The sequence below is a fragment of the Marivirga sp. genome, assembly GCF_035704835.1.
GTDB lineage: Bacteria > Bacteroidota > Bacteroidia > Cytophagales > Cyclobacteriaceae > Marivirga.
This window is the reverse complement of the sequence record NZ_DASSWQ010000074.1, coordinates 57,672-141,278: the sequence shown is the minus strand read 5'-3', so window position 1 is coordinate 141,278 and position 83,607 is coordinate 57,672. Positions and strand designations below refer to the sequence as shown.

The following is an 83,607-nucleotide window of genomic DNA, read 5'->3' as shown; positions in this document are numbered from 1 at the left end:
AAAAACAAGTAGCCCCAGCGGATACTGAGGCTACACAAGATGAACTTCCATGCAAAGAATCGCCTGAAGTCCTCTTTTCGCTAGAACAAAGTTAGAAAAATTATATTTATTTACTTGCTTTTAAAGACAGTACCTCGATTATGGGCTGATTTAAAACTAAAATAGTCAGCTGGGGTTTTGAACAACTTGAACTGAAATTAATATTAAATTATCTGCTAAAGGAAATCTTGCAGATTTTAATCAAATAATATAGCATAAATGAAAATTAAGAAATCACACATCAAACTTCCGGCAGATTCATTTACTCCGGTAGCGCTTTATTTACGACTTAGGGATCAGTTTCCTCATACTTTTCTGATGGAAAGTTCCGATTATCATACCAGAAGAAATAGCTTTTCATACATTGGTGTACAATCGATAGCAGAAGTAAAAGCAACTGAAACTGCTTTTTACACCGAAATTGAAGGAGTCGAAGTAAGGGAGGAACTGAAGAGTAAATTAGACCTTCCAACGAAACTACAAGATTTTATTAATCAGTTCGAAGCAGATGACTTATTTCCTCAAGAAGATTTTGAAGAAAGTGGTTTCTTTGGAGCCACTGGATTTGATGGAGTTCAATATTTCGAAGATATCCACTTTGAAAAAGTGCAGGAAGATATTCCTTTCCTTCGCTATCATTTTTATCGATTTGTTTTAGTTTTTGATCACTTTAAAGATGAGTTGTACGTCTTTGAACATACGCTAGAAAAAAAGTACGATTTCGATATTGATGATTTAGTTCAGGTTATCTTAAATCGTTCTGTGCCTCAATTCCAATTCAAAAAAGTTGGTGAAGAGGAATCTAATATGACGGATGAAGAATTTCTAAAAATCATCAATAAAGGAATAGATCATGCCAAAATAGGCGATGTATTTCAAATGGTGCTATCCCGTGCATTTTCACAATCATTTAAAGGAGATGAATTCACCGTTTATCGTGCCCTGCGCTCTTTAAATCCTTCTCCTTATTTATTCTATTTCGATTATGGCGATTATAAATTATTTGGTTCCTCACCTGAAGCACAAGTGGGTGTAAAAGGAAAGAAAGCCTATGTTAATCCAATAGCTGGTACTTATCGCAGGACTGGAGATGACCAGGCCGATGCAAAATTGGCAGAGCAACTACTGAATGATGAAAAAGAAAATGCTGAGCACACCATGTTAGTGGATTTAGGCAGAAATGATTTATCTAAGCATGGAGAGAATGTAAAAGTGGAAGTTTACAAAGAAATTCAATTCTATTCTCACGTGATCCATTTGGTTAGTAAAGTGACGGCTGATGTTCCCGAAAAATCAGCCGTTAAATTATTGGCAGATACATTTCCTGCGGGAACCTTAAGTGGAGCTCCGAAATATAAAGCACTCGAATTAATTAATAAATATGAGCCAACAGGAAGAGGTTTATATGGAGGTGCGGTAGGCTTAATCGGTTTGAACGGAAACTTAAATCACGCCATCGTGATACGATCTTTTGTGAGTAAAGACAATAAATTGAATTATAGGGCAGGAGCAGGTATTGTGGCATTATCTAATCCTGATAGTGAATTGCAAGAAGTGCATAATAAATTGTTTGCCTTACGAAAAGCAATGGAAAAAGCAGAGAATTTATTTGACCAACACCAAAAATAAGTATAAGGCGATGAAAATATTATTACTAGATAATTACGATTCCTTTACTTACAATTTAGTGGAGGTAATTAGGCAATTAAATTTGAATGTAGAAGTGGAGATTATCAGAAATGATAAAATAACTGTAGAGGAGGCATCTAAATATGATAAAATTTTGCTTTCACCTGGGCCAAGCGTTCCTGAAAATGCTGGTATCATGTTAGATTTAATAAAAAGATACGCTCCAGAAAAGCCGATTTTAGGAATTTGTCTTGGTCATCAAGCAATAGGGCAGGTTTTTGGAGGGAAACTTTTGAACATACAGCATGTTATGCACGGAATTCAAAGTAGGGCAACTCTTGATACTCACTATTTATTTGAGGGCGTTGAAAAGGAGATCAATATAGGACGATATCATTCATGGGTGATTGATGAGGTGGACTTTCCCGCAGATTTGGAAATTTTAGCTCGCTCCGAAGATGGACAAATCATGGCTTTGCAACATAAAGATTATGATGTTTGTGGATTGCAGTTCCATCCTGAATCAGTCATGACACCCGAAGGTGCAAAGATTTTGAGGAATTGGATTGCCCCCCTAAGCCCCAAAGGGGGAAGTAGGAAGTAGGATGGTAACACTTAGGTCAGTACCGAAGGTCAGACCGTAGTGAGCAATAAAAGAAATAAATAGAAATAAGATTGAGATGTCTTTGGACTTTTTACTCTGTTCCTTGTACTATAAAGCAGTCTTGAATCTAGATTCTCGAATCTAAAAATCTAAAATATGAAAGAACTATTAAATAGATTATCACAATACAATACCTTGACAAAAGAAGAGGCGAAAGCTATTTTCTTAAGAATCGGCCAAGGTGAATTTAACAATTCTGAGCTGGCGGCTTTTATGACGCTGTTTATGATTCGTCCGGTTACGGTGGAGGAATTAAGCGGTTTCCGTGATGGTTTGATGGAGTTGCGAGTACCGATTGATTTATCAGCTTATGATGGTATGGATTTGTGCGGAACTGGTGGCGATGGTAAAAATACTTTTAACATAAGCACCCTATCAGCATTTGTGGTGGCGGCTTGCGGACAAAATGTGGTGAAGCATGGGAATTATGGTGTTTCTTCCAAATGTGGGAGTTCCAATTTGCTAGAGCATTTTGGTTATGAATTCACGAATGACCAGTCAGAACTGGAAAAGCAGTTGGACGAAAGTGGGATTTGCTTTTTGCATGCACCAAAATTTCATCCTGCTATGCGATTTGTGGGGCCAATTCGAAAAGAGTTGGGAGTCAAAACATTTTTCAATATGCTTGGTCCACTAGTAAATCCTGCTTTGCCGAAAAAACAATTGGCAGGAGTTTTTAGTCATGAATTAGCACGTATTTATTCCTATTTATTTCAGGAGTCGGATACTAAATACAGTGTAGTGTATGATTTGGAAGGTTATGATGAATGTTCTCTAACAGGAGAGACGAAAGTGTTTTCATCTAATGGAGAGCAGTTTTTAAAGCCTTTCGATTTTGGATTGGAAAAGATAAAAGCAGATGAAATATACGGAGGAGAGACTATTGAAGAAGCTGCTAAAATCTTTACTGATATTTTAAAGGGAGAAGGTACGAAATCCCAGAATTCAGTGGTTTATGCCAATAGTGCATTAGCACTTCAGGCAGCTGGAAAACATGGCAACTTATCAGACGCAACAGCAGCCGCCAAAGAAGCAGTGGAGTCAGGAAAAGCTTATGGGGTGTTTAAAAAGTTAATTAGAGACTAGATTCTAGATTCAAGACATTTACATTTAATTATCTCATTATTGATTTGACAATAAAAATCATAAAAAAAATTTAATCTAGGTTCTACGTTCTAGAATCTAAAATCTTTATAAAGAAATGAACATTTTACAACAAATAGCAGAATATAAAAAAGCAGAAGTAGCAGAGCGTCAAAAATTTTTCCCTGTAGAATTTCTGAAGCAAAAGTTATATTATAAATCAAAACCTGTGAGTTTGAAATCCTATGTAGTAGATGAAACTAAAACAGGAATCATAGCGGAGATTAAAAGAAAATCACCTTCAGAAGGAAAGATTAATGCTCATATATCAGTGGAAGAAGTTTCTATAGGATATATGCAAAGTGGATCAAGTGCTTTGTCTGTGTTAACTGATGAGCCTTCATTTGGCGGAAGCTTAAAAGATTTGGAAATTGCTAGAAAATTTAATTATTGCCCAATTCTTCGAAAAGATTTTATGTTAGACCCTTATCAGGTTTATGAAGCGAAAGCTCATGGAGCGGATGCTATTTTGCTCATTGCAGCTATGATTGATAAATCATTATGTCAAGAATTAGCTTCTTTGGCCCATGAGCTAGGGATGGAAGTTTTATTGGAAGTTCATAATCAAGAAGAATTGGATTCACATTTTGGCAATTATGCCGATTTAGTAGGAATCAATAGTAGAGATCTGAAAAGTTTTCATACAGATTTGGAAGTCGCGAAGAAGCTAGTAAATCAATTGCCAGCGGGTGTGCCTAAAATTGCTGAAAGTGGTTTAAAAACCCCTGAAGATGTGGTGAAAATGAAAAATGCAGGATTTAATGGATTTTTGATTGGCACCACCTTTATGAAAAGTAGTGAGCCTGGTAAAGCCTGCCAAAGGTTTTCTCATCAAGTAAAGACTTTAATTGCTAAGGAAAAAGGCAAACAGATGGTTTAAAAATTCAATTTAAAACCAAATTTTAGTTTCTATGAACAAGCAAGAATTAAAAATAAAGATTTGCGGAATGCGCAATAAGGAAAATATCCAAGAGATATTAGAATTTGAACCAGATTTCCTGGGCTTTATTTTCTATGAAAAATCCTCTCGCTATGTTTCTGAAGCTCAAATGAAGGAAATTATAAAATTAAATTTTGGAGAAACAGAAAGAGTCGGAGTTTTTGTGGATGAGACTGTTGAAAAAATCTTGAACTATGCTGATAAAGGTTTTTTTGATGTAGTACAGTTGCATGGCGAGGAAACTCCTGAAATGGTAACAGCCTTAAAAGAAGAAGGACTGGAAGTGATAAAAGTATTTTCAGTTGATAATGGTTTCGACAGTAAAATTTTGAATAAATACTCAGAAGCAGATTACTACCTATTCGATACCAAAGGAAAATTGCCAGGAGGAAACGGAGTTAAATTTAATTGGGATGTGTTAGAAAAAAGTAAAATTAAAAAGCCATTTTTCCTTAGCGGTGGTTTAGGAGTAGAAGATTTGCAAATAATGAGTGGTTTTAAGTCCAATAATCTTTATGCTTTGGATTTTAATAGTAAACTGGAGACAGAGCCGGGATTGAAGGATGTGGAGAAGGTACGGACAGTAATTATGAATTATGAATAGTAGGAAGGTGGAAGTGGGGTGATGGGTGTTGGACGAGCGATGCTTAGGTCAATACCGAAGGTCAGACCGGAAGGCTCTCTAAAAGTCAAGAGTTGGGAGTTAGAAGTGGAAAACTTGACATCTTGTACTCAAAACTTATAACATAAAACTTAATATTTAGATATAGTTGAAATAATTAGAAAACATAGTGGGGATTTATCTTTGTGCTTAATACTCACTACTCAATACTAAAGATATGGAAATCAAAATAGATGAAAACGGATATTACGGAGAGTTTGGAGGAGCTTATATTCCTGAGCTTTTGCATCCGAATATTGAAGAGCTGAAAAATAATTACCTGAAGATTTCGCAAGAGCCAGAATTTATAGAAGAGTTCAAAGCATTGTTAAAAGATTATGTGGGAAGACCAACGCCATTATATTTAGCAAAAAGGCTTTCTGAGAAACATGGTGCAAAAATTTATCTGAAAAGAGAGGATTTGAACCACACGGGCGCTCATAAAATCAATAATGCAATTGGACAGGCATTGCTTGCTAAGCGATTAGGCAAAAAGAAAATAATCGCGGAAACAGGTGCAGGTCAGCATGGAGTAGCAACAGCAACAGCCTGTGCATTGTTGGATTTACCTTGTAAGGTTTTTATGGGAGTGAAGGATATGGAAAGGCAAAAGCCCAATGTAGAGCGTATGCGAATTTTGGGTGCTGAAGTGATTCCAGCAACGTCTGGCTCTAAAACCTTAAAAGATGCAACTAATGAAGCCATGCGCTATTGGATTAACAATCCTGATGACACACATTATATTATTGGCTCTGTTGTAGGCCCACATCCTTTCCCTGATATGGTTACTCGTTTCCAATCAGTGATTAGCGAAGAAATGATGGCTCAATTGCAAGAGCAAGAAGGCACTAATGCACCAGATTATGTTGTGGCATGTGTAGGCGGAGGAAGCAATGCAGCTGGAGCATTTTACCATTATTTGAACAATGAAAAAGTGAAGTTGGTAGCTGTGGAAGCAGCTGGTCACGGTTTGGATAGTGGAGAAACAGCCGCGACAACCGCTAGGGGAAGCTCAGGGGTTTTGCACGGATTTAAAACTTTATTGATGCAATCTGAAGATGGTCAGGTTACAGAGCCTTATTCCATTTCAGCAGGATTGGATTACCCAGGAATTGGTCCTTTGCATGCACATTTGTACGCTAGTAAAAGAGGAATTTTCAAATACGTAACCGATAAAGAAGCGATGGATGCCGGAGTTGAATTGAGTAAGCTGGAAGGCATTATTCCTGCAGTGGAAACAGCTCATGCGTTAGCAGCTTTAGACCAGTTTAAATTTAAAAAAGATGATATAGTAGTAATTAATTTATCAGGAAGAGGTGATAAAGATTTGCAGACTTATATCAACTTTGGGAACTACTGACTAATTACTAAATAGTCAATTACGAATTATGAATTTTTTAATTACGAATTTGGGATTTTGAATGGAGACTTTTGTCTCGGTTCTAGATTCTAGACTCTAGGTTCTATTAATATGAAAAACAGAATTGAACATATATTCCAGCAAAAGGATAAAGAAAAGCTGACGATTTATTTTACAGCTGGCTACCCTAATTTGGAAGACACTAATACCATTTTAAAAGCCTTAGATAAAGCTGATGTGGATGTCATTGAAATTGGAATGCCTTATTCCGACCCCTTAGCCGATGGTCCTACCATCCAGCAAAGCAGTATGAAAGCTTTGTCGAATGGGATGAATTTAAACAAGCTTTTTGAGCAATTAGCCGATTTGCGTAAAATCACGGATAAGCCGGTTTTTATTATGGGCTATTGTAATAATGTATTGAAATACGGTACTGAAAAGTTTTGCCAGAAATGTGCTGAAGTAGGAGTGGACGGATTGATTTTACCTGATATGCCTATGCATGAATTCAAACTGCAGTTTAAGCCTTTATTTGAAAAGTATAATTTAAAAAATGTATTTTTAATCACTCCCAAAACTTCAGAAGAACGAATTAGAGAAGTTGATGCACAAGAAGGCGGCTTTATTTACATGGTGAGCAGTTCGAGTACTACGGGGGGAAGTTGGGGAGAAAGCCCAGAAAGACTCGAATATTTGAAACATATTCAGACTATGAATTTGAAAACACCTAGGATGGTAGGGTTTGGTATTAGCGATCATGAAGCCTTAAGTATGGTGAATGAATATGCGGATGGAGGAATAATCGGAAGCGCATTTATTAAAGCTTTGGATAAAGATAATCTGGAAAAGAGTATTGAGGGTTTTATTAGTAAGGTGAGAGGCCCCCTAGCCCACAAAGGGGGGAATTAGTGTAGTAGCGCTGGGTTAGCTTTCCCTATACTTTGTACTTAAAACTAGAAACATAAAACTTATTACATAAAACTACTAGAAAGTAAGAAAATAAATATAAAAGAATTCAAAAGCTAGAAGCACGAAATCAAGTCTTGATTCTAGCTTCTAGACTCTAAAAATCTAAAAAATGATACTACAATTAGAAAAAGACATAAACGATACTCAAAAAGAAGAACTCATTTCATCTTTAGGGAAATTCACTAAATCAGTGAGTGAAGTGCAAACCCAAAAAGGTTTTTACCTGGTGGCATTAGAAAAAGGAGATATTGACATCCGTGAAATCGGACATCTAGCAGGCGTAAGAGATGTGCATGTGGTTTCTGATAATTATCAATTGGTTTCAAAGAAATGGAAAGTAAATCCTGCTGAAATCAAATTGCGTGATGGCGATATTATTTCTCAGAATCATTTCAATGTGATGGCTGGCCCATGCAGCATAGAAAATGAAGAGCAGGTAGATGCCGTAATTGCACATCTGGTAGAAAATAATGTAAAAATCATGCGTGGAGGAGTTTACAAGCCAAGAAGTTCTCCGTATTCATTCCGTGGATTGGGAATGGAAGGCTTGAAAATGTGGCATGACAAAGCCAAAGCAGCTGGGATAAAAATCATTACTGAAGTAATGCAAGTTTCGCAAGTAGAGGAAATGTATGATTTCATTGATATCTATCAGGTAGGTGCAAGAAATACACAGAATTTCAATTTGTTGGACGAGCTAGGCAAAGTAGACAAGCCTGTGATGATTAAAAGGGGAGTAAGTGGCACCATTGAAGAGTTGCTTTATTCTGCTGAATATGTTTTTAGTGGAGGAAATGAAGATTTGATTTTATGTGAAAGAGGAATCAGAACCTTTGAAAATATGACGAGAAATACACTCGACATTAATGCGATTCCGGTTCTGAAAGATCGGTCTCATTTACCAGTTGTAGTGGATCCTTCTCACGGTATAGGAATTAGAAAATATGTAGAACCTGTAGCATTAGCGGGAGTTATGGCAGGAGCTGACGGAGTAATTTTTGAATTGCATCCTGACCCTGAAAAGGCGATGAGTGATGGTCAGCAATCGCTTTATTTTGAAGAAAGCACTGCTATGATTAATAAAATGAGAAAAGCGTATGCACTAAGGGGAGAATTGAATTAAGTTTTATTCATTCTATAATTGGAAAAGAGGCTGGCAAAAGGTGAAATATTTGCCAGCCTTTTTTATCCTTTCGGATGCTTAATTAACTGGAAATATTTTTCTTTTAAAATTTGAGGATCGTATCCCTTCATAAACATTCGGTAAATTTTAAGATTTGCCATATTTACTTTCCAATAACTGTTATCTTCATATTTTCTTGGGGAGACTAAAACCGATTTTGGAATAATCCCAAAGCGATATTTTTTCCACAGTCTTTTAATTAGTTCAAAATCTTCCATCACCACAAACTCTTCGTTAAAACCATTATTCAATTCAAATACTGATTTTTTAATGAATAAAGTTTGGTCACCACCCCTGCACCAAAGTACTTTAAAACGAGTAAAAAAGGAATTTACGGCCAAAAAAGGATCTTTTGAATCGAATTTAAATCGGTAGCAACCAAAATCGTAGCCTTTTTCGATGAATGCTAAAATGTCAGAAACAAAGCTTTGAGGAGGATTTGCATCTGCATGAACAAAATATAAAATATCTCCAGTGGCCATTTTTGCGGCCTGATTCATTTGATGTGCCCTGGAAGCTACTTTGGAAGTAATAAGTTTAACGCCCAATTTCTCGGCTATTTCCTGTGTGCCATCTTCACTGCTAGCATCACTTACAATTATTTCCGAAATGGATTTTTTTCCATTTTCTACTAAATAATGGACTAAATTACCGATATTTTCAGCTTCATTAAGTGTCGGAATAATGATAGTTATTTTATTATTATGGGTTTCTGGCATCTGAAATTTATAATAATGCGTAGTTAGATTGAAATAATTTACGAAATAACAATAATGAAAAGATTTAGCCCTATACTGATTGGTTTTTATTTGATTTTTATCGGTTTTAACAGTTTTGCTCAAAGCAAAATCAGGCAGGAACCTAATGAATTTGTGCGCCTAAGTATGAATTTAATATCGGCAGTAAAAAATGGAACCGATTACCAAAAATATGTAAATGAATATAAAGCTATTCCATTAGATGATTTAGCTAAATCTTTAAATACAGATAATAAGACGAAAGCCTTTTGGATTAATACTTATAATGCATTTGTTCAAATAATTTTGAAAGAAAACCCTTCCCTCTTTGAGGATAGAGGAGCTTTTTTTAAAGCCGATCAAATTAATGTGGGTGGTGAAAAATTAAGTTTTGATTTTATAGAACATGGTATTATACGTGGCTCGAAAGTCAAATTATCCATGGGTTTTATGAAAGATCCTTTTGCCAGCAAATTAGAAAAGCAATTTAGAGTGGAAGAAACTGATGGTAGAATTCACTTTTCTTTGAATTGTGGAGCCACCTCTTGCCCTGATGTAGCGGTTTATAGTTCTTATGAATTAGATAAAGAGCTTGATCAAATTACCAGACAGTTTTTACAAAAAACCACAAAATATGATAAAAGTGAAGATGAGGTGTATGTTACTACGCTTTTCAATTGGTTTAAAGGTGATTTTTCTGATAAAGGTGGGGTGATAGGGTTTTTAAGAAAATATGAAGTTATCCCAGAAAATGCTGATCCGAAAGTAAATTACAAAGATTACGATTGGACGTTGGACTTAGGTAATTTTGTTGAATTGCAATAGTTTTTATTGTAGAGAGTAAAATTTAATTGTTTACGGGATAAAAACCTCAATCATATTATTGGTTGAGGTTTTTTGTTTCGGTGTTAGGTTTTTAGTGGAAAACAGTAATAATTAAATTACTTCATTGATAATTATATAAAAGCTTCATCCATCTTAAAACATTTCTATCTTAACTTCTAGTTTAATTTAATTTTTATAATTTTCGATTTGTAGAAATTATGCTTAGCAAGATATATTGAAGAACTCACTGTATCTAGAGGCAAACTTTGTCAATCTTTTGCAACAACTTTATGGACAGAATACTTAGAGAAACAGTTGAAAATTATTTGACACAGAAGCAGTTAGGTTTTGCAGGTAATCAACTAGCAAATAAACTGAGAAATGAATATCATAATCTAATAGCTCAAGTTTTACCTGACCAAACACGTTATAAAGTTACTGGTTCACCAGGAAAAGGCAACTGGACAGATAATCCATGGATTGCCATTCTAGATACTTTAATTACAGAAACACCTCAGTCTGGCTATTATCCTGTTTTTCTATTCAAATCGGATATGTCTGGAGTGTATTTATCTTTAAATCAGGGCGTCACTGAAGTTAGAGAATATTATAAAAGAGACGAGAGAAACGTTCTAAGGCTACGAGCTGAAGATTTTAGAGCCAAAATAGACATATCGTATAACGACTTGTTGGAAATTGACCTTAGAAAAACTGTGTATAACTGCCATTTGCAATCATTTGCTTTAAAACCGCCACCTTTGGATAGCCTAAAATCGTTTTATAAAGTCTAAAAATCTCCTAAAAAGCCTCATTAAAAGCAATATAGAACCCATTGCTTTCTTTTCCAACGGCATAATCTAATCTAACGTTAATGTGTTTTTTGGTGTCAAAAGTGAATCTTAATCCCGCGCCACCAGCATAATTCCATCTGCTCATGCCATAATCTCCCCAAGTTTCAGCGGTTTGACCAAGCGAGGCAAAAGCGTTAATACCAATTCGCCAGAAAAGTTCTTGTCTTACTTCAAATTGCCCTAAGAGTAAATTATTATCCTGAAAATACCCCTGAAAATATCCTCTCATTTTTTTGTTGCCGCCAAGCTGAGCAAGTCTATTAAAAGGAACATCACCAAAATTGGACCACGAGTAAGCATTGGCTGCCAAAACGGTTTTATCTGCTGGAGAGTAATAATAGGCGTAGTCAAATGAAAGAGCTGTATAATTATGGGTGCTTCCTGTATACTGATGATTAACTTCAATAAAACTTTCCAAATAATGTCCTTCCCTAGGATAATAAATTGCATCTCGCGTGTCATAAATCATTGCGGGCCCGATTCCGCTGGTTCTGTTATAAGTTCCACCAGAAAAATCCTCTTGCTGAAATTCTCCAGAATCATCCCAACTGATAATATCATAATTTTCAAACCAGTAGCGCCCGCCTACATATAAACTGGGTGCAGCTTCTTTTAGCAAAAATACGCGCACTCGCGGGAAACTGGCTCTGTAGGTTGAAAAAACATCTTGTTGGCTGCTATTCCCTATTCCGTAAAAAGGATAAGCATAATTGTAATAACCGAATTCACCTAAAGTTCTCCATTTATTCTGATTCCAAAAGATTTGAAAAGGTAAAAATATTAAAGTTTGCTGCTTGGTGGTGTAGCCTGCTGCCAGCTGTATTTGACTAGGGCTAATTGGCTTTTTGCGTTCTGTAAAGAAATTGTAAAGAATACTGGCACCATAAAATAAACCAGCTTCTGGAGTGTAGTAAACTACGGGTAGAGGGAAAAGAGTGTTTTTATCAGTTTCATAAATCGCAGTGTCTAAATCAGCTATTTTCTTATCTTTAATATCCTGAGAAAATGCAATTTTTGGAGCAATTATGGAGAGGAATAGTAGTACGAAAAATGAAGATATTAAGTTTTTAGTGGATTGTTCCATGAATATTGAAATAGATAAAATTATATTTTTGTATTCATTTAATTAATAGATTATTTTCAATTCTTTTTAAAATTGATTTAGTATCAGTTCGAAATATAATGAGAAATTACTGAAGGAAGGTAAAGAGCTTTTATTCATTAATTTTTTGACTTTGATGAAAAACATTTTTCTTTTAATCATAACGCTTGTATTCTGCAATTCTATTTCGGCTCAGAAATCAGAAGTAGATAGCTTATTATACATTACTGAAAACGCAAACGATAGCCTCCGGATTGAAGCGCTCTTTAATTTGGCCTTAGCTTATCGGACTTTAGAGCCTGATTTGGCTTTGAAATATTGCAATCAGGCTCTTAGGATAGCTGAAAGAAATGAGAATTATTCAGCAAAAGCAGAGGCCTTACATATTTTAGGTGCGATTTATACTGTTCTGGGAGATTACGAAAAGGCAGCTTCCAATTTACTGGAGTCGATCAGGAATTATGAGTTGCTGGGTGACTCAAAAGGGTTAGCGAATTCCTCTAACAGTCTAGGTATCCTGTACTTCAATCAGGAAGATTATGAAAATGCCCAAAAGTATTATTCTAAAGCACTTGAAGTAACTGACTCCGCCAAGTATGCTATGAGCTTTGCTGTATATAAACTTAATATTGGTGAAGTTTATCAGGCATGGGGGCAAAATGAAAAAGCATTGGCGTTGGAAATTGAATCCTACGAAATATTTAAACAATTAGGAGATATTAATGGAATGGCCTACGCATTGGGTATTCAGGGTAAAATTAATCATCAATTAGGTGAACTGGAAAAGGCCATTGACCTCACCAAGAAAGCATTGGAATATTTGCTAGAAGATCAAGACTATTTTGGGGCTGTGGAATATTTGAACTTTCTCTCGGAATTATATCTGGCCACTAATAACCTACAATTAGCTGAAAAAAATATTCGAATTGCAATAAATATAGCAAATCAGCTTAGTTCATTAAGGTGGCAGGTGAATTCTTTTGAAAATTTATCGAAGGTGCTTTATCAAAAAGGTGACTTTAAGTTAGCCTATCAATATAAAGATTCTGCATTCATTTATGAGGATAAATTAATGGATGAAGAAAAACAAAAACAGATTACAAATCTTAGAATAATTTATGAATCGGCAAAAAAAGAGCAGGAGAATGAAATTTTGAGAATTGACCAAGAATTAAAGAAAAAACAGATTTCCCAACAACGTATCATTAATGTGGCCATTGGTAGTAGTTTACTAATTTTAGTTGTTTTTGTAATCATAACGGTTAGAGCCAAAAATCAGAAGCAGAGAGCTAATAATCAACTTAAGCTGCAGAACGAAGAAATTCGCCAACAGCGAGAGGAAATAGAAACTCAGGCTGAAAAACTAAAATCAATTAATACAGATGTCAATCGAAAAAATCAAACGATTGTTCAAAAGAATAAAAATATAACGGATAGTATAAATTATGCTAAAAGGATTCAAAATGCTTTGCTCCCTTTCCCACAAAGAATTGAAAGGGAACTAGAAGACTTTTTTATCTATTATAATCCAAAAGATATAGTAAGTGGTGATTTTTATTGGTTTAGTGAATCTGATGAAATAGTGGTAACCGCTGTAGCTGACTGCACCGGACATGGAATTCCTGGAGCTTTTATGAGTTTTATTGGGCATGATATGCTTAATCATTTAGTAAATTTTAAAGGAGTCACTAAACCAGCTGAAATCTTAAAGCAATTAAAGTTAAATGTAATTCACATTCTCCGCCAAGAACAAAGTGATAACCGGGATGGAATGGATATATCGATTTGTGTTTGGAATAAAAAAACCAATAAAATTCAATTTTCTGGAGCTAATCATTCTTTAATCTATATTCAAAATAAGCAGTTATATCACATAAAGGGTAATAAAACCACCATTGGTCTAGATGAAGGTAAAAACGTCAAAGATTTTGATACCCATGAGATAAACTTGGTTGGAGATACATGTTTTTACTTATTCACTGACGGTTATGTAGATCAGTTTGGAGGTGAAGAGGATAAGAAATTCATGATTAAAAACCTTAAAGAATTACTTTCAACTATCCATATAAAAAAAATGGAAACACAAGGAATCATTATTAGAGAAACCATTGAAGAATGGATGGATGATAAGGAGCAAATTGATGATATATTGGTATGGGGATTTAGAGTTTTTAGCTAATCATTTCATCTCAAGGAGTCATTTATGATAAATAAATCCTAAAATTGTTAAGTTTTGGAAAAAAATGCATAATTAATCCATTGTTAATCAGATCATTAAAATCAATATTACTTTTTTCTATGCTTAACTGATTCATCCTATTATTTTTGCATCATGACAGAGCAAATTATCATTTTAGATTTTGGGTCTCAATACACCCAACTCATTGCCAGAAGAGTTCGAGAACTCAATGTTTACTGTGAAATTCATCCTTTTTATGATGCTCCGGAACTCACTCCTGATGTGAAGGGAGTTATCCTTTCAGGAAGTCCATGTTCAGTGAGAGATGAGGATTCACCTAAAATTGATTTAGCAAAATATAGAGGTAAAATTCCTTTATTGGGAGTATGCTATGGAGCTCAATATCTGGCCCAAAATAATGGGGGTGAAGTATTGCCCTCTCAAATAAGAGAGTACGGTCGTGCTAAATTAACGAGTTTTGATCAGGATAATGATTTGCTCCAAAATCTTACGAAAGGCTCACAGGTTTGGATGTCGCACGGAGATACCATCAAAACCTTGCCTAAAGGATTTCGAATTATCGCTAGCACACCATCTGTTGAAGTTGCTGCTTTTGAATTAGAAAACGAACCAACTTACGGGATTCAATTCCATCCTGAGGTAACACATACGCTTGAAGGAAAGCAATTATTAGAAAACTTCTTAGTGAAAATTTGTGGGTGCGCACAAGATTGGACTTCAGAAATTTTTGCTGACATTACGATAGCAGAATTAAAAGAGCAACTTGGAGATGATAAAGTAGTTTTAGGATTGTCTGGTGGAGTTGATTCTTCTGTTGCAGCTATGCTTATTCATCATGCTATTGGGAAAAATCTTTATTGTATTTTTGTAGATAATGGTTTGCTGAGAAAAAATGAATTTGAAGAGGTTCTAGAATCCTATAAGCATATGGGGCTTAACGTGAAGGGAGTAGATGCCAAAGAACAATTTTATAAAGCTTTAGCAGGTCTTTCTGATCCTGAGGAAAAGAGAAAAGCAATTGGAAGAACATTTATAGAAGTATTTGATCAGGAAGCAAAAGCTATTAAAGATGTTAAATGGCTCGCACAAGGAACAATTTATCCAGATATCATAGAATCTGTTTCCGTAAAAGGACCTTCTGCTACTATTAAGTCTCACCATAATGTGGGTGGATTACCTGAAAAAATGAATTTAAAAGTGGTTGAGCCATTGAAAACACTTTTTAAAGATGGTGTTCGTTCAGTTGGAAGAGCTTTAGAAATAGATCAAAAAATATTGGGTAGACATCCGTTTCCAGGTCCGGGTTTAGCTATTCGGATTTTGGGAGATGTTACCCCAGAAAAAGTCCATATTATCCAAGAAGTAGATGCTATATTTATTGGCTTGATGAAAGAAAGAGGTCTTTATGACCAAGTTTGGCAAGCTGGTTCCATCCTTCTACCAATTCAATCTGTTGGGGTTATGGGTGATGAACGAACCTATGAAAGAGTAGTAGCGCTAAGGGCTGTTGCGAGTGTAGATGGTATGACAGCGGATTGGGTGCATTTGCCTTATGAGTTTTTAAGTGATGTCTCCAATGAGATCATTAATAAAGTAAAAGGAGTAAATAGAGTGGTATATGATATAAGCTCTAAACCGCCTGCTACGATTGAATGGGAATAATTGGTTTTTAAAGTAACATTGATGCTTAATTTATTTAATAAACAGGACATGCGATTAAAATCAATTTTCATTATTGGAATGATGATAATTATTAGCGCCTTTCAGCTGAAGGCACAAACTAATTATGAATCAGACTATCTTGCAGGAAAGAAATATTTTAACTCTGGAGATTATCAAACTGCTCAAAGTCACTTCCAAAATCTTTTAGACTTAAATGAAAATAATCCTTTTTATTTATATGCCTCTTATTTCTATGCTATTTCAGCTTACGAAACTGGAAACAAAGAAAGAGCTATGCAAGTTTTACAAAATATTAGGTCTACTCATCCTAAATGGGATAAAATAGAAGAGGTTAATATTTGGTATGGTAAAATGCTCATACAAGAAGGGAATTTAATGCAAGGTTTGGAAGTGTTAAATGCAATCGAGGGGGGTAAATTAAAAACAATTGCTGAACAGATAAAAAAGGTAACGCTATCTTCTTATGACAGTATCTCACTGTTGCAAAAAGCCATGGAATTAAATCCTTATGATAAGGTATTAGCCAAATATTTGGCCATGAAAATAAACCAACAACCTTTGGTAGATAGAAAGGTAGAGCTCATGGAATTTTTAATAGATTCTTTTGATTTAAACCGTGCTAGTTACGATTTTGTGGATAAAAGTGTCACTGAAAAGAAGGAATCTTACCGAGTAGCTGTATTACTACCTTTTATGGCGGAAGATTTATCCACTTCAAAAGGGAATAAAGGAAATCAATTTATTCTTGATTTATATCAGGGCATAAAAGTAGCAGCAGAAGAGTTGAATGAAAATGGAAAGAGAATAGAGCTTTTTGCCTACGATACATTTAGAGATAGTCTAAAAACCGCTGAAATAATGGATAGTGGTGAATTATTAGAAATGGATTTATTAATTGGACCTTTATATCCGATACCTGCAAAAATGATTCGTGATTATTCTTATGAAAATAAAATCAATATGGTTAATCCGCTTTCAATCAACTCTGAAACTATTGGAAGCAATCCTTATTCATTTTTAATGAAATCCACTTCGGAAACACGAGCTAAAACAGCCGCAAAATTTGCAATTGAAAATTTTGAAAATAAAAATGCTACCATTTTTTATGGGAGCAAACCTCAGGATTCCATTTTTGCTTACACTTACAAAAGAGTGTTGGAAGAAGACTCTTTCAACATCACTTGGATGGCTCCTTCAAAATCTTCTGTTGCTTCAACGGAGATTTTAAGGTCTTTAACCGAGGTTTTTGAAACCGATACGCTAAACAGGGGCAAAGTGTATATCAGCAATACGGTAAAAGTGAAAGTTGGAGAGGAGGATTCTTTAATATTGTCTAGAGATACCATAGGACATATTATGGTAGCTTCAACTGATAATTTATTGGTTTCAAACGTATTGAGCGGGCTTGATACCAGAAGAGATAGTATTCCTATTATTGGCTATGACGAATGGTTAGATTTTAATCAAATTTCATTCGATCAATTGCAGAGGATGGGAGTGATTATGATTGGTCAAAATTATTTCGATTTTAGCTCACATCAAGTGGCTGAATTTAAAGAAGCTTATAGAAAAGAATATAACAAACTACCTACACAATATAGTTATGATGGCTATGAAACCATGTGGTTTTTTGGTACTCAGCTTTTTGAATTCGGTAATTACTTTCAATACGGTCTTTACAATGAAGGATTTCAACCAGGCAGACTTTACTTTGGTTATGATTACACCAATGCAAATGACAATCAGGTTGTGCCTATTTTGAAAATGGAAGACCTTGTATTAAGAATGTTGAATTATGAAAATGTAAAGAATAAACCATCTGAATTTACTGATTAATTTTAAAATTTTATAAATCAATTATTTATGCTGGATAAGTCCAATAGCAAATCATTATTTTCTAAAGCACAAAATTTTATTCCCGGAGGTGTAAATTCTCCAGTTCGAGCTTTCAAAGCAGTTGGAGGTGATCCTATTTTTGTGAAAAGTGCGAAAGGAGCTTATATGTATGATGAGGACGATAATCGATATATCGACTTGATTAATTCATGGGGACCAATGATCTTAGGTCATGGGAATGAAGCTATTGAAGCGGCTGTAGCGGATGCATTGAAAAGCTCCTTGTCTTTTGGCGCACCCACAGCCAAAGAAGTTGAAATAGCAGAATTAATTACACATATGGTGCCATCTATCGAAAAAGTTAGAATGGTTAATTCTGGTACTGAAGCTACTATGTCCGCAGTAAGGCTCGCCAGAGGGTTTACGGGACGAGATAAAATTTTGAAGTTTGAAGGATGCTACCATGGTCATGGTGATAGTTTTTTGATTGCAGCAGGAAGTGGCGCGGCTACTATGGGAACTCCAAATTCTCCTGGTGTTACGAAAGGAACGGCCAAAGATACCTTAACAGCTCCTTTCAATGATTTGAATGCAGTCAAGAAAATAATTGAAGAGCATAAAGGGAAAATAGCGGCATTAATAGTTGAACCAGTAGCTGGTAATATGGGCTGTGTTTTACCTGAAAAAGGATATCTACAAGGATTAAGAGACTTATGTGATCAAGATGGCATAATTCTTATTTTTGATGAGGTCATGACTGGCTTTAGATTATCAAAAGCTGGTGCGCAGGGTCTTTTTGGAGTAAAGCCTGATATTACTACTTTAGGAAAGATCATAGGAGGTGGTATGCCTGTAGGAGCATATGGAGGAAGAAAAGATATTATGGATTTTGTGTCGCCTCAAGGTCCTGTTTATCAGGCTGGTACCCTTTCTGGTAACCCAATTGCTATGTCTGCAGGATTGATGATGTTACATTACCTAAATGACCATGATGAAGTATATGAGCAAATTGCTGCTTCAGGTCAATATTTAGCAAAAGAATTAGCAAAGGTGAATACTGCATTGGGTAAAAAGTATACCATAAATCAAATAGGCTCTATGATTAGTATATTTTTTACTGACAAAAAGGTCGTAAATTTTGATGATGCAAAAAGTTGCGACACTCAAATGTTCGGTAAATATTTCCAAGGGATGTTAAATGAGGGCGTATATTTGCCTCCTGCTCAGTTTGAATCGTGGTTTTTATCAACCTCTTTAACCGCTGATGATTTGGATCATATAGTTAAATCACATGAGAAAGTTTTAAAAAACTTAATTGCCTAAATGGTTTCTCTTAAAATATTTGCTATTTTTCCTTAATTAAGTAAGGATTTATCTCATTTAGAGAATACATTTATAGTAGTCCTAATTTATTATTATATTTACAGCTGTAAAAAAATAGAATTCTAGTGAAGATAGTAAGACTTATTCTCATTGCATTGGTTTCATATAGTTTTGTATTCACAGCAGATGCTCAGTTTAGGAGAAGTTCTGAGAATAAAACACTGACGTATGAGGATATGTATGATGATCCATACGATATCAATAAATTATTTATAGGGATAACACCAGCTTATGGGGATATACATGTCACCAATATTACCACGGGCTTTGGTGTAGATGCTACTTACTATTTAAAAAATACCATGCATTTCAAAGCGCATGCAAGAACACCTTATTTTATTGGAAGTGATTTTGCCAGAAACTCAGCCAAAAAAAATGGGTTTGATCCACAATCAAGAGCGAGAACATATTTCTATACGGAAGCCAGTGCATCTTATCATATTTGGGATAAAGAACAAGATTCAGAGAGCTTAATTCCGCTTTATTCCAAAAACTATCAAGGCGCAGAATGGGCAGCAAAAGTGCCGGAAAGAGCTCGAATTCCTAATAAAAGGAGAGAGATATTTTTTGCTCGATTAGGTGGTGTTTATTATGAAACTACGTCTGAGTTAAGTAGAGCAATTACAGCACAAGGTGTTACGGTTAATCCTGTGGGTGAAGAGGAATCTCCCAATTCACTAAATGGAGAATCTCAAGGACCTGTATTTGGAAATGTGTTGGGTGCTGGGGTTTCTGTTGGAGCAGGGTTTACGTGGATTAAAAACTTTGCAGCCAAGCCAGATAAAACTTATGAAGAATTGGTAGATGATCATGTCTTTTCTACATTCCTTGACCTATTTATTTTTCCAATGGTAAGAGTGGAAGATTTCTTTCATCAACCAATGAGTGCCAATACGTTTATTCAATATGATGCTTCCACAATTAATACCTCTATGTTCGGTGGTAGAATTGGAATTGATGGTCATTTCAATAGAACTTTAGGCTGGGGTTATGCTGCGGAGTTGGGCGTAAGACCAGGATTAGAAAAGAGAGGTTTCTATGGAATGATTAAGATTATTTTCCCAATGTATGGTACCAAGCTTGACTATAGCGTTGAAGCATTTGGAAGATAATTTCAGCTCTGATTCCCCTGATTAAATCAATATTTTCAAATTCGATTTTTTTTCAAAAAGGGTTTTCAATTAACTCACTTCAAATTTTCATGCACTTTTCGATGAAAGCTGGTCATTTATTGTGTTACCATAAATAATAATTATTATTTTCAGATTCTAAAATATAATCTTAATAATAATTTATTGTAATCATGGGTGTACTCGATCTAATAACGTTACTCATTTTCCTAGCTGCAGTTTTTACTTTTATAAATGTTAATTATCTGAAACTGCCTTCCACAATCGGTTTAATGATAATAGCGTTAGTGCTTTCAGTCCTAATTTTGTTATTGGGCTATGTGTATCCAGAAATTACCGATTTAGCTATTTCCATAGTATCTGAATTTGATTTTAAAGAAGTACTCTTGGATGTAATGCTGAGTTTTTTACTTTTTGCCGGTGCGCTCTCCATTGATGTAAAAAATTTAAAGGAAGAGCGTTGGCCTATCTTGATTTTTGCAACTGTAGGTGTTTTGATTTCTACCTTCATTGTAGGATACTTAATGTATTATGTTTTCGGTTTTTTCGGTTATGATATTGATTTAATTTACTGTCTACTTTTTGGTACTTTGATATCACCAACTGATCCTATTGCGGTTTTGGCACTTCTATCGGAAGCAAAAGTCTCTAAGAAATTAAAAATTAAAATTGCGGGAGAATCATTATTTAATGATGGTGTGTGGTTTTTATTACCATACTAGGATTAGCGCAATCAGGTGTTGAAAATTTTAGTATTGGAAGCACATTAGGGTTATTTGGAGTTGAAGTTGGAGGAGGATTATTATTAGGAGCCGTATTTGGATTCTTTGGATTGAAATTACTTGAAATAATAGATAATGCACATACCGAATTGGAAGTTCTAGTTACTTTATCTTTAGTGATGGTTTCGTATCGTGCTGCTGAGTTTTTACATATCTCAGGACCATTAGCGGTGGTAGTGCTAGGTTTGTTTTTGAGTAAGGAAGGGCATTCAGCTGATTCAAAAAAAGCAACTGGAGATTATGTTTATAAATTTTGGCATTTAGTAGATGAAGCACTTAATGCTATTTTATTTATATTGATTGGACTTGAAATTATTGTGATTTCAAAAGAATATCATCCTGATTATTTCTTAATTGGTCTGTGCGCGATTGTGGTTGTATTATTTGCACGATTAGTAGGAGTAGGAATTCCAGTTAAAATTATGGAGAGACTTCGCAGTTTCGAAAAGAATACACTTGCTATTTTAACGTGGGGAGGCTTAAGAGGTGGTATATCCGTTGCGCTTGCGCTTTCAATTCCTGATAATTTTGAAGCTAAAAATATCATTTTAGCGGCTACTTATTCGGTGGTGGTATTTTCAATTTTAGTACAAGGCTTAACAATCAAAAAACTGGTTCCCAAAAAGTCTGAATAGCTTTAGTTTAAATTTTAAAATTCTACTTTAATTTGATATTTGGATAAAAGTCCAGAAAGTTGGTCGTTTGAAAAATACGCTCCCTTAAGTTTATTGTTTTCAGGATCAAAACTGTAATTCATAGCGTTTCTGAAATCGGCTAATTGTAAGTCACAATTTTCAAAAATCGCCCCGGATAAATCAGAAGAATTAAATTGAGCTCTTCTCAGGTCACATTCACCTAAATCAACATCGATCAGCTTTGAGTTGATAAACTTAGTTTTCATTAACTGCAGTTTATAAAATATAGAATGATTAAGTTGGCAATTTTCAAAACTTACTGATAACCCAAAAACATTGCATACATCAAAATGAACGCCTAAAATTTTGCAGGCCTGAAATGTCACGTTTTGCAAAGAGGTGTTGCTCATTTTCACTGAACTCAAATTGCACTCTTCAAATTTGCAATCTAAAAACTTGTAGTTAGATAAATCGCAACTTTGGAAGTTGCAGTTTTTGAAAATGCATTGCTCATATTCTGCATTTTCCAATGGAATATCTATGAAATTGAGTGTTTTAAAAGTTTCTTCTGCTATTATTTTTTCCACTAAGGTGTCTGTTTTTTTTAGAATACAAATTATGGCTTTATTTTTTCTTAAAATAGATTAGTTGAATTTTTATACATTCTTAAAAAGCATAGTCTTAATTCGATACTGTCACAATATTTTGATGAATAAATTTAAAGGATTGAATTTCGATTTATATGAAATGATAAATAATTTACTTTTAATTAAAATTAGGTTAAAAAGAAAAAGACTCCCTCTCAGAAGCCCTTCTTTTTCACCTTTCGGTACTTACTACGGAAACGATTTTTATAATGAAGTTTAAATTACCACTCCGTTCGGTTTTGTCAATTCAATTATTCAGTACTAGTGATTAAATGAAATTTTATTATTTAAACATACAGGTTTGTTTTTTAAAACTGTGCTTCTTCTGTAGAGCCTTTTAGGGCTGTAGTAGAAGATTTTCCTTGCATAACTGCATTTTGAACAGCATCAAAATATCCCGTTCCTACAAAAGCTTGATGTTTCACTGCCTTGAAACCTTGTTTCTGTAAAGCAAATTCTCTTTGCTGTAATTCAGAATATCCAGCCATTCCTTTGTTTTTGTAAGCTGTGGCCAATTCAAACATAGCCGTGTTCAAGGCATGGAATCCGGCTAATGTAATGAACTGGAATTTGTAGCCCATTTCAGCTAGTTTTTCGCGGTATTCCAACATTTCACTTTCTGTTAGTTTCGCAGCCCAGTTGAAGGATGGCGAACAATTATAAGCTAACATTTTATCAGGGTATTTCTCTTTTAAGGCTTGAGCAAATTCTCTTGCTTCTCCTAAATCAGGATGAGAAGTTTCGCACCATACTAAATCAGCATAAGGAGCATAAGCAAGTCCTCTATTGATGGCTTGTTCCAATCCGTTTTTCACTTCAAAAAATCCTTCAGCAGACCTTTTTCCAGTTAAGAATTGACGATCTCTCTCATCGACATCAGAAGTTAATAAATTGGCAGCATCGGCATCAGTTCTTGCGATAATAATAGTAGGAACGTCCATCACATCAGTAGCCAACCTTGCTGAAACCAGTTTGTTGATAGCTTCTTGAGTAGGTACCAAAACTTTGCCGCCTAAATGGCCACACTTCTTGGCAGAGGACAACTGGTCTTCAAAGTGTACACCAGCTGCACCGGCTTCTATCATACCTTTCATTAATTCGAAAGCATTTAAATTACCGCCAAAACCAGCTTCGGCATCCGCTACTATGGGAGCCATCCAATGAATATCTCCTTCTCCACTTACTGATTGAATTTGGTCAGCTCTCAAAAGTGCATTATTAATTCTCTTTACTACATTCGGAACACTATCTGCAGGGTATAAACTCTGATCAGGATACATCTGACCTGCAAGATTTGCATCAGCGGCTACTTGCCAGCCACTTAAATAGATGGCTTTTAAGCCAGCTTGAACCTCCTGAATAGCTTGGTTTCCGGTTAGGGCGCCTAATCCAGAAACAAATTCTTCTGTTTTCAACAAATTCCATAATCTTTCAGCACCTAGTCGCGCTAAACTATGGTCGATTTTTACAGTTCCAGCTAATTTTACTACCTCTTCAGCGGAATAAGGACGTTCAACTGTTGCCCATCTTGGATTAGTATCCCAATCCGTTACTAATTGATTTATTTTTTCTTGCGTATTCATGTTTTTTGGTTTTATATTTTAAGATTGATTTATAAATAAGGATATGCTTTCAGGGTAAAGAAATCTTCAAAATCCTCACTCTTTACCAAGTTTTTTAATAGGTCCCGAGCTATTGCCAGCTTTCCAGTTTCTACTCTTTCATGATCTAGTATTTCTTTTATTTTCTGAGTTTCTTCTTCCAGAAACAGACAAAATAGAGCTCTATTGAATATTTTGCCGTTTTTGAAGGAGACTTGATGATGATACCATTGCCACAATTGTGCACGACTGATTTCAGCAGTGGCGGCATCTTCCATCAAATTATTGATGGCAACTGCACCTGTTCCCTGGAGCCAGGATTCCATGTATAAAAGCGCAACATTAATATTCATTCTTACTCCTTTTTCCGTAACCTCGCCATACATCACATTCGGGCTGGTTAATGCGGAAGGACATGTATCAAACTCTTTTCGTAAAACTTGTTTTTGATGGGGTTTATCTCCAATAATTTGTTCGAAAACTGCCTTTACAGCTGGAATTAAAGCTGGATGCGCCACCCAACTGCCATCATATCCTGCTAATGCCTCCTCCGTTTTGTCATTTCTGACTTTGTCAAATATTTTCAGGTTTTCTTCTTCAAATTTGGTGGGAATGAAAGCGGACATACCACCAATTGCATGCGTTCCTCTTCTATGGCAAGTTTTCACTAATAGATTGGAGTAAGCTTTCATGAAAGGAACCTGCATGGTCACTTGATTTCTATCAGGTAAAATAAAATCAGATCTATCTCTGAATTTTTTAATGAAGCTGAAAATGTAATCCCATCTACCAGCATTAAGTCCAGCCATATGGTCTCTCAACTCATATATAATTTCTTCCATCTGGAATGCCGCCGTTATGGTTTCTATTAAAACAGTTGATTTTATGGTTCCAATTGGAATTCCTAATTCATTTTGTGCAAAAACAAAAACTTCGTTCCACAGTCGTGCTTCACAGCGGTGCTCCAATTTTGGTAAATAAAAGTAAGGACCACTTCCATTTCGGATTAATTCATGTGCATTATGAAAGAAATATAGACCGAAATCGAAAAGTGATGCTGAGATTTGTTCCCCATTTACTAAGAAATTCTTTTCGGATAAATGCCAGCCTCTCGGTCTTACTTTTAGTACAGCAGTCTCATTATTTAATTTGTAGGATTTGCCATTGTCAGCAGTAAAATCAATTTGCTTTCTGATGGCATCATATAAATTTTGCTGGCCTTCTGTTATGTTCTTCCAGGTTGGGCTTGTAGCATCTTCAAAATCTGCCATAAAAACTTTGGCTCCAGAGTTTAGGGCATTAATGATCATTTTTCTATCAACAGGTCCAGTGATTTCAACTTGTCTGTTTTGCAAATCTTTCGGTAATGAACCGATTCTCCAATCTAAATCATTGCGAATATCTTCCGTAGTCTTAGGGAAATCTAGTTCTTTACCCTGTCGAATTTGGTCATAGACTTGCTCTCTTCTTCCAAGCAGTTCAAACCTCTTTTCATTAAACCGCTCATGCAGTTTATTTAAGAAAGCGATGGCTTCTTCTGTTAACAGATTAAAAGATTCTTCTTTCTTGTTCTTTTTTCTTACTTTTTCTGATGTAGTTTCCATTTGATTATCAGGTTTTTAGGTGATTAGTTTTATCAAATGTAGTTTAGCGAATATTAAATAACAAGCGAATATTCGCTGTTGGATTTTATTCGCTATATTAGCGAATGGGTCTCGTGAAGACAGTGGCTGTTAAGAGCTTAGAAAAATAATTGAAAATAATTTTTTCGCTTCATGGGAGAATGATTGGAAAGTTTTTTTTTGATTTAAATGCTGATAAAATCACAATCATGAAAGGAAAAAGTGAAACACTGCCCGGCTTAAGAGCATTAATATAAATACTACCAAAATGACTATATCTCAAGAAAATGTAAAACTGATTTTTGGTTTGAAGGTGCGACAATTACGCATGGAAAAAGGATTGTCTTTTGCACAATTATCAAAGCAAACGGGCTTATCAGCTTCTTACTTAAACGAAATAGAAAAAGGTAAAAAGTACCCTAAAATAGAGAAGATTAATAAACTTTCAGAAACACTGGAAGTCAGTTTTGATGATTTGGTCTCGTTGCAATTGAGTAAAAAGCTAGCCCCATTAGGAGAGCTACTGCAATCGAACCTCTTTAAAGAATTACCTTTAGAGCTTTTCGGAATTGAACCCGCTCATTTATTAGATTTGTTAAGTAATGCACCAGCAAAATTAGGAGCTTTATTAAGTACACTTATAGAAATCAGTAGGAATTATGGCTTGCGAGTGGAAAGTTTGTATCTCAACATGCTTCGCTCATTTCAGGAAATGCATGATAATTACTTTGAAAGTATAGAAGAAGCGGTTGAAAACTTTAAAAATCAGCAATTGAATGATGTTTCTTATCCCTATACATTTCGGCAATTAGAAAAAATTCTAAAGTCAGAATATAGATATCAGGTTTTGCCAAATGGATTAGAGCACCAGCAAGAGTTAAAGCCTCTGCGTTCCATGACGATACCCGGTGATGCCCCGCAATTATTGATGAATCCCAAATTAAACGAATCGCAAAAACTTTTCACTATGGCGAAAGAATTGGGTTATCAAAATTTGAATCTGAGTCCACGACCTCTGACCTCTAGCTGGATTTCTGTTAATTCATTTGAAGAAGTATTAAATAATTATAAAGCTTCTTATTTTGCTTGTGCCTTGGCTTTACCTGAAGAGGCGATAGTAGCTGACTTGAAAAAATTCCTATCTGAACCAAGGTTTAATTCCAAGTTGCTATTAGACATTTTGGAAACCTATCAATGTACTCCTGAAATGTTGATGCATCGGATGACCAATTTATTGCCTAAAGTTTTTGGCATTAGGGAATTATTTTTTTTAAGATTTAGCACTTCGAACGAAAAAACTTTTAAGCTGACCAAAGAAATGCACCTTTCAGGATTGCATAATCCTCATGGAACTGCCTTGGATCAACATTACTGCAGAAGGTGGGCCTCTATTGAAATCTTGAAGGAATTAAGAAATCAGGAAGAAAATCATCAAGATGGCGTTCAGTGTAAGGTTCAGCGAAGTCAATATGTGAATTCAGATAATGAATATTTGATTATCAGTCTGGCTAAGCCGAGTAATAAAAATATTGGACAAAACAGTAGCGTTTCTATCGGATTATTGATCAGCCCGCAAATGAAACGTAAGGTGAAATTTCACAATGACCCCGTTATTCCTATTCGAATTGTAAATGAGACTTGCGAAACTTGTCCGCTTTATGACTGTAAAGAAAGAGCAGCACCAGCCCATATTTACGAAGAAAAACAGCAACTGAATGCTATGAAAAAAGCCGTTGAATTATTGACTGGCCAGTAAATTAACTTTTCCAAATTCTAGATTTTGATAAAAGTTTTCAGCTAATGGGTTGCTATTTAACTTATTTTAGGTCTTTCTATTTCAAATGATTTATTTACATGAATTGGGCAGTCAAAATGAATCAATATGCAAGCCAACATGGAAAAAATTTTAAGAATCATTATAGTTCTATGTATTGTACAGCAGGAGTATAGGATTGATTTGGAATCATTTCTGGGACTCTGGTCATTGATTTAGACTTTTTGGTTTTAATTTTCATCATCAGTAGCTTTATTAGTTTTGACCATTTTATTATCCATTTGGGATATCAATAAAAGGAAAATAGACTAAAGAATAAACTTTAAAAAATAAAAAAGCGACTCTCTCGAGTCGCTTAAAACCATTAAACTATTATGAAAAATGGATGTATTTTTTTTGAAACTTAAAAAATATTCCGTTTTTACTACAGGATATTTTAGTTTTATCCTAAACAGAATAAGAATTGCTTTAATCTGTAATTGTTATGGTACCTGTCATTGATGAATGGAATTGACAATTATAAAATAAGGTGCCAGGTGCATCCAAAGGAACTGTAAAAGTCACGGTTCCAGATTGAGCTCCATTATTACTAACTCCATTATTATAGGCATTAGCTGTGCCAGTTCCTTGCGTAGCATTAATGTAGAATGGATGTCCTGAAGCATTAACTGTGAAAGTATAAGTTTCTCCTCTTACTAAGGTTATATTAGGATTTGATGAATTTGTCAATCCATTTCCTGAAAGTAAGTAAGAACTTGCGCCATCATTAGTAACATCATAATTGGTTACATTTGCTTCTGATACTACAATAGATGAGAAAGAAATTGGATTGTCTAAACCGTTGTCAGCATCAAACTCATAACTACCTACAACGCCATTATCATTATGCAACATGATCCAAAGAGTTTCACCATCAGCAACTGTTTCACCATCAGCAAATGGAATTTCAACATTTGTTGAAGTTCCTTCTTCTAGTGCCACTGGTTCAGAAATTATACCTGGAGCCACAAATGAACCCATTCCATTATCTCTATGTACAACTACCCATGAAGGCTGACCAACAGTAATACTTTCTACTGTAATAGTGTTCTCTGCGGAAAGTGCTTGATCGTTCGCATCAAACCTTCCAGTCGGTGCTTGAATAGTAATTGGCTGAGTAACAACTGGACCATCAAGACCACTTACTCCATCAAATTCATATTCTCCAATTGTACCATTTTCAGTGTGAATCATAATATAAATAACTTCACCACCATTAACAGTTTCAGTTAATTCTATTTCAACATTAGAATTTGAACCTGGCTGTAATTGCACTGGAGTTGAAATGATTCCTGGAACTACTGGGTTTCCATTATTATCAGCATGCACAACCACCCAAGAAGTTGCATTGACCGTTAAATCTTGAACTGTAATTATATTTCCTTGTATAATCTGATTTTCAGCAGTTATACTTCCTGTCGGAGCCTCTACTGTCATCGTTGCGGTATTAACTGGATTATCAAATCCGTTATCACCATCAAATTCGTATTCACCAATTACACCATTTTCCGTGTGGATCATAACATATAATACATCACCGGCTGCAGTACGTTCTGTTAAAGTTATTTCAACATTTTGATTGGATCCTTCCATTAGTTGAACAGGCTCTGAAATAATACCTGGAACTACAGGGCTACCATTGTTATCAGCATGCACAACCACCCAAGCGGTAGCATTTACAGTTAAATCGCTTACAACAATTGTATTTGCATCTACAGGTTGGTCTTCAACAGTAATTGTTCCTTTTGGAGCTTCTGTTTCGAATCCTACAACTATTACATCATTACCGAATACTTCTGGTCCATCACCATTATCAGGGAAACCATATTCTCCATCAGCAGGACTTTCTATATGTAGCATTGGGAAAAGCATTTCACCACCTGAAAAAGTAGCATTGCCTAAATCAATCATAACATTGTTATTAACTCCCGCTTCAACATAAGTCTGACCAATTACTGGTCCTGAAGCTTCCCCTTCGTGAATTACAATCCAACCATCAGCAGCTGCATTCACTTCTTCAATTACAACCATATTTTCACTTACTGCTTGATTACTTACCGTAATACTTGGCGCACTGATATTGATGTTATCCATCACTATTTCAGTTTCTTCCTCACCATCACCGTCATTATCGTCTTCTGTTACCGTGATAGGAGCATCTAATCCATTAGCACCGTCAAATTCATATACACCAGCTTCACCATTGTCAGTATGTAACATTACCCATACTTCAGTTTCACCTGAAAAACTTGAAAAATCTGTAAGTGGAACAGAAATATCATTTGCATCACCTGCTTCTACAAAAACTGGTTCTGAAATTATATTAGGTACTACTGGACCTTCATTTTCGCTTGCATGTACTACTATCCAACCATCTTGGTCTAGATTAACATTAGAAACAATGATGGTATTTTGTGATATAGTTTGATCTGAAACCGTCAACATTCCTTTTGGCATATCTGGTGCTACTACATCCCCATCCTCTTCATTACATGCAGTAAATAATAAACTTGATGCTGCGACTGCAAACACCGTGCTTTTAATTAAAGCTTTGAAATTTAAATTTTTGATCTTCATGATAATTTGTTTTTTTGATTTCACATTGATTTACGAAAGCTTTCCAGATGCGGATTTATTAGGTTCTGTTTTTCCCAGCATCTGATATAGCTAGGTAACGCTCAAATGTTTATTTATTTGATCTATATAAGTTTATGATGGGGGTAAATGTTTTCAGAAGTTTCGATTTAAAACGAAATCCACAATTTTAATTATCTTTTTAGTAGATTAATATAACTATTTTAACTTGAAATTTCTTTCCATGTAAAACAAAAATCCATTTGTATAGCTAATATCGTAGATTGGTTACTCTTAAAATCAATTAAAGTCAAATGAAGAAAAAATTTCTATATGTCATATTTCTGCTAGTTGTATTCACCGGCTGCGAATATGAAAGAATTGCTGCTCCGGAATCGGAATGTAATTCCAGTGAAATTGAACTTACTGTTGAATCGATTAAAAATACTGCTTGCGCTAAATCGATAGGTGAAATTGCAGTAGTGGTCAATAGTACTGGACAGTATGAATATAGAATTAATGATGGTGACTTCGTAAATAATAATGTATTTAATTCATTAGCAGCCGGTAATTACAGGATACAAGCAATCGACCTTAATACCAATTGCATAAGCGAAGCAATTGAAGTAGCTGTTAATAATGAAGATGGAATTCGAATTTCATTGCTTGAGCAAAATAATAGTGAATGTGGAGAAAATACAGGAAGCATTTCAGTAGCTCAGGAAGGGGGCGTAGAACCTATAGAATACATTTTAAATGGCGGGCAAGCCCAAAATAGTGCTGAATTTATAAACTTATCTAACGGTAATTACTCTGTTTTAGCACGCGATGCAAATGGCTGTGAAGCTGAAATTACAGGAATTGATATTATGACTAGTATCAGTTTTAGTAATGATATTAAACCAATAATTGCCACAAATTGTGCTGTGAGTGGGTGTCATAATGGGTCTGAATCCCCCAATTTATCTAAAGATGAAAATATTATTCAGAATGCGTCCAGAATAAGGTCAAGGACTAGCAACGGTACCATGCCACCAGCAGGAAGACAAGATTTAACAGAAAATGAAATCCAAGCAATTGCTTGTTGGGTTGAAGACGGGGCATTAAATAATTGATATCATGAAAAAAATAGTTTTAATATTATTATTTCAAATTAGCGCATTCAGTTTATTCGCACAGGTTGATAGAGTAAAAGTTTTTAGAGATACAAGAATTGTAAATGGACACTCTACTGAAGTGCTACCTAAAGGAATGATGAAATTTATCATTTCGCATCGATTTGGAGCTATAAGTTCAGGTGTGCAGCAGCTATGGGGCTTGGATAATTCTACCATAAGGATTGGATTGGATTATGCAATTTCGGATAATATCAATATTGGTTTTGGTAGAAGTTCTCTTCAAAAGCATTACGATTTTTATTTAAAGTACAGACTCTTGCAACAAAAAAATGATGGCGGAAGTCCTGTTTCTTTAGCCTACTACACTAATGCTGCAATAAGAACCATTCAAACACCTCAAACGGAAGACTTATCTTTTAATAACAACTTGAGTTATGTCCATCAGCTATTGCTTTCAAGGAAATTTAATGATTTTGTGAGTTTTCAAATAATGCCGACTTATGTACACCGGAATTTTGTTTTGGATCTGGAAAGTAATAATGACATTTACAGCTTAGGTACTGCAGGCCGATTTCAAGTCACAAAAGTGATGGCTTTTAATTTGGAATATTATTTTAATCTACCGGACCAATTAGCCTCTCAATATAATTCTTCCGCTGGTTTAGGGATTGAATTAGAAACTAAAGGACATATATTCCAACTAAATTTCACCAATTCTTTAGGGATGATTGCCCCATTGTATGTGGCAGAAACAACTGGAATGATAGGCAAGGGCGATATCCATTTTGGATTTAATATTACTAGAGATTTTAAAGTAGGGGCCAGAAAATAATTTTATCAAATGAATAAATTCAAAACCAAATCCTACTACATTTTAATTGTGAGTTTAGTGCTTTTGATAGTTTCTTTTGCTTTCATGAATAGTAAGGAAATCAAATCATTTCAGAATTTATCGGATGTATTGAAGTCTTTGGGACAGGATTATCCTTCGCATTATGTGGAAAATTATGATTCAGCAGATATACAAAGAGGATATGACTTAATTCACATAGGAAAGACCAATAATCCTCCTGATGGATTTGCCTCGAAAGCAATTAGTAAATTTTATAGTTGCACGAGCTGCCATAATGTAAAAAGAGAAGATCCTAATTTAACATTAGTTGATCAAGATGCCCGTTTAGAATATGCGATAGAAAATGATTTACCCTATTTGCAAGGATCCACTTTTTGGGGTGTAGTCAATAGAGAATCATGGTATAATGATGATTACATCTTAAAGTATGGTAGTTTAGTAGAGAAAGCAAAAGGTAGTTTAACAGAAAGTATTCAGTTGTGCGCTAAAGTTTGTGCGCAAGGACGTGAGTTAGAGGAGTGGGAAATGAAAAGTATCCTTTCTTACTTATGGACTCTTCAGATGAAAATTGAAGACCTAGAAATGACGGAAAGTGAACTCCAAAAACTTAATGAGTTAAAGAGCTCGAATCCTGATAGTGCTATTGCATTTTTGAAATCACATTATCTTACGAAATCGCCTGCAACTTTCGCAGATTTACCTGAGAGTAAAGAAAAAGGATATCCTATGGAGGGTAGACCAGACTATGGAAAAGCAATTTATGAATTGGGATGTCAGCATTGCCATCATGCTTATGGGGAAAGTGATTTAGTATTAGATAATTCTGTTTTCACTTTTAAATGGTTGAAAAAACATATGCCTGAAGATAGTAAGAAGTCTATTTATGAAATTATAAGAAATGGTTCTTATTCCGAGTTAGGTCATAAAGAGTATATGCCAAATTATACCTTAGAGAAGATGAGCCATCAGCAAGTGGAAGATTTAAGAGCTTATATCGAACTCAACTTAGAATGATGTACATTCCACACTTTTTATAAATTTTACCTTAATAATCCCTTTCAAAATGTATATTTGCGCACATGATTTCCAAAAAATCTAAATACGCCATTAATGCATTAGTCCACTTGGGCAGGAAATACGGGGAAGGTCCAACATTGATAAGCACTATAGCTGAGGAGGAGAATATTCCGCAGAAGTTTCTGGAAGCAATACTGCTTGACTTAAAAAATGATGGCATATTAGGCAGTAAAAAAGGAAAAGGTGGAGGTTATTATCTGCGCAAAGACCCTGAAAGCGTTAATCTAGCTCAAATCTTGAGATTATTTGATGGAGCCATTGCCTTACTTCCTTGCGTTACCTTCAAATTTTATGAGAGATGTGAAGAGTGCAAGGATGAGGAAACCTGCTCCATCCGAGAAGCTTTTCTAAAAGTCCGTAATGAAACCGTCAAAATTTTTAAAAACCAAACGTTAAAAGGACTTTTAGACAGAGAAAAAAAGCTTATTGCTAAGAAAAAATCTTAGGTTTTCTTCTTTTTCTTTTTTGCAGCAGGGAATAAAATATTGTTTAAAATCAATCGATATCCAGGAGAGTTAGGATGTAAATTCAAATCAGTAGGGGGTTCTCCCACAAAATGCTGATAATCTTCAGGGTCATGGCCTCCATAAAATGTGAAAAAACCTTTCCCGTAGATACCATGTAGGTAACGAGCTTCATCAATCGCTGAATTTTCTCCCAAAATGACAACATCTGGTTTGACAAGTTTCTTTTTGTAAGCAGTGGTTTGCCCCATAAAACCTTTCACTAGTTGCGTGTGATTTTGCGTGAGCATGGTTGGAATAGGATCCCATTTTGCAGAGAATTCAAATAATTTGAAAAAATCATTTCCTTCCCTCATTTCAGGTCTATCAATCTGATTTTGGTCAATATTCGAATACTCATATTCCAATGGATTCATTTCTAATTTGAAATCCTCAAATGCTAATGTTTGTTCGTAATCTAACTTTTCCTGAGCATTTGGGTCTGCAGGATCTCCATCATACATTCTGGCTGCAATGTCAACGCCTGCAGCGGCCAAAGCAATATCATAAGTATCTGTAGCAGAACACATTGCAAAAAGGAATCCGCCTTCACTTACGAAACTTCTAATTTTTTGGGTGATGGCTAATTTTAATTGGGAAACTTTTCGGAAACCATGTTTTTTAGCCATAGCCTCGTATTCTTTTTGTTGTTCGATGTACCAAGGCTGGTTAGCATAGCTTCTATAAAACTTACCATATTGCCCTGTGAAATCTTCATGATGAAGGTGCAGCCAATCGTAATCTGCCAATCCTTCAGTCATAATTTCATCATCAAAAATTACATCATAAGGAATTTCTGCATAGGTTAAAACCAAAGTTACGGCATCATCCCAGGGTTGTTTTGATTTTGGGGAATAGACAGCGATTTTAGGAACCTTGTCCAATCTCATGGCATCTTTATTTGAAGATGGACTAGCAATTTCATCCAATAAATTATTGGCATTAGCATCTGAAATAATTTCATAGCTTACACCTCTAATAATGAGTTCGTTGATAATGGATTGTCTACTTTCAATTAAAAAACTACCTCCTCTATAATTCAATAACCAATCCACAGGAATTTCTTTTTCTAAAATCCAAAATGAAATACCATAAGCTTTTAAGTGATTTGATTGCTCAGTATCCATTGGTATAAGGATCTGATTTGCTTTTACATTTTGGAACGAGAGAAAAAAGAGAATTAATAGATAGATGGATTTCTTTAACATATTAAGGGTTAATTATTTAACTTTATGATCGTGATTATAAATGTATAACAAAAAATTATAAATGGGGTTTCAAATCAAAGTTTCTTACTTTTATGTAATAAATCGTTAATAATCACATTAAATTGTTAAAATTTACAAAAAATTTGTAGCCATTGGATTATTTTGAAAACATAAAAGAAGGAGTCAGGTCGATTAAAAGTAATCGATTAAGAACTATTTTAACCGCAGCAATTATTGCTATTGGCATAACCGCCTTAGTAGGAATTTTGACAGCTATTGAAGGTATTCAAAGTTCTGTAAGTGGAAATTTGGCTGGTTTAGGTGCTAATAATTTTGAAATAGAGGCACGAGGTCTAGATGGGCGAAGTAGCACTTCTCAAGGTAAAAAAGAAAAGCGTTACGAACCGATTGGCTATAAAGAAGCAATGCGCTTCAAAGATAAATATAATTATATAGGAGATGTTTCAGTTACCAGTAGAATAACTGGAAATGCCGAATTGAAATATCGTTCTGAAAAAACAACTCCAACCATTAGTGTTTACGCTTCAGATGAGAATTACCTATCACAAAATGCTTACGAAATTGAAGACGGGAGAAATTTTGCTCCTTTAGAAGTTCAAAATAATAGTAAGGTGGTTATTCTGGGGGCTAATGTTGTAGAGAAATTATTTAGAGAGAATGTAGATCCAATTGGCAAAGATATCTCATTTTTTGGTTCTCGATTTAAAGTTATAGCAGTTTTGGAAGAGCAAGGAGGCATGGGGGGAGGTGGAGCAGATCAATCTGTTATAATTCCGATTGGTTTATCGACCTTATTTTCAAATGGAAATTTAAGATATAATATTACGGTTTCAGTTCCTGACCCAGTGCTGATGGATTTTGGGATAGCAGAGGCTACGGGTATCATGAGAGGGATAAGAGGTGATGGAATTGGACAGGAGAATTCATTCAATATCCAAAAAAGTGAATCATTAGCAGAGAGAATGGAGGAAATTGCTGGGTACTTAAGAATTGGTGGCTTTGCAATTGGAGCTATTACATTGTTGGGTGCTTCTATAGGCTTAATGAATATTATGATGGTATCTGTAACGGAGAGAACTAGAGAAATTGGAATTAGAAAAGCCATTGGAGCATCTCCTAGCAAAATTCGTTTACAGTTTCTCTGGGAAGCTATTGTAATCTGTCAGATTGGTGGTATAGCAGGAATTATACTTGGTATAGGTATTGGAAATGGAATTTCTATTATTGTCAGTGAAGGAGGATTTGTGGTACCTTGGTTATGGATGATTATCGGGGTAGTAATTTGCGTGATTGTTGGTCTAATATCAGGTTATTATCCTGCTTACAAAGCTTCTAAGTTAGATCCTATTGAGTCATTAAGATATGAATGATTGGTAGTAATTCGACATGAAACAATATTTACTGCTCCTCTTTTTATTTTCTACAACAGTCTTCATTACGAGGGCAGAAGATACTTATTTTAGAGGTTTTTACCATGGTGAAAATGTTTACATAAGGAATCCATACCTTGACTCAGAAGCTGAATTTTGCATTCAGGCTATTTATTTGAATGGTAACTTGGTTATAGAAAATCCCAAAGTATCCGCTTATCAGATCGATATGAAGCATCTGGACTTGGATAGCAGAGTTGTAATCCGCATTGTTCATCAAGCAGCATGTATCCCAGAGCTTATCAATGCTGAGGTTATAAAAGATGATTTGAAATTTGATTGGCTTAAAGTATATGTCGATGAAGAGCAAATTATATGGATTACCACCAAAGAATCAAAAGATGGATTTTATATAGTAGAAAGAGATTCACCTGAGGGTTGGATGCATTTGGATACTATAAAAACGAAGGGAGGAATTTTCATTAACCAACATAGTATTGAAATAGAACATATTAAAGGAGATAACCTTTATAGGGTGGAATACCATGAACCTAAAATGGAAGTTGATTATTCAGAGAATTTTAATTTTCATTCCGATAAAGTAGAGATTACTCATGTTATTGATGAGGAAAAGTGGATAATTGAATTTAGTCAAGAGGTTAGTTATGTGCTTTACGATAATAGCAATCGAGTAATCAAAAGAGGCAAAGATGTTTCATGCAATATTCGGAATTTACCCAATGGTCGATATATGGTGAAATATGATGGCAAAGAGGTCTATTTTGATAAGAAGTAATTTCTAAAACCCTCCCGTATACAAAATCCCTTTTTAGTGGATTTTAATTCAAAAAATTTAAAGCATACTGATCCTAATTTTAATTGTCTGCACTAACATCCGTAAGTGCAAATTTTCACTCATCTTATACTTTACTATCATTCTTTATTAGTTTTTGAATAAATACATTTAAAGCATTTAAAGATGTGTTTTACCAGTAATTTATTTTTCATTTCCCAAATTAATACAAATTTAATTTTTACAAACACTTGTAAGTTAATTTATAGTTTCGCAATTTACTCTGCATACAGCATAATTAAAATCAAACTAAATTACTACGGAAATGAAAAGAATTTTAACAGTATTTTTAGCTTCGGTAATTTTATGGTCTTGTTCGCAAGATGATGAAAACCTAAGCTTAGTAAATGAAAATGTTCAACCAGAACAAGAAATTGAACTAGTTCCCAAAGAAGAAATAGACGCTATTATTAAAAATGCGCTAGAAGAAAAGAATGAATTTAATTGGTCAGAATTGAATGATGTTCAATTATGGAGTGCCTTGGTTCATTCGGACAGTATCTTAACTATTGGATATAAGGCAGAGGGCGAAGCCAATATTAACGAGCGAATAGTCTCCATCAATGTTAAAGATCCTTCTTGGGTTGATTCCAGAACAAAAATTTTAGATGAAACGCGTTCTGTACTTGAAAGAAAAAGACAAGAGAATATCTCGGAGGCTGATTTACCAAATTTCTCACACGATGTTTTGCCTTTTATTGAAATGAAAGTATATGACCTGGAAGTTATCAATAGATTACGTTCATTGGAGAATGTCCGATATGTTGAGCCTTTAAGTTATGAGGTCGACTTTCAAAAGTATGGGGAAAACGAACGATATAGTGATTCTGGATGCTCAAATGAAGCGAATTACAGCATATCTGGCCTTTATACTACTATAGCTCCAGGCGCGAAAATGTCGTGGAATTATCCTCAAATGGGAATCGATCAGGCATGGAATTATAGTACTGGTTCAGGCATTACAATTGGCATGATTGATACTGGTTTATCTCCTGATCAAGCCAAATTAGGCAGTCAGTTTAATTCAGGATATTCCCAAAATAGGACAGTTGAAAGATACGGTACTTACCAAACAGGCTCATGGTGGTGGAAAGAATATGATGGTCCTAATGATAAGTGTGGTCATGGTACATCAATGGCTGGAGTTGCAACAGCTCCAAGAAGTAATGATGGCTCTGCTGTTGGTGTAGCCTACAATGCTAATCTCGTAGGGATAAGAGGAACAAGCGATGTGGTAGTTAACGGAGGAAATGAAAAAGATGGCGTTACGGATGCTCTAGTATATTTAGGAAGTAGATCTGATGTAAAAATCATCAGCATGTCGATAGGAGATGTATTTAATAATTCTAAAGTAGCGGATGGAATTCGATATGCTTATGGAAGAGGTAAATTAATATTTGCAGCAGCTGGAACCTCAACTAGCTTCACCAATTGGTATGGTGTTATATTCCCTGCTAATATGAATGAAACAGTTGCAGTAACTGGAGTAAAAGAAGGTCAGTATCAAAGATGTAATACTTGTCACTCTGGAAGTAAAGTTGATTTCACGGTTATCATGGAAAAAGCTGGGTCTGATGCACATCCACTTTCAGTAGCGATGAGTGGAAATCAACCTTCAACTGTTGGTGGATCATCTGTTGCTACAGCCACAACTGCAGGAATTGCCGCTTTGGTTTGGTCTAAAAATCCTTCATGGAATCGCGATCAAGTCTTGCAAAAGCTTAGGGAATCTTCCGATTTTTATCCAAATAGAAACTCACAATTTGGTTACGGAAACCTAAATGCATTGACTGCAGTGCAATAAATTATTTCAAATGCTGTATTGGGAAAAGCTGTCTCGTTCAAAAAGAGACAGCTTTTTTAATTTTCTGTCATAATTGCTTGCCGAAAGATGTCTAATTATTAAATAATAAGAGCTAAAGTAAACTCGTGCTTTTATTTTCCCTTAAATTAGTAAGATATCAGATTACCGAATCATTAATTTATTTCTAAAAGTATTATCGCCCAAACTATTTTACTTACCTTTGCAACTTGATTAGTTGAGAATAATATTTAGTAATCTTAACTAATTGAATATCAGTTAATTTATTTATATTATTTAGATGTCAGAAATTAGAAATGTGGCGATTATTGCCCACGTTGACCACGGTAAAACTACTTTGGTTGACAAAATTATCTATGCTTGTCAGGAATTTCGTGAAGGAACGGAATCAGACGAACTTATTTTAGATAATAACGATCTAGAAAGAGAGCGTGGAATTACCATTTTGAGTAAAAACGTTTCCGTTACTTATAACGGAGTTAAGATTAATATTATTGATACTCCTGGTCACTCTGACTTTGGAGGTGAAGTAGAGCGAGTTTTGAAAATGGCCGATGGTGTTTTGCTTTTAGTAGATGCCTTTGAAGGACCAATGCCACAAACTCGTTTTGTATTAGGAAAAGCATTAGACTTAGGCTTAAAGCCAATTGTTGTTGTTAATAAAGTGGATAAAGAAAACTGCCGTCCTGATGAAGTGCATGAGCAAGTTTTTGATTTGATGTTCAACTTAGATGCTACTGAAGATCAGTTAGACTTTCAAACCATTTACGGTTCAAGTAAAAACGGTTGGATGAGCACTGATTGGAAAGAGCCAACAGATAATGTTTTGCCACTTTTGGATGAAATCATCAAAACCATTCCTGCAGCACCTGTAAAAGAAGGTGTACCGAAATTACAGATTGTATCTTTGGATTATTCTTCTTTCGTAGGACGTATTGCTATCGGAAGATTGTACCAAGGTACTTTAAAAGAAGGTATGCAAATTGGTCTTTGTAAAAAAGACGGTTCTGTCAAGAAAATGAGAATCAAAGAATTGCATACTTTCGAAGGTTTAGCAAGAAAAAGAGTGGAGGAAGTACATTCAGGCGATCTTTGTGCAATCATTGGTTTAGAGGGTTTTGAAATTGGAGATACTGTAACAGATCCTGAAAATCCAGAGCCATTACCAAGAATTTCTATCGATGAGCCTACCATGAGTATGCTTTTCACTATCAATAACTCGCCATTCTTTGGTAAAGAAGGTAAATTTGTAACTTCTCGTCATTTGCGTGATCGTTTGATGAAAGAGACTGAGAAAAACTTAGCATTGCGTGTAGAGTCTACAGATTCCGAGGATAAATTCTTGGTTTACGGTAGAGGTATTTTGCACTTATCTGTTTTGATTGAAACCATGAGAAGGGAAGGCTATGAATTGCAAGTTGGTCAGCCACAAGTATTATTTAAGGAAATTGATGGTGTTCGTTGTGAACCAATTGAGCATATGGTTATTGATGTACCAGATGATGTTTCAGGTAAAGCCATTGAGTTAGTGACCCAAAGAAAAGGTGAATTGTTAGTGATGGAGCCGAAAGGTGATGTACAGCATTTGGAATTTGAAATTCCAGCGCGAGGTATTATTGGCCTAAGAAATAACATGATGACCGCTACTGCTGGAGAAGCTGTAATGAATCATAGATATAAAGAATATGCTCCATATAAGGGTCATATTCCTGAAAGGAACAAAGGATCACTAATTTCAATGGAAGAAGGACCTTCTACAGCATTTGCGATCAATAGATTGCAAGATAGAGGTGTTTTCTTTGTGGATCCAGGTGACGTGATCTACAAAGGTCAGGTTATTGGACAACACTCAAGAGATAATGATTTGGATGTGAATATCAATAAAGGAAAGCAGTTAACCAATATGCGTAAATCAGGTACTGATGACGCAATGAGAATTGCTCCAAAAATCAATTTCTCATTAGAAGAGGCTATGGAATTTATCCAGAAAGATGAGTATTTGGAAGTAACTCCAAAAAGCATTAGAATGCGTAAAATTTACCTTGACGAAAATGAGCGTAAAAGAATGTCGAAATAAAGACAAGTCTTGATTAAAAACATATTATTAAAAATGAAAAGCCGGTTTATGCCGGCTTTTTTTGTTTAACAGTGTATTTCAAAAGCGTTTTAAATAGCTTAGCATTTGTAAGTGAAACATATAATCTATTTATTTGAATATGACAGCAAAGAAAGTTTTAGCCAGCATTATCCCAGCACTATTTATTGCTTTAGGTTCATTTTTTCTATTTAAAGTAAGTATACCACAGGTTTTTAAATTCATAGAACAACAGTCTTTCGTTCAAGTTGAAGCAGAACTAATTGAAACTAATCTAGAATGGAGGCTCAACGATTCAGATAAATATATTTATACGCTCTCCGCAATTTATGAATACGAATTTAATGATGTGCAATACTCCTATAAAAGGGAAGAAACGGATGTTAGGGATACCACTTATCATTATATGACCAAAACTAACAAGGAAGCCATACTGCAAGAATGGAAAGAGGAGGAAGCTAAAGCTTTTTATATTGATCCTTCGAAGCCAGAAAAAACACAAAAACTTCAAGATATTGGAGCTGCATTTTGGGCTTTACTTATAGGTTTACCAAGTTTATTTGTACTGGTTGGGGGCCTTATTATTGTAGGGATATTTAAGCATAAAAAAATAGATTATGCTAGTATTGCTGAGCCATGGCTATTTAAAACTAATTGGAAAAACAACCATATTTCTTGTAGTACTATTGCAAGTAATCGTGGAATGATAATAGTAACTGTTTTTTGGAATCTATTTGCATTTACCTTGTTCGGAATTATGGTAAATAAATATGGTATTGATTCTACACAATTATTATTAATAATTATTTTCCCAATTGTAGGATTGGGTCTATTATTAAGTACTTTTTCAAAAATCATAGATCTCACAAAAAATGGAACTGCTTATCTAGAATTAGACCCTTTTCCTGGATCAATCGGAGGGCATTTCGGGGGAGTGATTTTTTTTAATAAGGTACTGCCAAAAAATAGTTTAGTTGAATTAAAATTAAACTGTGTTAAAGTAACTATCTCTTCAGGGGATGATAAAAGTAGAAGAGAAACATTGCTGTGGCAAACTTCAGGCTTTGTGTATTTAAATAAGGATTTAAAAAGTGGGCAATTTAGATTTGATATTCCTTCAGAACTTAAACCATCAGATCTGACCCGACAAGGGATTCATTGGTATGTAGTAAGCACTATATCTTACGATAATGGTCATTTTGAAAGACAATTTGAAGTCCCTATGTATGAAACATCAAAGAAATCTTCAATATCGATGGCTTCTGAAGAGCATCCTGAGGCAAAACGATTTGCTATTGAATTAATAAATGATGTCACAGAATTTACTGAAAAAGAATCAGGTTATACACTCAGGTTTCCAAATTTTAGAATTTTAAAGACCTTTTTGGTCTTTGGATCACTTTTAGGTGGAGGATTGTTAGCATTGGTCTATTTTAATCTACAAGACCAGTTTCTACCTTTCTTGTTCAATATTGGCTTTGGTTTCATAGGAGCCATATTCTTCGGTCTTGCAATTTTTGAAGGCTTTTATACGCTTAAGGTAGATTTGGAACCTGGGGGAATTAAAGTTTACCATAAATGGCTAGGTATTCCATTTAAAATAAAATCAATTGTAAAGAATGAGATGGCTGAATTTAAAATAGGGCCATATCTTAATTCTGATACTAATAGTGGAAAGCATACTGCTTATCATAAAGTTAGTTTGATTTATAATGGGAAGAAGACGGCTGTTGCTATAAGACTTAAAAATAAAGCTACCGCCCAGCAAATGAAAGATTTCTTTGATCGCTACTATAAATTGTAAAATCTATAATATTCATCTTGAAGTCACTATTTAAGGTTTTATTAGTATATTGTTAATCAAATAATAGTATCGAATTGATTTAAAACATTACTGAAATGGCGGAATTAAAAACTAAAATGAATGATGCCAACGTGCATGAATTCATTGATTCATATGCAAATACTGAACAAAAGAAAAAAGATAGTTATGAACTTTTAAAGTTGATGCAGGAAGTTTCTGGACAGGAACCCAAAATGTGGGGAGATTCCATCATCGGTTTCGGTCAATACCATTATAAATCTGAAAGAAGCAGCCAAGAAGGCGACTGGCCATTGATTGGGTTCTCTCCAAGAAAAACTGCCATTTCACTTTACGTTTATTCTGGCTGTGCAGGTCAAGAGGAATTGTTAAAAGACTTAGGTAAGTTTAAAATGGGGGCAGCTTGTATCTACGTGAAGAAACTATCCGATATAAATCAAGAGCCACTTAAGAAATTGATGAAATCTACCATCGAATTTCTCAAAGCAAAACACTCCTAATTAAAATATCAATAGTATGGAAAAGGCAGCACAAACCATGATCGACAATCTGTATAAGAACACAGGTAAAACGCTGGAGCAATGGATTGCGATTGTTAAAGCACAGAACATTGCTAAGCATGGTGAGATCATGAAATTCCTCAAAGAAGAACATGGGCATTCACATGGGTTCGCTAATCTGATTGCACATAAAGCAAAAGGATCTGATGCAGGCTCAGCAGAAAATCAAGATGATTTGATTGTGAAACAGTATAAAGGCAAAGAGCATTTCAAACCAATTTATGACAAGCTGATTTCAGAAATTAAAGGCTTTGGTGATGATGTAGAAATAGCCCCAAAAAATACTTATGTGAGCTTAAGGCGTAAAAAACAGTTTGCACTTTTGAACCCCGCTACCAAAACTCGCTATGAAATTGGCATAAACCTAAAAGGACAAGAACCAAAAGGAAAATTGGAAGCCGAAAAACCAAATGCAATGTGTTCACACAAAATCAACCTTGCGGATATTAATGATATTGATAATGAAGTATTGGGGTGGATAAAAATGGCTTATGAAAATGCAGGTTAAGCATTTCATTAAAACGGATTCAAAATTCTATTAGAGATGGGTAAAAGAGGAGCAATGCCAAACTTCGCTACCATTGACGATTATATAGCAAATCAGCCAAAGGAAGCACAAAAAATATTACAAGAGTTAAGAAGTCTTATAAAGGAAGCAGTACCTGATGCTACTGAACTTTTGAATTATAAAGTACCAGCTTTCACTTTAGTGAAAGGAGGGAAAAGAGATCAGCAGATTATGATGGCTGGATATGGAAAGTTTGTAGGATTTTACCCCTTTCCAACTACAATAGAAGAATTTTCTGATGAATTAACAAGTTATAAGCAAGGAAAAGGATCGGTTCAATTTCCTTTAGATAAACCTTTACCTAAAGATTTGATCATTCGAATGGTGAAATTTAGAAGAGATGAAATTTTAAGGGATTGGCAATGAAATGTAGGAAAGCTTTAAGCTAATTTTCTTAATAAGAAATCAAAAACAAGCAGTTTAATTTATTGAATTCCATCCCGGCAAATACGGGACAAGTTGTGACCGTTTAAAGTAAACACTATACACATGAAAAGCCCCAACTTTAAAACCTATCTGACTTCAAATCTTGAAGTAGCAGAAGAAGAAATTTTGTCTTTGCTTGAAAACTGTGTTACTAAAATTTTTAAGAAAGGGGAGTTCTTATTGCAAAAAGGCGAATACTGTAAGCATGCCTTTTTTGTTGAAGATGGACTCTTAAGGCAATATTCGATCAATGAAAATGGAAAGGAACACATTCTTTCTTTTGCACCTGAAAATTGGTTTGCTACGGATAGGGAAAGTTCTGTTTTCAATAAACCCTCCGCTTATTACATTCAGGCATTGGAGGACAGTAAAGTGGTCATGATAGATAATGATTTCATTCGTTTGCTCTCAGAAAAAATCTCTGGATTTACAGATTTCAATAATCGATTACTTCATAATCATATCAGACATTTACAAAAAAGGATTAACCTATTGTTGAGCGCAGCCGCAGAAGACAGATACTTACAATTCATTAATATGTATCCAGACCTTTTATTAAGAGTACCGCAAACAATGATTGCATCCTATTTGGGCATTACCCCGGAAAGTTTAAGCCGCGTCCGTAAAGAGTTGGCACAAAAGAATTTTAAAACATGAGTACGACTTTAAATCGTCATCTCGGAAATTAACTTTTTTGACTGATAACTGAACTTCAAGGGAGATAACCAAAAGTCTCCTTTGCGAAAACTTTGCGCCTCCGTGCCTTCGCGAGACTTTTTAAGCGTCTTTAGACGCCTGCGGTCAATTTTATTATATAATAGAAAAAGAGAATTGTCTATGATTTAAAGATGTCCATTTGCATGAGATAACAGATAAATTAATCGAACTCAGCTTAAATTTTAAGTTCTTACCATACATCAATGCACAGAAAATGCATTGTGACTAATTTCATAAAATAATATAAATTTATGGAAACAAAAACAGCAGAAATTGTAGCTAGTCCTAAAGAGCATTCAATCACAATTTTAAACTTATAGCCATGAAACAACTATTAAACTTACCCAAGCTGAACTATAAAGGAAATGAAGATAAGAAAATGACACTTCATTTGTTTCTGCAGGTGATGGGTAAAATTCGCTTGAGAATGACTCCAAGAAAAAATCACTGGTGGTACGTGACTCAATACGTGAATACTCAGGGAATAACAACCGGTTCTATTCCCTACAATTCGGGTCTCGATAAATTCAGCATTACTTTAAATGTCATTCAGCATAAATTGGAAGTCAATACAAGCAAAGGAGAGCTTGAAAATTTTCCTTTGCACGACAGCCTTACGGTGGCAGATTTTTATAAAAAGCTGAGCAGCATTATTCAGCAACTCAATATTACAGTTTCTATAATAGATGTTCCTTATGATTTGGGTATTGATAAGTCTTTTGGAGAGATTACCGAATACCACCATTATGATAAGGAGTATACCCAAAATTTATGGCGAAGTTTACTTTGGGTAGATGATGTGTTTAAAGAATTCAGTGGGCGTTTTTATGGTAAAACCTGTCCCGTGCACCTCTATTGGCATTCGATGGATTTAGCGGTAACACGGTTCTCCGGCAATGAAGCACCTCCTATGGCAGCGGATGCACGACTATCAGACAAGGATGCTTATACGCACGAATGCATAAGTTTTGGTTTCTGGGCGGGTGATGAAAATGTAACAGAACCTGCATTTTATTCCTATACCTATCCCTCTCCCGAAGGCTTAGACCAGGAAAGTTTATCTCCTTCTTCAGCGGAATGGGTGAATAGTAATGGAAGTCCAATGGCGATTTTGAAATATAATAGCCTCTTAACAGAAGATGACCCAAGAAAGGCATTGCTGGATTTTATGGAATCAGCCTATCAGGCAGGAGCCAAAAGAGCCAACTGGGATCTTGAGAAATTGACAGTCCCAGCATTAGAAAATCTTTAAACATTAAAAGCCTATGTATTAAAGATCTACTATATAAGATCAGAACATCAAAAAAGACAACAAAAAATCTCCTTTGCGAAAACTTTGCGGCATTGCGGCTTCGCGAGACATTTTAGCGTCTCAGACGCCTGCGGACGTTTTTATTAGTAGCAAAAAAGATGCACTAAAACCTTGGCTGATTTAGCTAGGAGCAACTTTGGAAAAGTTGACTTAAAATTTAATTTGAAAGTTTCTATATTAGACAATCTTTAAAAACATTAAAAAACTGAGTATTAAAGACCTACTAAATAAGATCAGAACGTCAAAGAAAAAAAAATCTCCTTTGCGAAAACTTTGCGCCTTAGCGCCTTAGCGAGATATTTTAAGCGTCAAAGACGCCCTTGTAAACTTAAATTCACTTAAAAGAACTACTTATGAAAACCAAAGAATATTCAAACGGAGAAACCACCATTCTATGGAAACCAGAGAAATGCATCCATTCAGGCATATGTGTTAAAACCTTGCCCAAAGTTTACCATCCTAAAGAAAAACCTTGGATAACACCTGAAAATGCCACTTCCCAGGAAATAATTGCCCAAGTAGCAAAATGTCCTTCAGGTGCATTAAGCATCAAAGGAGCACAAGATAACATCAGAATAGAACGCGAAGATAATGGCAAAAAAGGACGTTATGTGATTTACTACAATGATGAATTTGCGGGAGAAATGACCTTCACCTGGGCAGGAAAAACGCAGTTTATTATTGACCATACAGGGGTAGCCGAAAAATTTGCAGGGAAAGGACTAGGTAAGAAGTTAGTAATGAAATCAGTGGAATATGCCCGCGAAAACAATGTGAAAATCATACCCCTTTGCCCTTTTGCCAAAAAAGTATTTGACACCACTAAAGAAATTCAAGATGTAAAGAGTTGAGAGCTTACTTAGCACTTAGTTTTGAATTCAGTACAAACTTTTCGACTAAAAGTATAATTCATAGGATGGAAATAAAATTAATTCTTCTATATTTAGGCTATTAGTTCATGGCAACCAAAACCAACATTGTACATTTCACTTTGGTAATACAATGAGGTTTTTAATGCTTTGAAAATCATAAGTGAAATACATGTGCCAAGGCATATTTATTCCTAGATATTTGCGAATACGTATAAATTGAGTAGTACGTATTCAAATGTTGGCGGTAATTAATCCAAAAAATAAGAATGAATCCAAATGAGAAAAAGGAAATACTAAAAAACTTAAATGAAAAAGATTTAAGACAGGAATTGATAATTCCACTCCTTAGTAAAATGGGATATATTGCCCCTATTGAATACCACGGTACCAATGAAAAAGGAAAGGACATTATTTGCTTTGAATATGACAGATTGAATGAGCAAAGATTTCTTGCCGTTGTTGCGAAAACTGGAAATTTAACAGGAAATGCTGCTACAAGTGCGGGACTAATGAATGTGGTAACTCAAGTTCAACAGGCTTTTGATAATCCATATGAAGACTTGTACAATATGAGACAAGTTTATATTAATGAGGTGTGGGTTGTAACTTCTGGAAAGATAGTAAGTGGAGCTCAGGAGTCAGTTGTAAACACCTTGCGAAAAACAAACCTTGACAAACAAATTAGAATAATTGGCGATGATAGATTAATACAGCTTATTGACACTCATTTTAGTACTTATTGGAATTCAAATTCTGAAACAAAAGAAAGCGTCTTAATTCAGAGAGACAGACTCATTTCGTTTGTTGAAGATTTACTTGCAGCAAACAATGTTGAAAAATCTACCATTGAATCGGTAAAGTCATCTATTCTTTACTCATCTTTTACACCTAGATTATCAAAAAACATAGAAGGCCTACATATTTCAAACGTATCTCCCTACTCTATCGAATTATCTAAGATTGATTCAGAATATGACGATTTCATTGTTTCAAAGACTTACGGCATAACTAATGAAATATTTCAGCAGGCCAAAAAGCATTTAACATATAGTTTTTTTGATATAGAAGATACTATAAGATATGCTGATGATATAATGAAATTGACAGATCCGAATAAGTTTGTTGAAGAATCACAAAACAATTTAGAAAGAGAATATCCATTTCATAACTCATACGGCAGTGCTTCAAAATTTTTAGATGACATCACATATTTAGAAGAAGGGTTAACTGAACTTAGATACTTCAAATCATTTTTGGAAAAAGAAGGTAAACTTGAATGGGTTAAAAACCTTTCTAAATCAATAGTCGACCTGTTACCAGAAATCGACAGAGTTATTAATAACAGTACCGAAGAGGAAATAGTATTCAACTTTATTATTGATGAAGAAAATGAAAGAATATTATTAGAGTATAATCCGAAAGAACCGAAGATAATCTTCACAAATAATTATAAACGAGTTGAACCCAGTGGTTTTCGAAGAAACAAAGACGGAACCTTAAAGCCTGGAAAAGTGATGGAAAGGGCTCTTATTGAATTTCGAGAATTTATTGAGAACACAACTGGCTATGATGAAGATAAATGGATTAATGAATTTGAGGAATAAAATCAAAACTACTGCCAGCAAAATCTATATGCAATACCCTTTGGGATATTGTGTATATCCAAACCGTTGAAGGTAACGCAAAACAGACATAATACGATGAATAAAGGAACCCGTTTTTATAATTGTGACTTTCAAGTCCATTCACCAAGAGATATTAATTGGTCAGGACCAAAGCCAGTTTCCGATGAAGACCGAAATGCGTATGCGGAAAGATTTGTACTTGCCTGTAGAGAAAAAGGTGTAAATGCAGTAGCAATAACTGATCATCACGACCTTGCATTCTTCCCGTATATTAAAGCTGCTGCTAACAATGAAGTTGACAACAATGGGCAACCAATAATTGATAGAGAAAAACTTGTGGTATTCCCAGGTATTGAGCTTACAATAAGTAATCCACCCTGCCAAGCTCTACTAATTCTTGATGCAAATTTTCCTGAAGATCAACTACTGCGAGTATTACATAAACTATCAATAGAGCCAAACCCTCTATCCGAGCCTTCGACTACTCAGACTGTCCCAATTCCTTCTGATGTTGTTAATGGTTTCAGAGACTTATACGCCAAACTCGATTCGATTGATATTCTTAAAGGAAAATACATTATTCTTCCTCATACAGGTCGGGGACATAAAGGTGTATTAAGAAGGGACTTTTACGAGCATTATATAAAAATGCCTTGTGTAAGTGGCTATCTTGATGGAGCAATTCCTGATGACCAAGGATTGAAAAACATAATTAATGGCAAGGATAGAAATTATGGCTTTAAATCAATTGCGGTCTTCCAAACATCAGACAACAGAAAAGATACATTCGAAGATTTAGGAACAGCTACAACTTGGGTAAAATGGGCTACACCTACAGCCGAAGCTCTGCGACAGGCTAGTCTAGCAAAAGAATCTAGAATGAGCTTGGTAGAGCCTGGTTTACCACAAATATTCATAAGTAAACTGAGTGTAACCAATTCCAAGTTTTTGGGTCGTGTTGAATTAGAACTCAACCAACAGTATAATGCTTTCATTGGTGGTCGTGGTACAGGTAAATCAACCTTGCTCGAATATTTACGATGGGGGTTATGCGACCAGATTTTAGGCGTTGGTAATTATGAAACAGAATCTGAAATTCAAAAAAGACGACAGGTTCTAATAGCCAAAACACTAGTTCCATTCTCAGGCGAAGTTCGGATAAATGCCTCTGTAAACGGAATTGAACATATTGTTAAAAGAAATTCAGTAACCAAAGAAATACAATTAAAAATTGGCAGCAATGATTTTGATAAAGTAACAGAAGAAGAAGTAAGAAGATTAATTCCAATTCAGGCTTACAGCCAAAAGCAATTAAGTAGTGTTGGGGTTAGAACTGATGAATTAAAAAGGTTCATTCAACAGCCCATTATCAATGAGTTGAACAACATAGCTTTCAATCTTAGGGAAGTATCTAAGAATTTAAAAAACGCCTATGGAAATCTAGTACGAAAAAAGGAAATTCAATCAGAGATTGAAGAGCTTAAACTACAGCATAAGTCGGTTGGCGAACAAGTTCAAAATTTAAGGAAATCCTTAAAAGGCTTAACGGAAGAAGACAAGAAAATCATCGAAAACAAAGAGTTATTTGAAAATGAACAAACATTTATTCAAGAGTCAAATAATGAAATAAGCCTTTTCAAGGAAAAGTTTGAAGCTCTTACAGAATCATTAATTGACTATCCTTCTCAAATAGAAGAAGAAACGAAAATATTAAATAGCGAGATACTATCTGAAATTCAAAATGAGAAAGTTCAGATATTTCAAAACATTAAGTCGAGGCTTTCTGAAATTCAAAAGCTTTTTTCAGAAGAACAATTGTCGCCTTACAATACATCAATTGGAAAATGGAAGGAACTTAAGAAAGCCTTTGACGCTTCTTATTCTCAAATTAAAGAAAAGGCATCTGCCAATGAAAGTATTATTAAGGAAATAAACCAACTAGAAATTAGACTAAGAGAACTTACTGACTCAATAAATGATAGACTTTCAAGAATTAAAGAACTAGGAAATCCTGAATCAATATTTATTGAAGAAAAGGAAAAATGGTATGCTCTACATCAGAATAAAATAGACTTGCTAAATAGCCAAGCTTCAAATTTCACAACGCTTTCCAAAGGAATCATTAAAGCCGAGGTAACACGAAGTATTAACATCGAAGAAATCCAAGAAACAATAATCAATTCGTTTACGGGAACTAGAATAAGTAAAGAGAAAATTGATAATCTATGTAACAAAATAAAAGAAAGTGAATCACCACTCGAATCTTGGAAAAGCGCATTGGAAGAATTAAAAGCTCTTGCAGAACACAAGATACTTGAAGACAAACCGCTTGAGTTGCCTGAAACACCCATGCTTACCGAAGCAGGATTAAATGATGTTAATATACAGCGAATAGTAGAATTGTTCTCACCTGAAAATTGGTTAGCGATGGTAACGCAAGAAATAGAGTTTGAACCACATTTTTTCTATTCAACAGGAAATGAAATGCAAGATACCATTCCATTCTCGGAAGCATCAGCAGGTCAACAAGCAACAGCTCTTCTATCCGTTCTTTTGAATCAAGAAGGCAATCCATTATTAATTGACCAACCAGAAGATGATATTGATAACCGTGCAATAAATGACATAATTCAAAACATTTGGAAAGCAAAAAATAAAAGACAGTTGATCTTCACAAGTCATAACGCAAATCTTGTAGTTAACGGAGATGCTGAATTAGTAGTTTGTTGCGATTACAAAGAATCGAGTCAACAAACACAAGGTGAAATCAAATATGAAGGAGCTATTGACAACCCTGAGATCAAGAAGGAAATAACTTTAATAATGGAAGGTGGTGAAAAGGCATTTAAGCTAAGAAAGGAAAAATACGGATTTTAAAAAAACACATACCGCCAACTATATATATATAAAATAGGCAAAATGGCAGTAAATTCAAAGGGTTTAGCTCGTATTAAACTTGGTGCTTAATCGAAAGTTTTGTGCTTGGTAATCCCCTACTTTTCATATAATAAACGCTAGCTGATATAATATGACAAAACCCAAATCAGACAAAGAAATACCAATTGACAATAGTCCATTTTATAAGTCTTTGCTCAAAAGAAGTAGGAAATTGTATCTTACAACATCAGGTAAACCTCGAAAGAAGTTAAATCAGAAGGATATATATCAACGAGACATTTTAGAAATTTGCCTAAGAATTTCTTCACTATTACAAACACTCAGACTTAGTAGATTCTTTTTAGGTGAAAGGCTTGAAGATAAAATATTTGAAAATCACAAAGTAAAAAATGCTGATTTTATACGTTATCATATTGAAACTTATTTTTTACGTTTAACAACTTACAAAGACTTAATTCTTAAATTATTTAACAGAACATATAACCTAGAAATAAAAGAAAATATTGGACTAGAAAAAAAATTAATAAAGCATATTTCTAAATACAATTATCAAGAACTCGATGAACTTTTAAAAGGCTTAAATATTCTAATGACTAATGTTGAACCTATCAGACATAAAATTGCTCATGGAGGTTATCATGACGATGTTCATCTCATTTTAATTGAATCAAAAGAATCTATCATAAAAGATAACTACCGAGACTTGTCTAATAATAAAGAGTATTTGGAAAATTTAAATTCGCTTTTAAAACGTAACATAATTGACATGTATGGAATTGAGCTTATGATGGCAACCTTTGTGTTGCTGGTTTATGAAAAATTGTATCCTAAAAGAAAACAAATCGAAAAAAATTACAGCAGGTAACTCGGTATAAAAAAATATCGATTTAAGCTGTTTCGGAATCTGGTTTTGGCTTTCTATCTTTTTGCTGTTGTAGTAAGTTTTGGCGTTTGAAAGTCTGCTATTTCTTATATACGAATCGTTGAAAATCATTAAACCACCAACCACCCCACGAAAAATCCCCAAAACTCCTCCTTCTAATCCCAGCTCTCTGGGCAAGTATTTTTGCTATTTTTATTACCACTAGCCAACAAGATTAAATTCACTTTAAAAAACGCATTGAACCATCAAATAAGCTCATTTTGAGAGGCATAGGAAATAGCTTCACTTATATTACTAACCTCTAATTTTTCGAATAATTTTCTTCTATGAAACTTAACGGTATCGGAAGAAATAAATAGTTTTTCGGAAATCTCATTTATGCTATAGCCTCTAATTGAATAGCGTAGTATTTCCTTTTCTCTATCCGATAACTCTATTTTTTCTATTCGCTGCCAGCAACAGCTACTTAACTCATATTTATAGGTTTCATTATATCTATTCCGCTGTATTATAATATTGCCATATTTCTGTTCTGTTGACAAGGAGACTAAACAAATCGCTTTCCATATTTTACCTTCTTCCGTTAAAAATATGGGCGTTAACTTTTGATTGATCAGAATCAATTTCCCTTCATTATTTGTCAAATGGAAATCATAAGATATAGAGTAGTCTTTCCTGTCTTCTAAGGGAAGGGTTTCATAAAAATCAAAACCAACCGTATTTATTTTCAATAGCAATTCCAAATCATCTGCCGGCACATATTTGAAATAAAACTCATAGCCCATTTCACAAACTTCTTCGGCAGTATGACCGCTTAAAAAAAGCGGATTATTGCTAACATATTCAAATCCCTTTTTTTGGTAGTCTATAATATAAATACTTTGGTTCGTAGCTCTTGAGATAGCTTTCACAACTTCGAGATAATCGCTTGCATTTTGTACATCTGCAGCTGTCAAGTCTCTTACGGTATTTCTATTCGAAAAAAAGGAATTCTTATTATCCATTAATCTATGGTGATACTTTTTTTAAAGGCTCTACCACGAATTTAATGGTAATTCTACTATTTATCATAGGGATGCCTACGGAATTGTTTCTTTAGTTTCAAGTATTCGCAGTCTTATAGACTGAACTTCAAAGAAGATAACAAAAATTTTCCTTTGCGAAAACTTTGCGGCTTAGCGCCTCCCGACTAAAGTGCGGGACAGGTTATGCGAGACATTTTAAGCGTCTTTAGACGCCTGCGGTCAATCTTGTTTATAGTAGACAAAAGAAAAAGAAGTTCATTACAAGTGCCATTAATTCAATTAAGTACGAATCTGTAACTATTTATTATAGGTTGTTTTTTCTTTCAGCGATCTTATTTCTCCACTAAAATAACAGTAGAACCTTTTTAAACAATAGTATAGAACTACACTCTGGTGTAGCATTATTATGATTTTATGGTAATAGTTTTGAAACAGACAAAACAAAACCTTAAAATGAAAGCTAATATTATCAAAAAAATTCTGTTTGCCCTTACCTTATTAATTCTTTCTGTATTTTCAAATGGACAATATGCTGTCTTTTTTGCTATTTGGATTTTTACAGCTCTACTGCTTTTTACAGTTCGAAAATTTCCTAGGTGGAAAGGTTTTTTATTAGCCTTTCTGGTTATAGGAATAGGGTATTACATAGGTATGGATGTTGCACCATTTTTACCCATTTCTGCGGTAATCACTATCACTATAATTTTTAGTCTGGCATTCTCTTTACCCTACTTAATTGATTCATTCTTTTCGAAACATAGAAGCGCTTTTATAAGCACCCTTATTTTTCCCACAACTGCTGTTTTAATAGAGTATGCGTATCATTATTTTGACCCTTTTGGAACTTGGTGGCACTTTGCCTATACCCAAGAATCACAAACTGTTCTACTTCAATCTGTTTCTGTTTTTGGTTTAGGTTATATCACATTTTTGATTACTTGGTTTGCCTCTGTTTGCAATTGGATTTATGAGCATAGAAATGAATGGAGTTATGTAAAAAAAGGAGTGCTCATTTATAGTCTTGTTTTGGGCTTAACCTTACTCTATGGTGGTTATCGAGTACAGTTTCAAAAACCCAATTCTGAAACTATTCGCATTGCTTCTATTTCTGCATTAGATAGCCTTAATGCTGGGATTGATATTCAGGGAATTAATAACAAAGAAACAGCAGATGATGCTAAAATTGAAGCGAGAAGAAATACATCTAAATTAAATGACTATTTATTTGATAGAAGTATTGCAGAAGCAAAAGCTGGAGCGAAAATAGTTTTTTGGGCAGAAGGAAATGCTGTAATACTCAAGGAGGACGAAAGTGAATTGTATGAAAAAGCCAGTGAAATTGCTTCTGAGCAAAATATATACTTAGGTTTGGGTGTAGCGGTAGTAGACCCTACAAATAGCAAATATCTTGAAAATAAATTTGTTCTATTCAACAAAAATGGAAGCAAGGTTATTGATTATTGGAAGGGTATTTCAGTTCCTGGTGTAGAGGCTCCAATTAGCAATAATAAAACTACCGGAATCCAAAAAATAGAAACTGAATATGGAACGATCGCAGGAGTAATATGCTTTGATTTAGATTTCCCCAATTACATGAAGGAGGCTAAAGGTTCTGATATTCTGTTGGCACCAAGTAATGATTTTAAAGAAGTTGACCTATTACACGCTAATATCGCCAAGTTTAGAGCGATTGAGCAAGGCTTTAATTTGGTCAGACAAGCTAGTTTAGGTCATTCCATAGGGGCAGATTATACAGGAAATGTAATTAGTGAAATGAATCATTTTACGGATAATAGTAAAGTACTGGTAACGCAACTTCCAACAAAAGGAAGGAAGACTATATATTCTATCATTGGAGATAGTTTTATTGTTTTCTGTTTGCTCTCGCTTATTTTGGTCACAATAGTAATTAGAAAGAAAAAAGCTGAAGAAAATTAATATTTAGCTCAAATAAATAGCTGCAGTTTATAGCTTTACCATAGTACAGCAATTGGCATAAAAAAATATAAAACACACTGACTAAAAATTAAAACATGATAAAATCAAAAACCCTTTGTTCAATAGGTTTATTTTTCTTCGTCCTTAGTTATGTGCTTTTTTCTCAAATATCATTAAATGCTCAAAAGCATATCGATTTAGCGCATTGGTTCAATCTGATTGGGGCAGTTTTACTGTTTTCATTTAATGATGTGTTTCCAAAAAATAGGATTAATTCCGTTGCCTCAGTAATAACTGCATTAGGTGTTATTGGGCACATTGGACTTTGCACAATTGACTTTATAATGTGGAGTTTTGGAACTGATGATGTTGGAAGAGATCTGTTGAGAGAGCAAATAAGTAATACTCCATCAATTTTGTATCCTTTTGTTATTGTTGGGCCATCTTTACTCTTTTTAGGACTATCAACTCACGCCTTAAACTTTATAAAAACAAATCCCATAAGTGCGAATATGGTAATAATAGGAGCACCCTTTATTGGCCTTTCCTTTTTTATCTGGAACAATGGAAATTTAATGTTAATCAGTTGTATAGTTTTTGCGACTGGACTTGCCTTACTTTTATTCAGAAAAGAGGCAAAAAATATTGCGCAACCAAACAATGCTTAAATCTGTGAGGAAAAGATTCACTTCTGTCTTATTTATTAAAGTTATAGCGCTTCTTTATGGCTAACCCCCTATAGTTCAAGCGTCCGCTTGGACTTTTTCCTTATAAGGTAAGGTACTTGAGATTAAGCCTGCTTTAAATAAGTCCTGATGAAAAAAATCACTTCCTGAAACTCAGAAAGTACAAATTAGTACTCAGGAAAGCCAAAAAATGTTCAGGAAAGAGATATACAGACTTAGGAAGCACTAAAATAACTTAGGAAAAAATAATATTTTTTAGGAAAGTAAGATTATTACCAGGGCAATATATTATTTGGATTTGGTCTTTTTGTATTCATTAACACGGTTTAAAATGTTTTGATAGAGGATTATGTGAATAGGAAAGAAGCTGGGAGGAGGGTTGAAGTGGATTTGTAATTGATTATCAGCATTTGAATTGCAAATAAATCTAATTGAATAGATTAAATAGCTAACCAAATCTACTTCCATTGGCTGTTTATTTCATAATTGATCAATTCGTAATTCGTAATTGAAAAAAAATGTAATTTCCTATCTCGGTATTTGTCAAAACATATTTTTTTCACCAAAGGTTAATCGAAAAAAAAATTAAACTATGGCAAAGCATATTTTACCCAAAGCAGAGTGGTCAGTTCTACTTGGTCAGCTCAAAAATCTAATTCCTGAAGCATTTAATGAACAAGGCAATGTGATGAATCTTATTAAGGGGAATTGGAATAATCAAATGAATTTAAAACCCTTTAACTCTTGTCTGGATGGAACACAATTAGGTTTCTATCCTATGATGAAAAGTCAGGATGGAAAGGAGGCAGTGGAATATTGTGCTCAGGAATTTAAAGACTGGAGCAAAGTCCCACTGGATAAACGCAAAGAATTAGTAAGCAAAACCATAGATGCGATTGACGCACAAAAAGAGCTTTTAGCTTTAGTGTTGGTTTGGGAAATAGGAAAGCCATTTCCTCAAGCAGTAGATGGAGTCCAAAGATGCATTGATGGCGTAAGATGGTATCTAGAAAATATTGAGGAAATGATAGGAAAAAGAGAGCCATTAGGCGTAATTTCCAATATTGCCTCATGGAATTATCCGCTTTCAGTTTTAGTTCATGCCTGTATGGTGCAAGTGCTTTCAGGCAATACAATCATTGCAAAAACACCATCGGATGGTGGCCTTTGGTCTTTGACCGTTTGCTTTGCTTTAGCCAAAAGAGAAGGATTACCAGTTTCATTAATTAGTGGTTCAGGTAGAATTTTAAGTGAGGCTTTGGTTACCCATGAAGCAGTGGATTGTCTTTCTTATGTAGGAGGCAAAAGCAACGGAAGGTCTATAGCAAGCTCTCTTTATAATGTAAATAAAAGGTATATGCTGGAAATGGAAGGCATTAATACTTATGGCGTATGGGAATTTTCCGATTGGGACAATTTAGCCAAGCAAATCAAATCAGGTTTTAAATATGGCAAACAAAGATGCACAGCCTATGTACGCTATGTCGTGCAGCGAAATTTATTTCCCAAGTTTCTGGAAATGTACTTGCCAGTGCTTAAATCTCTAACTTACGGACATCCATTATTGGTGGAAGAAGGGGAGAAGGAACTTCCTGATTATGATTTTGGTCCGCTTATCAATTCCGAAAAAGTAAGGGAATTGGATGTGATGTATAATGATGCATTAGGTAAAGGAGCAGTTTCTATTTATCAGGCAGAACTGGATGATAATTTATTCTTACCTAATCAAGATACTTCCGCTTATTACGCACCAGCTGCTTTATTAAATTTATCTAGAAATGCTGATTTATACCATCATGAACCTTTTGGCCCTCTGGCCAGCATTATTTTAGTAGATCATAAAAATGAATTAATCAATGAAATGAATGTTTCTAATGGCGCATTGGTGAGTTCAATAGCTTGTGATAATGCACAAGAGGCTCAAGAGATTGCTTCACAATTAAGAGGTTATAAAGTTGGTATCAATAAAATGAAGTCCAGAGGTGATAATGAAGCTACTTTTGGCGGAATTGGTGAATCTTGGAAAGGATGTTTCGTTGGAGGTAAATATTTGGTGGAGGCAGTCACTAAAACTAGCGATAATGAAAAGCTACATGGTAACTTCCCTGAATACACCTTATTACCCGAAAATAGAAGTTAAATGTACCACTCAAATAGGCTGCCCTTTTCGGGTGGGCTTTTTTTGCTTTAATTATCTACAGTCGATTCATTTTAATATTAATAAGATGCTATCTATGTAGTTTTAACTCAATAAGAATTGATTATGCATAATAAACTTAAGAGCATAGTTTGGAGTGATAATAGAAAACGCTAAATTACTAAAATGAATATTTGGGAGAGGGTGGGTATATTTAAAGGAAGAAAATCGGTAGGTCTTTCAACCTACCGACTTTAGTAATTATTCTTTTATTTTCGCCAGTTTAGCATTAACCTTAACATCCGTTATTTTCAGTATAAAGCCCAATCCTAAAATCGGTCTCTTAACCTTGACTTCGTACTGAGGATAAAAAATTACATCATAGCCTTCATTAGCCTTCATTAAATTATAAAGCGCATAACTAGCCGTTGGGTCATTTAATAATGTACCGTAAACTGGTAAAGAGCTTATTAATTTATAAGCTGCCTGGTCTAAAGGACCACCTTGTGATATTTCATTTTCTATGGTAGCTCCTTCTTTATTTAATAATCTTTCGAAGTCAATATTTAATATCCGTGTAGTGGTAGCATCAGCAGTTAGCTGCTCTGAAAATTCAAAATCCTGTTTTTCAAATCTTACGAGAGTATTAGGCTGCTTCATTGTTTTGTTAATGGAGGTGCAACCAACGGATAAAATAAATAGTGCTAATAATGAGGTACTTAATTTTTTCATATCTGTGTATCTTTAGTTTTGCATGAAATTATGTAAAATACACAAAATTTAAAATTATTTATAAAATTATAATTAATAATAGTACTATTATAATAAGAGCTCCAACTGAAATGGAAATTCTACTATCTAAGTCTAAAGTTTTCTTTATTTCTTTTAATTCTTTCTTTATTTCTCTTCTTTCTTTCCAACTTAATTCAGACTTATCAAGATTCTGAATTTCTTCAACTCTATTTTTCAGTTGCTTTATTTCTGCATTGCTTAGGGTGCGTGTTTCTTTTGTCGCTTCTTTTTCTGCGTTGCTAGCACTCACTTCTGAAAATGAGCCTAAAATCACTAATGAAAATATGAAAAATAGTTTGCTTAATTTTTTCATGATCTAAATATTTTATAGTTGAACAATTTTGTATATCGTAAATATATATAAAATTTGTTTACGTAAAAATGCTGCTATATTATTTGAGATTTATAAAAATTGACTTGCTGCACCCACTATACCGGCATGATTTCTCAATTCAGCAGGTATAACTTTAAGATTTTCATCAATAAATTTTTGATAGTTCTGGAATTTTTTACTCACCCCACCACCAATAATGATTAAGTCTGGCCATACTAATTTGTGGACTTCTACTAAATATGAATTCAATCGCTTTCCCCAGACTTCCCAGCTTAAATCCTCTTTTTCTCGAATAGAATTAGCTACAGAAGCCTCTGCTTTATCACCTCTAAATTGAATGTGACCTAGCTCGGTATTTGGCATAAGTTGTTGGTTATGAAATAGAGCTGAACCTATTCCAGAGCCTAAAGCCAAAACCAATATGGTACCTTTTAGTCCTTTTCCTGCTCCAAATCTCATTTCAGCCAAACCTGCCACATCCACGTCATTCATTACTCTTGTGTCGCATCCTGTAGCTTTTTTAATCATATTGGCCAAGGGTTTTTCAATCCAGCTTTTATCGATATTTGAGGCTGTTTTAACAATACCATCGATTATGGCTGCGGGAAAACCGCAACCTATAGAACCCGACCAATCAAAATGGTTCTGTAATTGAATTACAGTTTCCATCATGGCTTCTGGTGTAGCTGGTTTGGGGGTTTGAAATCTTTTTCGTTCACTTATAAATTCGCCATTTTCTAAATCTACTATGGCTGCTTTCATGCCAGAACCTCCGATGTCAATGCCTAATACTTCCAAATGTGATATGTTAAATTTAAATACTTAAGTTAGGGTAAATTTTACTTGAAAAAAATAATTTGGTGTTTGTGGTAAATGATGGACCATTGAAAATTATATCTTCATATTTAGGCATCAGTTGATACTGGATTATAAAAAAAATCCCTGCTTAATTTCTCTAAGCAGGGATTTTTATTGTAAAATGTAATTAAATAAGCGGTATTTTCTTCACTACTGCTTTTAACTTATTCTTTCTAACAGCAATTTGAATCTCGGTTTCCGGTTTCGAAAACGCTGTTTTTACATAGCCCATTCCAATGCCATGACCTAATGTAGGAGATTGTGTACCAGAAGTGACTAAACCAATGGTGTTACCGTCAATATCCAATATTTCATAGCCTTTTCTTGGAATGCCTCTGTCTAGCATGTGGAAACCTACCAATTTATTTTCAACGCCTTCTTCTTTTTGTTTTTTAAGATTTTCAGAATTGATAAAGTCTTTGGTGAATTTTGTGACCCATCCCAATTTTGCTTCAATAGGAGAGGTGGTGTCATCAATGTCATTTCCGTATAAACAAAAACCCATTTCCATTCTTAATGTATCTCTAGCACCTAAGCCGATTGCTTTGATGCCAAATTCTTCACCAGCATCCATGATTTTGTGCCAGATACTTTCTGCATCCTTATTGTGCATATAAACTTCAAATCCGCCTGCGCCAGTATAACCAGTATTGGACATGATCACATATTTTGCATCAGCAAAGGGAGCAACTTGGAAGTTGTAGAATTTGATAGCAGAAAGATCCATATCCGTTGTCAGCTTCTGCAATGTGTCTTCAGCTTTTGGTCCTTGTACTGCAAAAAGAGAAAAATCATCTGATATATTTTTCATTACAGCTCCGAATTCCTCATTTTGTTTGGAAATCCAGTTCCAATCCTTTTCAATATTGGAGGCATTTACCACTAACATATATTCCTCTTCACCGATTTTGTAAACCAGTAAATCATCCACAATCCCGCCTTTATCATTTGGCAAATAGCCATATTGTGCTTTTCCTACAACCAAAGTAGAGGCATCATTACTAAAAACTTTTTGAATTAAATCCAATGCTTTTGAGCCTGAGATAAGAAATTCTCCCATATGGGATACATCAAAAATCCCAACTGCATTGCGGACTGTATTATGCTCTTCGATTAAACCTGAGTAAGAAACAGGCATATTATAACCAGCAAAAGGCACCATTTTGGCACCTAATTGCTCGTGAATGTGATTTATTGCTACTTTCTTCAATTCCATAGTAAGTACATTATTGTATTAAAGTTCCTGATAAGCAAAAGTATGGAAAATATGGGATTTTGGAAGGGGTGTGAGAAAGTTATAATCTACATTTTTACCTCTCCCCACAAATAGGAATATCCAGAGTAGTTTGAGTTTGTCCTAAATCAGGAAGAGGGATATGAATAAATTGTACTTCCATTCCTCTTAGGAAAAGGAACAAAGCTAATGTTAATGCTAGGACAGGTCTTAATTTTTGAGTGAAGCCACTTAATTTCCTGAAGGTTATCTTTCCCGCCCAAACACTTCCGATTATCCAGGGTAGTGTCCCTAATCCAAAAACAGCCATAAACACCACAGAATCCATAATGGTTTTAGTAGTAAAAGAGCTTAAAAGGGCTAAATAGACTAATCCGCAAGGCAAAAGTCCATTTAACATGCCAATTGAAAACCTAGATAGGATATCTTGTTTGCCAATAAATTTTTTAAAACCGTTTTTTACTTTCTGATAAGGAACGGATTCTATTTTATTAAGAAATTTTAAAAATCTGAATCTAGCGGGCAAAACATAGAAATAAATTATAAAAATTGCCATTACGATAGAGAGGCTGTTTTGCCAGCCTAAAATGGATAAGCTTTCTCCTACAAAAGCTAAGGCTAGTCCCAAAATAATGTAGGTGATGATTCTCCCAGTTTGATAAGCTGCAAATCCCCACGCCATGGATTGATTACGGAAAACACCTAACATTAGTGGCGCACACATAAAAGTGCAATGTATTCCACCTAATAAACCTATGCTTAGCGCTGCCCAAATCATCCTTATCGCTGAATAAAAATCTGCTCTTCTTTAAAATACTTTTTGCCTTCTGCCTCCCAACTAAAGGAAACTTTCCAATTGCCTGCTTTAAATTTTTCAATTGGGATGTTCACTTCTTCTGAAATGGGAACAAAGAAATCTAAATTGGCATCTGAAGGGCGGAAAAATTGGACTTTTCCTTCTACTTTTTGAGCATCAGTAAAAATCAAGGCTAAATTATTTCCTTCTTGTTTTACTGAAATCGTGCCTTCCCAATTATGGCCATTTTTAATTTCCTCCATTTTACCTTGATAGGCTATTTCTTCTTTATAGTAATCTTCTTCTACCATATGGATTTCTTGATTTACGCTGATGACCACCATGGTGATTACCAAAATCACGAAGCCTATAAATACTAAAGTTATTTTATTTCCCCAGTTCATAATTATTGTGCTTTACTGAATGTATGTGGTCCTGGAAATCTTGAATCAATGGTTTGGATTAACTCATCATCCCGGTAAATTTCAACTTGAATTTTTTCGTCTATTTTGGCAAATTCATTTCTTGACATTTCAACGAAAACATAAACATCTTCTTTTTCTTGTCCTTCCAGAACTTCAATTGGTCCTGAAGGGAAAAATAAAGCAGCTGATTTTGGCTTTACCTTATAAGTCAAATTCATGGCATCAAAGGATTTATTAATCATCTCCATTTGATACATATTGCTGATGATACTATCATTTTTAATCTGATAAATAGAGCCAGGAGTACGGGTTAAAGTGACTTCTATTGGTGCTCTTCCAACCAATAAGAATCCCATTGCTACTACTAAAACTACCATTATGGCTGAATATGCCATTACTCTTGGAGTAAATAATTTTTTCTTCTTTTTCTCAACACCTTCTTCGGAATCAAAACGGATTAGTCCTTTTGGTTTGTTGACTTTAAGCATTACTTCATCACATGCATCGATACAAGCGGTACAATTTACACATTCCATTTGTGTCCCGTTTCTGATATCAATTCCTGTAGGGCAAACTTGTACGCATAAACTGCAATCCACACAATCGCCTTTGTCTGCTTGAGGCTCATTCTTTTTTAGTCTTCCTCTTGGCTCACCTCGCAACCAATCATATATTACGACTATGGATTTTTTATCAAGAAAAACACCCTGCAATCTTCCATAGGGACAAACTACTGTACAAGCTTGCTCCCTGAAATAGGAAAACACAAAATAGAAAATACCAGTAAAGACTAATAAACCAGTAAAAGCACTCCAATTGGCTTCAGGGCCTGCTTGAATCACTTCAGACATTTCTCCAATTCCAATCAAGTAAGCCATAAAAGTATGCGATACCCAAAATGAAATGAAGAGAAAAACCCCTTGTTTGGTGGTTTTCTTCCAGATTTTATTCCAAGTCCACGGTGCGTTAACCAGTTTTCTTTGTTGGTTCGCATCTCCTTCAATCCAGTACTCGATTTTACGGAAAACCATTTCCATAAATACGGTTTGCGGACATGCCCAACCACACCAGACCCGTCCAAAGACCACGGTAAAGAGTAAGATAAAGACTACAAAAATTAATAAAAGAAATAGTAATAAATGCGTATCCTGAGGCCAGAAGACGCTGCCTAAAATTACAGATTGTCTGTCAAAAACATTGAAAAGCAATAAAGGATGACCTCCAATTTTAATGAATGGTCCCGCAAAAAATAGTATCAAAAGCAACCATGCCAAAACTCTTCTATAGTTATGGAATATCCCTTTTGGCTTTTTTGGATAAATCCAATTCCTCTTCCCTTGCTCGCCTACTGTGGCGAGTTGCCCTCTAAACTGTTCTTGGTCTAAATTATCCATTTTGCTTATTGATTAGAGACCTTCTAGGTTTTGAAAACTTGGAAGGTCTTATTGTTATTTTCATTCTTGCCTTTCTCTAAATTTTAACCAAAGGTTAAAATCAATAGATTCCTGCCTTCGCAGGAATGACGCACGGAACTATTCGGGTGCATAATTTATCACATTTTCCATATTATGAGTTTTAATCATAAAGCGGGTATGCATATAAATCCTTTAAACGCACTTCCGTTATTCCTGAAATTTCTATTTAGTGACGAAGGACACTAAATGAAATTTTCAGGAATCTATTTGTTCTTGCACTCTATTCTTCTACACTATCAACCTCAGGTAATTCATCCACATTCTCTTCAATTCTTTCCTCTGCGTTTATACGCTTTCTGATTTCACCTTGCGGTTCTTTAGGAGCTGCAGGGCTGGAGCCTACTAAACTCAACACATAATTAGAAACATCCTGTATTTGCTTTGGGCTCATATTTCCTTTCCAGGGAATCATCCCTTTTGCAGGAACACCTTCAGAAACTGTGGTAAATACACCTTTTATATCATTTCCGTGAATCCAGTAATTATCCGTTAAGTTAGGGCCAACGCCTCCGCCACCATCATCAGCGTGGCAAACGGCACAGTTCTTTTTATACAAAACCTGTCCTGCTTTTATTACGGCTTCATCAGACTGTAATTCTGCAGTTTCAGCTGTAATTTGAACTATACCAGCTTTTGCACGTGCTTCTGCTCTAAGCGCTGCATCATCAATTGAGGCTTGATATTCAGATTGTTGGTCTGGGATAATATCAAAAATCAAATAAGCAGGAACATAAAATACTGCAAAAAGAAATGTACCTATGAAAATATAGCGAAGCCATGGAGGCATTCCGTAATCCATTTCTCTAATACCGTCATAATCATGGTCGAGCAACATATCGCCTTCTTTGTCAATTGGCTTAAATCTACCCGTAATCCATTTTTGCTTAAATCGTTGCAAGAAAGTTAAATGAACTACGCCATCTTCAAATTTTTTCTTTTTCAGAATGAGATTAGCAGTTTTAACCATTAATACCGCCAAAATAACCATTAAGAAAATTAAGATAAGCAACAGACCACCTATTAAAAGTAATAGTCGGCCTTGTTCTGTTTGCATTAATTGTTCCCTCATAGAAACCTTTTCAATTTCTATATCAGCTAGGGCTTCTGTTGATTGCGCCAAAGCGGTTGGCGAGCCAATCCCCCAAAGGAAAAGGCTGCTCCATATCATTTCAGTGATTTTTTTCATCATTAGAATCATTTTTGAATGTAACATTGTCCTCTTCCATTGGTAAGGATTTCATTTTATTGATATAATTCTTATCTGCTTTTATCACCCACCAAATCAGGCCTACAAAGAAAATAAAGAATATACTCAGCGAAATGATGGGGAAAATTTCCACATTATCAATTGTTTCGAAATAGTGCTTAAACATGTCTTTTTAATTTAATTATCAGCTGTTTCAACTTTGATATCAGTACCTAATCTTTGCAAGTAAGCAATCAAGGCTACAATCTTAGCTTCAGGAACTGTCTCAATTCCATCTGCCTCAAGACTTTTCACAATTCCTTTGGCCTGAGCCAATGCGTTAGCTTCCACATTTTCCTCAAAACCTTCTTCATACGGGACTCCTAATTTTCTCATGACCGTGATTTTATCAGGAAGCCCTTCTAAATCATATGGCTGTTGGAGCAACCACGGATACGGAGGCATGGTAGAGCCTGGTGACATGGATCTTGGGTCATACATATGATTGAAATGCCAAGAATCAGGATATTTACCACCTACTCTATGCAAATCAGGCCCAGTCCTTTTTGATCCCCATAAGAATGGGTGGTCATAAACAAATTCCCCTGCTTTGGAATACTCGCCATATCGTTCCGTCTCGTATCGGAAAGGACGAATCATTTGAGAGTGACAGCCCACACAGCCTTCACTGATGTAAATATCCCGACCTTCTAATTCCAGTGGAGTATAGGGCTTAACCGCTTCAATTTTGGTTGCTTCATTGTCTTTCATCATAAAAGAAGGAATCAATTCAAATATTCCACCCAATAGAATGGCGATTGTAGTTAAAATGGTAAAGAAAATTGGCTTTCTTTCCCATACTCTGTGCCAATACTCTTTTCCTTTACTTACTGCTTTTTCCAAGGCAGGAGCTTCAGCTGCTTCATTCGCTACAAAATTTCCTGCTTTAGCAGTTTTGATTAAGTTATATACCATTACAAAAACTCCTGACAAGTAAAGCAAACCTCCGAATGCTCTTATCATATACATTGGGATAATTTGCAATGTGGTAGATAAGAAGTTTGGGTATTGCAAAATTCCTTCTGGTGTAAATTCTTTCCACATCAACCACTGTGTAAATGCTGACACATACATAGGCAAAGCATAGAATATAATACCTAAGGTTCCCAGCCAGAAGTGAGTATTCGCTAATTTTCTAGAGAACAATTTCGTCTTCCACATTTGAGGAATCATCCAATACAACATACCGAAAGTCAAGAATCCATTCCAACCTAATGCCCCAATGTGCACGTGTGCTACAATCCAGTCGGTGTAGTGAGCAATTGCATTTACACTTTTCAATGACAACATTGGTCCTTCGAAAACGGCCATACCGTAAGCGGTAATCGCCACGACCATAAATTTCAGAATTGGGTCTTCTTTTACTTTGTCCCAAGCACCTCTTAAGGTTAATAATCCATTTACCATACCACCCCAAGACGGAGCAATCAACATAATGGAGAAGGCAGTACCTAATGCTTGAGCCCATTCAGGCAAAGAAGTATAGAGCAAGTGGTGAGGACCCGCCCAGATATATAAGAATATTAATGCCCAGAAGTGGACAATCGATAATTTATAAGAATAAATCGGTCGGTTGGCAGCTTTAGGCAAAAAGTAATACATCAAGCCTAAATAAGGAGTGGTTAAAAAGAATGCCACCGCATTATGTCCATACCACCATTGCACCAATGCATCTTGAACACCGGAAAAGGCTGAATAACTTTTCATGAAATCCACTGGTATAGCAAAGGAGTTTACTACATGTAAAACGGCCACGGTTATAAAAGAAGCGATGTAGAACCAGATGGCTACATACATATGCTTCTCCCTTCTTTTGATGATTGTACCAATCATATTGATACCAAAAACTATCCAAATAATGGCAATGGCAATATCAATTGGCCATTCTAATTCAGCATATTCTTTAGAAGAGGTGAAACCCATTGGAAGGGTAATCACAGCTGAAAGAATAATAAGCTGCCAACCCCAGAAGTTTATCCAGGAAAGTGCATCATTAAACATTCGGGTTTTAAGGAGTCTTTGCATGGAATAATAAACTCCGGCAAAGATGGCATTCCCCACAAATGCAAAAATAACGGCATTGGTGTGTAAAGGTCTAATCCTACCGAAAGTAGTATATTCCGAACCTAAATTAGCCTCTGGTGCAAACATCTGAGTGGCGGCTAAAAGACCGACCAACATCCCGATGGCACCCCAAATTACTGTTGCTATAGCAAAGTATTTGACGACTTTGTTGTCATAATGAAACTTTTCAATTCCCATTTGATTGTTGTTTATGATTTGTTGATTGATTACTCTTTTTACTTTCTTTTTTAGTAGTGGCATCATCCCAAAGCATTCTGTAGGAAGGAGTGGAGGCGTCATCGTACTGACCAGAGCGGACTGCCCAGATAAATGCAATTAAAAAGCCGCTTGCCACTATCAAACTCACGATTATTAATACTACCAGTATGTTCATAAATCCCTGCTTTTTTCGAAGTTTATTAAATATTTACCCGCTAAATATCGAGTTCCCAGTGTTGCTAAAAGCACCACTGAAAATGAACTTATCGGCATTAAAATAGCAGCGATTACAGGTGATAAAAGTGCTTGTACTGCAAAACTTAAGCCCACCACATTGTATAAAAATGACAACACAAAGCCTGCTATCACTAATCTGAAAGCTGCTTTTGAAAATCTCATGATATTGGGTAGTTGCTTCAGGTTTTCGCCAAAAAGGATGCCATCACAAGCCGGACTGAATTGACTCGTAGATTCAGTGATAGCCAAACCGAAATCACTTTTGCGCAAGGCCGCGGAATCATTTAATCCATCACCAGCCATCATGACCTTTTGGTGTGCATCTTGCCATTTAGTGATAAATTCTTTTTTGTCTCCTGGCAATTGTTCGAAGTACATGTTTTCCTCTGGTAACCATTGCTTTAAGAATTCTTTTTCAGATGCCTGATCGCCCGATAATAAATTCAATTTGTAATTGGTGCTGAGACTGTTAAATAAATCTCCAATATTTTTTCTAAAAACATGCTTTATGTTGAAGCAACCGTAAGTCAAGCCGTCTACATTTATGTAAACTTGAGAGCTACTGGCCTTTTTATCAAAATCAGTTTCTTGATTATCTACAAATTGTTTTTTGCCCAATTTGATGATTTGACCATTTACCTTGGCGCTGATTCCCTGTCCGCTTATTTCCTTATAGTCTTCGATTTTTTGAGCTGGGTAAAATGGGAGCCAATTATAAATAATTTGCGATAATGGGTGTTTAGATTGATTGAATAGGGTTTTTACTGCTGCTAAAACTTTGTGCTCTGGCATATTTCCATCAAAAACGACCTCTGCCTTGTCGGAATAAGTTAGCGTGCCGGTTTTATCGAAAACAATGGAATCGATTTTTGACAGGTCTTCCACTGACTGGGTGCTTTTTACGAAAAAGCCTGCTTTGCTCAGCACTCTCATGGCATATCCTAAAGTAACAGGTGTGGCAAGTGCCAAAGCACAAGGACAAGCTACTATTAGAACAGTGGTAAATGCTCTGATGCCACTTTCAAAATCACCTAAGTAAATCCAAGTTCCAAAAGAGATAATAGCAATGGCTAAAACAACTGCAGTGAAATACTTACTGATTTTATCAGCAGTGCTTTGAACTTGTGCTTTAGCGCCTTGTTGAATGGATTCATCATCCCAGAGTTGTGCTAAATAGCTTTGAGAAGGACTTTTCTTTACTTGCACTAAGATTGCCGCGCCTTTTAACCTACCACCTGCATAAATCAATTCTTCCTTTTGGTTGATTTCCGGAACGGATTCCCCTGTTACAAAACTGTAATCGATGGAAGCCTCATCTGAAATCAATAGGCTATCTGCAGGAATGATTTCTTCATTTCTAATTTTCAGAATATCTGAAGGAATAATGCTGTTGAGCAATACTTGTTCCTCTTGCTGACCTTTTATTTTTGTTACCGATAATGGGAAGAAAGATTGAATATCTCTATCAAACCTTAAGTGGTCAAATGTTTTTTGCTGATAGTATTTTCCTATAAGTAGGAAAAAAACCAATCCAGACAGCGAGTCGATATAACCTAATCCCGATTGGAAAAAAATGATGTAATAACTATAGGTAAACAGTGTGATGATACCAATGCTAATAGGCACATCCATATTGATTTGCTTTTGTTTTAGAGCTGCCCAAGCCGATTTGAAATAATCTTGAGCGGTAAAAAACACTACAGGCAGTGCTAATAGAGCATTAAGGAATGGAAATATTTTAGATAAAATATCTTCATCAAATAAATCCAGTCCGAAATATTCGGGCAAACTGAACAGCATGCTATTTCCAAATACAAAACCCGCAATACCGATTTGGAGCCATATTCTTCTATAAGGAGAAGTATTGGATTTTTTATTATCTAATTGAATATCGGGAGTGTAGGCGATGGAATCCAACAGCTTCACTAATTCCAACAAAGAAAGTTCCTGATGCTTGAAAGAAATGATTACAGTTTTCTTATTGAAATCTACTCGGCTACTAATAATGCCCGAGTGGAGTTTATAAAGTTTTTCCAAAAGCCAGATGCAGGCACTGCAATGAATGGCTGGAATATAAAATCTAACTTTACTGATTTCTTCATTTTTGAAATCTAGTAGGCTGTTGGAAAAGGCTTTATCTTTTAGAAAATCAAAATTTTGAATTTTTTTCTTTTTTGAACTGACACCTGGTGAATCGGCAACAGAATAGAAATTATCGAGGTCATTTTCCAGCAAAATTTCATACACAATACGGCAGCCTTCACAGCAGAAATTATGACCCTGATTCTCAATAAGCTCTTGGTCGCATTTCTCCCCACAATGGCGGCATTCGAGGATTTGATTTTTTGCTTTTGATATACTCATTAGGTGCTAATTTTTTCTTTTTCAAAAGTACTAGCTGCCGAACTCCAAAAACATGACTTAAATCAGGTTTCGACTTGAGATTTATCAACTGTAATCTAATAAAAATTAATTACATATGTAAATGGAACAATAGTTTATACATACTTTCTTGTTTAGAATGGCTTTAAACTTCAATAAAATACAGCTTTGATATTTTAAACTTCATATTCAAAACTTAACTTAGACCTTATTATTAAATAGAGTCTATTAGGCAATTACACAAGAACCACTAGATCTGCTTGAAAATCAGAATCAAATGACTAGCCTTTGTGTAATTTAATTTTAGAATCCATACAAAAGAACTACAAGATGTCGATGTCTAAACCGGTGATGAAGGAAATTTTGCAACGTGCAAAAAACATATTGGATGAATATTTGAATGACCAGCACTTAAGAAAAACATCCGAGCGATATTCCGTTCTGGAAGAGCTCTACTATTTACCTCAAGATGAACATATTGATGTAGAGACACTATTCTTGAGAATGAGAAATAAGGAATATACCATTTCCCGAGCAACGGTTTATAATTCCATAGATTTATTAGTGGAATGCGGTTTGGTAGTAAAGCATAATTTTAAAGATAAAAATGCGCTTTATGAACCGGCATTAACCTATGAGCACCACGACCATTTGGTATGCAATAATTGTCTGAAAATCAAAGAGTTTTTAGACCCAAGCATTGAAGATATTAAGAAGCGAGTAGGGAAGTCCTTAGGTTCAGATATCAAACATCATTCTTTGGTTTTTTATGGAGATTGCACGATTGATAATTGTGAAAACCTGAAAAGAAAAGAAGTGGTTAAAGGTTGATTGTAAAGTGAGTTTGATATAAAAATTAAACACCCCCCCCTTCCCCCCCTCAAGGGGGGAGACCACAAGGAGTTTTCTTTTGCATTTTAATTTGATTTAGCGCTACTTTTTTCATTAAATAATTTAGAAAATTGAGACATAAATTGTAGTCTTATGGAAATTTACATCCGTGAGAATGTCCCCTTGAGGGGACTTTAGGGGTGTTTTTTATGGTGCCGTCTTCTGAAATAAAGTTTTGTTAAATAGTATTTGTAAGAGAAAATTGAAATGCATTAAAATACTATCAAATTTCTGAAAACCGCAACAAAACCGTCTTGTAATCGCTTAATATAGTATGATGCAATTACAAGAAACAATACAGCACTTAAATAGTATAGTCGGTAATATCGCACAAATAAACGCGCAAACTGACGGTATGACCTATGAAGATTTCAGAAGAAATGAGCCAGTGAAAGAAACGGTTTATGAATATCTTCAAGAAATGGGTCAAGCTGCTAGAGAATTGTCGGAAAATCAAAAACTCCCTGCTGAAATAAATATTGAGACTTTGGTGGCATTTAGAAATGCTCGTTACAATCAAGAAGCGGAAATAGGGCACCAGCAGGTTTTTAATTTGATTCCTGATTTGCGCGAAATTGCCGAAACGATAGAAACTTCAGATTTGTACCAAAATAACTTATCATAATGGATATTACTTTAGAACCTGTAGATTTTAATATAAGTCAAGATTTGAATAATCACATGCGTGAGATGTTCAATAAGCTTTCAAAATATAATGACCAAATCGTTGGTATTGATTTGTATTTAAAATCAAATGCGAATGATGAAAATGGAGAGAAAACTGTAGACGCAAAAGTCTTTTTGCCAGGAAATGATATTTATGTTTCTGGTGAAGGCGATAGCTTCGTATCAGCAGGTCAAGATTGTTACGAAGTTGCCAAACGACATGTGAGAAAAGCCAAGGAAAAAGTAAAAGACAGACATCAGGGCCGACCTGATAAAATGTAATTTTTATTTAAAATAGTGGGCATTCAGGGTTTAATGCAAGTATTTCATTGTATTCTGACAGAGTTTTTATACTATTGTAACAAGCTAATATTAATTTAATATTCCGAAATCCGTTTGCCTACAAAATTCCGTATTTTTCAAACAATAATGAAATAAGTAGATTATCTTAGGCAGCATTTTGAGAAAATTTTAATGAGAATATTTATTGCAGTCGTATTAACACTTTCCATTTTTACAGGAATAGGATATATTTTTTGGCATCAGGAATGGAAATTCTCAAAGCCAACTCCGGTTCCAGTTAATTACACCAATATTTAAAGTGGTGACTCTTTATCAAATGATTTGCTTGCCACATTAGGGTTGCAGAATGATGAACAACTATTCATTCATTTCTACAATTTCGATTGTCCTTGCTCGCGTTTCAATATAAAAGAATTCCAGAATCTTGTTATTCAATATGGCTCAGAAGTTAAGTTTTTGGCAATTCTGGAAACGGTGGATAAAGAGGAGAGCGAAATTCAAAATTTTAAGGATAAATATGATTTAGGGATAAAAATCCAATTGGATCGTGAAGGGGTAATAGCTGAGCAATTAGGCGTTTACAGTACTCCTCAGGCCGTATTAATTAAAAATCAACAAATCTATTTCAGTGGTAATTACAATAAAGCAAGATTTTGCACCACGCAAAATACAAAATTCGCAAGCTTAGCGCTTTCGGCAATGGTGGAAGGGAGAGAACCACCGATATTTCCTGAACTAGCAACTGTGGCTTATGGGTGTGAACTGCCCGCAAATGGTAATACAAGTACAAGAGTGGATAAATTTTTTAACTTTTTAAGTTTATGACAGCAGTTTCAAATAAGCAATTTAAGCCCTATTTTAACGAAATTTATAAGAAGGCCGATAGAGTAACTGAAATCACTATTGGTGGATATTACTTGTTTGGGATATTTCTAGCTTTTTTTTACGATACATGGTTGGTGGGATTAGGAGTGGGTTCATTATCCTTAGTTTTGTATTTTGGCGTAAAAGTTTTGTTAAAAAAGACCTATGCTCATCATTATATAGGTAGTTTGGTATTGGGAATTTTTATGGCTCAGTTTATTTACCAAATGCACGGGCTTTTTGAAATGCACTATACGGCATTTATAGCCATCATTGTTTTAATGGCTTATCAGAATTACAAAGTATTTTTACCTGCAGCACTTTTAATAGGAATCCATCACGGTATTTTTGCATACATTCAATATTTAGGATTTGTAAATAATAATGAAGCTTATCAATCCATTTATTTCACTCAGTTGGATTATATGGATTTACAGACTTTTCTATTTCATGCAGGTTTGGTAGCTGTTGCAGTGGTGATAGCCTCTGTATATTCGATTAATAGCCGTGCTAGATCAAAATTATTGTTTGAAAAGTTAGTGGAGAGTGAAGAAAAAGATAAAACCACTAAAACGAATATTTTATTTGCAAAAGAAATTGCCAATAATAATTACGATAAGAAATTTGACTTAAATGAAGATGATCCTTTAAGCAGTGCCTTAATGGATATGAGAGATAGCTTAAAGAAAAGCTCGATTAGGGAAGACCAAGAACGCTTTACCAATAAAGGATTGGCGGAGTTATCTAATATTATTAGAGATAATGGAAATAATCTGAAGGACCTAACTTATGAAGTCATTGAGTTTTTAGTGAAATACATGAAACTCAATCAGGGAGGTTTTTTTATTGTGAAAGAAGAAGGAGATGATATTTTCTTGGAACTGGAAGGATGTTATGCTTATGACAGAAGGAAGAAAATAAATAAAAGAATTCAGCCAGGTGAAGGCTTAGTGGGTCAATCCTATCAAGAAAAAGATAGTATTTATCTAACGGAGGTCCCTGAAAACTATATCAACATCAAATCAGGTTTAGGAGATGCTAATCCAAAATCGATTGTGATTACTCCCGTAAAAAGAGATGATATAATAGAAGGTGTGATAGAACTGGCTAGTTTTAGAGTTTTGATGGAATTTGAACGCGAGTTTTTAGAAAAAGCTGGGGAGAGCATCGCGATGGCATTGAATACAGCTAAGGTTAATCAAAAAACTACTGAGCTTTACGAACAATCACAGCAGCAAACTGAAGAAATGAGAGCTCAGGAAGAAGAAATGCGTCAAAACATGGAAGAGTTATCGGCTACTCAAGAAGAAATGCAAAGAACTCAAAATGATTATGAAAAGATGCTAGCGGATTCTCAAAAAGAAAATGAAGAGCTGAAAAAGCAACTTGCTGAAAAAACTTAATGTCACTGAAAAAATTAGCCTGTTCCTATTGACAGGCTAATTTTTTATCATCAATTTATCGAGCAGTATTTAATATTCTTCTTCTCAACTCCAATTTCTCATCCGCAGTTTTAGTAAACTCATTTCCATAAATGGCAGATTCCCATTCGCCATACATAGGGTTAGGAAGCATGATGAAATTATGTAAGAGTTCTTTTCTATACTTTTTTACTAGACTTTTTCCTAATGTGCTATCTCTATCAGCAAATTTTTGATCATAGTCAGTCAAATTATCACCTATGTAGAGCAAAACATTATGGCCTGCTTTTACCATTTCTCTTCTTTCTGTTTTGTCACTTTTAGTAGTGCGCAATAAAAGGTGTTCTTTCTCTGCTTGAGGCAATTTCAATATTTTCAAATTTTTCAGAGTAGGTTCGAAAACTCCTATTTTTCTGTTGGAAACGTAGAATATTTGCAATCCTAAGCTATCGGCAAAGTTTAAAAAATCTGCTGCACCCGGAAGTGCTTCAGCTTTGGCTTCCTTGCACCATTTTTCCCAGCTTTCTGAGCCGTAATTCTTACCCTCTAAAAATAGTCTTGCTTCATAAGGACTGTTATCCAAAACCGTTTCGTCTAAATCTAAAACTACTGCTGGTTTTAATTCAGAATTAGAAAGTGTATCCATCTTTATTTTCAACAACATTTTACCTTTATGATAGGCTTGCAAAAATGAAGCTTCCATCTCTGCAGATTGCTGAAACCATAAAGTAGCATTTCCCAATTGCATGGAAAGTTTTTCTTCGGAAGTCAGAGGCTTTTCTTTGGAGATGGGCTGACAGGCACTAACTGTAAAAACAGAGATAATAAAGATAAACGAACGCATAAAATAGAATTTATAAGATGATGCAAAAGTAGAAGGTAAATTGATAAGTATAATGAAGCTTTCACGTTTTTTTAAATGCAATTCTAATTTCCATTTCAGAAAAGCTTAACTTTGGGCTTATTAAAAGCAATATTTATGTTAATACGCCCAAGAAGAAATCGTAAGTCAGCAGCCATTCGAGAAATGGTAGAAGAAACTACTTTAACTACTAAAGATTTCATCTTCCCATTATTTTTATTGGAAGGACAAAATAAGAAAGTAGAAGTGAATAGCATGCCAGGAATTTATCGTTTCACCATTGATTTAATGTTGAAAGAAATGGAGGAATGCTTGAAGTTAGGCATTAAGGCTTTTGATATATTTCCTGTTGTGGAGGAAAAGCATAAAGATAAAATGGCCACCAAAAGTGCAGATGAGAGTTTTTTTTATCTAAAAGCTTTAAGAGAAATTAAATCCAAATTTCCAGAAGCTTGCATCATGACGGATGTTGCCATGGATCCTTATAGCAGCGATGGCCATGACGGTATTGTGGATGAAAATGGCAATATCCTCAATGATGAAACCTTGGATGTGCTGGCAGATATGGCTTTGGCACAAGCAGAAACTGGTATCGATATCATTGGCCCTTCCGATATGATGGATGGACGGGTAGAATTTATACGAGAGGTTTTGGACGAAAATGGATTTGAAAATACCTCCATTATGAGTTACTGTGCGAAATATGCTTCGGCATTTTATGGTCCTTTTCGTGATGCTCTGGATTCTGCCCCAAAATCGGGTGATAAGAAAACTTATCAAATGAACCCCGCCAATAAATATGAAGCATTAATCGAAGCAGAATTGGATGCACAAGAAGGAGCAGATTTTCTTATGGTTAAACCAGCCTTGGCTTATTTGGATGTGATTCATTTATTGAAAGAAAGTAATGAATTACCAATTGCAGCTTATAATGTAAGTGGGGAATATAGCTTGATAAAAGCAGCAGCAGAAAAAGGATGGCTTAATGGAGAAGCAGCCATGATGGAAAGTTTATTAAGTATCAAAAGAGCTGGAGCTGATGTGATTTTAAGTTATTTTGCTAAGGAAGCTGCTCAGATGTTGAGAAAATAGAATCGAGCTGATGAGCTAGTATGACTGTCGTCTGACCTAAGTAGTTATATAATCGGTCATTCATCTTTAAGAACAGCCCAGTATTCTCCACTCAAATAATCTTTATTGTATTTCAGGCAATTTCAAATTACTTTCAATCAAAATTTTAATGATAACACCATGAAAATAAAATCTTTACTATTCATACTGGCAATTTTTGGTTTTCTGAGTTGCCAAAATCAAGAAGAAACAGCCGACTTAATCATTAAAGGAGGCACTATTTATACGGTCAATGAGAATCAACCAACTGTTGAAGCTGTGGCAGTTAAAAATAATAAAATCATTTTTGCAGGTAGCGAAGCAGAAGTTGAAAAATATCTATCAGAAAGCACTAAGCAAATTGACTTGGCAGGAAAAACCATGACACCTGGTTTTATTGAAGGTCATGGACATTTTATGGGCTTGGGTTACAATGAATTGAATGTTGATTTATTGCAGACTAAAAGCTTTGATGAAGTCATTCAAAAAGTGAAAGAAGCGGTAGATGCTGCGAAGCCTGGTGAGTGGATAACCGGTAGAGGTTGGCACCAAAGCAAATGGAATAAAATGCCTGAAAATACCATCAATGGCTTTCCATTACATCATGCTATCAGTGAGGTTTCACCAAATAATCCAGTTTATTTGAGACACGCCAGTGGTCATGCAGGAATGGCAAATGAAAAAGCGATGCAAATCGCAGGAGTTCTGCCATTATCAAAAGAAAGTATGGTTAATTTGGATGTAGAAGGAGGAGAGATATTCAGAGATGAAAAAGGAAACCCCACTGGAGTTTTCAATGAAAGAGCAATGACGCTTATAACACAGCATATCCCTGAAAGCACGCCTGAAAAGGATAGAAAAGCTTTTGAATTAGCGGTAAAAGCAAGTCATAGAAATGGTATTACTAGTTTTCATGACGCAGGAATTGGTAAAGAAAATATTCAGCTTTACCGTGATATGAAAGCAGAGGGCAAATTGGATGTCAGAATGTACGCAATGCTAACTGGCTGGGATAAGGAATTATTAAATGAATGGTATGAAAAAGGCCCCGAGGTAGATAGTGCGCATCTTTTAACAATCCGTTCTATTAAATTGAATTGTGATGGTGCCCTGGGCTCAAGAGGTGCTTGGCTTTTGAAAGAATATACAGATCAGCCTGGTCATTTCGGACACGAGACACTACCGATGAGTTTTGTTTATACAACTTCGAATAATGCACTAGAAAATGGGTTTCAGGTTTGTTCGCATGCAATAGGAGATAGGGCTAATCAAGAAATTTTGGATAGATACGAAAAAGCTTTGAAAGAAAATCCTCAGCAAGCAAAAAATCATCGTTTCAGAATTGAACATGCACAACACTTGCATCCTGATGATATTCCAAGATTTGCTGAGTTGGGTGTAATTCCTGCTATGCAAGCTGTTCATATGTCATCGGACAGACCATGGGCTATTGACCGATTAGGAGAGAAGAGAATTAAAGAAGGGGCTTACATGTGGCAAGCTTTATTGCAATCAGGAGTACCAATTGTAAATGGAACAGATGTGCCGGTTGAGCCAATCGATCCATTAGCTTCATTCTATGCTAGTGTAAGCCGTAAAACGTTGGAAGGAACTCCTGAGGGCGGATACGAACCAGAACAAAAAATGACTCGTGAACAGGCATTAAGATCTTATACTTTAGATGCTGCATATGGTGCTTTTGAAGAAGATATTAAAGGGTCGATTGAAGTGGGTAAATTAGCCGATTTCACCATTTTTGATAAAGATATCATGACGGTTTCTGAGGAGGATATTCTTAATACGGAAATAGCAATGACGATCTTTGATGGAAGAGTGGTTTATGAGAAATAAATTTAAAAGCTTTATCAGGGACAAGGTTTATACAATATTGGTCTTTTAGAACAAACTTTTTTCTGTGCGTCATTCCTGCGCAGGCAGGAATCTATACGTTTTAATCTTTGATTAAAATACCCATGCTGTTGAAAGGCAGAATCGCTGATATAGCATAATTGAAACAAAGTATCAATAAGACAAGATTCCCTTCTTCAAGGGAATGACGTAAATTCTAGCGCGACCTTCTTAGCTCGTGTATAAGCATACGAGCTAGGAAGCTCGTACTAGCAAATGGGTTGGGAAAAGAATTCTTGATATATAGTAGAAAAGCAGAAGGGTGGTTGGCAAAACCGACCATCTTCTGAGAATATAAAATCACAAAAAAAGGTCTGAAATTTCAGACCTTTTTATTTCACTGCTATTATTTTTTGTCAACTGAATAAGTCGAAGACTTATTTTGTCTATTGCCTACTTGTTTTTTATTGCAGAACAGATTCTTTTTCAAACTCTTCCATATTTGCAGGAAGCTTAATATTGGCCAACAAATTCTCCTCCAATAAATCAGCCCAGGCGAGCATGTAATCAACTACATCTTCTTTGCTATTATGATATAGTTTTACGCCTCTAGTTCCCATATATCTTCTAACTTCTTGATTTTTTAACCTCTCCAGGTCAATCATATCTTTTCTTTCCAATCCTGAATCCATCATACTAGAAATGATTTCATCCATTGGCATGGCACTAGTGCTACAGAAATCTTCTACCTGGTCAGTCCAGTCGCCAGATTTTCTCATAGCATATTCATGGATTTCTCTTTTACTATAAGGTGTTAATTCTTGAGCCAAATGCCCGCAATTGCATCCGCCCATATGTCCCCACTGATAATGGGTGCCTTCCTGAATCTTTCGGGCTGCAGTTCTAATTGCTTTTATGAGTTTTATATTTGCTCTTGCCATATTTATTATTTTCTTTTTGTAACTATCTGGTCAACTGAAAAGTTTATTTTGTAAATGAATTTACAAGCATTTTTGTAATTAATAAGAGAAATTTGTTAAAGCTTGTTAATTTTGTTCAACTATTATGAAAACATTGAGTTATCTCAAATAAAATTTAAAAAGCATGGCATTTAATTTTTTCAAAAAGAAAGAGGAAAAAGAAGAAAAAAAATCTAGTAGATATAAGGAATTGACAGTGCGTCAAGTAATCAATGCAACAGCAGATGCTATTGTGATTGAATTTGAAAAACCCGAGTGGGAATTGACTTATACTGCTGGACAGTTCCTAACACTTATCACAGATATTAAAGGTGAAAGTGTTAGACGAGCATATTCGCTATGCACATCCCCCTTAGTGGATGAATATCCTGCCGTTACAGTGAAAAGAGTGGAAAATGGTAGAATGTCCAATCACCTGAATGATAATTTGAAGGTAGGTGATAAAATGCAGGTCTTGGAGCCAATGGGTAATTTTACCACGAAAGTGGAGGCTACTAAAAAGCGTCATTTGATCATGTTCGCAGGTGGTAGCGGTATCACGCCTATGATGGGAATCTCCAAATCTGTTTTACATGCAGAACCAGATAGCATTATTTCCTTGGTTTATGCCAACAGAAATTTGGAGTCTGTAATCTTCAAAAAGGAATTTGATGATTTGGAAGATCAGTACGAAGGAAGAATGCGTGTTATTCATGTTTTAGATGATGCACCTATTAACTGGCAGGGAGAGTCTGGCTTGTTAAATGAGGAACTGCTCCAAAAAATACTGGATAGAATTCCTAATTGGGGAAATGACCAAACGCAATATTTAATGTGTGGTCCTGAAGGGATGATGAAAAATGTAGAACAACATCTTGAGAGTTTCGGAATTGATAAAGCAAATGTTTACAAAGAAAGCTTTGTTCAGGGAACAATTGATAAAGAGGAAAAGAAATCTGGCAAAGAAGCGCAAGGTCAGGAATATGAAGTAACCATTCTATTTGATGGAGAGGAACATAAATTCCTTGTTCCAGCAGATAAATCTATTTTGGAAACAGCTTTGGATTTGGATATCGACTTACCCTTCTCTTGCCAAAGCGGATTATGCACGGCTTGTAGAGGTAAATTATTATCCGGTACTGTTCATATGGAAGAAGATGAAGGTTTATCTGATGCAGAAAAAGAAGAAGGATTCGTTTTAAACTGTGTAGGTCATCCTACTTCTCCAAATGTGAAAATCGAGATAGGATAAAACCTTCCATCATAAAATCAGTAAAAATAAGAGAGGATGTATAGTCCTCTTTTTTTATATCCAGATGCCGACATCAATGGTCTGAAATAAGGGAAATTACCTTAACGAGTTTTTTGCTAAAGCGAAAAAAAGCTATTGTTTTCCCTGCCTGCGGCAGGCAGGTTTTTCTCTTTTTCCTATGGAAACGAGACAAGTAGTGGTAAATCGAAATGTTAGTCTTTTTTATTAAAAGTTAAATAAGAAGATAAAGAAAATAACCTAGGTTATTTTTCAAGATTGTATTAAAAAAAGAGGCTTCCAAGCCCAACTTAATAGCATTGATAGCTTCATCTCGGTGTTTAAATTCATTTTTATGATTAAATGAATTTAAATATTCGTTATTTAAAAATTTTAAAATACTCAATATGGAATTTGAAATAAAAGAAAGACAGTTTTTACCTAAGAACTTTAAAGTGAAGGATTGGGATACTTTAAAGCCTTATTTCGATAAATTATTGGATGCTGAAATCAATTCAGCGGAAGATTTTGAAAATTGGTTTGCCAACTTAAGTGAGCTAGAAGCAGTGGTTTCTGAAGATATGGCCTGGCGTTACATCAAAATGACATGCGATACTACCGATGAGAAATTAGCTGCCTCTTTTGAAGACTTTGTTCGCAATATTCAGCCCCATATTGCACCTTATAGCGATAAATTGAATAGAAAAGCATTGGCTTCTCCTTATTTGTCATCAGTAAGAGAAAAGGAGGGTTACAACATTATGATCCGGGAAATGGAGAAAGATGTGAAAATTTTCAGGGAAGAAAATATTCCCCTGCAAACGGAAATCTCCAGTCTGTCGCAAAAATATGGTTCCATTTCCGGTGCGATGGATATAGTGCATGATGGAAAAGAAATGACCCTGCAGCATGCAGCTGTAAAATTACAGTCTACTGACCGTAAATTAAGAGAAGAAATCTATCGTAAAATATCCTCCAGAAGATTCGAGGATAAGGAAAAATTGGATAATCTTTTTACTGAACTGGTGAAATTACGAACTGAAGTGGCCAAAAATGCTGGCTTCGATAATTTTAGAGATTACATGTTTTCTGCCATGGGGCGCTTTGATTATTCTCCTCAGGATTGCTTTGATTTTCATGAGTCCGTTAAATCAGAAGTAGTTCCTTTGCTCAATGATATTGCAAAAGAAAGAAAAGAAAAATTAAAGATAGATTCTTTAAGACCATGGGATAAGGCGGTTGATATATCTGGAAAAGAGGCACTAAAGCCTTTTAAAGGAGCTGATGATTTGACAGAGAAGACTATTAAAGTATTTAATAAATTAGATCCATTTTTAGGAAGCTGCTTAACTAAAATGGTAGAAATGAAGCACCTTGATTTGGAATCTCGTAAGGGAAAATCTCCAGGAGGATATAATTATCCATTATCAGAAACAGGAGTACCATTTATTTTCATGAATGCGACTTCCACTTTACGTGATATGGTTACGCTCTTACATGAAGGGGGGCATGCTGTCCATTCGTTCTTGATGAATGATTTAGCGTTGACTGATTTCAAAAACCCTCCTTCTGAGGTTGCTGAATTAGCTTCAATGAGCATGGAGCTGATTACCTTAGATTATTGGGATACATTCTTTGATAATGAAGAAGATTTGAAAAGAGCGAAGACCGATCATTTGCAAGGAATAATAGAGACGCTTCCATGGGTTGCTACAATTGATAAATTCCAGCACTGGATTTATGAAAACCCAGCACATAGAGTGGAAGAAAGAACAAAAGCATGGAACGAAATTCTGGATGATTTCTCTGATTCTATTACTGATTACTCTGGTTTGGAGAAATTCAAAGACAATTTATGGCAGAAACAATTGCATTTATATGAGGTGCCGTTTTATTACATAGAATATGGAATGGCGCAATTGGGTGCAGTGGCAGTTTGGAAAAACTATAAAGCGGATCCAGTTAAAGGATTAGCTTCTTACAAAAAAGCTTTGAAAATGGGCTATACAAAGTCAATTCCTGAAGTTTACGAAGCAGCTGATATCAAATTTGATTTTAGTAAAAAGAATATCAGTGAATTGATGAAATTTGTAAAAGAGGAAATGCAAAAACTGTAAGTATAAATTTTATTTCTAAAAATAGTTCTAGATCAGTTTAAAAAGGAAAGTTCAGATGAGCTTTCCTTTTTTATTGCAAATAGAATCAGTACTTTACGCGTAAATAAACTAGCAGCACTATGAAAAACTCATACTACTTTTTGTTCCTGTTTATATTGCCATTCTTTACTTCATGTCAAAATGATGAGACAATAGCTGAAGTAGAGAACAGTCACAATGAATTAATTAATTTTCTTGGAACTGAATTGGGAGATATTGAAGGGAAAACGATTTATTTAATTCCTACTTCGCTAGGTGACGAATTATTACACAGATTAATGATATGGAGTGATTTAGTAAAGGATGCAAATAGTAAAATCGTGATAGTAGGAGAGGTCAATAAAAATCATAGAGAGTTTGTAAATATCTTTACTCATCAATATGGTGAAATCTATCAGACAAAGAGTCAATATGATTTAATAAATTCAGCTCAGAAAATTGAAATAATGAATGGCACCATTACAAGCAGAATAGAATACGAGAAAATGGAATTTATAAATAATTAAAAAAAAGCCTGCTTAGTTTTCTAAGCAAGCTTTTATAACCACAATCAATTGAGATTATTTTTTGTTTTTGGCCAGATAAGAAGAAACGCTTTCTCTTGCTTCTTGCATAGCTTCTTTTCCTTCTTCCCAGTTTGCAGGACAAACTTCACCATATTTTTCAACATGTTACCATGCATCAACAGTTCGTTCGTTATCGATGAAGAATGTTCCTATGTAAGCTATTGGAGTTCTTTCAAAGATTAACTGTCCTTCTTCATTGTAATTCCAGTCACCTGCTAATACACCAAAGTTGTTAGCAATAGTTTTAGAAGC

General features: G+C 35.0%; 70 protein-coding genes and 2 pseudogenes (1 of these 72 cut by a window edge). 49 read left to right on the top strand and 23 right to left on the bottom strand.

Features of this window, described 5'->3' with window-relative positions:
- Positions 1 to 258: 258 nt before the first annotated feature.
- From VFM92_RS13125 to aroF, 8 genes are all read left to right on the top strand, one after another.
- Positions 259 to 1,668, top strand: a complete 1,410-nt coding sequence (locus VFM92_RS13125) for an anthranilate synthase component I family protein (RefSeq protein ID WP_325122679.1) — start codon at positions 259 to 261, stop codon at positions 1,666 to 1,668.
- 10 nt (positions 1,669 to 1,678) lie between these two features.
- A complete protein-coding gene (locus VFM92_RS13120; RefSeq protein ID WP_325122678.1) occupies positions 1,679 to 2,272 on the top strand; it encodes an aminodeoxychorismate/anthranilate synthase component II in 594 nt (197 codons plus the stop codon).
- A 156-nt stretch (positions 2,273 to 2,428) separates the two neighbouring features.
- Positions 2,429 to 3,418: an anthranilate phosphoribosyltransferase gene (trpD, locus tag VFM92_RS13115; protein ID WP_325122677.1), complete on the top strand. Its 990-nt coding sequence runs from the start codon at positions 2,429 to 2,431 to the stop codon at positions 3,416 to 3,418.
- 115 nt (positions 3,419 to 3,533) lie between these two features.
- The gene (gene trpC, locus VFM92_RS13110; RefSeq protein ID WP_325122676.1) at positions 3,534 to 4,355 is read left to right on the top strand and encodes an indole-3-glycerol phosphate synthase TrpC; all 822 of its coding nucleotides are present in this window, start codon (positions 3,534 to 3,536) and stop codon (positions 4,353 to 4,355) included.
- 31 nt (positions 4,356 to 4,386) lie between these two features.
- The gene (locus tag VFM92_RS13105) at positions 4,387 to 5,019 is read left to right on the top strand and encodes a phosphoribosylanthranilate isomerase (protein ID WP_325122675.1); all 633 of its coding nucleotides are present in this window, start codon (positions 4,387 to 4,389) and stop codon (positions 5,017 to 5,019) included.
- A 235-nt stretch (positions 5,020 to 5,254) separates the two neighbouring features.
- Positions 5,255 to 6,436 carry a tryptophan synthase subunit beta gene (trpB, locus tag VFM92_RS13100; RefSeq protein ID WP_325122674.1) on the top strand — a complete coding sequence of 394 codons (1,182 nt, stop codon included), beginning with the start codon at positions 5,255 to 5,257 and terminating at the stop codon, positions 6,434 to 6,436.
- Between the two features lie 111 nt (positions 6,437 to 6,547).
- Positions 6,548 to 7,345 (top strand): tryptophan synthase subunit alpha, encoded by a 798-nt coding sequence (gene trpA / locus VFM92_RS13095; RefSeq protein WP_325122673.1) that lies wholly within the window; start codon positions 6,548 to 6,550, stop codon positions 7,343 to 7,345.
- Positions 7,346 to 7,514: 169 nt separating this feature from the next.
- Positions 7,515 to 8,528 (top strand): 3-deoxy-7-phosphoheptulonate synthase, encoded by a 1,014-nt coding sequence (gene aroF / locus VFM92_RS13090; RefSeq protein WP_325122672.1) that lies wholly within the window; start codon positions 7,515 to 7,517, stop codon positions 8,526 to 8,528.
- A gap of 62 nt (positions 8,529 to 8,590) precedes the next feature.
- Here the strand turns inward: aroF and VFM92_RS13085 are convergent, their stop codons facing one another.
- Positions 8,591 to 9,307 (bottom strand): TIGR04283 family arsenosugar biosynthesis glycosyltransferase, encoded by a 717-nt coding sequence (locus tag VFM92_RS13085; protein ID WP_325122671.1) that lies wholly within the window; start codon positions 9,305 to 9,307, stop codon positions 8,591 to 8,593.
- Positions 9,308 to 9,361: 54 nt separating this feature from the next.
- Between VFM92_RS13085 and VFM92_RS13080 the strand changes: the two genes are divergently transcribed.
- Together VFM92_RS13080 and VFM92_RS13075 are read left to right on the top strand one after the other, a co-directional pair.
- Entirely contained in the window at positions 9,362 to 10,150 is a 789-nt protein-coding gene (locus VFM92_RS13080) for a DUF547 domain-containing protein (protein ID WP_325122670.1), read from the top strand.
- Positions 10,151 to 10,440: 290 nt separating this feature from the next.
- Positions 10,441 to 10,941, top strand: coding sequence for an MrcB family domain-containing protein (locus VFM92_RS13075; protein WP_325122669.1), 501 nt, complete (start codon positions 10,441 to 10,443; stop codon positions 10,939 to 10,941).
- Positions 10,942 to 10,948: 7 nt separating this feature from the next.
- Here the strand turns inward: VFM92_RS13075 and VFM92_RS13070 are convergent, their stop codons facing one another.
- Positions 10,949 to 12,085 carry a BamA/TamA family outer membrane protein gene (locus VFM92_RS13070; RefSeq protein WP_325122668.1) on the bottom strand — a complete coding sequence of 379 codons (1,137 nt, stop codon included), beginning with the start codon at positions 12,083 to 12,085 and terminating at the stop codon, positions 10,949 to 10,951.
- A gap of 154 nt (positions 12,086 to 12,239) precedes the next feature.
- Here VFM92_RS13070 and VFM92_RS13065 point away from each other — a divergent pair, with 154 nt between their 5' ends.
- The 6 genes and pseudogenes from VFM92_RS13065 (at position 12,240) to VFM92_RS16935 (ending at position 21,752) form a co-directional block, all read left to right on the top strand.
- Positions 12,240 to 14,282: a tetratricopeptide repeat protein gene (locus VFM92_RS13065; protein ID WP_325122667.1), complete on the top strand. Its 2,043-nt coding sequence runs from the start codon at positions 12,240 to 12,242 to the stop codon at positions 14,280 to 14,282.
- Between the two features lie 153 nt (positions 14,283 to 14,435).
- Positions 14,436 to 15,965: a glutamine-hydrolyzing GMP synthase gene (guaA, locus tag VFM92_RS13060; RefSeq protein ID WP_325122666.1), complete on the top strand. Its 1,530-nt coding sequence runs from the start codon at positions 14,436 to 14,438 to the stop codon at positions 15,963 to 15,965.
- Between the two features lie 21 nt (positions 15,966 to 15,986).
- The gene (locus VFM92_RS13055) at positions 15,987 to 17,822 is read left to right on the top strand and encodes a hypothetical protein (protein ID WP_325122665.1); all 1,836 of its coding nucleotides are present in this window, start codon (positions 15,987 to 15,989) and stop codon (positions 17,820 to 17,822) included.
- Between the two features lie 27 nt (positions 17,823 to 17,849).
- Positions 17,850 to 19,145, top strand: a complete 1,296-nt coding sequence (gene hemL, locus VFM92_RS13050; RefSeq protein WP_325122664.1) for a glutamate-1-semialdehyde 2,1-aminomutase — start codon at positions 17,850 to 17,852, stop codon at positions 19,143 to 19,145.
- A gap of 125 nt (positions 19,146 to 19,270) precedes the next feature.
- Positions 19,271 to 20,317 (top strand): hypothetical protein, encoded by a 1,047-nt coding sequence (locus tag VFM92_RS13045; protein ID WP_325122663.1) that lies wholly within the window; start codon positions 19,271 to 19,273, stop codon positions 20,315 to 20,317.
- 191 nt (positions 20,318 to 20,508) lie between these two features.
- A pseudogene (locus VFM92_RS16935) lies at positions 20,509 to 21,752 on the top strand (cation:proton antiporter).
- A gap of 14 nt (positions 21,753 to 21,766) precedes the next feature.
- Here the strand turns inward: VFM92_RS16935 and VFM92_RS13030 are convergent.
- The 3 genes from VFM92_RS13030 to aceB form a co-directional block, all read right to left on the bottom strand.
- Positions 21,767 to 22,339, bottom strand: a complete 573-nt coding sequence (locus tag VFM92_RS13030) for a pentapeptide repeat-containing protein (protein ID WP_325122660.1) — start codon at positions 22,337 to 22,339, stop codon at positions 21,767 to 21,769.
- Positions 22,340 to 22,707: 368 nt separating this feature from the next.
- Complete coding sequence (gene aceA / locus VFM92_RS13025) at positions 22,708 to 23,982, bottom strand: isocitrate lyase (RefSeq protein ID WP_325122659.1); 1,275 nt, start codon at positions 23,980 to 23,982, stop codon at positions 22,708 to 22,710.
- A 29-nt stretch (positions 23,983 to 24,011) separates the two neighbouring features.
- On the bottom strand, positions 24,012 to 25,604 hold the full coding sequence (gene aceB / locus VFM92_RS13020) for a malate synthase A (protein ID WP_325122658.1): 1,593 nt from the start codon (positions 25,602 to 25,604) through the stop codon (positions 24,012 to 24,014).
- Positions 25,605 to 25,890: 286 nt separating this feature from the next.
- Here aceB and VFM92_RS13015 point away from each other — a divergent pair, with 286 nt between their 5' ends.
- Positions 25,891 to 27,378, top strand: coding sequence for an XRE family transcriptional regulator (locus VFM92_RS13015; protein WP_325122657.1), 1,488 nt, complete (start codon positions 25,891 to 25,893; stop codon positions 27,376 to 27,378).
- 486 nt (positions 27,379 to 27,864) lie between these two features.
- Here the strand turns inward: VFM92_RS13015 and VFM92_RS13010 are convergent, their stop codons facing one another.
- Complete coding sequence (locus VFM92_RS13010) at positions 27,865 to 30,012, bottom strand: cupredoxin domain-containing protein (protein ID WP_325122656.1); 2,148 nt, start codon at positions 30,010 to 30,012, stop codon at positions 27,865 to 27,867.
- 311 nt (positions 30,013 to 30,323) lie between these two features.
- Here VFM92_RS13010 and VFM92_RS13005 point away from each other — a divergent pair, with 311 nt between their 5' ends.
- The 4 genes from VFM92_RS13005 (at position 30,324) to VFM92_RS12990 (ending at position 33,503) form a co-directional block, all read left to right on the top strand.
- Entirely contained in the window at positions 30,324 to 31,124 is an 801-nt protein-coding gene (locus VFM92_RS13005; RefSeq protein ID WP_325122655.1) for a hypothetical protein, read from the top strand.
- Positions 31,125 to 31,128: 4 nt separating this feature from the next.
- Positions 31,129 to 31,959, top strand: a complete 831-nt coding sequence (locus VFM92_RS13000; RefSeq protein ID WP_325122654.1) for a DUF5777 family beta-barrel protein — start codon at positions 31,129 to 31,131, stop codon at positions 31,957 to 31,959.
- Positions 31,960 to 31,968: 9 nt separating this feature from the next.
- Entirely contained in the window at positions 31,969 to 32,994 is a 1,026-nt protein-coding gene (locus VFM92_RS12995) for a c-type cytochrome (RefSeq protein WP_325122653.1), read from the top strand.
- A 65-nt stretch (positions 32,995 to 33,059) separates the two neighbouring features.
- Positions 33,060 to 33,503 carry an Rrf2 family transcriptional regulator gene (locus tag VFM92_RS12990; protein ID WP_325122652.1) on the top strand — a complete coding sequence of 148 codons (444 nt, stop codon included), beginning with the start codon at positions 33,060 to 33,062 and terminating at the stop codon, positions 33,501 to 33,503.
- Here the strand turns inward: VFM92_RS12990 and VFM92_RS12985 are convergent.
- Entirely contained in the window at positions 33,500 to 34,768 is a 1,269-nt protein-coding gene (locus VFM92_RS12985) for an asparagine synthetase B (protein ID WP_325122651.1), read from the bottom strand. The two genes, VFM92_RS12990 and VFM92_RS12985, sit on opposite strands and share 4 nt — an antisense overlap.
- Positions 34,769 to 34,920: 152 nt before the next feature.
- Here VFM92_RS12985 and VFM92_RS12980 point away from each other — a divergent pair, with 152 nt between their 5' ends.
- The 14 genes from VFM92_RS12980 to VFM92_RS12915 all read left to right on the top strand — a co-directional run bounded on the left by VFM92_RS12980 (position 34,921) and on the right by VFM92_RS12915 (position 52,594).
- A complete protein-coding gene (locus VFM92_RS12980; RefSeq protein ID WP_325122650.1) occupies positions 34,921 to 36,159 on the top strand; it encodes an ABC transporter permease in 1,239 nt (412 codons plus the stop codon).
- 16 nt (positions 36,160 to 36,175) lie between these two features.
- Positions 36,176 to 36,955: a hypothetical protein gene (locus VFM92_RS12975; RefSeq protein WP_325122649.1), complete on the top strand. Its 780-nt coding sequence runs from the start codon at positions 36,176 to 36,178 to the stop codon at positions 36,953 to 36,955.
- A 322-nt stretch (positions 36,956 to 37,277) separates the two neighbouring features.
- Entirely contained in the window at positions 37,278 to 38,816 is a 1,539-nt protein-coding gene (locus VFM92_RS12970; protein WP_325122648.1) for a S8 family peptidase, read from the top strand.
- A 298-nt stretch (positions 38,817 to 39,114) separates the two neighbouring features.
- Complete coding sequence (typA, locus tag VFM92_RS12965; RefSeq protein ID WP_325122647.1) at positions 39,115 to 40,911, top strand: translational GTPase TypA; 1,797 nt, start codon at positions 39,115 to 39,117, stop codon at positions 40,909 to 40,911.
- A gap of 139 nt (positions 40,912 to 41,050) precedes the next feature.
- On the top strand, positions 41,051 to 42,733 hold the full coding sequence (locus VFM92_RS12960; RefSeq protein ID WP_325122646.1) for a hypothetical protein: 1,683 nt from the start codon (positions 41,051 to 41,053) through the stop codon (positions 42,731 to 42,733).
- Positions 42,734 to 42,828: 95 nt separating this feature from the next.
- Positions 42,829 to 43,251, top strand: coding sequence for a DUF1801 domain-containing protein (locus VFM92_RS12955; protein ID WP_325122645.1), 423 nt, complete (start codon positions 42,829 to 42,831; stop codon positions 43,249 to 43,251).
- A 16-nt stretch (positions 43,252 to 43,267) separates the two neighbouring features.
- Positions 43,268 to 43,819, top strand: a complete 552-nt coding sequence (locus tag VFM92_RS12950) for a DUF4287 domain-containing protein (protein WP_325122644.1) — start codon at positions 43,268 to 43,270, stop codon at positions 43,817 to 43,819.
- 36 nt (positions 43,820 to 43,855) lie between these two features.
- Positions 43,856 to 44,245 carry an iron chaperone gene (locus tag VFM92_RS12945; protein ID WP_325122643.1) on the top strand — a complete coding sequence of 130 codons (390 nt, stop codon included), beginning with the start codon at positions 43,856 to 43,858 and terminating at the stop codon, positions 44,243 to 44,245.
- 123 nt (positions 44,246 to 44,368) lie between these two features.
- Positions 44,369 to 44,962 carry a Crp/Fnr family transcriptional regulator gene (locus tag VFM92_RS12940; protein ID WP_325122642.1) on the top strand — a complete coding sequence of 198 codons (594 nt, stop codon included), beginning with the start codon at positions 44,369 to 44,371 and terminating at the stop codon, positions 44,960 to 44,962.
- A 382-nt stretch (positions 44,963 to 45,344) separates the two neighbouring features.
- Positions 45,345 to 46,274: a DUF5996 family protein gene (locus VFM92_RS12935; RefSeq protein WP_325122641.1), complete on the top strand. Its 930-nt coding sequence runs from the start codon at positions 45,345 to 45,347 to the stop codon at positions 46,272 to 46,274.
- 413 nt (positions 46,275 to 46,687) lie between these two features.
- Positions 46,688 to 47,185 (top strand): GNAT family N-acetyltransferase, encoded by a 498-nt coding sequence (locus tag VFM92_RS12930; RefSeq protein ID WP_325122640.1) that lies wholly within the window; start codon positions 46,688 to 46,690, stop codon positions 47,183 to 47,185.
- A 287-nt stretch (positions 47,186 to 47,472) separates the two neighbouring features.
- A complete protein-coding gene (locus tag VFM92_RS12925) occupies positions 47,473 to 48,810 on the top strand; it encodes a hypothetical protein (protein WP_325122639.1) in 1,338 nt (445 codons plus the stop codon).
- 96 nt (positions 48,811 to 48,906) lie between these two features.
- The gene (locus tag VFM92_RS12920) at positions 48,907 to 51,708 is read left to right on the top strand and encodes a TrlF family AAA-like ATPase (protein ID WP_325122638.1); all 2,802 of its coding nucleotides are present in this window, start codon (positions 48,907 to 48,909) and stop codon (positions 51,706 to 51,708) included.
- A gap of 151 nt (positions 51,709 to 51,859) precedes the next feature.
- Positions 51,860 to 52,594, top strand: coding sequence for a Cthe_2314 family HEPN domain-containing protein (locus tag VFM92_RS12915; RefSeq protein ID WP_325122637.1), 735 nt, complete (start codon positions 51,860 to 51,862; stop codon positions 52,592 to 52,594).
- Between the two features lie 263 nt (positions 52,595 to 52,857).
- Here VFM92_RS12915 and VFM92_RS12910 read toward each other — a convergent pair whose 3' ends face one another.
- Positions 52,858 to 53,616, bottom strand: coding sequence for a helix-turn-helix transcriptional regulator (locus tag VFM92_RS12910; RefSeq protein WP_325122636.1), 759 nt, complete (start codon positions 53,614 to 53,616; stop codon positions 52,858 to 52,860).
- Between the two features lie 474 nt (positions 53,617 to 54,090).
- Between VFM92_RS12910 and VFM92_RS12905 the strand changes: the two genes are divergently transcribed.
- From VFM92_RS12905 to VFM92_RS12895, 3 genes are all read left to right on the top strand, one after another.
- On the top strand, positions 54,091 to 55,575 hold the full coding sequence (locus tag VFM92_RS12905; protein ID WP_325122635.1) for a nitrilase-related carbon-nitrogen hydrolase: 1,485 nt from the start codon (positions 54,091 to 54,093) through the stop codon (positions 55,573 to 55,575).
- A 95-nt stretch (positions 55,576 to 55,670) separates the two neighbouring features.
- A complete protein-coding gene (locus VFM92_RS12900; protein ID WP_325122634.1) occupies positions 55,671 to 56,243 on the top strand; it encodes a hypothetical protein in 573 nt (190 codons plus the stop codon).
- Positions 56,244 to 56,853: 610 nt separating this feature from the next.
- Positions 56,854 to 58,401 carry an aldehyde dehydrogenase family protein gene (locus VFM92_RS12895; protein WP_325122633.1) on the top strand — a complete coding sequence of 516 codons (1,548 nt, stop codon included), beginning with the start codon at positions 56,854 to 56,856 and terminating at the stop codon, positions 58,399 to 58,401.
- A gap of 258 nt (positions 58,402 to 58,659) precedes the next feature.
- Here VFM92_RS12895 and VFM92_RS12890 read toward each other — a convergent pair whose 3' ends face one another.
- From VFM92_RS12890 to VFM92_RS12835, 12 genes are all read right to left on the bottom strand, one after another.
- Positions 58,660 to 59,130, bottom strand: a complete 471-nt coding sequence (locus VFM92_RS12890) for a hypothetical protein (RefSeq protein WP_325122632.1) — start codon at positions 59,128 to 59,130, stop codon at positions 58,660 to 58,662.
- A gap of 58 nt (positions 59,131 to 59,188) precedes the next feature.
- A complete protein-coding gene (locus VFM92_RS12885) occupies positions 59,189 to 59,503 on the bottom strand; it encodes a hypothetical protein (protein WP_325122631.1) in 315 nt (104 codons plus the stop codon).
- Positions 59,504 to 59,593: 90 nt separating this feature from the next.
- Positions 59,594 to 60,322 (bottom strand): polyphosphate--glucose phosphotransferase, encoded by a 729-nt coding sequence (gene ppgK / locus VFM92_RS12880; RefSeq protein WP_325122630.1) that lies wholly within the window; start codon positions 60,320 to 60,322, stop codon positions 59,594 to 59,596.
- Positions 60,323 to 60,509: 187 nt separating this feature from the next.
- A complete protein-coding gene (gcvT, locus tag VFM92_RS12875) occupies positions 60,510 to 61,598 on the bottom strand; it encodes a glycine cleavage system aminomethyltransferase GcvT (RefSeq protein WP_325122629.1) in 1,089 nt (362 codons plus the stop codon).
- Positions 61,599 to 61,692: 94 nt separating this feature from the next.
- Positions 61,693 to 62,394: a sulfite exporter TauE/SafE family protein gene (locus VFM92_RS12870; RefSeq protein ID WP_325122628.1), complete on the bottom strand. Its 702-nt coding sequence runs from the start codon at positions 62,392 to 62,394 to the stop codon at positions 61,693 to 61,695.
- Positions 62,395 to 62,396: 2 nt separating this feature from the next.
- Positions 62,397 to 62,816, bottom strand: a complete 420-nt coding sequence (locus tag VFM92_RS12865; RefSeq protein ID WP_325122627.1) for a FixH family protein — start codon at positions 62,814 to 62,816, stop codon at positions 62,397 to 62,399.
- Between the two features lie 2 nt (positions 62,817 to 62,818).
- The gene (gene ccoG / locus VFM92_RS12860) at positions 62,819 to 64,231 is read right to left on the bottom strand and encodes a cytochrome c oxidase accessory protein CcoG (RefSeq protein WP_325122626.1); all 1,413 of its coding nucleotides are present in this window, start codon (positions 64,229 to 64,231) and stop codon (positions 62,819 to 62,821) included.
- Between the two features lie 301 nt (positions 64,232 to 64,532).
- A complete protein-coding gene (locus VFM92_RS12855) occupies positions 64,533 to 65,501 on the bottom strand; it encodes a c-type cytochrome (RefSeq protein ID WP_325122625.1) in 969 nt (322 codons plus the stop codon).
- A complete protein-coding gene (locus VFM92_RS12850; protein WP_325122624.1) occupies positions 65,482 to 65,685 on the bottom strand; it encodes a cytochrome C oxidase Cbb3 in 204 nt (67 codons plus the stop codon). Before VFM92_RS12850 ends, VFM92_RS12855 begins: the two co-directional genes overlap by 20 nt.
- Positions 65,686 to 65,696: 11 nt before the next feature.
- Positions 65,697 to 67,820 (bottom strand): cytochrome-c oxidase, cbb3-type subunit I, encoded by a 2,124-nt coding sequence (gene ccoN / locus VFM92_RS12845; protein WP_325122623.1) that lies wholly within the window; start codon positions 67,818 to 67,820, stop codon positions 65,697 to 65,699.
- Positions 67,810 to 68,016, bottom strand: a complete 207-nt coding sequence (ccoS, locus tag VFM92_RS12840; RefSeq protein WP_325122622.1) for a cbb3-type cytochrome oxidase assembly protein CcoS — start codon at positions 68,014 to 68,016, stop codon at positions 67,810 to 67,812. The genes ccoN and ccoS overlap by 11 nt, the downstream gene beginning before the upstream one ends.
- A complete protein-coding gene (locus VFM92_RS12835; protein ID WP_325122621.1) occupies positions 68,013 to 70,442 on the bottom strand; it encodes a heavy metal translocating P-type ATPase in 2,430 nt (809 codons plus the stop codon). The genes ccoS and VFM92_RS12835 overlap by 4 nt, the downstream gene beginning before the upstream one ends.
- Positions 70,443 to 70,790: 348 nt before the next feature.
- Here VFM92_RS12835 and VFM92_RS12830 point away from each other — a divergent pair, with 348 nt between their 5' ends.
- From VFM92_RS12830 to VFM92_RS12805, 6 genes are all read left to right on the top strand, one after another.
- The gene (locus tag VFM92_RS12830; RefSeq protein ID WP_325122620.1) at positions 70,791 to 71,291 is read left to right on the top strand and encodes a transcriptional repressor; all 501 of its coding nucleotides are present in this window, start codon (positions 70,791 to 70,793) and stop codon (positions 71,289 to 71,291) included.
- A gap of 334 nt (positions 71,292 to 71,625) precedes the next feature.
- Positions 71,626 to 71,976: a hypothetical protein gene (locus VFM92_RS12825; protein ID WP_325122619.1), complete on the top strand. Its 351-nt coding sequence runs from the start codon at positions 71,626 to 71,628 to the stop codon at positions 71,974 to 71,976.
- Positions 71,976 to 72,299 (top strand): ribosome hibernation-promoting factor, HPF/YfiA family, encoded by a 324-nt coding sequence (gene hpf, locus VFM92_RS12820; protein WP_325122618.1) that lies wholly within the window; start codon positions 71,976 to 71,978, stop codon positions 72,297 to 72,299. The genes VFM92_RS12825 and hpf overlap by 1 nt, the downstream gene beginning before the upstream one ends.
- A 192-nt stretch (positions 72,300 to 72,491) precedes the next feature.
- The gene (locus VFM92_RS12815; RefSeq protein ID WP_325122617.1) at positions 72,492 to 72,617 is read left to right on the top strand and encodes a hypothetical protein; all 126 of its coding nucleotides are present in this window, start codon (positions 72,492 to 72,494) and stop codon (positions 72,615 to 72,617) included.
- A gap of 24 nt (positions 72,618 to 72,641) precedes the next feature.
- Complete coding sequence (locus tag VFM92_RS12810; protein WP_325122616.1) at positions 72,642 to 73,145, top strand: TlpA family protein disulfide reductase; 504 nt, start codon at positions 72,642 to 72,644, stop codon at positions 73,143 to 73,145.
- Positions 73,142 to 74,587, top strand: a complete 1,446-nt coding sequence (locus VFM92_RS12805; RefSeq protein WP_325122615.1) for a GAF domain-containing protein — start codon at positions 73,142 to 73,144, stop codon at positions 74,585 to 74,587. Before VFM92_RS12810 ends, VFM92_RS12805 begins: the two co-directional genes overlap by 4 nt.
- Positions 74,588 to 74,642: 55 nt before the next feature.
- Here the strand turns inward: VFM92_RS12805 and VFM92_RS12800 are convergent, their stop codons facing one another.
- The gene (locus VFM92_RS12800) at positions 74,643 to 75,449 is read right to left on the bottom strand and encodes a 5'-nucleotidase, lipoprotein e(P4) family (RefSeq protein WP_325122614.1); all 807 of its coding nucleotides are present in this window, start codon (positions 75,447 to 75,449) and stop codon (positions 74,643 to 74,645) included.
- Positions 75,450 to 75,584: 135 nt separating this feature from the next.
- On the opposite strand from VFM92_RS12800, the gene hemB reads away from it, so the two are divergent.
- Both hemB and VFM92_RS12790 read left to right on the top strand, forming a co-directional pair.
- Entirely contained in the window at positions 75,585 to 76,559 is a 975-nt protein-coding gene (gene hemB, locus VFM92_RS12795; RefSeq protein ID WP_325122613.1) for a porphobilinogen synthase, read from the top strand.
- Between the two features lie 159 nt (positions 76,560 to 76,718).
- Entirely contained in the window at positions 76,719 to 78,428 is a 1,710-nt protein-coding gene (locus tag VFM92_RS12790) for an amidohydrolase (protein WP_325122612.1), read from the top strand.
- Between the two features lie 461 nt (positions 78,429 to 78,889).
- Here the strand turns inward: VFM92_RS12790 and VFM92_RS12785 are convergent, their stop codons facing one another.
- The gene (locus tag VFM92_RS12785) at positions 78,890 to 79,366 is read right to left on the bottom strand and encodes a hypothetical protein (RefSeq protein WP_325122611.1); all 477 of its coding nucleotides are present in this window, start codon (positions 79,364 to 79,366) and stop codon (positions 78,890 to 78,892) included.
- Between the two features lie 163 nt (positions 79,367 to 79,529).
- Between VFM92_RS12785 and VFM92_RS12780 the strand changes: the two genes are divergently transcribed.
- From VFM92_RS12780 to VFM92_RS12770, 3 genes are all read left to right on the top strand, one after another.
- Positions 79,530 to 80,636: an FAD-binding oxidoreductase gene (locus VFM92_RS12780; protein WP_325122610.1), complete on the top strand. Its 1,107-nt coding sequence runs from the start codon at positions 79,530 to 79,532 to the stop codon at positions 80,634 to 80,636.
- A 404-nt stretch (positions 80,637 to 81,040) separates the two neighbouring features.
- Positions 81,041 to 82,750, top strand: coding sequence for a M3 family oligoendopeptidase (locus tag VFM92_RS12775; RefSeq protein ID WP_325122609.1), 1,710 nt, complete (start codon positions 81,041 to 81,043; stop codon positions 82,748 to 82,750).
- Positions 82,751 to 82,869: 119 nt separating this feature from the next.
- Positions 82,870 to 83,295, top strand: a complete 426-nt coding sequence (locus tag VFM92_RS12770) for a hypothetical protein (RefSeq protein WP_325122608.1) — start codon at positions 82,870 to 82,872, stop codon at positions 83,293 to 83,295.
- A gap of 54 nt (positions 83,296 to 83,349) precedes the next feature.
- Here VFM92_RS12770 and VFM92_RS12765 read toward each other — a convergent pair.
- Positions 83,350 to 83,607: pseudogene (locus VFM92_RS12765) on the bottom strand (peroxiredoxin) (its annotated part continues 54 nt past the right edge of the window); the annotation flags it as partial.

Bases quoted from the DNA above. Each gene is read 5' to 3' on its own strand.
- VFM92_RS13125 (WP_325122679.1), top strand. From the start codon at position 259: ATGAAAATTAAGAAATCACACATCAAACTTCCGGCAGATTCATTTACT.
- VFM92_RS12970 (WP_325122648.1), top strand. From the start codon at position 37,278: ATGAAAAGAATTTTAACAGTATTTTTAGCTTCGGTAATTTTATGGTCT.
- VFM92_RS12790 (WP_325122612.1), top strand. From the start codon at position 76,719: ATGAAAATAAAATCTTTACTATTCATACTGGCAATTTTTGGTTTTCTG.
- VFM92_RS13015 (WP_325122657.1), top strand. From the start codon at position 25,891: ATGACTATATCTCAAGAAAATGTAAAACTGATTTTTGGTTTGAAGGTG.
- VFM92_RS12825 (WP_325122619.1), top strand. From the start codon at position 71,626: ATGATGCAATTACAAGAAACAATACAGCACTTAAATAGTATAGTCGGT.
- VFM92_RS12785 (WP_325122611.1), bottom strand. From the start codon at position 79,366: ATGGCAAGAGCAAATATAAAACTCATAAAAGCAATTAGAACTGCAGCC.
- VFM92_RS12775 (WP_325122609.1), top strand. From the start codon at position 81,041: ATGGAATTTGAAATAAAAGAAAGACAGTTTTTACCTAAGAACTTTAAA.
- VFM92_RS12930 (WP_325122640.1), top strand. From the start codon at position 46,688: ATGAAAACCAAAGAATATTCAAACGGAGAAACCACCATTCTATGGAAA.
- VFM92_RS12830 (WP_325122620.1), top strand. From the start codon at position 70,791: ATGTCGATGTCTAAACCGGTGATGAAGGAAATTTTGCAACGTGCAAAA.
- VFM92_RS12910 (WP_325122636.1), bottom strand. From the start codon at position 53,616: ATGGATAATAAGAATTCCTTTTTTTCGAATAGAAATACCGTAAGAGAC.
- VFM92_RS13010 (WP_325122656.1), bottom strand. From the start codon at position 30,012: ATGAAGATCAAAAATTTAAATTTCAAAGCTTTAATTAAAAGCACGGTG.
- VFM92_RS12770 (WP_325122608.1), top strand. From the start codon at position 82,870: ATGAAAAACTCATACTACTTTTTGTTCCTGTTTATATTGCCATTCTTT.
- aceA (WP_325122659.1), bottom strand. From the start codon at position 23,982: ATGAATACGCAAGAAAAAATAAATCAATTAGTAACGGATTGGGATACT.
- VFM92_RS12805 (WP_325122615.1), top strand. From the start codon at position 73,142: ATGACAGCAGTTTCAAATAAGCAATTTAAGCCCTATTTTAACGAAATT.
- VFM92_RS12960 (WP_325122646.1), top strand. From the start codon at position 41,051: ATGACAGCAAAGAAAGTTTTAGCCAGCATTATCCCAGCACTATTTATT.
- trpD (WP_325122677.1), top strand. From the start codon at position 2,429: ATGAAAGAACTATTAAATAGATTATCACAATACAATACCTTGACAAAA.
- VFM92_RS13105 (WP_325122675.1), top strand. From the start codon at position 4,387: ATGAACAAGCAAGAATTAAAAATAAAGATTTGCGGAATGCGCAATAAG.
- VFM92_RS12955 (WP_325122645.1), top strand. From the start codon at position 42,829: ATGGCGGAATTAAAAACTAAAATGAATGATGCCAACGTGCATGAATTC.
- VFM92_RS12900 (WP_325122634.1), top strand. From the start codon at position 55,671: ATGATAAAATCAAAAACCCTTTGTTCAATAGGTTTATTTTTCTTCGTC.
- trpA (WP_325122673.1), top strand. From the start codon at position 6,548: ATGAAAAACAGAATTGAACATATATTCCAGCAAAAGGATAAAGAAAAG.
- VFM92_RS12905 (WP_325122635.1), top strand. From the start codon at position 54,091: ATGAAAGCTAATATTATCAAAAAAATTCTGTTTGCCCTTACCTTATTA.
- VFM92_RS12870 (WP_325122628.1), bottom strand. From the start codon at position 62,394: ATGATTTGGGCAGCGCTAAGCATAGGTTTATTAGGTGGAATACATTGC.
- VFM92_RS13070 (WP_325122668.1), bottom strand. From the start codon at position 12,085: ATGGAACAATCCACTAAAAACTTAATATCTTCATTTTTCGTACTACTA.
- VFM92_RS12815 (WP_325122617.1), top strand. From the start codon at position 72,492: ATGAGAATATTTATTGCAGTCGTATTAACACTTTCCATTTTTACAGGA.
- VFM92_RS12885 (WP_325122631.1), bottom strand. From the start codon at position 59,503: ATGAAAAAATTAAGCAAACTATTTTTCATATTTTCATTAGTGATTTTA.
- VFM92_RS12925 (WP_325122639.1), top strand. From the start codon at position 47,473: ATGAATCCAAATGAGAAAAAGGAAATACTAAAAAACTTAAATGAAAAA.
- VFM92_RS12780 (WP_325122610.1), top strand. From the start codon at position 79,530: ATGGCATTTAATTTTTTCAAAAAGAAAGAGGAAAAAGAAGAAAAAAAA.
- VFM92_RS12890 (WP_325122632.1), bottom strand. From the start codon at position 59,130: ATGAAAAAATTAAGTACCTCATTATTAGCACTATTTATTTTATCCGTT.
- ccoG (WP_325122626.1), bottom strand. From the start codon at position 64,231: ATGGATAATTTAGACCAAGAACAGTTTAGAGGGCAACTCGCCACAGTA.
- VFM92_RS13055 (WP_325122665.1), top strand. From the start codon at position 15,987: ATGCTTAATTTATTTAATAAACAGGACATGCGATTAAAATCAATTTTC.
- VFM92_RS13085 (WP_325122671.1), bottom strand. From the start codon at position 9,307: ATGCCAGAAACCCATAATAATAAAATAACTATCATTATTCCGACACTT.
- VFM92_RS12850 (WP_325122624.1), bottom strand. From the start codon at position 65,685: ATGTTTAAGCACTATTTCGAAACAATTGATAATGTGGAAATTTTCCCC.
- VFM92_RS13065 (WP_325122667.1), top strand. From the start codon at position 12,240: ATGAAAAACATTTTTCTTTTAATCATAACGCTTGTATTCTGCAATTCT.
- VFM92_RS13005 (WP_325122655.1), top strand. From the start codon at position 30,324: ATGAAGAAAAAATTTCTATATGTCATATTTCTGCTAGTTGTATTCACC.
- VFM92_RS12945 (WP_325122643.1), top strand. From the start codon at position 43,856: ATGGGTAAAAGAGGAGCAATGCCAAACTTCGCTACCATTGACGATTAT.
- VFM92_RS12895 (WP_325122633.1), top strand. From the start codon at position 56,854: ATGGCAAAGCATATTTTACCCAAAGCAGAGTGGTCAGTTCTACTTGGT.
- trpB (WP_325122674.1), top strand. From the start codon at position 5,255: ATGGAAATCAAAATAGATGAAAACGGATATTACGGAGAGTTTGGAGGA.
- VFM92_RS12920 (WP_325122638.1), top strand. From the start codon at position 48,907: ATGAATAAAGGAACCCGTTTTTATAATTGTGACTTTCAAGTCCATTCA.
- VFM92_RS13075 (WP_325122669.1), top strand. From the start codon at position 10,441: ATGGACAGAATACTTAGAGAAACAGTTGAAAATTATTTGACACAGAAG.
- aroF (WP_325122672.1), top strand. From the start codon at position 7,515: ATGATACTACAATTAGAAAAAGACATAAACGATACTCAAAAAGAAGAA.
- ccoN (WP_325122623.1), bottom strand. From the start codon at position 67,820: ATGGGAATTGAAAAGTTTCATTATGACAACAAAGTCGTCAAATACTTT.
- VFM92_RS12835 (WP_325122621.1), bottom strand. From the start codon at position 70,442: ATGAGTATATCAAAAGCAAAAAATCAAATCCTCGAATGCCGCCATTGT.
- aceB (WP_325122658.1), bottom strand. From the start codon at position 25,604: ATGGAAACTACATCAGAAAAAGTAAGAAAAAAGAACAAGAAAGAAGAA.
- VFM92_RS12800 (WP_325122614.1), bottom strand. From the start codon at position 75,449: ATGCGTTCGTTTATCTTTATTATCTCTGTTTTTACAGTTAGTGCCTGT.
- VFM92_RS13120 (WP_325122678.1), top strand. From the start codon at position 1,679: ATGAAAATATTATTACTAGATAATTACGATTCCTTTACTTACAATTTA.
- VFM92_RS12865 (WP_325122627.1), bottom strand. From the start codon at position 62,816: ATGAACTGGGGAAATAAAATAACTTTAGTATTTATAGGCTTCGTGATT.
- hpf (WP_325122618.1), top strand. From the start codon at position 71,976: ATGGATATTACTTTAGAACCTGTAGATTTTAATATAAGTCAAGATTTG.
- ccoS (WP_325122622.1), bottom strand. From the start codon at position 68,016: ATGAACATACTGGTAGTATTAATAATCGTGAGTTTGATAGTGGCAAGC.
- hemB (WP_325122613.1), top strand. From the start codon at position 75,585: ATGTTAATACGCCCAAGAAGAAATCGTAAGTCAGCAGCCATTCGAGAA.
- VFM92_RS12990 (WP_325122652.1), top strand. From the start codon at position 33,060: ATGATTTCCAAAAAATCTAAATACGCCATTAATGCATTAGTCCACTTG.
- VFM92_RS12940 (WP_325122642.1), top strand. From the start codon at position 44,369: ATGAAAAGCCCCAACTTTAAAACCTATCTGACTTCAAATCTTGAAGTA.
- VFM92_RS12975 (WP_325122649.1), top strand. From the start codon at position 36,176: ATGAAACAATATTTACTGCTCCTCTTTTTATTTTCTACAACAGTCTTC.
- VFM92_RS12985 (WP_325122651.1), bottom strand. From the start codon at position 34,768: ATGTTAAAGAAATCCATCTATCTATTAATTCTCTTTTTTCTCTCGTTC.
- VFM92_RS12950 (WP_325122644.1), top strand. From the start codon at position 43,268: ATGGAAAAGGCAGCACAAACCATGATCGACAATCTGTATAAGAACACA.
- VFM92_RS13080 (WP_325122670.1), top strand. From the start codon at position 9,362: ATGAAAAGATTTAGCCCTATACTGATTGGTTTTTATTTGATTTTTATC.
- guaA (WP_325122666.1), top strand. From the start codon at position 14,436: ATGACAGAGCAAATTATCATTTTAGATTTTGGGTCTCAATACACCCAA.
- VFM92_RS12855 (WP_325122625.1), bottom strand. From the start codon at position 65,501: ATGATGAAAAAAATCACTGAAATGATATGGAGCAGCCTTTTCCTTTGG.
- VFM92_RS12935 (WP_325122641.1), top strand. From the start codon at position 45,345: ATGAAACAACTATTAAACTTACCCAAGCTGAACTATAAAGGAAATGAA.
- gcvT (WP_325122629.1), bottom strand. From the start codon at position 61,598: ATGGAATTGAAGAAAGTAGCAATAAATCACATTCACGAGCAATTAGGT.
- VFM92_RS12995 (WP_325122653.1), top strand. From the start codon at position 31,969: ATGAATAAATTCAAAACCAAATCCTACTACATTTTAATTGTGAGTTTA.
- VFM92_RS12915 (WP_325122637.1), top strand. From the start codon at position 51,860: ATGACAAAACCCAAATCAGACAAAGAAATACCAATTGACAATAGTCCA.
- trpC (WP_325122676.1), top strand. From the start codon at position 3,534: ATGAACATTTTACAACAAATAGCAGAATATAAAAAAGCAGAAGTAGCA.
- typA (WP_325122647.1), top strand. From the start codon at position 39,115: ATGTCAGAAATTAGAAATGTGGCGATTATTGCCCACGTTGACCACGGT.
- hemL (WP_325122664.1), top strand. From the start codon at position 17,850: ATGCTGGATAAGTCCAATAGCAAATCATTATTTTCTAAAGCACAAAAT.
- VFM92_RS13000 (WP_325122654.1), top strand. From the start codon at position 31,129: ATGAAAAAAATAGTTTTAATATTATTATTTCAAATTAGCGCATTCAGT.